At 73.1% G+C, this 108,235-nt stretch carries 103 protein-coding genes and 1 rRNA gene (1 of these 104 running past the window's edge); 39 read left to right on the forward strand and 65 right to left on the reverse strand.

Features of this window, described 5'->3' with window-relative positions; translation table 11 throughout:
* The 3 genes from ACZ7MF_RS37245 to ACZ7MF_RS37255 all read left to right on the forward strand — a co-directional run.
* Positions 1–319 carry the 3' portion of a DUF202 domain-containing protein gene (locus tag ACZ7MF_RS37245; protein ID WP_471482564.1) on the forward strand. Its footprint begins 11 nt before the window's first position, so only the last 319 of its 330 coding nucleotides appear in the window; the start codon falls outside the window, past its left edge; the stop codon is at positions 317–319.
* Between the two features lie 134 nt (positions 320–453).
* Positions 454–1,479, forward strand: coding sequence for a phosphotransferase family protein (locus ACZ7MF_RS37250; RefSeq protein ID WP_471482565.1), 1,026 nt, complete (start codon positions 454–456; stop codon positions 1,477–1,479).
* A gap of 5 nt (positions 1,480–1,484) precedes the next feature.
* Positions 1,485–2,699, forward strand: coding sequence for an acyl-CoA dehydrogenase family protein (locus tag ACZ7MF_RS37255; RefSeq protein WP_471482566.1), 1,215 nt, complete (start codon positions 1,485–1,487; stop codon positions 2,697–2,699).
* Between the two features lie 10 nt (positions 2,700–2,709).
* Here the strand turns inward: ACZ7MF_RS37255 and ACZ7MF_RS37260 are convergent, their stop codons facing one another.
* A complete protein-coding gene (locus tag ACZ7MF_RS37260; protein WP_102930292.1) occupies positions 2,710–3,303 on the reverse strand; it encodes a TetR/AcrR family transcriptional regulator in 594 nt (197 codons plus the stop codon).
* A gap of 179 nt (positions 3,304–3,482) precedes the next feature.
* Positions 3,483–4,253, reverse strand: a complete 771-nt coding sequence (locus tag ACZ7MF_RS37265) for an SDR family oxidoreductase (protein ID WP_471482567.1) — start codon at positions 4,251–4,253, stop codon at positions 3,483–3,485.
* Positions 4,254–4,425: 172 nt separating this feature from the next.
* Here ACZ7MF_RS37265 and ACZ7MF_RS37270 point away from each other — a divergent pair, with 172 nt between their 5' ends.
* A complete protein-coding gene (locus tag ACZ7MF_RS37270) occupies positions 4,426–5,691 on the forward strand; it encodes an exo-beta-N-acetylmuramidase NamZ family protein (protein ID WP_471482568.1) in 1,266 nt (421 codons plus the stop codon).
* A gap of 16 nt (positions 5,692–5,707) precedes the next feature.
* On the opposite strand, the gene ACZ7MF_RS37275 is transcribed toward ACZ7MF_RS37270, so the two are convergent.
* Positions 5,708–8,515 (reverse strand): penicillin acylase family protein, encoded by a 2,808-nt coding sequence (locus ACZ7MF_RS37275; protein ID WP_471482569.1) that lies wholly within the window; start codon positions 8,513–8,515, stop codon positions 5,708–5,710.
* A 222-nt stretch (positions 8,516–8,737) separates the two neighbouring features.
* On the opposite strand from ACZ7MF_RS37275, the gene ACZ7MF_RS37280 reads away from it, so the two are divergent.
* A complete protein-coding gene (locus ACZ7MF_RS37280; RefSeq protein WP_356865417.1) occupies positions 8,738–9,340 on the forward strand; it encodes a hypothetical protein in 603 nt (200 codons plus the stop codon).
* Between the two features lie 97 nt (positions 9,341–9,437).
* Positions 9,438–10,178 (forward strand): 3-keto-5-aminohexanoate cleavage protein, encoded by a 741-nt coding sequence (locus ACZ7MF_RS37285; RefSeq protein ID WP_471482570.1) that lies wholly within the window; start codon positions 9,438–9,440, stop codon positions 10,176–10,178.
* A 149-nt stretch (positions 10,179–10,327) separates the two neighbouring features.
* On the opposite strand, the gene soxR is transcribed toward ACZ7MF_RS37285, so the two are convergent.
* Positions 10,328–10,855, reverse strand: coding sequence for a redox-sensitive transcriptional activator SoxR (gene soxR / locus ACZ7MF_RS37290; RefSeq protein ID WP_471482571.1), 528 nt, complete (start codon positions 10,853–10,855; stop codon positions 10,328–10,330).
* Between the two features lie 138 nt (positions 10,856–10,993).
* On the opposite strand from soxR, the gene ACZ7MF_RS37295 reads away from it, so the two are divergent.
* The gene (locus ACZ7MF_RS37295) at positions 10,994–11,455 is read left to right on the forward strand and encodes a MaoC family dehydratase (RefSeq protein ID WP_471482572.1); all 462 of its coding nucleotides are present in this window, start codon (positions 10,994–10,996) and stop codon (positions 11,453–11,455) included.
* Here ACZ7MF_RS37295 and ACZ7MF_RS37300 read toward each other — a convergent pair.
* The 3 genes from ACZ7MF_RS37300 to ACZ7MF_RS37310 form a co-directional block, all read right to left on the reverse strand.
* Entirely contained in the window at positions 11,446–12,087 is a 642-nt protein-coding gene (locus tag ACZ7MF_RS37300) for a TetR family transcriptional regulator (protein ID WP_471482573.1), read from the reverse strand. The two genes, ACZ7MF_RS37295 and ACZ7MF_RS37300, sit on opposite strands and share 10 nt — an antisense overlap.
* A gap of 60 nt (positions 12,088–12,147) precedes the next feature.
* Entirely contained in the window at positions 12,148–12,474 is a 327-nt protein-coding gene (locus ACZ7MF_RS37305) for a YiaA/YiaB family inner membrane protein (protein WP_471482574.1), read from the reverse strand.
* Positions 12,475–12,549: 75 nt separating this feature from the next.
* Positions 12,550–13,701 (reverse strand): acyl-CoA dehydrogenase family protein, encoded by a 1,152-nt coding sequence (locus tag ACZ7MF_RS37310; protein WP_471482575.1) that lies wholly within the window; start codon positions 13,699–13,701, stop codon positions 12,550–12,552.
* 89 nt (positions 13,702–13,790) lie between these two features.
* Between ACZ7MF_RS37310 and ACZ7MF_RS37315 the strand changes: the two genes are divergently transcribed.
* From ACZ7MF_RS37315 to ACZ7MF_RS37325, 3 genes are all read left to right on the forward strand, one after another.
* Positions 13,791–14,432, forward strand: a complete 642-nt coding sequence (locus tag ACZ7MF_RS37315; RefSeq protein ID WP_471482576.1) for a TetR/AcrR family transcriptional regulator — start codon at positions 13,791–13,793, stop codon at positions 14,430–14,432.
* 64 nt (positions 14,433–14,496) lie between these two features.
* A complete protein-coding gene (locus ACZ7MF_RS37320; protein WP_471482577.1) occupies positions 14,497–15,210 on the forward strand; it encodes an ArsR/SmtB family transcription factor in 714 nt (237 codons plus the stop codon).
* 74 nt (positions 15,211–15,284) lie between these two features.
* Positions 15,285–16,259 (forward strand): DMT family transporter, encoded by a 975-nt coding sequence (locus tag ACZ7MF_RS37325; RefSeq protein WP_471482578.1) that lies wholly within the window; start codon positions 15,285–15,287, stop codon positions 16,257–16,259.
* Positions 16,260–16,396: 137 nt separating this feature from the next.
* Here the strand turns inward: ACZ7MF_RS37325 and ACZ7MF_RS37330 are convergent, their stop codons facing one another.
* The 9 genes from ACZ7MF_RS37330 to ACZ7MF_RS37370 form a co-directional block, all read right to left on the reverse strand.
* The gene (locus tag ACZ7MF_RS37330) at positions 16,397–17,494 is read right to left on the reverse strand and encodes a Zn-dependent alcohol dehydrogenase (RefSeq protein WP_471482579.1); all 1,098 of its coding nucleotides are present in this window, start codon (positions 17,492–17,494) and stop codon (positions 16,397–16,399) included.
* 33 nt (positions 17,495–17,527) lie between these two features.
* Entirely contained in the window at positions 17,528–18,916 is a 1,389-nt protein-coding gene (locus ACZ7MF_RS37335; RefSeq protein ID WP_471482580.1) for an aldehyde dehydrogenase family protein, read from the reverse strand.
* Positions 18,917–19,038: 122 nt separating this feature from the next.
* Entirely contained in the window at positions 19,039–20,376 is a 1,338-nt protein-coding gene (locus ACZ7MF_RS37340) for an ABC transporter ATP-binding protein (RefSeq protein ID WP_471482581.1), read from the reverse strand.
* Between the two features lie 225 nt (positions 20,377–20,601).
* Positions 20,602–20,814, reverse strand: coding sequence for a hypothetical protein (locus ACZ7MF_RS37345; RefSeq protein WP_361016052.1), 213 nt, complete (start codon positions 20,812–20,814; stop codon positions 20,602–20,604).
* Between the two features lie 2 nt (positions 20,815–20,816).
* The gene (locus ACZ7MF_RS37350) at positions 20,817–22,127 is read right to left on the reverse strand and encodes an MFS transporter (protein WP_471482582.1); all 1,311 of its coding nucleotides are present in this window, start codon (positions 22,125–22,127) and stop codon (positions 20,817–20,819) included.
* Between the two features lie 52 nt (positions 22,128–22,179).
* Positions 22,180–23,655 carry a CitMHS family transporter gene (locus ACZ7MF_RS37355; RefSeq protein ID WP_471482583.1) on the reverse strand — a complete coding sequence of 492 codons (1,476 nt, stop codon included), beginning with the start codon at positions 23,653–23,655 and terminating at the stop codon, positions 22,180–22,182.
* Positions 23,656–23,778: 123 nt separating this feature from the next.
* Complete coding sequence (locus ACZ7MF_RS37360; RefSeq protein ID WP_471482584.1) at positions 23,779–26,022, reverse strand: molybdopterin-dependent oxidoreductase; 2,244 nt, start codon at positions 26,020–26,022, stop codon at positions 23,779–23,781.
* Between the two features lie 125 nt (positions 26,023–26,147).
* The gene (locus tag ACZ7MF_RS37365) at positions 26,148–26,777 is read right to left on the reverse strand and encodes a TetR/AcrR family transcriptional regulator (protein WP_356865450.1); all 630 of its coding nucleotides are present in this window, start codon (positions 26,775–26,777) and stop codon (positions 26,148–26,150) included.
* Positions 26,778–26,874: 97 nt separating this feature from the next.
* Complete coding sequence (locus ACZ7MF_RS37370) at positions 26,875–27,444, reverse strand: hypothetical protein (RefSeq protein ID WP_471482585.1); 570 nt, start codon at positions 27,442–27,444, stop codon at positions 26,875–26,877.
* 216 nt (positions 27,445–27,660) lie between these two features.
* On the opposite strand from ACZ7MF_RS37370, the gene hmgA reads away from it, so the two are divergent.
* The 3 genes from hmgA to ACZ7MF_RS37385 are packed head-to-tail and all read left to right on the forward strand — an operon-like array spanning position 27,661 to position 30,945.
* Positions 27,661–28,986 (forward strand): homogentisate 1,2-dioxygenase, encoded by a 1,326-nt coding sequence (gene hmgA, locus ACZ7MF_RS37375; protein WP_471482586.1) that lies wholly within the window; start codon positions 27,661–27,663, stop codon positions 28,984–28,986.
* Between the two features lie 26 nt (positions 28,987–29,012).
* The gene (locus tag ACZ7MF_RS37380) at positions 29,013–29,762 is read left to right on the forward strand and encodes a GntR family transcriptional regulator (RefSeq protein ID WP_471482587.1); all 750 of its coding nucleotides are present in this window, start codon (positions 29,013–29,015) and stop codon (positions 29,760–29,762) included.
* A gap of 22 nt (positions 29,763–29,784) precedes the next feature.
* Positions 29,785–30,945, forward strand: coding sequence for a type ISP restriction/modification enzyme (locus ACZ7MF_RS37385; RefSeq protein ID WP_471482588.1), 1,161 nt, complete (start codon positions 29,785–29,787; stop codon positions 30,943–30,945).
* Positions 30,946–30,970: 25 nt separating this feature from the next.
* On the opposite strand, the gene ACZ7MF_RS37390 is transcribed toward ACZ7MF_RS37385, so the two are convergent.
* Positions 30,971–31,675 (reverse strand): TetR/AcrR family transcriptional regulator C-terminal domain-containing protein, encoded by a 705-nt coding sequence (locus ACZ7MF_RS37390; RefSeq protein ID WP_386903379.1) that lies wholly within the window; start codon positions 31,673–31,675, stop codon positions 30,971–30,973.
* A 63-nt stretch (positions 31,676–31,738) separates the two neighbouring features.
* Between ACZ7MF_RS37390 and ACZ7MF_RS37395 the strand changes: the two genes are divergently transcribed.
* Together ACZ7MF_RS37395 and ACZ7MF_RS37400 are read left to right on the forward strand one after the other, a co-directional pair.
* Positions 31,739–32,710: an ATP-binding cassette domain-containing protein gene (locus ACZ7MF_RS37395; RefSeq protein WP_471482589.1), complete on the forward strand. Its 972-nt coding sequence runs from the start codon at positions 31,739–31,741 to the stop codon at positions 32,708–32,710.
* Positions 32,707–33,522, forward strand: coding sequence for an ABC transporter permease (locus ACZ7MF_RS37400; RefSeq protein ID WP_471482590.1), 816 nt, complete (start codon positions 32,707–32,709; stop codon positions 33,520–33,522). The genes ACZ7MF_RS37395 and ACZ7MF_RS37400 overlap by 4 nt, the downstream gene beginning before the upstream one ends.
* 218 nt (positions 33,523–33,740) lie before the next feature.
* On the opposite strand, the gene ACZ7MF_RS37405 is transcribed toward ACZ7MF_RS37400, so the two are convergent.
* From ACZ7MF_RS37405 to ACZ7MF_RS37415, 3 genes are all read right to left on the reverse strand, one after another.
* Complete coding sequence (locus tag ACZ7MF_RS37405) at positions 33,741–34,010, reverse strand: hypothetical protein (protein ID WP_003977105.1); 270 nt, start codon at positions 34,008–34,010, stop codon at positions 33,741–33,743.
* A 115-nt stretch (positions 34,011–34,125) separates the two neighbouring features.
* Positions 34,126–34,878: an anti-sigma factor gene (locus ACZ7MF_RS37410; protein WP_471482591.1), complete on the reverse strand. Its 753-nt coding sequence runs from the start codon at positions 34,876–34,878 to the stop codon at positions 34,126–34,128.
* Positions 34,875–35,417, reverse strand: a complete 543-nt coding sequence (locus ACZ7MF_RS37415; RefSeq protein WP_471482651.1) for a sigma-70 family RNA polymerase sigma factor — start codon at positions 35,415–35,417, stop codon at positions 34,875–34,877. Before ACZ7MF_RS37415 ends, ACZ7MF_RS37410 begins: the two co-directional genes overlap by 4 nt.
* 234 nt (positions 35,418–35,651) lie before the next feature.
* On the opposite strand from ACZ7MF_RS37415, the gene ACZ7MF_RS37420 reads away from it, so the two are divergent.
* Entirely contained in the window at positions 35,652–37,301 is a 1,650-nt protein-coding gene (locus ACZ7MF_RS37420; protein WP_471482592.1) for a serine/threonine-protein kinase, read from the forward strand.
* A gap of 2 nt (positions 37,302–37,303) precedes the next feature.
* On the opposite strand, the gene ACZ7MF_RS37425 is transcribed toward ACZ7MF_RS37420, so the two are convergent.
* Positions 37,304–38,110, reverse strand: coding sequence for an SGNH family lipase (locus ACZ7MF_RS37425; RefSeq protein ID WP_471482593.1), 807 nt, complete (start codon positions 38,108–38,110; stop codon positions 37,304–37,306).
* A 185-nt stretch (positions 38,111–38,295) separates the two neighbouring features.
* Here ACZ7MF_RS37425 and ACZ7MF_RS37430 point away from each other — a divergent pair, with 185 nt between their 5' ends.
* Both ACZ7MF_RS37430 and ACZ7MF_RS37435 read left to right on the forward strand, forming a co-directional pair.
* Positions 38,296–39,390: a DUF5925 domain-containing protein gene (locus ACZ7MF_RS37430; RefSeq protein WP_471482594.1), complete on the forward strand. Its 1,095-nt coding sequence runs from the start codon at positions 38,296–38,298 to the stop codon at positions 39,388–39,390.
* 38 nt (positions 39,391–39,428) lie between these two features.
* Positions 39,429–40,268 carry a DUF72 domain-containing protein gene (locus ACZ7MF_RS37435; protein WP_471482595.1) on the forward strand — a complete coding sequence of 280 codons (840 nt, stop codon included), beginning with the start codon at positions 39,429–39,431 and terminating at the stop codon, positions 40,266–40,268.
* Here the strand turns inward: ACZ7MF_RS37435 and ACZ7MF_RS37440 are convergent.
* Positions 40,256–40,624: a GntR family transcriptional regulator gene (locus ACZ7MF_RS37440; RefSeq protein ID WP_471482596.1), complete on the reverse strand. Its 369-nt coding sequence runs from the start codon at positions 40,622–40,624 to the stop codon at positions 40,256–40,258. The two genes, ACZ7MF_RS37435 and ACZ7MF_RS37440, sit on opposite strands and share 13 nt — an antisense overlap.
* A 71-nt stretch (positions 40,625–40,695) precedes the next feature.
* Here ACZ7MF_RS37440 and ACZ7MF_RS37445 point away from each other — a divergent pair, with 71 nt between their 5' ends.
* Together ACZ7MF_RS37445 and ACZ7MF_RS37450 are read left to right on the forward strand one after the other, a co-directional pair.
* Positions 40,696–41,622 carry a GNAT family N-acetyltransferase gene (locus tag ACZ7MF_RS37445; RefSeq protein WP_471482597.1) on the forward strand — a complete coding sequence of 309 codons (927 nt, stop codon included), beginning with the start codon at positions 40,696–40,698 and terminating at the stop codon, positions 41,620–41,622.
* Entirely contained in the window at positions 41,603–42,103 is a 501-nt protein-coding gene (locus ACZ7MF_RS37450) for a ribonuclease FAU-1 family protein (RefSeq protein ID WP_471482598.1), read from the forward strand. Before ACZ7MF_RS37445 ends, ACZ7MF_RS37450 begins: the two co-directional genes overlap by 20 nt.
* Positions 42,104–42,116: 13 nt before the next feature.
* Here the strand turns inward: ACZ7MF_RS37450 and ACZ7MF_RS37455 are convergent, their stop codons facing one another.
* Positions 42,117–42,734, reverse strand: coding sequence for a class I SAM-dependent methyltransferase (locus tag ACZ7MF_RS37455; protein ID WP_471482599.1), 618 nt, complete (start codon positions 42,732–42,734; stop codon positions 42,117–42,119).
* A 151-nt stretch (positions 42,735–42,885) separates the two neighbouring features.
* Between ACZ7MF_RS37455 and ACZ7MF_RS37460 the strand changes: the two genes are divergently transcribed.
* Entirely contained in the window at positions 42,886–43,020 is a 135-nt protein-coding gene (locus tag ACZ7MF_RS37460) for a hypothetical protein (RefSeq protein WP_003977094.1), read from the forward strand.
* 25 nt (positions 43,021–43,045) lie between these two features.
* Here ACZ7MF_RS37460 and ACZ7MF_RS37465 read toward each other — a convergent pair whose 3' ends face one another.
* On the reverse strand, positions 43,046–43,516 hold the full coding sequence (locus ACZ7MF_RS37465) for a GNAT family N-acetyltransferase (RefSeq protein ID WP_471482600.1): 471 nt from the start codon (positions 43,514–43,516) through the stop codon (positions 43,046–43,048).
* Between the two features lie 178 nt (positions 43,517–43,694).
* Between ACZ7MF_RS37465 and cbcC the strand changes: the two genes are divergently transcribed.
* Complete coding sequence (cbcC, locus tag ACZ7MF_RS37470) at positions 43,695–44,765, forward strand: carbohydrate-binding protein CbpC (protein ID WP_471482601.1); 1,071 nt, start codon at positions 43,695–43,697, stop codon at positions 44,763–44,765.
* Between the two features lie 108 nt (positions 44,766–44,873).
* On the opposite strand, the gene ACZ7MF_RS37475 is transcribed toward cbcC, so the two are convergent.
* The gene (locus tag ACZ7MF_RS37475) at positions 44,874–45,746 is read right to left on the reverse strand and encodes an esterase/lipase family protein (RefSeq protein ID WP_471482602.1); all 873 of its coding nucleotides are present in this window, start codon (positions 45,744–45,746) and stop codon (positions 44,874–44,876) included.
* 179 nt (positions 45,747–45,925) lie between these two features.
* Complete coding sequence (locus ACZ7MF_RS37480) at positions 45,926–46,372, reverse strand: MarR family winged helix-turn-helix transcriptional regulator (RefSeq protein WP_471482603.1); 447 nt, start codon at positions 46,370–46,372, stop codon at positions 45,926–45,928.
* 111 nt (positions 46,373–46,483) lie between these two features.
* Between ACZ7MF_RS37480 and ACZ7MF_RS37485 the strand changes: the two genes are divergently transcribed.
* Positions 46,484–46,858 (forward strand): cupin domain-containing protein, encoded by a 375-nt coding sequence (locus tag ACZ7MF_RS37485; protein ID WP_471482604.1) that lies wholly within the window; start codon positions 46,484–46,486, stop codon positions 46,856–46,858.
* Between the two features lie 12 nt (positions 46,859–46,870).
* On the opposite strand, the gene ACZ7MF_RS37490 is transcribed toward ACZ7MF_RS37485, so the two are convergent.
* Entirely contained in the window at positions 46,871–47,839 is a 969-nt protein-coding gene (locus ACZ7MF_RS37490; protein WP_356865493.1) for a DNA polymerase Y family protein, read from the reverse strand.
* The gene (locus ACZ7MF_RS37495) at positions 47,836–51,405 is read right to left on the reverse strand and encodes a DNA polymerase III subunit alpha (RefSeq protein ID WP_471482605.1); all 3,570 of its coding nucleotides are present in this window, start codon (positions 51,403–51,405) and stop codon (positions 47,836–47,838) included. Before ACZ7MF_RS37495 ends, ACZ7MF_RS37490 begins: the two co-directional genes overlap by 4 nt.
* Before the next feature lie 173 nt (positions 51,406–51,578).
* Between ACZ7MF_RS37495 and ACZ7MF_RS37500 the strand changes: the two genes are divergently transcribed.
* Entirely contained in the window at positions 51,579–52,643 is a 1,065-nt protein-coding gene (locus ACZ7MF_RS37500; RefSeq protein WP_471482606.1) for a DUF3533 domain-containing protein, read from the forward strand.
* A 107-nt stretch (positions 52,644–52,750) separates the two neighbouring features.
* On the opposite strand, the gene ACZ7MF_RS37505 is transcribed toward ACZ7MF_RS37500, so the two are convergent.
* On the reverse strand, positions 52,751–53,833 hold the full coding sequence (locus ACZ7MF_RS37505; RefSeq protein WP_471482607.1) for a S1 family peptidase: 1,083 nt from the start codon (positions 53,831–53,833) through the stop codon (positions 52,751–52,753).
* Positions 53,834–54,101: 268 nt separating this feature from the next.
* Here ACZ7MF_RS37505 and ACZ7MF_RS37510 point away from each other — a divergent pair, with 268 nt between their 5' ends.
* The 4 genes from ACZ7MF_RS37510 to ACZ7MF_RS37525 are packed head-to-tail and all read left to right on the forward strand — an operon-like array spanning position 54,102 to position 57,572.
* On the forward strand, positions 54,102–55,022 hold the full coding sequence (locus ACZ7MF_RS37510) for an ABC transporter ATP-binding protein (RefSeq protein ID WP_471482608.1): 921 nt from the start codon (positions 54,102–54,104) through the stop codon (positions 55,020–55,022).
* Positions 55,019–55,738 (forward strand): ABC transporter permease, encoded by a 720-nt coding sequence (locus tag ACZ7MF_RS37515; RefSeq protein WP_471482609.1) that lies wholly within the window; start codon positions 55,019–55,021, stop codon positions 55,736–55,738. Before ACZ7MF_RS37510 ends, ACZ7MF_RS37515 begins: the two co-directional genes overlap by 4 nt.
* Positions 55,735–56,910: a sensor histidine kinase gene (locus ACZ7MF_RS37520; RefSeq protein WP_471482610.1), complete on the forward strand. Its 1,176-nt coding sequence runs from the start codon at positions 55,735–55,737 to the stop codon at positions 56,908–56,910. Before ACZ7MF_RS37515 ends, ACZ7MF_RS37520 begins: the two co-directional genes overlap by 4 nt.
* Positions 56,907–57,572 (forward strand): response regulator transcription factor, encoded by a 666-nt coding sequence (locus tag ACZ7MF_RS37525; protein ID WP_356865507.1) that lies wholly within the window; start codon positions 56,907–56,909, stop codon positions 57,570–57,572. The genes ACZ7MF_RS37520 and ACZ7MF_RS37525 overlap by 4 nt, the downstream gene beginning before the upstream one ends.
* 61 nt (positions 57,573–57,633) lie before the next feature.
* Here the strand turns inward: ACZ7MF_RS37525 and ACZ7MF_RS37530 are convergent, their stop codons facing one another.
* The 3 genes from ACZ7MF_RS37530 to ACZ7MF_RS37540 all read right to left on the reverse strand — a co-directional run bounded on the left by ACZ7MF_RS37530 (position 57,634) and on the right by ACZ7MF_RS37540 (position 60,848).
* Positions 57,634–58,536 (reverse strand): S1 family peptidase, encoded by a 903-nt coding sequence (locus ACZ7MF_RS37530; protein ID WP_471482611.1) that lies wholly within the window; start codon positions 58,534–58,536, stop codon positions 57,634–57,636.
* 206 nt (positions 58,537–58,742) lie between these two features.
* Positions 58,743–59,552 (reverse strand): DUF1684 domain-containing protein, encoded by an 810-nt coding sequence (locus tag ACZ7MF_RS37535; protein WP_471482612.1) that lies wholly within the window; start codon positions 59,550–59,552, stop codon positions 58,743–58,745.
* Between the two features lie 99 nt (positions 59,553–59,651).
* Entirely contained in the window at positions 59,652–60,848 is a 1,197-nt protein-coding gene (locus tag ACZ7MF_RS37540; protein WP_471482613.1) for a DUF5685 family protein, read from the reverse strand.
* 289 nt (positions 60,849–61,137) lie between these two features.
* On the opposite strand from ACZ7MF_RS37540, the gene ACZ7MF_RS37545 reads away from it, so the two are divergent.
* Positions 61,138–61,581: a cell division protein SepF gene (locus tag ACZ7MF_RS37545; RefSeq protein WP_356865515.1), complete on the forward strand. Its 444-nt coding sequence runs from the start codon at positions 61,138–61,140 to the stop codon at positions 61,579–61,581.
* Positions 61,582–61,622: 41 nt separating this feature from the next.
* Here ACZ7MF_RS37545 and ACZ7MF_RS37550 read toward each other — a convergent pair whose 3' ends face one another.
* Both ACZ7MF_RS37550 and ACZ7MF_RS37555 read right to left on the reverse strand, forming a co-directional pair.
* Complete coding sequence (locus ACZ7MF_RS37550; RefSeq protein ID WP_471482614.1) at positions 61,623–62,816, reverse strand: acyl-CoA dehydrogenase family protein; 1,194 nt, start codon at positions 62,814–62,816, stop codon at positions 61,623–61,625.
* A gap of 449 nt (positions 62,817–63,265) precedes the next feature.
* The gene (locus tag ACZ7MF_RS37555; protein ID WP_471482615.1) at positions 63,266–64,870 is read right to left on the reverse strand and encodes an MFS transporter; all 1,605 of its coding nucleotides are present in this window, start codon (positions 64,868–64,870) and stop codon (positions 63,266–63,268) included.
* 257 nt (positions 64,871–65,127) lie between these two features.
* Here ACZ7MF_RS37555 and ACZ7MF_RS37560 point away from each other — a divergent pair, with 257 nt between their 5' ends.
* On the forward strand, positions 65,128–66,315 hold the full coding sequence (locus tag ACZ7MF_RS37560; RefSeq protein WP_471482616.1) for a mannosyltransferase family protein: 1,188 nt from the start codon (positions 65,128–65,130) through the stop codon (positions 66,313–66,315).
* A 254-nt stretch (positions 66,316–66,569) separates the two neighbouring features.
* Complete coding sequence (locus ACZ7MF_RS37565) at positions 66,570–67,592, forward strand: phosphatase PAP2 family protein (protein ID WP_471482617.1); 1,023 nt, start codon at positions 66,570–66,572, stop codon at positions 67,590–67,592.
* A gap of 28 nt (positions 67,593–67,620) precedes the next feature.
* Here the strand turns inward: ACZ7MF_RS37565 and ACZ7MF_RS37570 are convergent, their stop codons facing one another.
* Together ACZ7MF_RS37570 and ACZ7MF_RS37575 are read right to left on the reverse strand one after the other, a co-directional pair.
* Positions 67,621–67,836, reverse strand: coding sequence for an I78 family peptidase inhibitor (locus ACZ7MF_RS37570; RefSeq protein WP_356865525.1), 216 nt, complete (start codon positions 67,834–67,836; stop codon positions 67,621–67,623).
* A 343-nt stretch (positions 67,837–68,179) separates the two neighbouring features.
* Positions 68,180–69,022 carry a hypothetical protein gene (locus tag ACZ7MF_RS37575; protein ID WP_471482618.1) on the reverse strand — a complete coding sequence of 281 codons (843 nt, stop codon included), beginning with the start codon at positions 69,020–69,022 and terminating at the stop codon, positions 68,180–68,182.
* Between the two features lie 409 nt (positions 69,023–69,431).
* On the opposite strand from ACZ7MF_RS37575, the gene ACZ7MF_RS37580 reads away from it, so the two are divergent.
* Together ACZ7MF_RS37580 and ACZ7MF_RS37585 are read left to right on the forward strand one after the other, a co-directional pair.
* Positions 69,432–70,229, forward strand: coding sequence for a hypothetical protein (locus ACZ7MF_RS37580; protein WP_471482619.1), 798 nt, complete (start codon positions 69,432–69,434; stop codon positions 70,227–70,229).
* 73 nt (positions 70,230–70,302) lie between these two features.
* Positions 70,303–70,596 carry a hypothetical protein gene (locus ACZ7MF_RS37585; RefSeq protein ID WP_003977067.1) on the forward strand — a complete coding sequence of 98 codons (294 nt, stop codon included), beginning with the start codon at positions 70,303–70,305 and terminating at the stop codon, positions 70,594–70,596.
* Positions 70,597–70,667: 71 nt separating this feature from the next.
* On the opposite strand, the gene der is transcribed toward ACZ7MF_RS37585, so the two are convergent.
* The 5 genes from der to aroH form a co-directional block, all read right to left on the reverse strand.
* Complete coding sequence (gene der / locus ACZ7MF_RS37590) at positions 70,668–72,146, reverse strand: ribosome biogenesis GTPase Der (protein ID WP_059299757.1); 1,479 nt, start codon at positions 72,144–72,146, stop codon at positions 70,668–70,670.
* Between the two features lie 74 nt (positions 72,147–72,220).
* Positions 72,221–72,883, reverse strand: coding sequence for a lysophospholipid acyltransferase family protein (locus ACZ7MF_RS37595; RefSeq protein WP_356865533.1), 663 nt, complete (start codon positions 72,881–72,883; stop codon positions 72,221–72,223).
* Entirely contained in the window at positions 72,880–73,575 is a 696-nt protein-coding gene (gene cmk / locus ACZ7MF_RS37600; RefSeq protein WP_387918946.1) for a (d)CMP kinase, read from the reverse strand. The genes ACZ7MF_RS37595 and cmk overlap by 4 nt, the downstream gene beginning before the upstream one ends.
* A gap of 116 nt (positions 73,576–73,691) precedes the next feature.
* Positions 73,692–74,777, reverse strand: coding sequence for a prephenate dehydrogenase (locus ACZ7MF_RS37605; RefSeq protein ID WP_471482620.1), 1,086 nt, complete (start codon positions 74,775–74,777; stop codon positions 73,692–73,694).
* The gene (aroH, locus tag ACZ7MF_RS37610) at positions 74,774–75,136 is read right to left on the reverse strand and encodes a chorismate mutase (RefSeq protein WP_471482621.1); all 363 of its coding nucleotides are present in this window, start codon (positions 75,134–75,136) and stop codon (positions 74,774–74,776) included. The genes ACZ7MF_RS37605 and aroH overlap by 4 nt, the downstream gene beginning before the upstream one ends.
* 161 nt (positions 75,137–75,297) lie before the next feature.
* Between aroH and ACZ7MF_RS37615 the strand changes: the two genes are divergently transcribed.
* Both ACZ7MF_RS37615 and ACZ7MF_RS37620 read left to right on the forward strand, forming a co-directional pair.
* On the forward strand, positions 75,298–75,699 hold the full coding sequence (locus ACZ7MF_RS37615) for a Rieske (2Fe-2S) protein (protein WP_356865541.1): 402 nt from the start codon (positions 75,298–75,300) through the stop codon (positions 75,697–75,699).
* 22 nt (positions 75,700–75,721) lie between these two features.
* Positions 75,722–76,498, forward strand: coding sequence for a nucleotidyltransferase domain-containing protein (locus ACZ7MF_RS37620; RefSeq protein ID WP_471482622.1), 777 nt, complete (start codon positions 75,722–75,724; stop codon positions 76,496–76,498).
* A gap of 47 nt (positions 76,499–76,545) precedes the next feature.
* On the opposite strand, the gene ACZ7MF_RS37625 is transcribed toward ACZ7MF_RS37620, so the two are convergent.
* From ACZ7MF_RS37625 to ACZ7MF_RS37675, 11 genes are all read right to left on the reverse strand, one after another.
* Positions 76,546–77,568, reverse strand: a complete 1,023-nt coding sequence (locus ACZ7MF_RS37625) for an ADP-ribosylglycohydrolase family protein (RefSeq protein ID WP_471482623.1) — start codon at positions 77,566–77,568, stop codon at positions 76,546–76,548.
* The gene (locus tag ACZ7MF_RS37630) at positions 77,565–78,284 is read right to left on the reverse strand and encodes an NUDIX hydrolase (RefSeq protein WP_471482624.1); all 720 of its coding nucleotides are present in this window, start codon (positions 78,282–78,284) and stop codon (positions 77,565–77,567) included. Before ACZ7MF_RS37630 ends, ACZ7MF_RS37625 begins: the two co-directional genes overlap by 4 nt.
* A gap of 92 nt (positions 78,285–78,376) precedes the next feature.
* The gene (locus ACZ7MF_RS37635; protein WP_471482625.1) at positions 78,377–79,492 is read right to left on the reverse strand and encodes a pseudouridine synthase; all 1,116 of its coding nucleotides are present in this window, start codon (positions 79,490–79,492) and stop codon (positions 78,377–78,379) included.
* On the reverse strand, positions 79,492–80,154 hold the full coding sequence (gene scpB / locus ACZ7MF_RS37640; protein ID WP_471482626.1) for an SMC-Scp complex subunit ScpB: 663 nt from the start codon (positions 80,152–80,154) through the stop codon (positions 79,492–79,494). Before scpB ends, ACZ7MF_RS37635 begins: the two co-directional genes overlap by 1 nt.
* Entirely contained in the window at positions 80,151–81,308 is a 1,158-nt protein-coding gene (locus ACZ7MF_RS37645; protein ID WP_471482652.1) for a segregation and condensation protein A, read from the reverse strand. The genes scpB and ACZ7MF_RS37645 overlap by 4 nt, the downstream gene beginning before the upstream one ends.
* A 366-nt stretch (positions 81,309–81,674) precedes the next feature.
* A complete protein-coding gene (locus ACZ7MF_RS37650; RefSeq protein ID WP_162495132.1) occupies positions 81,675–82,244 on the reverse strand; it encodes a hypothetical protein in 570 nt (189 codons plus the stop codon).
* Positions 82,229–83,359 (reverse strand): ParA family protein, encoded by a 1,131-nt coding sequence (locus ACZ7MF_RS37655; protein ID WP_161270009.1) that lies wholly within the window; start codon positions 83,357–83,359, stop codon positions 82,229–82,231. Before ACZ7MF_RS37655 ends, ACZ7MF_RS37650 begins: the two co-directional genes overlap by 16 nt.
* A gap of 387 nt (positions 83,360–83,746) precedes the next feature.
* The gene (gene ald / locus ACZ7MF_RS37660) at positions 83,747–84,871 is read right to left on the reverse strand and encodes an alanine dehydrogenase (RefSeq protein ID WP_471482627.1); all 1,125 of its coding nucleotides are present in this window, start codon (positions 84,869–84,871) and stop codon (positions 83,747–83,749) included.
* A 133-nt stretch (positions 84,872–85,004) separates the two neighbouring features.
* Positions 85,005–87,032, reverse strand: a complete 2,028-nt coding sequence (locus tag ACZ7MF_RS37665; RefSeq protein WP_471482628.1) for a tetratricopeptide repeat protein — start codon at positions 87,030–87,032, stop codon at positions 85,005–85,007.
* 163 nt (positions 87,033–87,195) lie between these two features.
* Positions 87,196–87,831, reverse strand: coding sequence for an NUDIX domain-containing protein (locus ACZ7MF_RS37670; protein ID WP_471482629.1), 636 nt, complete (start codon positions 87,829–87,831; stop codon positions 87,196–87,198).
* 85 nt (positions 87,832–87,916) lie between these two features.
* Positions 87,917–89,584 carry a CTP synthase gene (locus ACZ7MF_RS37675; RefSeq protein ID WP_471482653.1) on the reverse strand — a complete coding sequence of 556 codons (1,668 nt, stop codon included), beginning with the start codon at positions 89,582–89,584 and terminating at the stop codon, positions 87,917–87,919.
* Positions 89,585–90,168: 584 nt separating this feature from the next.
* On the opposite strand from ACZ7MF_RS37675, the gene ACZ7MF_RS37680 reads away from it, so the two are divergent.
* The gene (locus tag ACZ7MF_RS37680; RefSeq protein ID WP_471482654.1) at positions 90,169–91,971 is read left to right on the forward strand and encodes a glycoside hydrolase family 15 protein; all 1,803 of its coding nucleotides are present in this window, start codon (positions 90,169–90,171) and stop codon (positions 91,969–91,971) included.
* A gap of 55 nt (positions 91,972–92,026) precedes the next feature.
* Here the strand turns inward: ACZ7MF_RS37680 and ACZ7MF_RS37685 are convergent, their stop codons facing one another.
* On the reverse strand, positions 92,027–92,980 hold the full coding sequence (locus ACZ7MF_RS37685; RefSeq protein WP_471482630.1) for an LLM class F420-dependent oxidoreductase: 954 nt from the start codon (positions 92,978–92,980) through the stop codon (positions 92,027–92,029).
* Positions 92,981–93,081: 101 nt separating this feature from the next.
* Here ACZ7MF_RS37685 and ACZ7MF_RS37690 point away from each other — a divergent pair, with 101 nt between their 5' ends.
* Positions 93,082–94,728 carry a PucR family transcriptional regulator gene (locus tag ACZ7MF_RS37690; RefSeq protein ID WP_471482631.1) on the forward strand — a complete coding sequence of 549 codons (1,647 nt, stop codon included), beginning with the start codon at positions 93,082–93,084 and terminating at the stop codon, positions 94,726–94,728.
* A 33-nt stretch (positions 94,729–94,761) separates the two neighbouring features.
* Here ACZ7MF_RS37690 and ACZ7MF_RS37695 read toward each other — a convergent pair whose 3' ends face one another.
* From ACZ7MF_RS37695 to ACZ7MF_RS37715, 5 genes are all read right to left on the reverse strand, one after another.
* Positions 94,762–95,910 carry a glycosyltransferase family 4 protein gene (locus ACZ7MF_RS37695; RefSeq protein WP_471482655.1) on the reverse strand — a complete coding sequence of 383 codons (1,149 nt, stop codon included), beginning with the start codon at positions 95,908–95,910 and terminating at the stop codon, positions 94,762–94,764.
* 304 nt (positions 95,911–96,214) lie between these two features.
* Positions 96,215–97,957 (reverse strand): DNA repair protein RecN, encoded by a 1,743-nt coding sequence (recN, locus tag ACZ7MF_RS37700; protein ID WP_471482632.1) that lies wholly within the window; start codon positions 97,955–97,957, stop codon positions 96,215–96,217.
* 140 nt (positions 97,958–98,097) lie between these two features.
* Positions 98,098–99,003, reverse strand: coding sequence for an NAD kinase (locus ACZ7MF_RS37705; protein WP_356868411.1), 906 nt, complete (start codon positions 99,001–99,003; stop codon positions 98,098–98,100).
* On the reverse strand, positions 99,000–99,815 hold the full coding sequence (locus tag ACZ7MF_RS37710) for a hemolysin (protein ID WP_471482633.1): 816 nt from the start codon (positions 99,813–99,815) through the stop codon (positions 99,000–99,002). The genes ACZ7MF_RS37705 and ACZ7MF_RS37710 overlap by 4 nt, the downstream gene beginning before the upstream one ends.
* 7 nt (positions 99,816–99,822) lie before the next feature.
* The gene (locus ACZ7MF_RS37715; protein ID WP_189746440.1) at positions 99,823–100,134 is read right to left on the reverse strand and encodes a hypothetical protein; all 312 of its coding nucleotides are present in this window, start codon (positions 100,132–100,134) and stop codon (positions 99,823–99,825) included.
* Positions 100,135–100,174: 40 nt separating this feature from the next.
* On the opposite strand from ACZ7MF_RS37715, the gene ACZ7MF_RS37720 reads away from it, so the two are divergent.
* Positions 100,175–100,522, forward strand: a complete 348-nt coding sequence (locus tag ACZ7MF_RS37720) for a sterol-binding protein (protein ID WP_471482634.1) — start codon at positions 100,175–100,177, stop codon at positions 100,520–100,522.
* On the opposite strand, the gene ACZ7MF_RS37725 is transcribed toward ACZ7MF_RS37720, so the two are convergent.
* The 4 genes from ACZ7MF_RS37725 to ACZ7MF_RS37740 form a co-directional block, all read right to left on the reverse strand.
* Positions 100,506–101,399 carry an ABC transporter ATP-binding protein gene (locus ACZ7MF_RS37725; RefSeq protein WP_471482635.1) on the reverse strand — a complete coding sequence of 298 codons (894 nt, stop codon included), beginning with the start codon at positions 101,397–101,399 and terminating at the stop codon, positions 100,506–100,508. The genes ACZ7MF_RS37720 and ACZ7MF_RS37725 overlap by 17 nt on opposite strands.
* Entirely contained in the window at positions 101,396–102,415 is a 1,020-nt protein-coding gene (locus ACZ7MF_RS37730; protein WP_471482656.1) for a FecCD family ABC transporter permease, read from the reverse strand. The genes ACZ7MF_RS37725 and ACZ7MF_RS37730 overlap by 4 nt, the downstream gene beginning before the upstream one ends.
* 77 nt (positions 102,416–102,492) lie before the next feature.
* Positions 102,493–103,539 (reverse strand): FecCD family ABC transporter permease, encoded by a 1,047-nt coding sequence (locus tag ACZ7MF_RS37735; protein ID WP_471482636.1) that lies wholly within the window; start codon positions 103,537–103,539, stop codon positions 102,493–102,495.
* A gap of 159 nt (positions 103,540–103,698) precedes the next feature.
* Positions 103,699–104,730: an HAD hydrolase-like protein gene (locus ACZ7MF_RS37740; RefSeq protein WP_471482637.1), complete on the reverse strand. Its 1,032-nt coding sequence runs from the start codon at positions 104,728–104,730 to the stop codon at positions 103,699–103,701.
* A 72-nt stretch (positions 104,731–104,802) separates the two neighbouring features.
* Here ACZ7MF_RS37740 and ACZ7MF_RS37745 point away from each other — a divergent pair, with 72 nt between their 5' ends.
* Positions 104,803–106,095 (forward strand): DUF1015 domain-containing protein, encoded by a 1,293-nt coding sequence (locus ACZ7MF_RS37745; RefSeq protein WP_471482638.1) that lies wholly within the window; start codon positions 104,803–104,805, stop codon positions 106,093–106,095.
* Between the two features lie 85 nt (positions 106,096–106,180).
* On the opposite strand, the gene ACZ7MF_RS37750 is transcribed toward ACZ7MF_RS37745, so the two are convergent.
* The 3 genes from ACZ7MF_RS37750 to rrf all read right to left on the reverse strand — a co-directional run.
* Positions 106,181–106,918, reverse strand: a complete 738-nt coding sequence (locus ACZ7MF_RS37750; RefSeq protein ID WP_471482657.1) for a tetratricopeptide repeat protein — start codon at positions 106,916–106,918, stop codon at positions 106,181–106,183.
* The gene (locus ACZ7MF_RS37755; RefSeq protein ID WP_471482658.1) at positions 106,810–107,949 is read right to left on the reverse strand and encodes a hypothetical protein; all 1,140 of its coding nucleotides are present in this window, start codon (positions 107,947–107,949) and stop codon (positions 106,810–106,812) included. The genes ACZ7MF_RS37750 and ACZ7MF_RS37755 overlap by 109 nt, the downstream gene beginning before the upstream one ends.
* A gap of 194 nt (positions 107,950–108,143) precedes the next feature.
* Positions 108,144–108,235: ribosomal RNA gene (gene rrf, locus ACZ7MF_RS37760) — 5S ribosomal RNA — on the reverse strand; the annotation flags it as partial.

The raw sequence follows: 108,235 nt of genomic DNA on the forward strand, positions 1-108,235 counted from the left end.
CGACGCGGCACCCCCGGACCGCGACCCCGGGCTCCAGCCCGAGCGCACCCGCCTCGCCTGGCGCCGCACCACCCTGTCCGGCACGGTCGTCGCCGTGCTCGCCGCGAAGACCGCCCTGCACGGCGACGCGACGGCCCTCTCGGTACTCGCCGTCTCCCTGTGCTGCGTCCTCTGGCTGGCCTTCCTCCGGATCGCCCACGGCCGCATCCGCACCCTCGCCTCGGCCAACAGACCCCGGGCCCTCGCCCCGCCGCACGCCGCCGCGGCGGCCCTGTGCACGCTCGCCCTGGCCGTCTGCGGAGCGTTCCTCGTCTTCTGAGGGCACGAGGCCCACGGCCGGCCCCCACAACGCCGCGCCCGTAACACCGATCACGTTCCGCCCACCCACTGGACGGCATACCGACCGGTCGGCATCATGTGTCGGGTACCGTTCACCTGTCCCAGGGAGAGCCGATGAGCCCCGACCACCCGCCCGGACTCGATCTCGACCGCTTGCGCGTCCTGCTCGACCGCGAGCGGCCCGGCCTGGTGACCGGCCCGCTGTCCGGCCGGCTGATCGAGGGCGGACGGTCGAACCTCACCTACGCCGTCACCGACGGCACCGCCCGCTGGGTGGTGCGACGCCCCCCGCTCGGCCACGTCCTGGCCACCGCGCACGACATGCGGCGCGAGCACCGCGTCATCAGCGCCCTGCACCCGACCGACGTGCCCGTGCCGCGCCCGGTACTCCTGTGCGAGGACGAGGAGGTGCTGGGAGCGCCCTTCTACGTGATGGAGTTCGTGGACGGCACCCCGTACCGCACCGCCGAACAGCTCGCCCCCCTCGGCCCCGAGCGCACTCGCGCCGCCGTGCTGAACCTCGTCGACACGCTGGTCGGGCTGCACGCGGTGGACCCCGCCGAGGTGGGCCTCGCGGACTTCGGCCGCCCCGAGGGCTTCCTGGACCGCCAGCTCCGCCGCTGGGCCAAGCAGCTCGACGCCTCCCGCAACCGCGACCTGGCCGGCATCGACGAGCTGCACGCCACGCTCGGCCGGGAGCTGCCCCGCTCCCCCGCCCCCACGGTCGTACACGGCGACTACCGCCTCGACAACGTCCTGATCGGCGGCGAGGGCGACGAGATCCGGGCGATCCTCGACTGGGAGATGTCCACACTGGGCGACCCGCTGACCGACCTCGGGCTGCTGGTGATGTACAGCAGCCCGCTCGGCATGCCCGACTCCCCCGTCTCCACCACCGCCCAGGCCCCCGGCCACCCCGCCCCCGCCGAGCTGATCGAGCGGTACGCCGCCCGCTCGGGGCGCGACGTCTCCACGGTCGCCTGGTACACGGCGTTCGCCTGGTTCAAGCTCGCCGTGATCCTGGAGGGCATCCACTACCGCTACACGCTGGGCCAGACGGTCGGCCGCGGCTTCGACCGCATCGGCGACCTCGTCCCCGTCTTCATCGAGCACGGCCTGACCACCCTTCAGAAGGGCTGACCCGCATGGACTTCGCGTACGACGCACACACCGAGGAACTCCGCGCCCGGCTGCTCGCCTTCATGGACGAGTACGTCTACCCGGCCGAGCAGACCGCCCACGAGCAGCGCGCCCTCCTCGCCTCGCCGTGGGACACCCCGCAGGTCGTGGAGGACCTCAAGGCCGAGGCCCGCCGCCAGGGCCTGTGGAACCTGTTCCTCCCCGACGCCGAGCACGGCGCAGGCCTCACCAACCTCCAGTACGCCCCGCTCGCCGAGATCACCGGCCGCAGCCCGCAGCTGGCGCCGACCGCGACGAACTGCGCGGCGCCGGACACCGGGAACATGGAGGTGCTGGCCCAGTTCGCCGACGAGGCGCAGCGGAAGCAGTGGCTGGAGCCGTTGCTCGCCGGGGAGATCCGCTCCGCCTTCGCGATGACGGAGCCGGACGTCGCCTCCTCGGACGCCACGAACATCACCACGCACATCGAGCGCGACGGCGACGAGTACGTCGTCACGGGCCGCAAGTGGTACATCTCCGGGGCGATGAACCCGGACTGCAAGATCTTCATCGTGATGGGCAAGACCGACCCCGACGGCGAGGACATCCGCCGCCAGCAGTCGATGGTGCTGGTCCCGCGCGACACGCCCGGCGTGACCGTCAACCGGGCGATGCAGGTCTTCGGCTACGAGGACCACTACCACGGCGGCCACGCCGAGGTGACCTTCGATCACGCGCGCGTGCCGGTGTCGAACCTGATCGGCGAGGAGGGCGGCGGCTTCGCCATCGCGCAGGCGCGGCTGGGTCCCGGCCGGATCCACCACTGCATGCGGCTGATCGGCATGGCCGAGCGGGCGATCGAGCTGATGTGCCGCCGCGCGGTGTCCCGCAACGCGTTCGGCAAGGCGCTGGCCCAGCAGGGCGTGGTCCACAACTGGATCGCGGACGCCCGGGTCACCGTGGAGCAGCTGCGGCTGCTGGTGCTGAAGACGGCCTGGCTGATGGACACGGTCGGCAACCGGGGCGCGCACACCGAGATCCAGGCCATCAAGATCGCCACGCCCCGCGCGGTGGTCGACATCATCGACCGGGCGATCCAGCTGCACGGCGCGGGCGGCGTGAGCCAGGACTTCCCGCTGGCCGAGCTGTACGCGGGGGCGCGGACGCTGATGATCGCCGACGGCCCCGACGAGGTGCACCAGCGCTCGCTGGCCCGCAGGGAGATCAAGAAGTACCTGTGAAGCGGGCGCCTCAGGGCCGCAGGGCGCGCAGCAGCAGGTCGGCGAGATGGTCGGCGACCTCCTGCGGACTGAGCGGCCCGTCGGGGCGGTACCAGGTGGACAGGTGGTGGATGGACCCGAAGTGGTAGTCCACCACCAGGTCGGCCGGGGTCTCCTTGGTGAAGACGCCGGTCCGCTGCCCCTCCTCGATCAGCGCGCGGAAGCGCTCGTGGTAGCGCCGGCGCTCCGCGCGCACCTGCTTGTTCTTCTCCGGGCTGAGCTGGTGCATGGAGCGGAAGAAGATCGACGCGTCGTCGAGGTTCTCGATGGTCGTGACGACGACGTCGGCCGCCGCGTCGCGCACCCGCTTCTCGACCGGCTCGTCGGCGTCCGCGAAGGCGTCCAGGCGTTCCTGCTGGAGGCGCAGCACGCGCGCGTACACCTCGTGCAGGAGGTCGTCCTTGGAGCCGAAGTAGTGGTAGAGCGCCCCCTTGGTGACGCCCGCCGCCTCGACGATCTCCTGTACCGAGGTGCGGTCGTAGCCCTGCTCGGCGAAGAGCCGGGTGGCGGCGGCGAGGAGCCGCTGCGGCACCGGAGTGCCGTCCCCGTCCGTGGTCCTGGGCACTGCCGTCACCTGCCTTTCCGTTGCGCTTTCCGTCGCACTGTCCGTTCTGCGCGTTCAGTGCGTTCAGTGTCCGTCCTGATGCCTGCGGGAACGCGGTTCCCGACGGAGGATCTTCCCACTTGCCGTCCCCGGCGTGTCGGGCAGGGCGGCCAAGGACCGGGCGTGCACCCGGGCGGGCGTCACCGGGCCGTCGTCTCCTCCCACTGCCGCTGGAGCCGGTTCATGCCGTGCAGCCAGCGGTCGGGGTCGGCCGCCCGGGCCTGGTAGTACCCGGCCACCTCGGGGTGCGGCAGGATCAGGAAACGGTCCTCCTCGATGCCCTGGAAGAGGGCGTCCGCGACGTCCGCCGGTTCGATCGCGGTGGGCCGCAGCACCAGGTCGCCCGCGCTTCCGGTGGCGGACAGCATGTCGGTGCGCACCCCTTGGGGACAGATGGCGTGCACCTTGATCCCGCGGTGGCGGTACGTCAGGGACAGCCACTCGGCGAAGGCGTACGCGCCGTGCTTGGTCACGCTGTAGGGGGCGGCGCCGATCATGGTGAGCAGCCCGGCGGCCGACACGGTGGAGACGAAGCGGCCGCTGCCGCGCTCGAGCCAGTCAGGGAGCAGCTCGTGGGCCGCCCGCACGTGGGCCATGACGTTGACGTCCCAGGCGAGCGCCCAGACGGCCTCCTCCGCGGCCTGCGAACCCTCGGACCCGACGCCCGCGTTGGCGCAGTACACGTCGACCGTGCCGCCGAGTGCCGCGCGGGCCTCGGTGACGATCGCCGAGGCGTCGCCGGGGACCGCGATGCCGCCGATCTCGTCGGCGACGTCCTTCGCCCGGGCGGCGTCCAGGTCGTTGACGACGACCCTGGCTCCCTCGGCGGCGAAGCGGCGGGCCAGCGCGGCCCCGATGCCGCCTCCCGCCCCGGTGACGACGACTCCGGCGTCCTGCACGGCTTCCACCATCGGTCTCCTCCGACACGGCTCGGGCACGGCTCGCTCACCGTTGCAGCGCCAGACTAACCAGTCGGTATGTCGTACGGAAGAGGCGAACCGCGGTCTACTCCATTCCCCGCGCCCCGGGGTGCGGGTTAGCGTGCGTGCGCATGACACCCGCCGCGATCACGGAGGTCACCGCATGACGCTGTCCAGACGGAACCTGCTCGCCACGACGGCCGCGGTGGCGGCCGGCACCGCCGCCGCCACCGCGGCGGGCACGGCTCACGCGGCACCCGCAGTCCACGGCGGCGGGGGCCGCCGACTGCGCACCGGCTTCGAGCGCCTCGCCGACGACGGCTACGCCCGGCTCGACGGGCAGAAGGTCGGCGTCGTCACCAACCCGACCGGCATCACCCGGGACGTGCGTCACATCGTCGACGTCATGCACGCCGACGACCGGGTGAACCTGACCGCCGTCTTCGGCCCCGAGCACGGCTTCCGCGGTACGGCGCAGGCGGGCGGCTCCGAGGGCCGCTACGACGACCCCGCCACCGGGCTGCCGGTCTACGACACGTACCTGAAGAGCGGGCAGCCGCTCGCGGACGTGTTCACGGCCTCCGGCGTGGACACCGTCGTCTTCGACATCCAGGACGTGGGCGCGCGCTTCTACACGTACATCTGGACGCTGTTCGACTGCATGGAGGCGGCCGGGCTCGCGGGGAAGCGGTTCGTGGTCCTGGACCGGCCGAACCCGGTGACCGGGCGGGCGGCCCTCGGCCCGGTCCTGCACAAGGAGTTCGCGACCTTCGTCGGCCGGCAGCCGATCGCACAGGCGCACGGCATGACGGTCGCCGAGCTGGCGCTGCTCTTCAACGGCGAGTTCCTGCCGTCGCCGGTGCCGCTGGAGACGGTGACGATGACGGGCTGGAAGCGCTCGGAGTTCTACGACGTCTCCGGGCTGCCCTGGGTGCCGCCGAGCCCGAACATGCCCACGCCGGAGTGCGCGCTGGTGTACTCGGGGACCTGCCTCTTCGAGGGCACGAACCTCTCCGAAGGCCGCGGCACCACCCGCCCGTTCGAGCTGCTGGGCGCCGAGGGCGTCGATGGGGGCTGGGCCGCCGCCGCGAACGAGGTCGGCCTGCCGGGCGTGCGCTTCAGGGAGGCGTACTTCGCGCCCACCTTCTCCAAGTTCCAGGGCAAGACCGTCGGGGGCGTGCAGCTCCACGTGCACGACCGGGCCGCGTTCGACCCGGTGCGCACCGGAATCGCCCTCCTGGTGACCGCCAGGCGGACCTGGGACGGCTTCGCCTGGCGGTCGGACAACTGGATCGACAAGCTCACCGGGTCCACGCAGGTGCGCACGATGATCGACGCGGGCGCGGACACCGACGAGGTGGTGGACGGCTGGGAGCGGGAACTGGCGGCGTTCCGCAGGACACGCCGCCAGTACCTGCTCTACAGGTGACCGTCGGGCCGGCCGGTCACCGGTGGGACGTGAACTCCACGACCTGCTGGTAGGTCGGCCGGTTCTGCCAGCTGATGCCGCCGTGCTTGATGCCGCCGAGGGTGCGGTGGATCACCGAGTCGGCGCACCACTGGTCCCCGGCGGAACAGTTGTCGTCACCCGGGTAGACCTGGGCTGCGGTGCGGCCCGCCGCCTCCTTGAGCGTCGAGACCAGGGTGCCCCGGCAGGCGGCGAGGTCGCCGTCGCCGCAGTACGGACGCGCCAGCGGACCCTGGACGGACTCACCGAGCACGGCCCGGATGTCCTTGTCGACATAGCTCCACCAGCCGTACTGGAAGGCGCTGCCGGCGTGGGCGCCGGTCGGGCCGTGGGCGGCGGACGGGGACTCGTCGACGGGCAGGTTGCGGGTGAAGGCGGTGTACAGGTCGGCGCCCAGGCCGGGTTCGAACTCGGCCTTCACCAGCAGCGGCCACCAGGCGTCCAGGGTGCGGATCGCGTCGGCGTGGGCGTACTTCTTGGCGCCCGCCGAGGTCTCCGTGCGCAGCCCGCCCGCGGACAGCCACGCCTTGAGCCCTGCCACCGCCTCCTTGGCGGCCGGGTCGGTCACCGGCGCGGACTCGACCACCTTCAGCAGGTCGGGCACGACGTCCTCGGCCCGCAGGTCGGCGAGGGCCGCCTCGGCCATGGCCTTGACCAGCGCGGTGCGGGTGACGCCGCCTTCGGCGACCAGCTTCTTCACCCGGTCGTCGAGGAGGTTGCCGCGGTGGACGGAGCCGTTGCCCCAGGAGGCGGCCGGGTAGTCCTTGGCCTGCTTGTTGTTCCAGGAGATGTAGTAGTCCTGGTCGACCGACTGCGGGTGGGCGGAGGCTCCGGTGTACCGGGCGGTGTTGTCGGCCGGGTCCCAGCTCTGCCACTCGTACGCCTGCCGGGCCCAGACCGGGAACTCCGCGTCGACGTCGTTCGCGCGCACCGGGTTGTCGCCGCTGTTGTAGTACGCGGTGTGCTCGGAGTCGGCGTAGAACCAGTTGAAGGTGTAGTTGATGTGCTGGACGGCGCTCTGGAAGCGCTCCGGGCTGTTGAGGTAGTCCGGGTCGTTCAGCATCTGGAAGCCGATGATGGAGTCGGCCTCGTGGAGGTAGGAGGAGCGCAGGGTGGTGTAGGCGATCTTCTTGCCGCCGACCGTGGCGCGGGACTCGACGGGGCCGTACTTGGTGCGCCAGACGCGCATCGTGTAGGAGCCTGCGGCGGTGGAGTCGGCGACGGTCGGTTTCCAGGCGTTGTGCCGCTCGACCTTCTCCATGGGCGTGCAGGTGCCGCGGTAGAGGTAGTGGTGGTCGTCCTGGCACAGCTCGACCGCGTAGGTGTCGATGATGTCCTGGCCGGAGGTGGTCGCGCTCCAGGCGTAGTCCTGGCCCCGGCCGAGTTCGACGTACATGCTCAGGCCCGCGAAGGAGGCGCCGCGGGCGCTGATGCCGGGGCCCTGGATCTCCTGGAGCATGAGCAGTTGCGGCGCGAAGTAGCCGGTCTGGGGTCCGAAGACGGCGACGGGGTGGCCGCCGGCCGTGTGCTCGCCGCTGACGACGAGGGCGTTGGACATACCGCGCCGTGCCGAGGTCACGGCCGTGTCCGCCGCCTCGGCGGAGGCACCGGTCGCGCTCGCCGCACCCGCGCTGCCCGTACGGTCGTACACCAGCGGTTCCGCCTCGACCGACCCGGCGTCGGGCAGGGCGCGGCCCTGCGGGTCGTCCGGGGTGGGCAGGTAGGGGAAGCTGCCGTCCTGCTGGGTGAGGACGGCCTCGGGGTCGTTGCGCTGGCGGAAGGACTCCCAGACCTTCGTGCCCTCGGCGACGCCGTACTTCTCCTGGGCGGCGAGGAGGGAGAGCGCGTTGTTGACCTCGCCGCCGCCTCCGGCTCCGAAGAGGGAGCCGATGACGGAGGCCAGCGCGATCAGGTCGGAGCGCTTGAAGTGCTCGATGGTGCCGGCGTTGGTGATGGCGTCCTTGTGGCCGGTCAGGACGTACTCGCCGGGGAAGTAGCGGCCCTTGTCGGAGGCGTCGATGTAGGCGTTGACACCGGCGACGTAGGCGTCCACGTCGGCCAGGGCCAGCTCGCCGCGCTCACCGGCCTTGGTGGCGGCGCTCTCGATCTGCGCCTCCAGGTCGTCCTCGGTGTAGGGGGCGCTGCGCCAGAACTGCTGCTCCAGGCCCTGGTTGGCGGGGGCACCGCCGGCGAAGGGGGTCAACTGGCCGCGTCCGACGTGCCGGAAGAGGTCCATGAGCCACAGCCGGTCCTGGCCCGCGGCATAGCCCGCGCCGAACTCGGTGCCGTACCGGGTGGTGCCGGTGATGTGCGGCACACCGGTCTTCTTGTCGCGGACGATGGTCACGTCGTCGCGTCCGGCGGGCCGGACGGTGGAGGCGACTTGGCCGTCGGGGACGCCGAAGGACGCGTCGTTGAAGAAGGTGTTGATCTTGTCGTTGGTGAGGCCCTGGTAGCCGGTGGCGAGGTTCGCGTAGGGGCCGAGCTGGTCCTCGGCGTGCGCGGGCTGGGTGCCGAACGCCTGGTTGAGGAGGATCTGGGCCAGGGTGGCGTTGCCGTTCTGGCCGGGCGGCAGGATGTCGGAACACTGGCCGCCGCAGTGGTCGTTGGGGGCCGCTTCGGCGGCCGTGACCTCGGCGGTCGCGTTCCCGGCGGCCATCGCCGGGGAAAGCGGTGACAAAAGTCCGGCAACGAGGGCGCATACGGATGCGGTCTTCAGGAACCCGTGGAAGCCGCGGGGAGTTCTCAGTCTGTCGAGGGCGTTGCGTGGGGTGCGCCGTGGCATGGCAGCTCCTCCCGACGGGGGTGTGGCGGGACGTTACCGCCGGTATCCCCGAGTGGGAAGGTGAACATGCGTCACTTTTTGGGAGCGGGTGGATCGGCTTATGGGGGGCATCGGAAATCGGATGGAGCCGAATCGCTTGTCGATACGTCTATTCGGCGACGTCCGTACGACGACGCCGAAGTGACCCGAGTACAGGTGCAGGTGTGACGGAGGTGCAGGGCGATGGCCGGTTTCCGAAGTCTGGCGAGACAGGTCCGCGATCCACGGTGCGACCTGGCGCTGCGGCGCTATTCGCTGCGCAAGTGCCTTGAGCGTTTTGCCCCTTATGGGCACAGGGCGACCTGGGACCATCTCTGCTCCCGGGCCGGATTCGGTCCCGAGGACCGCTCCCCCGACCCAGCGCGGCTCGTGGCCGCACTGGAGGAGCTGGAGGAGGCGCGTTCGGTGTGGCTGGCCTACGAGGTCGCCTTCGCCGAGCGGCGCAGGAAGGAGAAGCACGACGGGCTGCGCAGGCCGGGCAGCGTGGACGACTGGCACCGGCTGACCTGGGGCGGGTTCGGGGTGGCCTGGTGCGACGACCCCCGGGTCCATCCCGACGGACCGCTGGCGGAGGTGCTGCGCCGGCTGATCTCCGCGCTGGAGCGTGAGCCGGGCGACGTGTGCCCGGTGTGCGACGGGGAGCGCCTCGTCTGGAAGTACGACCTTGACCACGAACCCTCGACGGGTCCCGTCTGCACGGACTGCGGGATCCTCGTGCCGCGCCCCGTCCTCACTCCCGACGCGCGCGCGGACGCCCGGCGGGGAAGGCTGCTGATGTCCGCGTAGCCGACCGCGGGAGTGCGCCGGGGATGCCGCACTCCCGGTGGCCGGTACGGACCGGGCCGCGGCGGGCGTTGTCAGTGGCGCCCGGCACGATGGGGCAATGGTGCAGCTTTGTGTGAACGGCGCGCGGGGAAGCGCCGACGGTGCCGTGGTGCCGCTGTCGCCGGAGGCGGTCGCCGACTCGGTGGCCGAAGCGGTCGCCGCCGGAGCCACCGACGTCCACGTCCACCCGAAGACACCGTGCGGGCGGGACACGCTGTCCCCGCGCGTGCTCGCGGCGACGCTGGAGGCGATCAGGGCGCGGGTCCCGGCGTCGGTGCCGGTCGGCGTCACGACGGGTGCCTGGGCCGAACCGGACCCCGCGGCCCGGGTGGCGCGGATACGGAGCTGGACGGTGCTGCCCGACCACGCCTCGGTCAACTGGCACGAGCCGGGCGCCGAGGAGGTCGCCGCCGCGCTGATCGCACGAGGGGTCGCGGTGGAGGCGGGCGTCTGGTCCGGCACGGACGGGGCGGCCTTGTTCCTGCGCTCACCGCTCGGGCCGAAGGTCCTGCGGGTGCTGGCGGAGGTGACGGACACCGACCCGGCGACCGCGCGGGAGTCCGCGCACGCCCTGCTGGCCCGCCTCGGCACGGCCCACGGCCGCCCCGTCCTGCTGCACGGCGAGGAGGGCGGCGCCTGGCCGGTGCTGCGCCTGGCCGGCCGGCTGGGGCTGGCGACCCGGATCGGTCTGGAGGACACCCTGCGCCTGCCCGACGGCGTCCGCGCCGCCTCCAACGCCGAGCTGGTGACCGCGGGGACGAGGCAGTGGGCCGCCGCACGCCGGGGCGGCGACGACTGACGACCGGGCGGCCCGGGTCACCGCGCGGTCAGTCGCCGCAGCACGGCACTTCCGGTCCCCGGGCGCGGCTCGACCCGCGGCCGCCCCTGGCGGTGGAGCCGCGGCGCTCCGGAGCCACGGCCGACAACCGGGCCCGGGTCACCGCGCGGTCAGTCGCCGCAGCAGGGCATTTCCGGTTCCGGGGCGCGGCTCGGCGCTCGGCCGCCCCTGGCGGTGGGGCCGCGGCGTTCCACGAGCAGGCGGGAGCCGGCACTGCGTTCGCCGAAGGCGTCGTCGGGGTTGGACAGGACGCAGGTTTCCAGGGACAGGCAGCCGCAGCCGATGCAGTCGGTGAGGTGGTCGCGCAGCCGGCTGAGCTGCTTGATGCGCTCGTCCAGCTCGGAACGCCAGGACTCGGAGAGCCGGGCCCAGTCGCCCTCGGTGGGCGTGCGCCCCTCCGGCAGCTCGGCGAGCGCCTCGCGGATCGTGGCCAGCGGTATGCCGACCCGCTGGGCCGCACGGACGAAGGCGACCCGGCGCAGCGCGTCACGGCTGAAGCGGCGCTGGTTGCCCGAGGTGCGGCGACTGCTGATCAGACCCTTGGACTCGTAGAAGTGCAGGGCGGAGACCGCGGCACCGCTGCGTGCGGCGAGCTGGCCGACCGTGAGCTCTTGGATCTTCTCTGGAATCTGGGGCACCCCTCGAACCCTACCGACCCGATCGGCCTCGCGGACCGGTCCGGTCCGTTGACAGGGGCGTCCCGGGGGACCATGCTAAGCAGTCGCTTAGAGTCGAGCGCACAGGGCGAGCGGGCGAGCGAGCAGAGAGGCCGGAACATGGCAGAGCCGAGGATCTTCGCGTCCGCCGACGAGGTGAAGGCGGCGGTGGGCGAGCAGTTGGGGTACACCGACTGGCTGGAGGTCGACCAGAAGCGGATCGACCTGTTCGCCGAGGCGACCGGCGACCACCAGTGGATCCACGTGGATCCGGAGAAGGCCGCCGCGGGCCCGTTCGGCGGCACCATCGCGCACGGCTATCTCACCCTGTCGCTGCTCCCGCTCTTCGGACCGCAGCTGATCCGGGTCGACGGCGTGAAGATGGGCGTCAACTACGGCACCAACAAGGTCCGCTTCCCCTCCCCCGTCCCGGTCGGCTCGCGGCTGCGCGCCACGGCGACGATCACCGGGGTCGAGGACGTCAAGGGCGGCATCCAGGTGAGCGTCGCCTTCACCGTGGAGCGCGAGGGCGGCGACAAGCCGGTGTGCGTCGCCGAGTCGGTCTCGCGCTACTACCTCTGAGCCGCCGGCGGTTCGGCACCCACCATGCGCAGCACGAGGTCGGCGTAGAGCGCGCCGACCTCGTCGGGCGTGCGGGGGCCGTTCACGTTGAACCAGCGGGCCACGTCGATGCAGAGCGACAGCACGGCCAGCGTCGTGCCCTTGACGTCCGGCACGTCGAACTCGCCCGTCGCCACGCCGTCGTCGATGATGCCGCGCACCGCGGCATCGCACTGCCGGCGGAGCGTGAGGATCTCCTCCCGGGCCTCGGGGCCGAGGGCGTCCAGCTCGTACTGCACGACCCGCGCGGTCGTGCGCCGCCCGGCGTGCCAGCGGACGAAGGAGCTCACGGCGTCGGCGAGCCGTTCGGTCGCACTGCCCTCGCCCTGGGCCGCCGAGCGCAGGATGGCCACCGCCCGGGTGTGACCGATGCGGCTGATCCGGTGGAGCAGCTCTTCCTTGGTCTTGTAGTGAATGTAGAGCGCGGCCGGGCTCATGCCGGCCCGTCCGGCGATGTCGCGGGTCGTGGTCGCGTGGTACCCGCGTTCGGCGAACGCCTCCACGGCGGCGACCAGGAGCCGCCGGGCCGCGTCGGGCGTGACCTCTTCCCACGGCTCGATGTCGCCGCCCGTCGTCTCGGCCGCCGTACTCATCGCTTGTTCGCCCCTCTCGGTGACAGGAGCACCACCATACCGCCGAAGGTGAGCGGGCGCTTAGTGCAGGCCCTGGGGGCGCTGTCCGGCGGGGGCGCCGCCGGACTCCCGGAAGGGGTCGTGCTCGACCAGGATCTTGTCCAGCCGCGCCTGGTCCACCCGGCTCACTATCTGGCCGACCTCCTGGCGGTCCCGGATGATCTTGGCCAGGGTGAAGGCCGAGGTGACGAGGTACAGGACGGCGATCGCGAGGAAGGCGCGCACCCAGGCGTCGGCCTGGAGCTGGTAGATGCCGATGGCGGTGGCGGCCATGGCCACCGCGAACGAGGCGACGGCCTGCCCGTAGAAGGCCGCCGTGTTCTGCTGCTTGACCGGTGTGTCGCTCATGGGGACAAGAGTCGGCGGATGTGGCCCGCACCACATCCGCCGTCGTACTCAGTTCGCGTACTCAGAGCCCGGTGGTCAGAATGCCGAAACCCCGGTCAGCGCACGCCCGATGACCAGCTTCTGGATCTGGCTGGTGCCCTCGTAGAGGGTCATCACGCGGGCGTCGCGCAGCAGTTTGCCGGCCGGGTACTCGTCGATGTAGCCGTAGCCGCCGAAGACCTGGAGGGCGTTGTTGGCGGCGCGCACGGCGGCCTCCGAGGCGAAGAGCTTGGCCTTGGAGGACTCGACGGCGAAGGGCTGCCCGCGGTCGACCAGGTCGGCGACCCGCCAGGTCAGCAGCCGGGCCGCGTCCACGTCGAGGGCGATGTCGCTGATCAGCTCCTGTACGAGCTGGTGGTGGGCGATGGTCTTCCCGAACTGCTCCCGCTCGCCCGCGTACCGCACGGCCGCGTCCAGCGCGGCCTGGGCTATGCCGACGCAGCCGGCGGCGACCGACATCCGCCCCTTGGCGAGGGCCGACATGGCCACCGAGAAGCCCTTGCCCTCGGGCGCGAGCATCGCGGAGGCGGGGACGCGGACGTCCTCCAGGACCAGTTCGGCGGTGGCCTGGCCGCGCAGCCCGAGCTTGCCGTGGATGGTGCGGCGGGTCAGGCCGGGTGTGTCGGTGGGCACGAGGAAGGCGGAGACGCCCTGGTGGCCGGGGGCGTCGGTGGAGCGGGCGAAGAGCAGGACGACGTCGGCCCAGGTGCCGTTGGTGATGAACATCTTGGTGCCGTTCACGACATAGTCGTCGCCGTCCCGGACCGCGCGGGTGGTGAGGTTCCCGGCGTCCGACCCCGTACCGGGCTCGGTGAGGCCGAAGCAGCCGACGTACTCGCCGGAGGTGAGCCCCGGCAGCCAGCGCCGCCTCTGCTCCTCGCTCCCCCAGGCCGCGACGGTCTTGGCGACCAGGCCGAGGGAGACGGAGACGATCCCGCGCACGGAGCTGTCGCCGCGCCCCAGCTCCTCCGTGACCAGGCAGTACGCGAGGTGGTCGCCGCCGCTGCCGCCGTACTCCTCGTCGATCGTGAGGCCGAGGAAGCCGACCTCGCCCAGCTTCTTCACCAGGGGGCGGTCCACCTCCTCGGCACGGTCCCACTCGACGACATGGGGGGCGATCTCCCGCTCCACGAAGTCCCGGGCGAGCTGCCGTACGGCGGTCTGCTCCTCGCTGAGCTCCAGGTTCATGCCGAGTCACCCCACAGGAAAGAAATCTTGAAAGCCGTACATTTAAATTAGCACTGCTAGTTTCAGCTCGCAGCCCTACTATGTGCGCCATGGCCCGACCGCGCAAGCCCCTGCTCAGCACCGACCGGATCGTCCAGACGGCCCGCGCGCTGGTGGACGCGGAGGGCCTCGCGGCCGTCTCCACGCGCCGGCTGGCCTCGGAACTGGGGGTCAGCGGCCCCTCGCTCTACAACCACTTCCGCACCAAGGACGAGATCCTGGAGGCCGTCGCCGACTCGGTCAGCGCGCAGGTGGACCTGTCGATGTTCGAGGACGGCCGGGAGTGGCGGACCGCGCTGCACGACTGGGCCGTGTCCTACCGGACGGCGCTGCGCGACCACCCCAACATCGTCCCGGTGCTGGCCCACGGCCCGGGCCGCCGCCCGGCCGCGCTGCACCTCGCGGACGCCGTCTACGGCGCGATGGTCCGCGCGGGCTGGCCCCCGGCCCAGGCCACCTCCATCGGCGCGCTGATGCGCTACTTCATCATGGGCTCGGCGCTCGGCTCCTTCGCCGGCGGCTTCGTGGACGACGCCGGCGCCTACGATCCCGCCGACTACCCGCACCTCCAGCAGGCCCACCTCCTGGCCGAGCAGCAGGAGAAGATCGACGAGCGCGCCTTCGAGACCGGTCTGACGGCACTCCTGGACGGGCTGGCGCAGCAGTACGCGCAGGTCGGGCAGGGCGTCTGAGGCCGCCGCGGGCTCCCCGGACACTTCGGCGCCCGCCGAACCGTGCGTGGCGCATCCTGGACGCATGACCGAGAGGGACGCCGGGGCTCCCGGCCTCGCACGGCTGGCCGGGCTGCTCGCCGACGAGACGCGTGCCGCCTGCCTGCTGGCCCTGCTGGACGGGCGGGCCTGGACCGCCGGCGAGCTGGCCCGGCACGCCGGGGTCGCCGCGTCGACGCTCAGCGAGCACCTGGGCAAGCTGGTCGCGGGCGGGCTGCTCGCCGAGGAACGGCAGGGGCGGCACCGCTACGTGCGGATGGCCGACGACCGGGTGGCGCAGCTCGTGGAGGACCTGGCGGCGCAGGTCGCGCCCGAGGCCGCCGCCCGGCGTCCACGCACCCTGCGGGCGTCGAGCGCCGGTTCGGCGATGGCCCGGGGGCGCACCTGTTACGACCATCTCGCCGGACGGCTCGGCATCGCGGTCACCGACGCGCTGACCGGGCGCGGGCTGCTGCGCCAGGACACCGGCTTCGCACTCACGGACGCCGGGCTCGGCTGGTTCGACACCGCCGGGATCCCGCTGCGGCCCACCGGTCGCCGGCCACTGGCCCGGGCCTGCCTGGACTGGACGGAACGCCGTCCCCACCTCGCGGGCGTGGCGGGCGCCGCCCTGTGCCGGCACGCCCTGGACACGGGCTGGTGCGTGCGCATCGGCTCGGAGCGGGCGGTGAAGGTGACACCGGCGGGCGAGGACGCACTGTCCGAACTGCTGGACATCGACCCGGCGGCACTGCGCTGAGCGCCGCCCCGGCACCGGCTCACCGTCCGAAATCCGCCAGCACGCGCCCCGTCTCGCCACCTAGCCTCTGGAGCATGATGAGCACCGCCCGCACGTCCCCTCCCGCCCCTTGGCACCGCCGTCCCGAACTCCTCGCGGCCGGCGCGGCCACCGTCACGATCGTGCTGTGGGCATCCGCGTTCGTCTCCATCCGCAGCGCGGGCGAGGCGTACTCGCCGGGCGCGCTGGCGCTCGGCCGGCTGCTGTCGGGGGCCCTGACCCTCGGGGTGATCTGGCTGCTGCGCCGGGAAGGGCTGCCGCCGCGGGCCGCCTGGCGGGGGATCGCGATATCGGGGCTGCTGTGGTTCGGGTTCTACATGGTCGTCCTGAACTGGGGCGAGCAGCAGGTGGACGCCGGCACGGCCGCCCTCGTGGTCAACGTCGGCCCGATCCTCATCGCGCTGCTCGGCGCGCGGCTGCTGGGCGACGCGCTGCCGCCGCGGCTGCTGGCGGGGATGGCGGTGTCGTTCGCCGGTGCGGTGACCGTGGGCCTGTCCATGTCGGGCGAGGGCGGTTCCTCGCTGTTCGGGGTGGTGCTGTGTCTGCTGGCCGCGGTGGCGTACGCGGGCGGGGTGGTGGCCCAGAAGCCCGCGCTGGCGCACGCGAGCGCCCTTCAGGTGACGACGTTCGGGTGCCTGGTCGGCGCGGTGCTCTGCCTGCCGTTCGCCGGGCAGCTGGTGCACGAGGCGGCCGGCGCGCCCGTCTCCGCGACGCTCAACATGGTGTACCTGGGCGTGTTCCCGACCGCGCTGGCCTTCACGACGTGGGCCTACGCCCTGGCCCGTACGACCGCCGGCCGCATGGGCGCGACCACGTACGCCGTGCCTGCGCTGGTCGTGCTGATGTCGTGGCTGGCACTGGGTGAGGTCCCGGGACTGCTCACCCTGGCGGGCGGCGCGCTGTGTCTGGCGGGCGTGGCGGTGTCCCGCTCGCGCAGGCGCCCTGCCGCGGTCCCCGACCGGCCGGAGCCCACGGCGGAGCCCCGCCGCGAGGACGCGGGGCGGGCCTAGGACCCGGCCCCGTGAGAGGCCCCGCTCGGGCCCTCACCGGGCCGGTCCCCAGCCGTGAGAGCCCGACCGGACCATCACGCGACCGGGCCCGGCCCGGGAGGGTTCCGTGGACGGCGCGGCGGGGGGCACGGGGCGGGCTAGAACACCACCAGGGCTCGCCCGCCCTTGCCCGCCAGCATGTTGTCGAAGGCCGCCGGGATGCCGTCCAGGGCGATGCGCTCCGTGACCAGGGCGCCGAGGTCGAGGCGGCCGGCGCGGACGTGTTCGGCGAGGACCGGGAGGTCGCGGGCGGGGTCGGCGTTGCCGTAGACGCAGCCGGACAGGGTGCGGCCCCAGTGGAAGATCTCCAGGGCGTTGAAGGTGACCTGCTGGTCCTTGCCGCCGATGCCGACGACCGTGGTGCGTCCGCCGCGCCGGGTGGATTCCCAGGCGGTGCGGATGGTGACCGCGCGACCCACGCACTCGACGGCGACGTCGACGCCCTGCTTGCCGGTGAGGGCGCGGATCTCGCGGGCGGTGGTGTCGGAGGCGAGGAGGTAGTCGGTGGCGCCCGCGGCGCGGGCCAGCTCCTCCTTCTCGGGGGACACGTCGACCGCGAGGATCTTCGACGCGCCCGCGATCCGGGCCGCCTGGAGTGTGGCCAGGCCCACTCCCCCGGCGCCGAAGACCGCGACCGTCTCGCCCTCGCGGACCCGCGCCGAGTGGTGGACGGTGCCGTAGCCGGTGAGGACGGCGCAGCCGAGGAGTGCCGCCTCGGTGAGGGGGATGCCTTCGGGGGCGGGCAGGACGCAGTACGCGGCCACGACCGTCTCCTCGGCGAACGCGGCGACGTTCAGGCCGGGGTGCAGGTCGGTGCCGTCGTCGGCGCGGCGGGCGTGCACGTCGGCGGCGCCGGCGAGCGCGTTGGCGCACAGCCAGACCTCGCCGAGCGAGCAGGCGTGGCAGGCGCCGCAGGACGGGGCCCAGTTGAGGACGACCTCGTCGCCGGGCGCGACGTGGGTGACGTCCTCGCCGACGGCGACGACGGTGCCGGCGCCCTCGTGGCCGAGGACGGCGGGCAGCGGCACGCGCATGGTGCCGTTGGACAGGGACAGGTCGGAGTGGCAGACCCCGGCGGCGGCGAGCCGCACCCGGACCCGGCCGGGGCCGGGCTCGGGCAGCTCGATGCCGGTGACCTCCAGCGGGGCCCCGAGGGCGGGTACGACGGCGGCACGGACTGCGGTACGGACGGCCATGACGTGGACGGCTCCCCTGCGGCTAGAAGCGGGCTAGAACTGGAGGGACTTGGTCTGGAGGTACTCGGTGAGGCCGTGGGCGCCCAGTTCGCGGCCCACGCCCGACTGCTTGTAGCCGCCGAAGGGCGCCAGCGGGTTGAACCGGCCGCCGTTGACGTCGACCTGCCCGGTGTCCATCCGGCGGGCGAAGGCGACCGCCTCGGCCTCCTCCCCGGCCCAGACGGCGCCGGCGAGGCCGTAGACCGTGCCGTTGGCGATCCGGAGGGCGTCGTCCTCGTCCTCGTAGCGGAGGATGGACAGGACGGGGCCGAAGATCTCCTCCTGGGCGATCGTCATCTCCTCGGTGACGTCGGCGAAGACCGTCGGGCTGACGAAGTACCCCTGTTCGTGCGGGGCTTCGGGGCCGCCCGCGACCAGGCGCGCGCCCTCGGCGACGCCCTTGTCGATGTAACCGCGCACCCGGTCCCGCTGCTTGGCGTTGACGACGGGGCCGATCCGGTCGCCGTACTTCGCGGCGGCCTCCCCGGCCAGCTCCACGGCCTCGTCGTACTGGTCGCGGTGGACCAGCATGCGGGTCCAGGCGCTGCACGTCTGGCCGGAGTTGGACATGACGTTGGCGACGCCGACGTTGACCGCCCTGGCGAGGTCGGCGCTCGGGAGGATGACGTTGGCGGACTTGCCGCCGAGTTCGAGGGCGACCCGCTTGACGGCGGCGCCCGCGGTGGCGCCGATGCGGCGGCCGACGGCGGTGGAGCCGGTGAAGGAGACCAGGTCGACACCCGGGTGCTCGGCGAGGGCCTGACCGGCGACCGGGCCGAGTCCGGTGACCAGGTTGAAGACGCCCGCGGGGATCCCGGCCTCGTGCACCGCCTCGGCGAAGAGCTGCGCGACGAGCGGGGTGTCCTCGGCGGGCTTGAGCACCATCGTGCAGCCGGCCGCGAGGGCCGGGGCGGCCTTGGCGACGATCTGGTGGAGCGGGTAGTTCCAGGGGGTGATGGCGCCGACCACGCCGACCGGCTCGTGGTGGACCACGGAGTTGCCGACCTTCTCCTCGAAGGCGTACGTCGCCGCCAGCTCGGCATAGGAACCGGCGACCGCGATCGGGGCGCCCGCGTGCACGGCCTGCGAGAACTTCAGCGGGGAACCCAGCTCGGCGGTGACCGTCTCGGCGATCTCGTCCTTGCGGGCCACCAGGACGTCCCGCAGCGCGGCGAGGCGGGCGGCCCGCTCGGCGGGCGGGGTGGCGGCCCAGCCGGACAGCGCGGCGCGGGCGGCCCGTACCGCGGTGTCGACGTCCAGGGCGTTGCCTGCCGGGACCTTGCCGATCACCTGCTCGTCGACCGGGTTCACGACGTCGATCGTGTCCCGGCCGTCGGCGGGGCGCCAGGCTCCGTCGATGTACATGCCGTCGTGTGCCTTCATCGGGTTCCTTCCGGGCGGGCCTCGTCGTCCGACCCCAAACTAGCGCCGTTAGTTTTACGGCACCAGGGGCTCCCCCGATGGTGGTGCGGCTCACCCTCCCGGAGCGCGGAATCTCGGCGTGATCACTCCTCCAGCTCGGGCAGATGCGCCGGGGCGGGGCAGATCCGGTCGCCGTGCTGGTCGAAGACGAACAGGTGGGCGAGGTCGACGAGGAGGGGGACCTGCATGCCGTGGCGGAGGTCGATGTCGGGGGTGGTCCGGACGATCAGGTCGCCGGGGAGGCGGCCGTCGGGGGCGGCGACCGCGGGTTCGGGCTCCGGCGGTTCGTCCATGACGACCACCGGTCCGGCCCGCAGGGCGCCCGCGCGTTCCCTCAGCCGCTCCAGGACCGTGCCGTCGCGGCGGCGGCGCCTGACCGGGCGGGCGGCGGGGCGCGGGGCCTCCAGGTCGGGCACGACGGCCGGCTGTGAACCGGTGTTGAAGTGCACGAGGACCTCGTGGCCCTGGAACTCGACGTGCTCCACGAGCCCGGTGAGCAGCACCTCGCCGGGGCGTGCGGACGAGGGTTTCGCGATCCGGACGGCCTCCGAGCGCAGGCCCACGATGACCTCGCGGCCCTGCTGGACGCGGAGCAGCTGGTGGTCCAGGGAGAGCGGTTCGGGCAGGCGCAGGAACTGCTTGCCCAGGCTGATGGTCATCGCCCCGTCCAGCGGGGCGCGCACCAGGCCGCGCAGCAGGTTGATGCGGGGGGTGCCGATGAAGGCGGCGACGAAGACGTTGCGGGGCAGGGCGTAGACGGCGCGCGGGGTGTCCACCTGCTGGAGGACGCCGCCGCGCAGGACGGCGACGCGGTCGCCCAGCGACATGGCCTCGGACTGGTCGTGGGTGACGTAGATCGTGGTGACGCCCAGCTCCCGGGTCAGCCGGGTGATCTCGGCGCGCAGGTGGTTGCGGAGCTTGGCGTCGAGGTTGGACAGCGGCTCGTCCATCAGGAAGGCGGTCGGGTGGCGGGAGATGGCGCGGCCCATGGCGACCCGCTGGCGTTCGCCGCCGGAGAGCTGGGCGGGGAGTCGGTCGAGGAGGTCCTCGATGCCCAGCATGCGGGCAGTGGCGTCCACGCGGGGGGTGTGATCGGTCTGCGGGTCCTCGACGCGCAGCGGGAAGCCGATGTTCCCGCGGGTGGTCATGTTGGGGTACAGGGCGAAGTTCTGGAAGACCATCGCCATCCGCCGCTCGGCGGGGAGCAGGTCGTTGGCGTACGCGCCGTCCAGCGTCAGCTCCCCCTCGGTGATCTCCTCCAGTCCGGCGATCATGCGCAGCACGGTCGACTTGCCGCAGCCGGAGGGGCCGAGCAGGACGAGGAACTCGCCCGGCGCGATGTCCAGCGACAGCCGGTCCACCACGCGGACGCCTCGCGCGTAGGTCTTGCTCACGTCGTGCAGGGAGATGGCGCGTGTCATGGAGGTGCCCCCGGGGGCTCACTGAGCTCTGGTGCTCCGCGGTCGGACGCCCTCGTGCGGGTCGTACGGGGCGTGTGAGTCACGGAAGTTAACGGACCGTGCCCGGCCTGGGGAAGACACCCGACGACATCTCGACGCGACCGTCCATCTGGTGAGAAAGCGGACGGCCGGATTCAGGGGGTGGGGCGTCTCACGACGTGATCATGCCGGGGACCGGCCGCCGCGTCAGCCGTCCGACGAGCCGTCCGACGAGCTGTTCGCGTCGCCGCCTCGGCGGTTGCCGCCGGAGCGGCCGGACACGCGGACCAGCTCGCCCGCCGCCAGGGTCGCCGTCGCCACCGCACGCGTCCAGGGCGGGCCGCCGCGGCCCGCCCACACGACGCAGACGCAGCCGCCGACCACGAGGAGCAGGACGACGGACAGAACGATCAGGATCATGCTCATCCCTTCGACTCCCGGCACGGCCGACTGTCGCCCGCCCGGTCCGGGACATCCTGCCCGACCTCCGGACCCCGGGGACCGGCGGCCCGGCCGGCCGCACCGGCCGCATCGGTCGCACCCGTCGCACCCATCGCACCCATCGCACCGGTCGACGGCGAACGCAGGGCGACGCCCGAGGAGAGCAGGAGGAGGGCGCCCAGCATCACGAAGGGCGCGGCCACGCCCGCGACGCCCGCGATCAGTCCCGCGGCCGCGGGGGCGGCGACCTGGCCGAGGCGGTTGCCGGTCAGGCGCAGGGCGAGGGCCGTGGAGCGCGCCTCGTCGGGGGCCGCCTGCACGACCGTGGTCATGGAAAGCGGCTGGCCGACGCCCAGGCAGAAACCGAGGACGACCAGCATCAGGGCGAGCGCCCACACCGGCACCGGCAGCGCGACCCCGGCGCACAGCAGGGCGGCCAGCAGACACGTGACCGTGAGCAGCACCGTGCGGCCGAGCAGCCGCAGCAGGGGCGTCAGCACGAGCCGGCAGGCGATCGTCGCGGCGGCCCGCAGGCTGAGCAGTACGCCGATCACGGCGGGGGAGATTCCCCGGTGCTCGCCGACCACGGGCAGGTAGGCGGTGAGGATGTCGGTCGCGGAGAGCACGGAGAGGCTGATCAGGATGCCCGCGGGCACGCCCCGGGCGCGCAGGATGCTCCCCACGGGGACGCGCGCACCCTGCTGCGTACGGGACTTGGCGGCCCCCGGGTGTTCTATGCGCCACAGGGAGGTGAAGGCGACCGCCGCGCCCGCGCCCGCCACCACCAGGGCGAGTGCGCTGCTGCCGGCCATGTCGGGGCCGCCGATGAGCGCGCCCGCGGCGATGGGGCCGATCAGCTGGCCGAGCGAGGCGCCGATGGTGAAGTGGCCGAAGTTGCGGTCCTGTTCGTGCGGCGCGGACTGGCGGGCGACCAGTGACTGGGCCCCGATGACGAAGCAGAGGTGCCCGAGGCCCATGACGCCGCTCCACAGGGCCATCGTCCACAGGGACCCGGCGGCGCCGCTCAGCGCGCAGCCCCCGGCGATGAGCACCACTCCGGCGGGCAGCAGCGGCGCACAGCGCCCGTGGTCGGTGCGGCGGCCCAGCGGAACGGCGGCGAACAGCGGCAGCAGCGCGTACACACCGGCGATGACACCGACGGCCCGTTCGTCCGCGCCCAGCGCGAGGGCCCGGTAGGAGACGGCGGGCCGGGCCATCGACACCGCGGCCTGCGCGAAGCCGAAGGCGATGACGAGGCGGAGCAGCCAGCCGCGGTTCCCACCGGGCACCATGATCGTGTCCCTTCCCGACGATCCCGAACGATCTTTGAATGATCTCTGACGGTCAGATGATGCCGAACACGATGCCCGCCGCGAGGATCACCAGGCTCGTCAGGACGGCCCACTTCACCACGAACCGCGTGTGGTCGCCGAACTCGACCCTGGCCATGCCGACGAGGACGTAGACGGCCGGGACGAGCGGGCTGGACATGTGCAGCGGCTGGCCGACGATCGAGGCGCGGGCGATCTCCAGCGTCGACACGCCGTGCGCCTGGCCGGCCTCGGCGAGCACCGGCAGGACGCCGAAGTAGAAGCCGTCGTTCGACATGAAGTACGTCAGCGGCAGGCTCAGCAGGCCGGTGACCAGACCCATCTGCGGGCCCATGCCGTCGGGGATGGTGTCCACGAGCCAGTTGGCCATGTGGTCGACCATGCCGGTGCCGGTGAGGACGCCGGTGAAGACGGCGGCGGCGAAGACCATGCCGGAGACGTTGAGGACGTTGTCGGCGTGGGCCGCGATGCGGGCCTTCTGGTCCGGGATGTGCGGGAAGTTGACGGTGAGGGCGAGCGCGGCGCCGATCAGGAAGAGCACCGGGATCGGCAGCAGCTCCATGATCATGGCGGCGAGCAGCGCGACCGTGAGCAGCGCGTTGAACCAGTACAGCTTGGGCCGCAGGGTGGGCCGGTTCGGGTCGAGGCCCTTGAAGTCGTCGTCGGACTCACCTCCGGACTCACCGCCGGACTCGGCGTCCCGGTCGCCCGCCCCGCCGGAGCCGCCCGCCCCGCCGCGAGCCGCACCGGCACCGGCACCGGCACCCGCACCGGACGCCCCGGCGGCCCCCGCACCCGCACCCGCACCCGCACCGACCAGCACCGTCTCGGTCTCGCGATCCGGCTCCCGCACCAGCGTCTCGTCCAGCGACAGCGTGCCCACCCGCTTGCGCTCGCGCAGACCGAGCACGTACGCCAGGACGACGACCGCGACCAGACCCACGGCCAGGGCCGGGATCATCGGGACGAAGATGTCGGTGGCGTCGACCTTCAGGGCGGTGGCGGCGCGGGCGGTGGGGCCGCCCCAGGGCAGCGTGTTCATCACGCCGTTGGCCATCGCGGCGACGCCGGTCATCACGACCAGGCTCATCTTCAGCCGCTTGTACAGCGGGTACATCGCCGAGACCGTGATCATGAAGGTGGTGGAGCCGTCGCCGTCCAGCGAGACGATCGCGGCGAGCAGCGCCGTGCCGACGACGACGCGCATCGGGTCGGCCTTGCAGAACTTCAGGATGGCCCGGACGATCGGGTCGAAGAGCCCGACGTCGATCATCACACCGAAGTAGACGATCGCGAACATGAGCATCGCCGCGGTGGGGGCGAGGCTGGACACGCCGTCGATGACGTAGTCGCCGAGATGGGCGCCCCTGCCGACGAGCACGCAGAACAGCGCGGGAATCAGCACGAGCGCCGCGATCGGCGACATCTTCTTCATCATGATCAGGACCAGGAAGGTCGCGATCATGGCGAAGCCGAGGATGGTCAGCATGAGTGAGTACCTAACGTTCGCCCTTGAACATCCCACCGGGGCAGGCGGTGCGAGCGACGTTAGGTGGCGCGAAGCAGCGTTAACAAGACGTTGACATGCGAGCAATAAGCGCAGAACTCCAGGTCACAGCTCTGCGCCGGTCAGCGGTGTGAGCGTTACGGGTATGCCGTTGAGGACGGCGTTGCCCGAGAGCGGGTCGAGGGTGCTGCCGTCGAGGAGCTGGTTGACGTTGACGCCGGGATCGGCGGCGGCGTGCGGCTGGCGGGTGCCGGGCCGGTCGTGGCCCCAGCCGTGCGGGAGGCTGACCACGCCGGGGCGGACGGTGTCGGTGATCTCGGCGGGGACGGTCACCGCTCCCCCGGGCCCCTTCACGCGCACCGGTTGCGCACCGCGCAGACCCAGCCGTGCGGCGTCCTCGGGATGGACGTGCAGGGTGCAGCGGTTGGAGCCGCCGGTGAGGGCGGGGATGTTGTGCATCCAGCTGTTGTTGGAGCGCAGATGGCGGCGGCCGACGAGGACGGTCCCGGCGGGATGCTCGTCCAGGGTCCGTACGAGGCGCGGCAGGTCGGCGGCGATCGGTGCCGGGAGCAGCTCCACCTTGCCGCTGCGGGTCTTCAGGGGCTGCGGCAGACGTGGGCGCAGCGGGCCGAGGTCGATGCCGTGCGGGTGGGCGAGGAGCCGCTCCAGGGTCAGCCCGTCGGGCCGGGCGCCGAAGCCGTCGCCGTAGGGGCCGAGGCGCAGCATCAGGTCGAGGCGCCGCTCGGGGCCGTTCTCGCCGGTGAGCAGTGCGGTCAGTTCGCCGGGGTCGCGGCCGTGCACGGGTGAGTGCGGCTCCCGTACGGACCTGGCGAGGGTCTGTTCGATCACCATGGCGTCGACGGCGGCGGGGTCGGTGCCGTGCGCGCCGCTGACGGCCAGGGTCAGCCGGGCGAGGATCTCCGCCTCGGCCCTCCTGCCGGGCTCCAGCGGGACGGCGGGGCGGGTGTAGCGGACCTGGTTGCGCACGGCGAGGGTGTTGAAGGCGAAGTCGTGGTGCGGGCTCTGGGCGGGCGGGGGCGGCGGCAGGACGACGTGGGCGTGGCGGGAGGTCTCGTTGAGGTAGGGGTCGACGCTCACCATGAAGTCGAGGGAGTCCAGCGCCTTGTCGAGCCGGTCGCCGTCGGGCGCGGACAGGACGGGGTTGGCGGCGATCGTGAGCAGCGCGCGGACGGGCTCGCCCGCGTCGGTGGCGGTGTCGATCTCCTCGGCCAGGGCGGACAGCGGCAGTTCGCCCTTCGCCTCGGGGTGTCCGCCCACCCGGGAGCGCCAGCGGCCGAGCGCGAAGCCGCGGCCGGGTCCGGCGGGGCGCGGGGTCCGGTCGGTGGCGGCCTGCGGGAAGAGCGCGCCACCGGGCCGGTCCAGGTTGCCGGTGAGGATGTTGAGGACGTCCACGAGCCAGCTGGCGAGGGTGCCGTGCGGGACGGTGCAGCTGCCGATGCGGCCGTAGACGGCGGCGGTGGGGGCGGCGGCGAGTTCGCGGGCGAGGGCGCGGGTCACGTCCGGTGCCACGTCGCAGGCGGCGGCGACGGACTCGGGGGTGAAGTCGCGTACGGCGTCCCGGACTTCGTCGACCCCCTCGACGTGCGGGGCGAGTGCGCCGAGGTCGACCAGGCCCTCCTCGTACAGCACGTGGGCCATCGCCGCCAGCAGCAGCGCGTCGGTGCCGGGGCGGATCGCCACGTGCCGGTCGGCGAGCTTCGCGGTGCGGGTGCGGCGCGGGTCGACGACGGTGAGGGTGCCGCCGCGGGCCTTCAGTGCCTTGAGCCGGCCGGGGAAGTCGGGGGCGGTGCACAGACTGCCGTTGGACTCCAGCGGGTTGGCGCCGATGAGCAGGAGGTGGTCGGTGCGGTCGAGGTCGGGCACCGGGATGGCGTTCGCGTCGCCGAAGAGCAGGCCGCTGGAGACGTGCTTGGGCATCTGGTCGAGCGTGGACGCGGTGAAGAGACTGCGGCTGCCGAGGGCGCCGAGCAGGACGTTCGGGTAGAGCGCGCCCGCCATGGTGTGCACGTTGGGGTTGCCGAGGACCACGCCGACGGAGTGCGGTCCGTACCGCTCGACGAGGGGCCGGACCCCGGCGGCGACCGCGTCGAAGGCCTCCTCCCAGGTGGCTTCGCGCAGTTCGCCGTCCCTGCGCACCAGGGGCGTGCGCAGCCGGTCGGGGTCGGCGTCGACGGCCCCGAAGGCGGCGCCCTTGGGGCAGATGAAGCCGCGGCTGAAGACGTCGTCGCGGTCGCCGCGGGCGGCGGTGACCGTGCTGCCGTCGACGGTGAGGGCCAGGCCGCAGGTGGCCTCGCACAGGGGGCAGATACGCAGGGCGGTGCGGGGCACGGGGTCCTCCCGGAAGGCGGCGGTGGCGCGCTGTGCCCGGCGAGCATACCGACCGGTAGGCATGTTGGGGAGGGGTCGGACGGGCGGCGGCGGGGGTGTTCGGGCGGCCACCCGGCCGCGCCGGGTCAGTCCAGAACCCGCCCCAGATACGCCCGCAGCAGCTCCCGGGCCTCCTCGATGATCTTCTCGTCCCCGTCGGGTGCGACCCGGAAGGCGAGTTGTACGAGGGTGTCGGCGGTCTCCACGGCGACGAGGAAGACGCGGCGCAGGTCGTCGTCGGGGCGGCGGCCCAGGTAGCCGGAGAGCAGTTCGGTGAGCCGCTCGGCGACGCGGTGGTTGGGGACGGCGTGGCGTTGGCCGACCGGGATCTGGTTGCCGAAGTCGATCAGGGAGAAGCCGGGCGCGGTCCGCTTCATCGCGAGGTACTCGTCGAGCACGGCGTCCAGCGCACCGCGCCAGCCGCCGCCGTCCGGCCCGGAGTCCGTCTCCGTCAGCCGTTCGGTGACGCGCTCCGCGTAGCGCTCCAGGTTGCGCTGGGCCAGGGCGTCGGCCATCTGCCGCTTGTTGCCGAAGAAGCGGTACACGGACCCGATGGGCACGTCCGCGCGCAGCGCCACGGCCCGGGTGCTGAGGGCGTCGTAACCGACCTCGTCGAGGAGGTCGGCGCAGGCGTCGAGGATCCGGGTCAGCCGTTCGGCGCTGCGCCGCTGCACGGGGGCACGGCGGAGCGGGGTCGCGTGGGACACGGTCCTCATGATGCCCTGCCCGCCCGGCCGGGTGAACCGCGGCCTCCGGTACGGCCCGGGGCGCCCGCCGGACCTCCGGGGCGCCGGAGGAGGGGGGCGGGCGGGCTCACCGGTCCGCCGCCGGTCCGGTGACCGTCCGGCCCTCGATCGTCTCCGGCTGCGTCGCCCCGGTCGGCTCCGCGTCCGATGCCGTGATGTCCGCCGTGCTCTCGACGGGCTCGCCGTCGACGGCCCAGACGGTGTCGTCGTCGGCGTACAGGCGGACCGTGAGCTGGTGCGTGCCGCGCGGGACCAGGCCGGCGGGGAGGCGGTAGCGGGGGCCGCGCAGGAGGGTGAGGAGGTCGCCGTCGAGGAAGAGGTGGGCGACGCCGCGGCCGGCCACCGCTCTGGCCCCCGTGCCCTCCGGCGAGAACCTGAAGTCACGGACGGTCAGGCGCACGTCCCAGCTGTCGTCGGCCTCGGGCTGCACCTCGATGCCGACCTCGGGAGCGCGCTCGGCGTCCACCTCGCGATAGCGCCGGCCCTCCTCGTCGGTGTCGTCGAGCAGCTTGCCCACCGGCGTGGCCGAATCCCCGGCCTCCGGTTCCTCCACGTCACCGGAGCCGCAGCCCGCCGATCCCGTCAACAGCAGGACACAGACCGCGAGCACGGCGAGCACTCCCCGGGTCCACGACATGACGCGAGACTAGAACACGGGTCCGACAGTCCGGATCCCCCGGGGGTCTGGTTCCGGTCATCCTCACGACGGACGTCAGAACGGAGTGGACGTGCGGGAGCGGACGGGCAGGAGCGGAGCGGGGAAGTCCTCTTGCGCCCTCTTGCGCGCGGGAAACCGCAATCCTACGGTGTGCCATAGGAATCGGGTGGGAATCGGGTTGCGAGGGAGCGATCAATGAGCGGGGACGCGCGGAAGACCGCGGAGGGGCTGGCCTATCTGTCCGGTTTCGGCAACGAGCACAGCTCGGAGGCCGTGGCGGGCGCGCTGCCCGAGGGCCGGAACTCGCCGCAGCGGGCGCCGCTGGGCCTGTACGCGGAGCAGCTGAGCGGCACGGCGTTCACGGAGCCGAGGGCGCACAACCGGCGCTCGTGGCTGTACCGGATCCGCCCGTCGGCCGCACACCCGGCATTCACCCGTGCGGGCAACGGCACGATCCGCACCGCGCCCTTCAACCAGGCCGTGCCGGACCCGAACCGGCTGCGCTGGAACCCGCTGCCGGTGCCCGGGCCCGCCACCGACTTCGTCGAGGGGCTGTGGACGCTCGGCGGCAACGGCGACGCGACCCAGCGCACCGGCATGGCCGTGCACCTCTACCACGCCACGGCGTCCATGGAGCGCGTCTTCAGCGACGCGGACGGCGAGCTGCTGATCGTCCCGGAGCGCGGCGGCCTGCTGCTGCGCACGGAGTTCGGGCTGCTGCACGCCGAGCCGGGGCATGTGGCGCTGATCCCGCGCGGGGTCCGCTTCCGCGTGGAGCTGCTGGACGCGGACGCCCGCGGCTACGTCTGCGAGAACTACGGCGCGCCGTTCCAGCTCCCCGACCTGGGCCCGATCGGCGCCAACGGCCTGGCCAACGCCCGGGACTTCCGCGCGCCGGTCGCCGCCTACGAGGACGACGAGAGTACGCCGGGCCCGGTGGAGGTGGTCAACAAGTTCTGCGGCAACCTCTGGACGGCCGAGTACGACCACTCGCCGCTGGACGTCGTCGCCTGGCACGGCAACCACGTGCCCTACGTCTACGACCTGCGCCGCTTCAACGTCATCGGCTCCATCTCGTACGACCACCCGGACCCCTCGATCTTCACGGTGCTCACCTCGCCGTCGGACACCCCGGGCCTGGCGGGCGTGGACTTCGTGGTGTTCGCGCCGCGCTGGCTGGTGGGCGAGGACACCTTCCGGCCGCCGTACTTCCACCGGAACGTGATGAGCGAGTACATGGGCCTGATCGAGGGCGCCTACGACGCGAAGGCGGAAGGCTTCGTGCCGGGCGGCGGGTCCCTGCACAACATGATGTCGGCGCACGGCCCGGACCGGGAGACCTTCGACCGGGCGAGCGCCGCCGAGCTGAAGCCGCAGCGGATCGACGACGGACTGGCGTTCATGTTCGAGACGCGGTGGCCGGTGACCCTCACCCCCCAGGCGGCCCGCGCCGAGCACCTCCAGCCCCGCTACGACGACGTCTGGCAGGGCCTGGAGCGGCACTTCCGCCCCTTGCACTGAGGTTTTCCTACCGGTACGGATGGCCCGTGACCTCCTTCGCCCCGGACTCCATCGTCCTGAACCGCAAGCTGCCGCTCTGGTACCAGGTGTCGCAGTCGCTGCGCGCCTCGATACTCGGCCGCTCGCCCCGGGACCCGCTGCGCCTGCCCACCGAGGAGCAGCTGGCCGGGCACTACGGGGTGAGCGTGCTGACCATGCGGCAGGCGCTGAAGGAGCTGGAGGACGAGGGGCTGATCACCCGGCACCGCCGGCGGGGCACGTTCATCGAGCCGGACGCCCGCCGGGGCTCCCCGGTGCGGCTGCTCGGCTCGGTGGACGCGATCGTGGCGCAGCAGTCCGGCATGAAGGCCGAGCTGCTCGACCACGGCCCCGTGCCGGTGCCGCCCGAACTCGCCGAGTACTTCCCCCGGGTGCCGGAGGTGGCGCTGTACCACCGGCTGCGCTGCGACGAGAAGACCGGCGAGCCGACCAACCACGCCCGCAACTACGTCCGTCCCGAACTGGCCGGCCGCATCGACGTGGACGACCTCGCCCGGTGGCCGATGACGAAGGTGCTGCGGGACGTGGTGGGCATGGACATCAGCCGGATCACCGACACCGTGGAGGCCCGGCTCGCGGACCCGGAGACGGCACGGCTGCTCGAAGTCCCGCTGCTCAGCCCGATCCTGCACTACACGGGCATCACCTACGACACCGACGGCCGGGTCCTCGACGTGGCGGTCATCCACTACCGGGGCGACCGCTTCTCCTTCACGGTCACCCTGGATGCCACGTGAGGCCGCGGTGCCCCGTCGTACGATGCCCGGCGTGACGCACGACGACGCCCCGCCGCTGGCGGACCTCATGCCGTGGTCCGTCGCACCGCCGCGGCTCGGCCGGGGGTGGCCGACGGCTCCCGACGCGGCGTCCCTGAAGGCCCGCTGGGACGCCCTGCTGAAGGCCGAGGAACCCGACCGCGCGACCTTGTTCGAGCCGACCCGCTCGCGCACGCCGTACTCGGCGGTCGGGCGGCTGCCGGGCGGCGCCGGGGGCACCGAGCGGCTGGCCCGTGCCGCGGGACCCTGTCCGGAGCCGGTCCGGGTGCTGCGGGCGCCGTTCGACGAGCAGTGGCTGATTCCCGACCACCGGCTGATCGACGCGGCCCGTCCGGAGCTGTGGCGGGTGGCGGACGCGCGGCAGGTGTTCGTGGTGGAGGTGCCCGACGCCGCCGGTCCGCCGCTGCTCCTCGCGACCTCGCTGCTGCCGCTGTTCGGGCCCGCCCGGATCCGCCCGCTGTACCGCCGTCCGGGCGGCGCGGAGCCCAACCTCGCCCCGGGTCTCCTGGACCACCTGGCCGCCCGCCTCGGCCGGCGCCCCGACCCGGCGGACGTGCTCGCCTGGTCGGCGGCGGCCGTACGGCCCGGCTCGCTGGTCCCGCTCACCGCGGACCCCGCGCTGTGGGAGCACGGGGTCGAGCTGGGCCGGCGCGCCCTGTGGCTGATGCGCCGCGACGGCGAACGCCCCAAGCTGCCCGGCGGCCGGCGCCCGTACGTGCGCGCCCCGCTGCCCCCGCGCCCGCTGACCCTGCGCTACGACCGGGAGGAGGAAGCCCTGTTCCTGGACGAGGGCCGCGTCTCCCCCGTGCCGCCCGGGGCCTGGGACTTCGAGGTGGGCGGAGCGCGGGTGCTGGAGCAGTGGTTCGCGGCCCGCACGGCCGAGGGCGAGCCGGGCACGCTGACGGCGGTCCGCCCGGCCGGCTGGCCGCAGACCTGGACCTCCGAACTGCTGGAACTGATCACCGTCCTCGCCCTGCTCGACGAGGTGCGCCGCGCATGCCGGGAGCTGACGGTCACGGAGACGATCACCGCGACCGAGCTGCGCGAGAGGGGCGTCCTGCCGGTCCCGGCGCCGGCCCGTCGGCCCGCCTCCGTCCTGGACGCCCGGGAGGAGGGGCCGGAGGGGCAGCTGGCGCTGCTGTGACCCCGGGCGGAGCCGCGGCCGCGGCTCAGGCGAACCCGTCCAGCACCCGGGTCAGTGCCCGCTCGAAGACCCCCTCCAGGTCGATCGGTCCCGCGTCCTCGGCGAAGGACGCCGCCAGCCGCGGGTAGGCGCCGCTCGCGACCTGCCGGCCGAGGTAGGCGATGCGCGCCGCGTTCTCCTGCTCCTCGGACCAGGGCAGGGAGCGGGTGCGCTCGACGGTGGCGATCTCGTTGGCGACGTACGTCGTCACCACGCCGTTCACCATCGCGACCAGCTCCATCTTGGTGCCGTAGGGCGCCTCGAAGGGGTCGAGGCAGGCCAGGCAGTGCTCCAGGTAGCGCAGGGCGTTGGGGCTGAAGCCGTAGACGGGGGACATCAGGCGGGGCAGCCAGGTGTGGCGGTGCATCAGGGCGCGGGTCTGGTGGGCGACCCGGACCATGTCCGCGCGCCAGTCGCCGCTCGGCTCCCACAGCTCGTGCTCGCCGCTGACCGCGTCCATCATCAGCTCGTACAAATCCTCCTTGCGGGGGACGTAGTTGTAGAGCGACATGGTGCCGCAGCCCAGCTCGCCGGCGACGCGGCGCATCGAGACCGCGTCCAGTCCCTCGGCGTCCGCGATCCGCACCGCGGCGGCGGCGATGTCGGCGCGGGTGTACGCCGGTCTCGGCCCCCGGCCGGTGCGCTCGGGGCGCGACCAGATCACTTCGGGTACGGCCGCTCGGCCCGCCATCGTGCATCACCTCGGCCACCATCCTAGTTACGTACAGCGTACGTAGTGCGCTATGGTCGACGCATGACTACTACGTACGCTGTACTTAGTGAGGGTCTGGAGAAGCGCTTCGGCGCCGTGCACGCGCTGCGCGGCCTGGATCTCGCGGTGGCCGAGGGCACCGTCTGCGGGCTGCTCGGGCCGAACGGGGCGGGCAAGACCACGGCGGTCCGGCTGCTGACGACGCTGCTGCGGCCGGACGCGGGTTCGGCGCGGGTGGCCGGGCACGACCTGGTGCGGGAAGCGGCCGCGGTGCGTCGGCTGATCGGGGTGACCGGGCAGTACGCCTCGGTGGACGGAGACCTCACCGGGCGGCAGAACCTGCGGCTGTTCGCCCGGCTGCACCGGGTGCGGGCCGCAGCGGCGCGGGCCGACGAGCTGCTGGACCGCTTCGGTCTGGCCGACGCCGCCGACCGGCCCGCCGCCACCCTGTCCGGCGGCATGCGGCGCCGTCTCGACCTGGCCGCGAGCCTGGTGCGCCGCCCCGAGGTGCTGTTCCTGGACGAGCCGACGACCGGGCTCGACCCGGCCAGCCGGAACCGCATCTGGGAGGCCGTGCGCGCCCTGAAGGCGGACGGCACGACCGTGCTGCTGACCACGCAGTACCTGGAGGAGGCCGACCGCCTGGCCGACGACATCGCCCTGGTGGACCGGGGCCGGGTCGCGCACACCGGGTCGCCGGCCGAACTCAAGGCGCTGGTGGGGGCCTACGCGGAGGCCGTCGTCCCGGACGCGGACGCCCTGGTGCGCGCCGCGGCGGTCCTGGACCGGCTGACCGGCACCGAACCGGTCCTCGACCACGAGCGGCGCACGGTCGGCGCCGTCAGCACCGATCCGACCCTGACCCTGCCCCGCCTGGTGCGCGAACTCGACGCGGCGGGCGTGCCCCTGGCGGACGCGCGCCTGCGGCCGCCGACCCTCGACGACGTCTTCCTCCGACTGACCGGCGACAACGGCAGCGACGACAGCAACGACAGCAAGGAGCTGGTGGCATGAGCACGGTGACGACGGAGCCGCACGGCCCGGCGTACGGTCTGGCCTACGACGGCGCGGCCATGCTGGGCCGCCAGTTGCGGCGGGCCCGCAACAACCCGGGCCTGCTGATCCTCACCCAGACCATGCCGATCACGATGCTGCTGTTCTTCGGCTACGTCTTCGGCAGCGCGCTGGCGATGCCGGGCGAGGAGTACCGGTCCTTCCTGGTGCCGGGGTTGCTGGTCGCCACCGCCGCGAACGGCATCATGACGGGCATGTTCCAGGCGGCCCAGGACACCCACCGGGGCGTGACGGACCGCCTGCGGACGCTGCCGGTGAGCCGGGCCGCCGTGCCGCTCGGACAGTCGGTCGCCGACGTGCTCGTCACGGCCGCCGGGGCGGTGCCGCTGCTGCTCGTCGGGCTCGCGGTGGGCTGGCGGGTGGAGGGCGGCGCGCTCGGCGCGGTGGGTGCGCTCGGGCTGTTGCTGCTGTTCCGGTTCGCGACGACGTGGATCGGGATCTTCCTGGGGCTGCTCACCCGCGACGAGGAGGCCGCCGGTCAACTGGGCGGCGCGACCTTCATCCTTCCGCTGCTGTCCAACGCGTACATCCCGACCGACGGACTGCCGGGCTGGCTGCGCACGCCGGCGGAGTGGAACCCGATCAGCGCGGTCACCACGGCGCTGCGGGACCTCTTCGGCAACGCGCCCGTGCCGGACGGGGCCGCCTGGCCGGTGACGCATCCCGTCGCCGGGTCGCTGGCCTGGTGCGCGGTACTGCTGGCGGTGTTCGTCCCGCTCGCGGTACGCCGGTACGCGCACGGGGACCGCTGAACGGGCCGGGTTACTGCGTCACCGCCGGTGGGGAGACGGCGGGGACGTGCCGTGCGGGACGGGAACGTGCGAACGCGTGCGGGACGGACGTACGAGATCGGGTGTGCCGGGGACGGCCCGCGCTCGGGGAGCACACCGGGGCGCCGCTGCGTGCCGTGGGGATGACGGACGAGTGCCGCGGCGCCGCGCCGGGAGGTGTGACCGCCGCAGCGCGGGCCTCAGTTGCCGCCGAACAGCGAGCGGCGCAGTCGACGCAGTGGCGCGAACAGCGAGACCCGGCGCACCCTGGCGCCCCGGTTGCTGCGCTTGTGTGCGGGCTCACGCGCGGTCAGCTCACGCATCAGCGACGTCGCCTCCACGGTCTCCCGCGGCGGGAGGGCGGGCCCTCCGAGTACCGCGAGATGACGGTCGAGGCGCGAGCTGGTCGCGCTGCTCCCGCAGGTGATCGCAGGGACCCTTGCCCTGCTGCGCACTGTTATCTGTTCCATGTCACTCCCCACCCGTACGAGTCCACCCGGCCCGGGCAGGGTAACCCTATCGCCCCGGTACGGCATGCGTGTATCGCGGTCACAGGATTCACCTTCCCCGTAAGGGGGTTGACGATTACTCTCCGAATCCGACAGATTCCAGGGCGAGTTGGACGACCGGCTCACTCGTCGGCAGGTCCGAGCCCCCGTCGGGTTCCACCGTCACCGCGAGTGACGTCGCGGAGCGGCTCAGGCCGGAGGCGATCAGGGGCGTGTCGCCGTCGAAGAGCCCGAGGGAGCGCGGCTCGGCTCCGGGGCGCAGCAGCCACAGTTGGCGCACGCGGTCGCCCGGCGGCTCGCCGTACCCGCTCAGGGTCACCACCGCGCGCCCCCTGGACGCGGAGGCGACCACCGCGACACCGCGGCCGCGTGCGTCCGCACCGCGCGCCGCCCGGGCGTCCGGAGCGGCCAGAACGTGGGCGATCTCACGTGCCCGGTCCCGTGCGGTGTCCAGCTCGTCCCGGGTGTGGTCGGCCCGCACCGCGAAGAGCGAGGCGACCACGAGCGCCGCGGCGGCCGTCACCGTGGCGAACGGCATGAGCAGGGGGTGCGGCCGGACGTGCCCGACCGACCGCCGCGGGACCGGTCCGCGCGCGTGCACGGGCTCCTGTGCGGTGGTGCGTACGGCGGCCAGGACCCGCTCGCGCAGGGCGGGCGGCGCGGGGATGGCCGTGGACCGGGCCAGCCGGACGGCGTCCTCGGACAGCGCCCGCACCTCGGCGGCGCAGCGGGCGCAGCCCTCCAGGTGCCGTTCGAAGCGGTCCCGTTCGGCGCCCTCCAGGGCGTCCAGGGCGTAGGGAGCGGCGAGCGAGTGGCCGAAGGGGCTCATGCGACGCCTCCCAGGCAGTCGCGCAGGCGGCCCAGCCCGTCCCGCATCCGGGTCTTCACGGTGCCCAGCGGGAGGGAGAGGCGCTCGGCCACCTCCCGATAGGTGTAGCCGTCGTAGTAGGCGAGGGTCACCGACTGTCGCTGCAGGGCGGTCAGGCGGTCCAGGCAGCGCCGCACCCACTCGCGTTCGAGCCCCGCCTCGACCTCCTCCGAGACCTGGTCGAAGGCCGGATGGTGGGAGCGGTGGGCCTCGCGCCGGTCGCGTTCGCCGGCGGCGCGGGCGCTGCGCACCCGGTCGACGGCGCGGCGGTGGGCGACGGTGAGGATCCACGACAGGGCGCTTCCCCGGCGGGGATCGAAGCGCCCCGCGGACCGCCACAGTTCGAGCAGCACCTCCTGGGCCACCTCCTCCGACTGGGCCGGGTCGCGCACCACGCGCCGCACGAGTCCGAACACCGGCCCGGACACCAGCCCGTACAGCTCCTCGAAGGCCTTCTGGTCGCCGTCCGCCACCAGCACCAGCAGCTCGTCCGCCGCCACCCGGTCGCCCTCCACCCCGTCCCCCTCTCCGCGGACCGCGTCCGGCCCGTCGACGTCACCGCCGGGCGCGCGGTGGCACGCCCTCCGCAGGGGTTACGGATGCACGGCCCGAAAACGCCAGTCGCCGGGGCGGGATTGGCGCCAAGGGGGTCGCGTCCGCACCGGGTTGGGCTACTTTGTGAAGGGTCCGCGCGACGTCATAAGGGTCCGCGCGCGACGTCATAGGGGGCGCCCGTGTCCGGAGAACCCGACGGCGAGCGTGTGATCGCCGGTCGCTACCGGCTCCTGTCGCCGCTCGGCGAGGGCGGCATGGGCACCGTGTGGCGCGCCCGCGACGAGGTGTTGCGCCGCGAGGTCGCCGTCAAGGAGGTGCGCGCCCCCGCCGGGCTGCCGCAGACCGACGTCGGGCGGATGTACGCCCGGCTGGAGCGCGAGGCGTGGGCCGCCGCCCGGATCTCCCACCCCAACGTGGTCACGGTGTACGACGTGGCCACCGACGGCGGTCGGCCCTGGATCGTGATGGAGCTGGTCCGCGGGCTGTCCCTGGCCGACCTGCTGGACGCCGAGGGCCCGTTGGAGCCCCGCCGGGCCGGGCTGATCGGCGCCGAGGTACTGGCCGCGCTGCGGGCCGCGCACGCCGCGGGGGTGCTGCACCGGGACGTGAAGCCCGCCAACGTGCTGCTGGCGAACGACGGCCGGGTGGTGCTCACCGACTTCGGGATCGCCAGGGTCGAGGGCAGCGAGGCGCTGACCATGACCGGCGAGGTCGTCGGCTCGCCCGAGTTCCTCGCCCCGGAGCGGGCGCTCGGCCGCACGCCCGGTCCCGCGTCCGACCTGTGGTCGCTGGGCGTGCTGCTGTACGCCGCGGTGGAGGGGGTCTCGCCGTTCCGTCAGGACACTCCCCTGAGCACCCTGCGGGCGATCGTCGACGAGGAGTTGCCGCCGCCGTACCGGGCGGGTCCGCTCGGGCCGGTGGTGGAGGGCCTGCTGCGCAAGGATCCCGCCGAGCGGCTCCCGGCGGACGAGGCCGAGCGCGCGCTGCGCCTCGTGGGCACCGGCGGCGCACCGTCCGGCCGCGGCCCGCGCGCCGGCGCGACGCCGTCCGGCGCGTTCGCCCCGACGGTCGCGGCCCACCCGGGGCCGCCCACCACACCGACGCCGCCGATGCCCGTACCGGCGGCCGGGGACACGTCCGCGGCGGGTACCCCCGGTACGCCGGGGGGCCGGGACCGGCGGGCGCGTGCCGTGCTGGTGGTGGGGCTGGCCGTACTGGTCCTGGCGCTGGCCGGAGTGACGTACTCCCTGCTGGACCGCTCGGACGGCGGTGGCGGGACGGCGGGTTCGGGCGGGAGCCCGGACCCGGAGGCCACGTCCGCGGCGACGAGCGGCGGCGCCGGGGAGCCGAGCCCCTCGGTGTCGTCCGGGAGCGGCGGCGGGGAGAGCAGCCCCGCACCGCAGTCGGTGAAGGTGTCCGTGGTGGGCTCGCGCACCGACTACTCGGGGGCCTGTCCGCCGCCGCACGGCCGGGCACCCGCGTTCACGGCGACGTTCACGGTCGGGCGGCTGCCCGCGGAGGTCGGCTACCGGTGGGTGACCGCGGACGGGTCGGTCTCCGACCCGGGGTGGCGGACGCTTTCCTTCCCGTCGGGCGGCGACCGCTCGCGTCAGGACAGCGTGGTGGTGACGACGCACGACGACACCGGCGCGTTCGAGAGCGCCGTGCGCGTGGAGGTACGGAGTCCGGTGCGGGCCACCTCCAACGCGGTGGCGTTCTCGGTGACCTGCGGGACCGGGACGGAGACGGGAACGGGGACGGAGACCCCGACGGGCGGGGCCTCCCACTCCTCGTCTCCCTCCGCTCCTTCTTCTTCTCCTGCCGCCTGAGATCAGGCGGCGCTGTTGAGGACCGGCAGGTAGCCACCGGACTGGCCGGTCGCGGTGGGGTGGTACGACTCGCCGATGTTCAGCCAGTTGACGCTGTGCAGCCAGGGGCTGCCGGAGCACAGCTCGTGGCCGGTGAAGGTGGTGCGTACGTCGCCGAAGGTGAAGCCGTGGGCGGCGACGCGTTGGGCGATGACGGTGTTGAGGTGGTCGGAGGCCTTGTTTATCGCCGTCCGCTTGGTCTCGGACAGGCCGATGCAGGTGGTGCCGAGCTTGTAGAAGCGCGGGTAGCCGATGACGACGACGTGGGCGTTCGGCGCCTTGTCGCTGATCGCCGAGTAGACGCCGTCGAGCTTGCCGGGCAGCGTCGAGTCGACGTACGCCTCCGCGGTGGCGATCCGCGACAGGCAGGAGCTGTCGGACTGGAGCACACACGTCGTCATGACGTCGGCGAACCCGGCGTCGTTGCCGCCGATGCTGATCGAGACGAGGCCGGTGCTGGAGCTGAGCGGGCCGAGCTGTCCGGCGAGAACTTCACCCGTACGGGCGCCGGAACAGGCGGTGAAGTCGAACGTGGAGGGCGAGTGGGCGGCCGCCCACAGGTACGGATGGGACTTCGTGCTGCGCTTGCAGTCACCGCTGGAGCTGATGTAGCTGCCCGCTCCGACCCCGGAGGAGTAGGAGTCGCCGAGGGCCACATAGCCGTCGGCGGCGGCGGGTTGGGCCGCCTGGGCGGTCGCTGCCCCGGTGAGGGCGGCGCCGGCGGCGAGGAGTAATGAACTCAGGAAGCCGACAAGTCGGAAACGTCTCATGGAACCTCCCTTAGCAGGATTGCTGCCACAACCGTGGTAGCAGCTACGCGCGTTGACTGGAAGTGTCCATGCCAAGAAATGGCTGACACTCGTTCAAGTTCGGACGAAACCCGGCGAGAACACCCCTGCCGCGTGTGCCCGGGAAAGCGGGTGCATGCGGCGGCCGGGTGCCCGATCATGGCGGCATGTCCGTGAACCCGCACGAAGTCCTGCCGATCCGGCTCAACGTGGACGACAGCGACTCCCCGTCCGATGTCGTCGACGCGCTGTTCCTCGGCCGTTTCGCCACGGGTGAGCAGCCGTACTCGCACGCGGCGAACATCGACCGCGTACGGTCCGGCGCCACACTGCTGCCGCCCGGCGCGCGCGTGCTGCGGATCGCCCGCGACGACGACCGCAGCGCGACGCTGGCGGAGGGCGACGGCTGGACCCTGCTGGTCTCGCGCTGGAACCGGGGCGCCGACGTCACGGTGACGGCGACCAGCGCCGACCTCGCCGAGGAGGTGCTCGGCGAGGCGACGGACGGAGCGGCGGACGAACCCGAGCCGCAGCCGGAGAACGTGACGATGGGTTTCTGGTACGTCTCCCCGCGCCGCGGCCCGCACCGCACCACCCGCCAGATCGCCGCGGGCACCTGGGACGAGGTCCGGGCCAACTACACGGCGCCGGTGGCGGAGGCGATGGACGGCCTGATGAAGACGACGCCCGAGGACATCGCGGGCCGGCTGCTGCTCCTGCACGGTCCGCCGGGCACCGGCAAGACCTCCGCGCTGCGCACGCTGGCCCGCTCCTGGCGGGACTGGTGCCAGGTGGACTGCGTCCTCGACCCGGAGCGGCTCTTCTCCGACGTCGGCTATCTGATGGACATCGCCATCGGCGAGGAGGACGCGGCGGGCAAGGGCCGCTGGCGGCTGCTGCTGCTGGAGGACTGCGACGAACTGATCCGCGGCGAGGCCAAGCACACCGCGGGCCAGGCGCTCTCCCGCCTGCTGAACCTCACCGACGGACTCCTCGGCCAGGGCCGCAACGTCCTGGTCGGCGTCACGACCAACGAGGACCTGGAGCGCCTGCACCCCGCCGTGGTCCGCCCCGGCCGCTGCCTGGCCCGCATCGAGGTCGGCCCGCTGACCCGGCGGGAGGCGGTGGACTGGCTCGGCACGGAAGAAGGAGTCGGCCGCGAGGGCGCCACCCTGGCGGAGCTGTACGCCCTGCGCCGGGGCACCTCACCGACCGCGCTGCCGGAGCCGCGGGCGGGCGCGGAGGCCGGACTGTACCTGTAGCCCGGCCCCCGCACCCGGCTCGGTGCTTTGATGAGGGTATGACCCTGTTCGTCGGCACGTCGGGCTGGCAGTACCGGGACTGGCGGGAGAGCTTCTACCCGCCCGGTCTGCCGGTCCGGCGCTGGCTGGAGCACTATGCGGCCGCCTTCGCGACGGTCGAGATCAACAACGCCTTCTACCGCCTGCCCGCCAGGGAGACCTTCGCGGCCTGGCGGGACCGCGTCCCACCGGACTTCACGGTCGCGGTCAAGGCCAGCCGCTACCTGACGCACATCAAACGCCTGCGCGACCCGGCCGAACCGGTCGACCGCCTGATGACCCACGCGGCCGGCCTCGGCGACCGCCTCGGCCCGGTCCTGCTGCAACTGCCGCCGACCCTGCGCGCCGACCCGGCCCTCCTGGACACCTGCCTGGCCTGCTTCCCGCCGGACACCCGGGTCGCGGTGGAACCCCGGCACGCGTCCTGGTGGACACCCGAGGTCCGCGAGGTCCTCGTGTCCCGGCGCGCGGCCCTGTGCTGGGCGGACGTCCGCGCCCGCCCGGCCACCCCGCTGTGGCGCACCACCGACTGGGGCTACGTCCGCTTCCACGAGGGCCGGGCCACCCCCTGGCCCCACTACGGCCGCCGCTCCCTGGCCACGTGGATCGACCGCATCACGACGACCTGGCCAAACACGAGCGACGTCTACACCTACTTCAACAACGACCCGAACGCGGCAGCGGTAACAGACGCGACCCTGTTCGCCAGACTGGCCCGCACTTCAAACCTGACGATCACCAGAACGCGCCCTGAAGGGGCGCGGGGAACTGCGCGACAAGCCACGGCGAACCCGCAGCCGGGCAGCGGCCCGAACCAAAACGGCGCTCACCCTCCGTAAGCCGCCCGCAGGGCATCCCGCACGGCGGCGAGCGCGTCCCCCTCCGTCACCCCCAGCCGCCGAGCCCGCTCGGCATACCCCTGGGCCGCGACGGCCACCTCCCGCTGAGCCGCAGAGCCCGCGGCAGCGACGAACGTGCCGTTGCGCCCCCGCGTCTCGATCACCCCGTCCGCCTCCAGCGCCCGGTACGCCTTGGCAACCGTGTTCGCGGCGAGCCCGAGGGATCCGGCCAGTCCGCGCACGGTGGGCAGCCGGTACCCGACCGGCAGCGCTCCCGAGCGGGCCTGTTCGGAGATCTGCGCGCGCACCTGCTCGTAGGGCGGCGCGCCGTCGTCGACATGGATCTTCAAGGTCACCCGGCGATTGTCCCGTATCCCCGCGAAAATGAGAGGCACCCGACCGCCCGGCCGCCGTAGCGTGCGCCCTCATGACCGTTCTTGTACGCGACCTGCGTTCCGACGACCCGGCCGATGTCGCGGCCTTCGCCCAGGTCCGCCATCTCGCCGTGCCGTTCATGCTCTGGACGCCCGAGGCAGTCGTGCACCGGCTCGTCCACACCCACCCGGACGCCCGGAGCCGGTCCCTGGTCGCGGAGGAGGACGGGGAGGTGATCGGCACCGCCCAGCTCGGGCTGGTGCACGACAGCCCGGAGCCCGGTCAGGGCTACCTGAACGTCTACGTCCATCCGGAGCGGTTCCGGCGCGGGGCCGGTGGCCTGCTGGTGCGCACGGCCGAGGAGTACCTGGCCGGCGAGGGAGCGACGAAGCTGTACTCCTGGGTGCTGGACGGTCCCGCCAACCTGGCCTTCGCCGAGCGGCACGGCTACGCACGCAGGCGCGCCTCGCACTTCCTCCGGCTGGACCTGGCGAACGCCGCGCTCCCGCCCCGGTGGTCCCCTCCCGCGGGTGTCGAGCTGCGCACCGCTGCCGACTACGCGGACGACCCCCGGCCCATGTTCGAGCTGGACGCGGAGACGGTCGCGGACGAACCGAGCGACGTCGACGTCGAGTTCACGGACTACGAGGCCTGGCTCGCGGAGACCTGGCGGCACCCACTGCTCGACCGCGAACTGACCACGGTCGTGGTCGTCGACGGCCGTCCGGCCGCCTTCACCGTCGCCTACACCGACGGCACCCGGTACGCGACCGCGATGACCGGCACGGTCCGCGCCCGGCGCGGCCGGGGCCTGGCCAAGCTCGCCAAGACCGACTCCCTGCACCGGGCCCGCGCGGCCGGGTACACGGAGGCGCTCACCGGCAACGACGCCGAGAACGGCCCGATGCTCGCCATCAACAAGTGGCTCGGGTACCAGATCTGTGCGACGGAGGTGCGCCATGTCCGTGAACTCGGCTGAACCGCCCATCGAGGTGGACGTGATCCTGGTCAAGGCGGGCCGTACGAAGATCCGGTACGCGGCAGCACTGCTGCACGACGACGGCATGCGCCTCGCCGTGCGTGCCCCCTGGGCCGGGGACGGCGTGCGCGACTTCGGCTTCGTGCGCTTCGAGGCCGGGGACGTCTTCACCGAGTACTACTGGCGCGACCGGTGGTACTCGGTGAAGGAGGTCCGGACCGACGCCGGGGTGCTGAAGGGCTGGTACTGCGACATCACCCGCCCCGCCGTCCTCACCGGCACGGAACTGGTCGTCGAGGACCTCGACCTGGACCTGTGGCGCTCCGCCGACGGCACGGACGTACGGCGCCTGGACGAGGACGAGTTCGCCGAGAGCGGACTGGCGGACCGGGACCCGGAGGCCGCTGCCGCCGCGGTGGCCGCGCTGGAGGAACTGGAGCGGCTGGCCCGCGGGGACGGCTTCACCGGCCTGCTGGAGTAGGCCGCCGCGCGGCTCACCCGTACGTCGCCACCACCGCGTACCGCTCGTCCGCCACCTCCCTGCCCCACAGCGACGGGTCGTCCGACAGCCGCTCCACCCGGGCCTGCCCGGCGAGCGGGCCGAGCAGGGCGGTGACCCTGTCGGCCGGTATGCCGACCGGGGCGACGCTCCCCCACACGCCCTCGACCAGGACCAGCCGCCCTCCGGGGCGCAGCAACTGCCGCCAGTGCCGCAGCGCCCGGCCGGGGTCGGGCAGCGTCCACAGGACATGCCGGACCAGCACGGCGTCGAAGCGCTGCTCCCCCACGGGCGGTGCCGCGGCGTCACCGGTGAGGAACACCGCGTCACGGCCGGCGAGTTTGGCCCTGGCCAGCTCCACCATGGCCGGGGAGAGGTCGACGCCGGTGACATGGTGCCCCTGCTCGGCCGCGAGGAGTGACAGGCTGCCGGTGCCGCAGCCCAGGTCGAGCACGTCGCCGGGGAGCGCGGGCAGCCAGGAGGCCAGCCTGGCCGCCCAGGCCCGGCGCACCTCCGCGTCGCGCAGGCCGTGGTCCGGCTCGTCGTCGAAGGAGGCGGCCAGCGCGTCCCAGTCGGGACCCGGTGCGGTCGCTTCGTCACTGTTCCCACTCATGCGCCCAGGGTGACACCCGCCACTGACAACGGAGTCGGGGCGCGGGAACGTGACAACCGCCACTGACAGTTATGCATCGATGAGTGAGTCTCGGGGAAAGGGTCTACCTCCGTGAGAACGCGGAACCCGGTGGATCCGTAAGGAGGCAGCCATGCGCCGTCTGACCGTGCAGAAGCCCCTGAAGAAGACCGACGCCCGCCGAGTCCGCGAGGAGATCGACGAGCGCCCCTCCGGGCGCCCGGAGGTCCGCAAGGACATCGCGCGCACCTGGTGGCCGGAGAGCTGACCGGCAGGTCCGGGCATGAGACGCCTCAGAGCAGCAGCAGCTTGCGGTAGTGGACGCGGTCGTAGGGCCCGTCCACGCGGCGTTCCACGACTGCGTACCCGTACCTCGGGTAGATCTCCTGGTTCTCCCGCATCATCGCGTTCGTGTAGAGCCTGACCTCGGGCAGGCCCAGCGCCCGCGCGTGCGCGTCCACGAACCGCAGCAGCCGCCGGCCCACGCCCCTGCCGTGCGCGTCGGGGTGGACGGCGATGCTGTCGAGGAACAGGTGGTCGGCGTGCGCCTCGACGACGACGAGTCCCACGGGTCCCGCCCGGCCCGTGCCGGGCTCGTCCGTGACGAACACCTTCCCCGCCGCCACGTCCGCCGCGTGGTCCGCCGCCATGGGCTGCGGCACCACCCCGATGCGCTCGACGTAGGGAAGGTACGCGGCGTCGGTCACGGCCTTCACCGCCGGCACGTCCGCGGCGGTCGCGGGCCGGATCCGTTCTCGTTCCATGCCGCGAACGGTAGCTACCTCAGCCCAGCCTGAGCACTCCCTTAACGCGACCATAAGGATCTCCTTCACCCGCCTCCAGCAGGCGATTTCGCGGTCCTCCGGGGCTAGCTTGCTGATCAACCCCACGGGTTCCGACCCGAGTTGCCGCAGCCCCAGTGACCGTTTCGAGGAGTTCCCCATGCCCGCACCGTCCGCGTCCCGCAGGGCCGCAGCCGTCGCCGTCGCCGGTCTCGCCCCGCTCGCCCTGACCACGCTGGCCGCCGCCCCCGCCTCGGCGCACGGCTCGATGGGCGACCCGGTCAGCCGGGTGTCGCAGTGCCACGCCGAGGGGCCCGAGAACCCGAAGTCGGCCGCGTGCAGGGCGGCGGTCGCGGCGGGCGGCACGCAGGCGCTCTACGACTGGAACGGCATCCGCATCGGCAACGCCGCCGGCAAGCACCAGGAGCTGATCCCGGACGGCAAGCTGTGCAGCGCCAACGACCCGGCCTTCAAGGGCCTGGACCTGGCCCGCGCCGACTGGCCCGCGACCGGCGTGAGCAGCGGCTCGTACACCTTCAAGTACCGCGTGACGGCCCCGCACAAGGGCACGTTCAAGGTCTACATCACGAAGCCGGGCTACGACCCGTCGCAGCCGCTCGGCTGGGGCGACCTGGACCTGTCCGCCCCGGTGGCGACCTCCACCGACCCGGTAGCCTCGGGCGGCTTCTACACCTTCTCGGGCACGCTGCCGGAGCGGTCCGGCAAGCACCTGCTGTACGCGGTGTGGCAGCGCTCGGACAGCCCGGAGGCGTTCTACTCCTGCTCGGACGTCACCTTCGGCAGCGGCAGCGGCAGCGGCGGCAGCAAGGGCAGCGGCAGCGGTGCGGCCACCGGCGACGGCACCGCCTCCGGCGACGCGGAGGAGGGCGCCGCCCCGGCTCCGGAGGCCTCCGCGCCCTCCGAGGAGCAGCTCGCGGCCGCGGCGGAGAAGTCGACGATCGAGCACCACGGTCACGGCGACCAGGACGCGGCGACCACCACGGACCCGACGGACCCGGCCGCCGCCCCGGAGGAGGCGCCCGGTACCGCCGCCGAGCCCCATCAGGTCAAGGCCGCCGGCGGGGGCACGGAGAACCTCGCCGAGACCGGCGGGGACAGCACCACGCCGTACATCGCCGTCGGCGGCGCCGCGGCCCTGGCCCTCGGCGCGGCCGTCCTGTTCGCGTCGGTCCGGCGGCGCGCGACGACCGGTGGCCGGCCCGGCCACTGACGCGGAACGCGGGGGAACCACGGGGGAACGGGGAAACGCGGGGCCCGTCCGGCGGCTCAGGCCGGGCGGGCCCCGCGTGACGTGCGCCGGGGCGCGGGGCGGCGCCCGTCAGCCGAAGACCGAGGCGCAGGTGGTGGGCGTGGCGTGCGCCGGGTCCAGGGCGTTGGTCACCTCGTGGAAGGCGATCCGGTCGAACAGCCCGATCGCCAGGTGCTCGGAGAGGTCGAGCGGGCACAGGTCCTGCAACAGGACGTTGCGCACGCCGGGGCCGTCGAGGAACTGGCCGCGGTACGGCGTGACCACCTCGTCGTACTTCGTGGCGAGGACGGTGTAGCGGACGCCGGGCACGGTGTCGCCGCCCGCGTTGAGCCTGGTGAGGACGTCGGAGCCGACGACCTGGTCGGCGAGGGCGGGGGTGTGCTCGTTGAGCAGGTCCTCGACGCCGGAGAAGTACGGCAGCAGGCGGGTGAAGCCGGACAGCGTGGTGCCGTGGTTGCTGGGCGCTATGCCGACCAGGGCGTTCACCTTGGCGGCCCCGCCGAGGAACTTGAGGTAGTAGCGGGGCATCATGCCGCCCTGCGAGTGGCCGACGAGGTCGGCCTCTGCGGCGCCGGTCGCGGCGAGCACCTTGTCGACGTGGGCGGCCAGTTGTTCCGCCGACTTCTCGACCGGGCCGAGTCCGTGGAAGAGCGGGACCCCGGGCAGTTGGCCGTAGTCGAGGGAGAAGACGCAGTAGCCGCGGTTCTTCAGGTAGGGCGCGAGACCGAGCCAGTTGTCGACGGAGTTCCCGAAGGTGCCGTGGACCAGGACGACGGGGCGGGGGTGGGCGGCGGAGGGCTCGCAGGTGTAGTCGTTCCAGCCGGAGCCGGGGCGGGCGTCCGCGGTGGGGGCGGCAGTGGCGGCGGTGGCGGGGACCAGGGCGACCGCGAGGGCCAGCAGCAGCGCGGCCAGCGGTCTGAGCACTCGACTCCAGGGCAGCATCGGGTGATCTCCTTGCGGATCGGGGGAGTTGCGACGGCAGGGATGCCCTGTGATCCGGATCACGGGATGCTGTTCACTCGTCAAGTTACGAGCGAGTAGTGCAAGTGTGAAGTTACGCGTCAGTAAAAACTTCCAGTGACAACCGACGCCGTCGGCACCGCGGGTGGCAGCGGATCAGGTCACCAGGCGGGCCGCATCGGCCCGTTCGGCGCCACGCGCAGCAGGCCGTCGCGCAGCGCCCGCACCCCGTCCTCGCCGAGCACGTCGGCCCACGCGCCCACGGCCTCCGCGGCCGCCGCCTCCGCCGCCCGCGTGCAGGCCCACCCCGCCTCCGTCAGCACGACGAGCCGGGCGCGCGCGTCGGCGGGATGCGGCCGGCGCTCGGCGTACCCCTTGCGGACCAGCTCGTCGACGAGCTGACTGGCGGCCTGCTTGGTCACCCCGAGGTGCACGGCCAGGTCGGTGACCGTCGCTCCGTCCGGGGCGAGCCGGGCGAAGGCGAACCCGTGCGCGGGCCGCACGCCCTCGAAGCCACGAGCGACGACGCCCTCGTGGATGCGCTGCGTGAGTCCGCCGGCCGCGGCGAGCAGGGCGGCGGTCAGGGCCATGGCGTCGGAGTTCTGCACGGGGGCATTGAAACACCCTTGACACTTTGGTCAAGCAGCTTGACCATAAGAGCCACGGAGATAGTCAAGCCGCTTGACCATGTTGGCCATATGTACCAGAGGAGCCCCGTCATGCCCGTCGTCCGCTCGTCCGAAGGCGTCACCCACGAGATCCACGGCGCCCGCTTCGTCTCGTACGCCAGTCCCTGCGTCGGCAGCAAGGAGCTGTGCGCCTGGCGGGGCGAGATCCCGGCGGGGACGAAGGCGCCCGCGCACACCGTCGACCGGGAGGAGATCTTCCACCTGCTCACCGGCGAGCTGCTGATCACCCTCGACGGCCGCACCGAGCGCGTCACCGCGGGCGACACCGTGATCATCGGCTCCGGGGCGACCCTCGCCGTGGAGAACCCCACCGACCGGACCGCGACCTCCTGGGTCACCACCTCCGTCGGTCTGACGGCGGAGCTGGCCGACGGCACCCGCCTCACTCCCCCGTGGGCCAACTGACCCGCGGGGGCCTCACGCCGCCAGCGACCCCGGCATGACCGCCCTCGGCCCGAACTTCGCCCGCGCGCGGTCCGCGACCTCCTCGATCCGGCGGACCTTCTCGTCCACGGGGTCGAAGGTGAGCTGGTGGGAGGCGTGTTCGGCGGACGTGAGGCTCTCCGCGCGCAGGGCGATCGAACGGACCCGGGCGCGCTGGAGGCCGAGCGCCTCGTACAGGTCGTACGCGGTCCGGGTCAGGGCCGCCGAGTGCGCGGTCGGCTCCTTCAGGGTGCGGCTGCGGGTGGTGGCCGACCGGTCGGCGTAGCGGACGGTGAGGGTGAGGGTGCGGCAGACCTTGTCCACGGCGCGCAGCCGGGCGCCCAGGTCCCCGGCGGCCGAGAGCAGGGCACGGCGGTGCCGGTCGGGGTCGAGTTCGTCGCGGTCGAAGGGGCGGTCGGCGGCCAGGGACCGGGAGACGCCGTTGGGGACGACCCGGCCGCGGTCGACGCCCTGGGCCTTCTCGTGCAGCTCGCGGCCGGTCCTCGCGCCGACCAGGCGCTGGAGGGTGGACAGCGGTGCGGCGGCGACCCGGCCGAGGGTGTCGAGGCCGTACTCGCACAGGGTGCGGGCGGTCGCGGTGCCGACGCCGGGCAGCGCGGCGACGGGCCTGCCGTCGAGGAACGCGCGCTCCTCGCCGCCGGGCACCGCGCGGGTCAGTCCCGGCCGGGCGTCGCGCAGGGCCATGCGGGCCAGCATCGGGCCGGGTCCGGCGCCGATCACGCAGTCCACGCCGTGCAGCGCGAGGGCGCGGACCCGGATCACCGAGGCCAGGGCCACGGCGTCGCGCCCGAAGTACCGTTCGGCGCCGCGCAGGTCGGCCAGCGCGCCGTCGGGCGGCAGCGCCTCGACGACCGGCGTGAACTCCTCGAGGAGCCCGAGCAGTTCGGGCAGGGCCGCCTCGCGCGTCGGCGGCAGCTGGAAACGTACACAGAGGATCGTCATCCCGCACTCCCCGGACTCTGGTGCCACAACTTCCTTCCGACCGCGGGCCCTTCGCCCGCGGGGCGCAGATCGGCCCAGGGATGCATCTCGTACCCGGTGGACATGCGGATCTTCCGCTGCTCCATCGGGTCCTGGGCCGCGGACCCGGCCGGCGCGGGCCGCCCGTCCGAACCGGCGAGGCGGCGGCGCGCCGGGCCGCCCTCGGGGTCGTCGTCCCCGGTCCCGTCCGCCCCTCGGGTGCCGCCCGTTCCGGCCAGCCGGGCGGCGACGCCCTCCAGGCCCTCCTCCCGGCGCACCTCCAGCAGGCCGGCGAGGTTCCAGGCGGCGGAGCCGACCACACTGAGGCTGCGCGGGCCGCGCCGCTGCACCACCCCGCGCACCAGCAGCAGCCAGGAGTGGAAGACGGTGTGCGCGCAGGCGTCGTGCGAGTCGTCGAAGAAGGCGAGGTCGACCAGGCCGGAGCCGTCGTCCAGGGTGGAGAAGATGACCCGGCGGCCGGAGCGGACCGGCGGGGTCTGGGTGGCCGCCTTGGCGCCCGCGACCAGCACCGTCTCCCCGTGCCGTGCCTCGCGCAGCCGCTTGGCCGACACCACGCCCAGCTCGCGCAGGAAGGTGCGGTGGTCGTCCATCAGGTTGCGCGAGGCGTCCATGGACAGCACGCCGAGTTCGGCGCTGAGCCTCTCCTCGGAGGTGAGGTCGGGCAGTCCGGCGGAGGCGGTCTTGCGTCCGCCGGACAGCGGGAGCTGGTCGCCGCGTCCGCCCCGGGCGCCGCGGTGCAGTTCGGTCAGGTGCAGTTGCAGGTCGCGGCGGTTGGCGCCGAACGCGTCCAGCGCGCCGACCTGGGCGAGCCGTCCGGCCAGCGGCCTGCTGGGGCGGGCCCGTTCCCAGAAGTCGAGCAGGGAGGCGTACGGCTGCCCCTCGGCGATCCGCTCCGCCTCGGCCTCGCTGATGCCGTGCACGTCGGAAAGGGCGAGGCGCAGGCCCCAGGTCGTCCCCTTGGTACGCCGTGATTCAGACACCAGTTCGATCCTGTGTGCGACCCCCGACTCGTTCACGTCCAGCGGCAGGATCGGCACCCCGCGCCGCCGCGCGTCCGCCAGCAGCAGCCGCTTGGGGTACATGCCGGGGTCGTGGGTGAGCAGGCCCGCGTAGAAGGCGGCCGGGTGATGGGCCTTCAGCCACGCCGACTGGTACGTCGGCACCGCGAAGGCGACGGCGTGCGCCTTGCAGAAGCCGTAGCTGCCGAAGGCCTCGACGATCTCCCAGGTGCGCTGAATCGTTTCCGCGTCGTAGCCGTTCGCCGTCGCGTGCTGGGCGAACCACACCTTGATCCGCCCCTGCGACTCCGGGTCGGAGAGCCCGCGGCGCACCCGGTCCGCCTCGCCGCGTCCGCAGCCGGTCATGATGGCGACGATGTCGATGATCTGCTCGTGGAAGACGACGACCCCGTACGTCCCCTCCAGCGGCTCCGCCAGGTCCTCGTGCGGGTACCGCACCGGTGCCCGTCCGTGCCGGGCCTCGATGAACGGCCGCACCATGTCGGCGGCGACCGGCCCGGGCCGGAAGAGCGAGATGTCGACCACGAGGTCGTGGAAGGTGGCCGGCTGGAGCCGCCCCACCAGGTCCCGCTGGCCGGGCGACTCGATCTGGAAGCAGCCCAGCGTCTCGGCGGACCGGATCATCCGGTACGTCGCCGGGTCGCCCTCCGGTACGGCGTCCAGGTCGACCTCGGTGCCGGTCGCCCGCTTCACCTCGGCGACCGCGTGCGCCATCGCCGACTGCATCCGCACCCCGAGCACGTCCAGCTTGAGCAGCCCGAGGTCCTCCACGTCGTCCTTGTCGAACTGGGCCATCGGGAAGCCCTCACCGCTGGTCGGCATGACCGGCGTACGGGAGAGCAGGGAGGCGTCGGACAGCAGGACGCCGCAGGGGTGCATGGCGACACCGCGCGGGAGGGCGTCCAGGCCCTCGACCAGCTCCCAGAGCCTGCCGTACCGCCCTCCTCCGTCCCGCCGGGACTCCCCCGCCAGCTCCTTGAGTTCGGGCAGTTCCTCCAGCGCCGCGCGGGCGTCGCGGGCGCGGATGTGCGGGAAGGACTTGGCGACCCGGTCGATCTCGGCCGGGTCCATGGACAGGGCGGCGCCGACGTCGCGGATGGCGTGGCGCACCCGGTACGTCTCCGGCATGGCGACGGTGGCGACCCGCTCGGTGCCGAACCGGCCGATGATCGCGCGGTAGACCTCGAGGCGGCGCGCGGACTCCACGTCGATGTCGATGTCGGGCAGGACCACCCGCTCCCTGGACAGGAAGCGCTCCATCAGCAGGCCGTGCTCGACCGGGTCGGCGTGCGCGATGCCGAGCAGGTGGTTGACGAGCGAGCCCGCGCCGGAGCCGCGCGCGGCGACCCGGATGCCCATGTGCCGTACGTCGTCCACGACCTGGGCGACGGTGAGGAAGTACGAGGCGAAGCCGTGGTGGGCGATGATGTCGAGCTCGTGGTGCATCCGCTCCCAGTACGCGCGGCGGCCCGGCCGCCGGTCGTAGCCGCGCCGCACCATGCCCGCCGCCGCCCGGGAGGCGAGCGCCCGCTGGGCGGTGCGGCGCCCGGCGCCCACGAGGTGCGGTTCGGGGAAGTGGACGGCGCCCATGCCGAGGTCGTCCTCGGGGTCGACCAGGCACTCGGCGGCCGTGGCCCGCGTCTGCTCCAGCAGGCGGTGGGCGGTGTCGCGCCGGAAGCCCGCGGACTCGACGATCCGCTCGGCGGCGTGCCGCATGGCACCGGCGTCCTTGAGCCAGGCCTCGCCGGAGTCCAGTTCCTTGGTGGCGTCGATCGGGACGAGGCGGCGGGCGGCGTCCAGGACGTCGGCGACCTGGCCCTGGCCGGGGTCGGCGTAGCGGACGGCGTTGGAGAGCACCGGCCGGACACCCTGCTCGGCGGCGAAGCCGACGGTGCGGGCGGCCAGCCGCAGGGAGCCGGGGCCGGTGCCCTCACGGCCGTGCCAGACGGCCTCCAGACGCAGGGTGTCGCCGTAGACCTCGCGCCAGGGGGCGAGGAGCCGCGCGGCGCGGTCGGGACGCCCGGCGGCCAGGGCGCGGCCGACGTCGGAGCCGGGGCCGAGCAGGACGGTCAGGCCGTCGGCGTGGTTGTCGGGCCAGGACAGCAGCGGGGTGCCCTCGGCCGTGTGGGCGGCGGAGACCAGGCGGCACAGGTCGGCCCAGCCGCGGGCGCCGTCACGGGCGAGGAAGGTCACCCTCGGGGCCGACTCGTCGACGAAGGCGCCGCCGCGCACGGGGACGCGGCGGCGGTCCCGGCGTACGGAGGTGTCCGTGCGGTCGGCTTCGGGCTCGGGCGCGGCGACCGCCAGCTCCGCGCCGAACAGGGGGCGGACGCCCGCCTTCGCGCAGGCCTTGGCGAAGCGGACCGTCCCCGCGAGGGTGTCCCGGTCGGTGAGGGCGAGGGCGTCCATGCCCCGCTCGAAGGCGCGCTCGGCCAGCCGCTCCGGGTGGGAGGCGCCGTAGCGGGCGGAGAACCCGGAGACGGTGTGCAGATGCGTGAAACCCGGCATCACGCACCTCCCGACTCATGAACCGACGCATGACCACGTATGCCCGAACGCCATTATCGAACGTCTGTTCCCAGCTACCTCACCCACCATACCCCCATCCTCGAATGTGTGTACGACATCCGTTCGGCCCCGTCCCACCTGCGCAAACACCCCCCGACCCGGACTGTGGGGACATGTCACACACACCGGGCTCCGGCACGCGAAGCGGCTCCTTCCTCGGTGAGGTGAAGGACGCCGTCACCCCGCGGGCCACCCTGCTCGTACTCGGCGTGATCGCGCTCCAGCTGCTGTTCATCGCCTCCTACGTGGGGGCGCTGCACGACCCGCGGCCCAAGGACGTGCCCTTCGGGGTGGTCGCGCCCGGGGCGGCCGCCGGGCAGACGGTGGACCGGCTGGACGGACTGCCCGGCTCCCCGCTGGACCCGCGCACGGTGGCCGACGAGGCGGCCGCCCGGCGGCAGATCATGAACCGGGAGATCGACGGCGCCCTGGTCCTGGACCCCGACGGCAGGCAGGACACCCTGCTGGTCGCCTCCGGCGGCGGCACCGTCCTCGCCACCACCCTGGAGGGCATCGCCGGCAAGGCGGAGCAGGCCGAGAGACGCGCGGTGCGGGTGGTCGACGTGGCCCCGGCCTCCCGTCACGACTTCGACGGGCTGTCGTCCTTCTACCTGGTCGTGGGCTGGTGCGTCGGCGGCTACCTGTGCGCCTCGATCCTGGCGATCAGCACCGGCGCCCGGCCGGCCAACCCGCGCCGGGCGGCGATCCGGCTCATCGTGATGGCCCTGGTCGCGATCGTCGGCGGACTCGGCGGCGCGGTGATCATCGGGCCGGTCCTGGGCGCGCTGCCCGGCGGCGTGCTGGACCTGTGGGGGCTCGGCGCGCTGATCACCTTCGCGGTGGGCGCCGCCACGCTCGCCCTCCAGGGCGTTTTCGGGATCGTCGGCATCGGTCTCGCGATCCTGCTGGTGGTGATCGCGGGCAACCCGAGCGCGGGCGGCGCCTTCCCGCTGCCGCTGCTCCCGCCGTTCTGGAAGGCGATCGGTCCGACGCTGCCACCGGGGGCCGGCACCTGGGCGGCCCGCTCGATCGCCTACTTCAAGGGGAACGACGTGACCGCCTCCCTGCTGGTGCTGTGGGCGTGGGCGGTCGCGGGGACGGTGATCACGATGCTGGCGGCCGTGCTGCCGCGCCGGGGGCGGCCGGAGACGGACCTGCCCGCGTCGCCGGCCGCCTGACCGTCGTACGCGCGCGGGAGCCCCGGCCGGACACGCGGAAGTCCCGCCCCTCGCGCGCGGGACGGGACTCCACAGGTGTGCGAGTGCTGCTCAGCCGATCGGCGGGCTCAGCCGATCTGCGTGCCGGTGGCCGACAGGGCCTCCGTCACCGGCTGGAAGAAGGTCTCGCCGCCCGAGGTGCAGTCGCCGCTGCCGCCGGAGGTGAGGCCGACGGCCTGGTCGCCCGAGAAGAGCGAGCCGCCGCTGTCGCCGGGCTCGGCGCAGACGTCGGTCTGGATCAGGCCGTTGACGATGTCGCCGTTGCCGTAGTTCACGGTGGCGTCCAGGCCGGTCACCGTCCCGTCGTGCACCTGGGTGGTGGAACCGCTGCGGGTCACCTCCATGCCGACGGTGGCGTCGGCGGCGCCCGAGATGGCCTGCGAGGAGCCGTTGTAGAGGTTCACCTCGCTCGGGTGGTCCACGTCGGCGGTGTACTTGACCAGGCCGTAGTCGTTGTCCGGGAAACTGGACGCCTCGTTCTCGCCGATGACGTTCCCGGAGGAGTCCGACCAGGTCGAGATGGACTCGGTGCAGTGGCCGGCGGTGATGAAGTACGGCTCGCCGCCCTTGGTCACGTTGAAGCCGAGCGAGCAGCGCCCGCCGCCTCCGGTGATGGCGTCGCCGCCCGAGACGAAGGGCTTGTACTCGCCCTTGGTCCGCTTGAGCTCGGCCTTGGCGCCCAGTCCGTCGACCACCTTGGTCAGCTTGGCCAGTTCGGCCTCGGAGACCGTGCGGTCGGCGGTGACGACGACCTTGTTGGTGGTCGGGTCGGTCGCCCAGGACGTGCCCGGGATGGTCGCGTCCTTCGTCAGGGCGGTGCGCGCGCTCTTCAGGTCGGCGAGCGAGTTCTCGACGACTCTCGCCTTGGCGCCGGCCTCCTCGACGGTCTGCGCGGCGCTCTGGTCGAGCACGTTGACGACCAGGCTCTTGGCCTGCGCGTCGTAGTACGTGCCCGCCGCGTCGGCGCCGAGGTCGCCGAGCAGCGTGGAGGCGAGCTTTCCGGCCGCCGTGACCGACAGGGTCTCGGGCGCGGCGGTCTTCGGGGCCTCGCTGGCGTTCGCACTCTGGAAGGTGACTCCGGCCGCGACCAGTGCGGTGATGCCCGCACCTACCACGGCGACCCGCCGCCTGGGTATGCGTCGGTGCTTCAACTCACGTCCTCCTGTGGGGGGTCGGTCCGCGAGGTTGTGGGGACCCCGTGAACCGGAAGGCTGGTTGACGAGCGTTAACTCTCCCGATCCCACAGGCCGTACACAAGGTCGACTCCAGGACGTGCGCACGACAACTCCAGCGCGGTCACACGGCCTTCACCTCTTCCTCGCGAGAGCGGGAGGCGGCGGTGGTCTCCCCCTCTGGTGGGAATCCGGTTTTCGACCCTGGGTGGAAGACGGGGAGATCCGCACGCCGGAGGCTTCGGGCATGACTTCTTCACGAGGTGTCGGGGACCCGGCGGCCATCAGGGTCGAGGGGCTGACCAAGCGTTACGGCCGCAGAACGGCGGTCGACGACCTGTCCTTCACCGTCGGGACCGGAAGGGTGACGGGATTCTTCGGCCCGAACGGGGCGGGGAAGACCACCGCCCTCAAAGCGGTCGTCGGACTGGCGCGGCCGACGGCGGGCCGGGCGTTCGTACGGGGCACGCCGGTCGCCGCCCTCAGGCCCGACGCCCGTCTGCTCGGCGTGCACATCGAACCCTGCGGGGCCCATCCCGGCCGCACCGGCAGGGCACACCTGCGCTCGCTGGCCGCACTGGCCGGGCTGCCCCGCCGCCGGGTCGGTGAGGTGCTGGAACTCGTCGGCCTGGAGGAGGCGGCCCGGGGCCGGGTCGGGAAGTACTCGATGGGCATGCGGCAGCGGCTCGGGCTCGCCGCGGCGCTCCTGGGCGATCCGGAGATCCTGGTGCTGGACGAGCCGGTGAACGGCCTGGACCCGCAGGGCATCCGCTGGTTGCGCACGCTGCTGCGGGAGCGGGCCGCGAACGGTGGCACGGTCCTGCTGTCCAGCCACATGCTGGGCGAGGCGGCCCAGACCGTCGACGACGTGGTCATGATCAACCGGGGACGGCTGGTCCACGAAGGCGCGATCCGGGACCTCGAACGGTCCGGGAAAGGCCTGGTCGCGGTGCGCACCGCCGAGGCCGAGCGCCTGTCGGAGCTGGTGACCGCGGCCGGTGGCCGCACCAAGGCCGACGACGGAGGCGGGCTGCTGGTCGAAGGGCTCGACGTCGCGGCGGTGGCGCGGCTGGCCCACCGCGAGGGCGTCCTGCTGGAGGAGATCACCGAGCGGACCGCGTCGCTGGAGGACGCGTTCTTCGGTCTCACGGGAGGGGCGGACCGATGAGTCATCTGCTGCGCGGCGAACTGATCAAGACCGCGACCACCCGGACCGTACTGGGCTTCGCGGTGGGCACGGTCGCCTTCGCCGTCCTCAACGTCCTGGTGGTCGCGGCGTGGTCGGGCACGCTGGACGAGGTGCCCGAGAAGGAGGAGGCCCTGTCGGCGATGCCGGTCCTGCTCCTGCTCTGGGGGCTGGTCGGTGCGGCCGGTGAGTACCGGCACCGGACGGCCGCACCGGCGGCACTGGTGGGCCGCCGTGGCCGCGGGGCCGTGCTGTCGGCGAGAATTGCCGCTTACGCGCTGACCGGGCTCCTGCTCGGCGCGCTGACGACCACGGTGTCGGTCGGGCTCGCGCTGCCGCTGCTGAGTGACCAGCCGGGTCCCGGTCTCACCTCGGGAGACGTCGGTGCCGTCGTGGCGGGCAACCTGGTGGCGTTCGTCCTGTCCACGATCCTGGGTGCCGCCCTCGGCGCCCTGATCCGCAGCCCGGTCCTGGGAGTGGTCGTCCTGCTGGTGGTGAACTTCGCCGTGGTCCCGCTGCTGTCCGGCGTCTGGGAAGCGGGCGTCAACCTCACGCCGTTCGGCGCGGCTGGGGTCCTGAGCCGGATGACGCACCACACGACCCTGTCGGTGGTCTCGGCCGGATGGGTGCTGGCCGCGTGGACGGTCGCGGTCACGCTGGTCGCGGTCGTGGCCGAGCGACGGCGCGATCTGGCGTGAACGGCCTCTTCGGGCGGGCCCGGGCGGCGTACGGCCTGCTGGTCGCGCGCCGCTCGGCGCTGTTCGACCTCGCGTTGGCGATGATCACGACCGGAGTGGAGATCGGGCAGCTCTTCGACGGCGGCACCCCGGTCGTCGTGATCCCGGCCGACGTGATCCCGGTCGGCGTGATCCCGGTCGTGGTGACGGTGCTGACCGGCTCCGCCCTGCTCCTCCGCCGGCGCGCCCCCCTGACCGTGCTCGTCACGGCCTGTGCGGGCGCCGCGGCGCTCGTGCCGCTGGGCTACTCGCCGGGCGGGGCGCCCGTCGTGGTCGCCCTCGCCTCGCTCGCCGACCTGCGCGACCGGAGGGTGTCAGTGGCGGCGCTCGTCCCGACGGCGCTGTTCCTGCTGCTGGCGAGCATCTCCTCGCTGCCCGTCCCGGTCGGCGCGTGGGCCGTCGGCTCGTACCTCCAGACCCGGCGGCGCTACACCCGGGCACTGGAGGACCGCGCGGCCACCCTGGAACGCGAGCGCGAGCAGCTCGACCAGATCGCGGCAGAGCGGGAACGCACCTCCATCGCCCGCGAACTCCACGACATCGTCGCCCACTCGGTCACCGTCATGCTGATCGGTGTGCGCGGCGCCCGGGACGTCCTGCCGACCGACCCCCGGGTCGCGGGCGAGACCCTGGAACGGGTCGAGGCCAACGCGGAGCAGAGCCTCGCCGAACTCCGCCGGATCCTCGGCCTGCTGCGTACGCCGGACAACGGCGCGCAGTGGCGGCCGCAGCCCTCGCTCGGCCAGCTCCCCGAGCTGGTTTCCGGATACCGGACAGCGGGGATGCCCGTGCGGCTGGAGTTCACCGGCGAGGCCCGGCCGCTGGCCGACGGCCTCGAGCTGTCGGCCTACCGAATCGTCGAGGAGGCACTGACCAACGTGCTCAAACACACCGACCCCACCCGGGTCACGGTGACGCTCCACTACGGCCGGAGGCGGCTGGACGTCACGGTCGAGGACGACGGCGGCGGCGGCGGCGGCCGCGAACCGGTCCCCTCGGCCGCCGGGCACGGCATCCTCGGGATGCGGGAACGTGCGGCGGTGACGGGCGGCAGCCTGGACGCCCGCCGTACCGCCGACGGGTTCGTGGTGACCGCCCGGCTGCCCGTCGAGGATGCCGGGGACGCGGCATGACCATCCGCCTTCTGATCGTCGACGACCAGGAGCTGATCCGTACCGGCTTCCGCCTGTTCCTCCAGACCCAGAGCGATCTCGAGGTCGTCGGGGAGGCCGACGACGGTCACGAGGCACTCGCCCGAGCGGCCGCCCTGCGCCCCGACGTGGTCCTGATGGACATCCGCATGCCCCGCATGGACGGTGTCGAGGCCACCTCCCGGCTGACCGCCTCCGACTCCCCGCCCCGGGTGCTGATCCTCACCACCTACGACCTGGACGAGTACGTCTTCGGGGCACTGCGGGCGGGCGCGTCCGGTTTCCTGCTGAAGGACGCCTCGCGCGCCCGCCTGCTGGAGGCGATCCGCGTCGTGCACGCCGGTGAGGCCCTGCTGTCGCCGTCGATCACCCGCAGGCTGATCGAGGACTACGCCACCCGCGCCGCACCGGTCCGGCCGCGGGACACGGTGCTGGCCGGTCTGACGCCACGGGAACGGGAGATCCTCCTCCTGGTGGCCAGGGGCCTGTCGAACCCGGAGATCGCCGCGCGCCTGGTCGTGACCGAGGCGACGGTGAAGAGCCACGTCGGCAGCATGTTCGCCAAGCTCCATCTGCGGGACCGCGCCCAGGCCGTGGTGTTCGCCTACGAGAACGGCATCGTCCTCCCCGGCAGCACGGGCTGAGCCCCCGCACACCGTGGCCGCGGTGTACGGGGGCTCGTCGCGCTGCCTGCTGTGCTCGGGGTTAGTAGACGCTGACGCCGTAGGCGCTCAGGGCCTCCGTCACCGGCTGGAAGAACGTCGTACCGCCGGAGGAGCAGTTGCCGCTGCCGCCGGAGGTCAGACCGTACGCGGTGCCGTTGCTGCCGTAGAGCGAGCCGCCGGAGTCGCCGGGCTCGGCGCAGACCGTGGTCTGGATCAGCCCGCCGACGACGTCGCCGCCGCCGTAGTTGACGGTGGCGTTCAGGGCGGTGACCCGTCCGCTGTGGGTGCCGGTGGTGGAGCCGTCGCGGATGACGGTGGTGCCCACGCTCGGGGTGGCCGCGCGGGTGATGTCCACGCCGTTGGCGGTGCCGGGCCGGGAGACGGACCCGGTGTACTGCACGATGCCGTAGTCGTTGCCCGGGAAGCTGGAGCCCGCCGTCTGGCCGATGACGGTGCCTCCGGAGCTGGAGCGCCAGGCGCCGGCGCCGTCGGTGCAGTGACCGGCGGTCAGGAAGTACTCGGCGCCGCTGCTGGTGCGGACGTTGAAGCCGAGGGAGCAGCGCCAGCTGCTCGCGTAGATGGCGTCGCCACCCTGGATGAGCTTGTTGAACGTGCCGGGGGTGTGCTTGATCGTGAGCGCGCCGGCCTTGTCGCCGGCCTGCTCCTTGATCTTCGCTATCTCGGCCTGGGAGACGGTGCTGTCGACGGTGAGCAGCACCCGGCCGGACTTGCTGTCGACGGCCCAGGCGGTGCCCGGGACGTCGGCCTTGAGCACCGCGCTGCCGGCGCTGCTCAGCTCGGCGGCGCTGAAGGTGACCGGGGCGGGTGCCGCGTTCGCGCTGGGGATCGCGACGGCGGCCGCGGCCACGAGGCCGGTGGATACGGCGATCAGCCGAGTCCGTCTCGTGATGCCGCTGCGGGGGGTGGTGCGCTTGATCCTCACTTTTCGTTCCTCCACAGGGGAAGTCGGGGGCCCCTCTCGTGGGGGTGGGGGCCCGTGAGGCGCAGCCAGGGGCGGACCTCCGGGTTCCGGATACGTCGTGCCCCTGACAAGCGCTGAGGTTGGAGTATTCGGCCGAACGTCCGGTCGGCGCAAGAGCGCCTTTCGGCCGTCAAGCTTTGAACGACCTTTACCAACCCCCGTCGGCCTCAGCGCAGTTCGCGCTCCCCCGCCTCGACGCGGGCCCCCAGGGTGTTCCCCGGCGGCGGGAAGGGACAGACGAAGTGGTCGGCGAACGCGCACGGCGGCAGCAACGCACGGTTCAGGTCGACCGTCGTACGCCCCTCGTCGTCCGGCGCGGCCGGGCGCAGGAACCGGAAGCGGTAACTGGTGCTCCCGCTGGTGGCGTCGGCGAAGACGGCCCACAGGGAGCCGTCGTCCTCGACGCCCACCTGGAGCGTGTGCCCCCGTCCGTCCAGCTCGAAGGCCAGCTCCCCGCCGAGCGCCAGCCCGCGCTCCCGGCCGTCCGCGTTCGGCACCCGCACGCTGCGCCGCCCCGCGTCGTACGGGGTGAAACGGCCCGGCACCGACCAGCGCGGCTCGTACGGCGTGGCCGCGATGCCGCGGAACGCCCGCCGTGCGGGGGCGGCCGGGTCGAAGTCACGGACGCCCCACAGCCCCTCGCGGACCAGCACCACCAGCCGCCGCTCGCCGCAGGCCACCCGGGCCGCGCCCACCGGTCCCCGGTCTGCCGTGAGCCGTGCCTCGCCGTCCAGGAACCGCCCGTCCACGGTGAGCCCGTCCGCGCGGCCGGCCGTCAGCAGCACCGCGTCGCCGTCCGTCGTCCACCGGCCGGGGATGTCCGGAAGTTGCCCGTCCGGATGATCCTCCAGCCAGTGCGTGCCGGTCAGCGCGAGCGGCCCGTAGGGCGCCGAGACCGTCGCGACGCGCTGCTCGTGCCACTGCTTCCACGCGTCGGATGCCTTGTCCGGTGTGTCGCCGGGTGAGCCCTTCGTCATGGCTCAAGCCTTCCACACCGGGTCTCGGCCGACGGAGATCGACGCAGACCGACGAAACTGATGAAGCTGACGGAGAGACTGACGGAGACTGACGAGGCTTCAGCAGCTGCAGCCGCAGTCGCAACCGTCACAGCCGCAGTCGCAGCCGTCGTCGCCGCAGCAGTTGCTGCAGCAGTCACAGCAGTCGCAGCAGTTGCCGCAGTCGCACTGGGAGCAGAGCCCTTCCCTGCGCTGCCCGCTCCAGGGGTCGTTGAAGGTGCCGCAGCACATCTGGCACGTGCAGGCGAGTCCGAGCCACACGGCACAGCCCGCGAGCAGCCCGCGCCGGTCGCGGCGCGGCGGCTCCGGGGGCGTCGGCCCACCGGGGCCGCCGGGAGCACCCGGGGTGCCGGGCGCGCCGGGAGGGGCGTACGGATGGCTGCCGTGGGCGCACGAGACGGTGCCGAACGCGCGGTCCACGGAACTGCCCAGCTCGTGCACGAGCAGCCGGTGCACCAGCCGCCCGTCGGTGAACTCGGCCTCCCGCAGGGCCAGCCGCACCCCGTGCACGGCGTCGTCGGCGAGCCGCCGGGCCTCGGTGAGCGGCGTCCCGGTGGCGGTGAGCGGGTTCCAGGCGCCGGACGCGGCGTCGGCCTCCCGGTCCTCCACGGCGTCCAGGAGATGGGCGAGGCGGCCGAAGAGCCGCCCGGCCTCCGCGAGCGGCACGGCGTTGTGCGGCCGCCCGGCGAGGTGAGCGGTGTGCGCGAAGGCGGCGGCGGTCGCGGTCTCGGTCGGTTCGGTGACGGTGAGCAGCGGCGTTCCGGGCCCGGCGAGCGCCTCGATGCCGCCCTGCCGGTCCACGGCGTCGACCAGCACGGCGGTGTCGAAGCCGACGGCACTGCCGCCGCGCGCCCCGGCCGCGTCCCAGCCGCCGGCGATCCGGCGGGCGGCGAGCGCCACCGGCCGGCGGGCCAGCAGGCCGTCGCCGTCGGCGACATGGTCGCGCACCTTGGCCGAGGCCAGCACCAGGGAGACGGCCGCCGCGAGCCGGGCCCCCTCGCCGTGCGCGACGGACGCGGTGCGCATCCCGCGCAGCGGGCAGGGTCCCGCGGTGCGCCGCCCGGCGCCCGCACCGCCCCGTTCGGCCTGAGCCTCCGTCAAAACCGATATGAGCAGCCCGTCGTAGTTCGTCACGATCCGGGCGAACTGTCCGTGATCCTTGCGCAGTGCGAGGCACAACCCGCACAAATGAGCCATCCACTGGCTCGTGAGGCTCTCTCCGAGCCGGTGCCTGCACGGCCTGACGATTCCGAACACGACGCTCCCCCGTGGTTGGTACGACGCTGAGCTGCGGCATCGTACCGACCGCCGCCATCACCCGTACGCACCCGTCCTCACCCGTGTGCCGTGAAGAATCATATTTCACTCACAGTCAGCAGCCGTTTGGGAAACGACCCTTGGGACACAAGGACTCTCGACGTATCCGCTGTGCACCAGTACCGTCACAAACCCCCCGCGCGGCGTCTATCCACTTGGCGCGACGTCCGCATCATGGATGACCATAGGGATGCGGAAGCACGAAAGACCGCTGTGAGAGGAGGCGTCCATGGGATCGGTACGCAAGGCGAGTGCGTGGCTCGGCCTCGTCGACGACAACAACGATGACGAGCGTTACTACGACGACGACTACTCCGAGGGCACCGAGCAGCCCGGGGACGCCTGGGTCACGGACCCGCGGGTCAAGGTGGCTTCGGACGTGGCCGAGGAGAAGGGCCGCCGCATCGCGACGGTCACCCCGGACAGCTTCCGGGACGCACGGGCCATCGGTGAGCTGTTCCGGGACGGGGTCCCGGTCATCGTGAACCTGACGGCCATGGAGGGCACCGACGCCAAGCGCGTGGTCGACTTCGCGGCCGGGCTCATCTTCGGCCTGCGCGGTTCGATCGAGCGGGTGTCCACCCGGGTGTTCCTGCTGAGCCCGGCCGACACCCAGGTCATCAGCGGCGAGTCCGCCGCGCACCGTTCCGACGGTTTCTTCAACCAGAGCTGAGGCGGGGCCGCGGACCACGGCCCCGCCCCACCCCCGGCCTCCTACCGGAAGGCGTCGAGTCCGGTGAGCGCCTTGCCCAGCACCAGCTGGTGCATCTCGACGGTGCCCTCGTAGGTGAGCACCGATTCCAGGTTCGTCGCGTGCCGCATCACGGGGTATTCCAGGGAGATCCCGTTGGCGCCGAGGATCGTACGGGCCGTACGGCAGATGTCGATGGCCTCGCGTACGTTGTTGAGCTTGCCGAAACTGACCTGCTCGGGACGCAGGCGGCCGGCGTCCATGCGCCGCCCGAGGTGGTGGGCGAGCAGGATCCCCTTGTGCAGTTCGACCGCCATGTCGGCGAGCTTGGCCTGGGTCAGCTGGAAGCCTCCGATGGCCCGCCCGAACTGCTCCCGCGACTTCGCGTACTCCAGGGCCGCCTCGAAGGAGCTGCGGGCCGCGCCCATCGAGCCCCACACGATCCCGTAACGGGCGTGCGACAGACAGCTCAGCGGGCCGCGCAGCCCGGTCACCTCCGGCAGCACCGCGTCGGCGGGCAGCCGTACGTCGTCGAGGACGAGCTCGCTGGTGACGCTGGCGCGCAGGGACCACTTGTGCTTGATCTCGGGCGCGGAGAACCCGGGGCTGTCGGTCGGCACGACGAAGCCGCGCACGCCCTCCTCGGTCTGCGCCCAGACCACGGCGACACCGGCCACCGAGCCGTTGGTGATCCACATCTTGCGCCCGCCCAGCACCCAGTCGCCACCGGCGTCCCGCTTGGCGTGGGTGCGCATGTTGGCCGGGTCGGACCCGTGGTCGGGCTCGGTCAGCCCGAAGCATCCGATGACCTCACCGGCGGCCATGCGCGGCAGCCACGTCTGCTTCTGCTCCTCGCTCCCGAAGCGGTGGATCGCGTACATGGCGAGGGAGCCCTGCACGGAGACCAGGGAGCGGATGCCGGAGTCGGCCGCCTCCAGCTCCAGACAGGCGAGCCCGTACTGGACGGCGGACGCACCGGCGCAGCCGTACCCCTCGAGCGACATGCCGAGCGCGCCGATGCCCCCGAGCTCCCGCGCGAGCTCCCGGATGCCGGGCAGCTCGCCGCTCTCGTACCAGTCCGCGATGTGCGGCAGCACGCGGTCCGCGGCCCAGCTCCGCACGGTGTCCCGGACGGCGAGGTCCTCCGGCTCGAGCAGGTCGTCGATGCCGAGGGGGTCGGCGGGGTCGAACGCGGGCAACTTTGAGGTTGCGGCCATGGGGACACCCTTCGGGACTCTTAAAACTAGCGCCGCTAGTCACGGCTGTCGTTGCCGACGTTACGATGCGGCGCTCCGCACGTCCACCATGCCCGTCTCCCACCCACGCGCCACCCGTTCACCGTGGGGAACGAGGCGGACGTCGCCCGCGGGGGTGACCCGCCGTCGGCGGCTTGCGGTGGGGGGTGGGTGGCGACACGCGGTGCGACGAGCGGTGACGGCCCGTCGTGGCGGGGAGGCAGCAGCCCGCGAGAGGCCGTGCGACGCCTCGTGCAGGGGCGGTGCGGCAGTGGCAGTCCGTGGCGCACTGCGCGCGAACCCGCGATGCCGCGGCTCCAAAACCGGACCCATGACGGCCCGCAGCCGCCGACGCTCCTCGGCCACCCACGGGAAACGTCCACCCCGCTCCCCACGGCGAACGGGTGGTGCGTGGGTGGGAGACCGTGGGGTCACACCGAGACACGGGACTGGGCATCCACCGAGCCCCGGGGCGCAGGCACCGAGACCTCCTCGCACTGCATCACCCGCGGCAACCGCAGCGCCATCACCGCCCCCAGCAGCAACAACCCCGCACTCACCACCAACGTCACATGCAGCCCGTGCACAAACGCATCCCCCGCAGCCCGCCGCAACGCAACCCCCGCAGGTCCCCCAAGCTGCGCGGCAACCTCGTACGCCTCCCCCAGCGAATGCCCCGCCGCCACCGACGCCGACCCCGGCACCCCTGGCACGCCCCCCGTCAGCCCGGGCGCGTACGCCGCGTTCATCACGCTGCCCAGCAGCGCGATGCCGATCCCGGCGCCCAGCTGGTACGAGGTCTCTCCGATCGCCGCCGCGCCCCCCGACTGCTCCTGCGGCGCCTCGCTCAGCATCGACTCGTACGCCCCGAACAGCGTCGTCTCCAGACCGAAGCCGAGCAGTACGAACCCGGTCAGCAGCAGCGCGCAGTTGTCGGCCCGGCCCATCGCCGTGAGCAGCACCACCGCGAAGGCCGTCAGGCAGAACCCCGCGCACACCATCCGCCGCGGCCCGAAGCGCCGCAGCAGCCGCGCACCCGCGAGCCCCGCCGCCATCGCCGCGAAGGTCAGCGGCAGCAGCCGCAGCCCGGTCTCCAGCGGGGAAAGACCGAGCACCAGCTGCAGGTACTGCGCGGCGATCAGCTCGAGCCCCACCAGCGCCAGCATGGCCAGCACGATGCACCCCACCGACGTACTGAACGCCGGCCGCCGGAACATCGCGAGATCGACCAGCGGATACGCATGCCGCCGCTGCCGCCGTACGAAGCCCGCCAGCAGCGCCGCGCCCAGTACCAGCGGCAGCACGGTGAGCAGGCTCGCGACCGGCTCGCCGCCGCCCAGCCGCTTCACTCCCAGGACGACGCCGAACAGGCCGCCCGCCGCCATCAGCGCGCCGACCACGTCCCAGGGCCCGCGGCGGTCGCCCTTCGACTCGGGCAGCAGCAGCCGCCCCACCGGCAGGCTGACCAGCATCAGCGGGATGTTGACGAGGAAGACCGAACCCCACCAGAAGTGCTCGAGGAGGAAGCCGCCGAGCAGCGGACCGACCGCCGCGCCGACCGCGGCCACGGCGCTCCAGATGCCGATGGCCAGGGCCCGCTCCCGCCGGTCGGGGAAGACCTGCCGCAGGATCGACAGCGTCGCGGGCATGATCATGGCGCCGCCGACGCCGAGCAGCGCGCGGGCCGCGATCAGGACCTGGGCGGTGTCGGCGAGGGCCGCGAGCGCGGAGGCGACGCCGAAGAGGGCGTAGCCGAGCAGCAGGACCCGTCTGCGGCCCACCCGGTCGCCCAGCGTGCCGAAGAGGATCAGCAGCGAGGCGCAGACCAGCGGGTAGACGTCGACGATCCAGAGCAGTTCGATGGCGCCGGGCCGGAGGTCCTCGGTGACGGCGGGGACCGCCACGTGCAGCACGGTCGCGTCGACGGCGACGAGCAGCAGGCTGACGCAGAGGACGACCAGGACCACCCAGCGGTTGGCACCGGCCCCGGCCGCCCGACGGCGCAGCGCGGCGGCAGCCGTGGTCGTCCCGGACATGTACGTACCTCCAAGATGTTCCCTCGCGTCCGGCGGGCCGTGGGGTGGGGACTCCCCTGCGGCTCGGCCGGAGAGGAGCGGGGGCTCCGGGCCGTGCAACGGAACGCGAGTGACTCGCCAGAGTACGCGAGACCCGGCCCCGCACACGTGGTGGGTCTCACACATCCCGCGTCACCCGTGTGGCGTGCGCCACTGCGGCCCCCGTCCCACCCGGCCGGCGGGACGGCCGCCCCCGCGACCGACGGATAATCGGGCCCGTGACCGATCTTGAAACGCGCACCGCGGCCCGCCGGGGCGCCCCGGGGCGCCCCGGTGCCCTGCGCCGGGCCGCCCCGGCGCTCCTCGGCTACGCGGCCGTGCGCGCGCTGGGCCTGCTCGCCCTGGCCCTGTGGAGTGCCGCGCGCGACAAGAGCGCGTACACGCTGCTGACGGCCCGCTGGGACTCCCTCTGGTACACCAGGGTCGCCGAGCTGGGGTACGGCTACGAGGTGCGGCTGCCAAACGGCGACGTGCACTCCAACCTGGCGTTCTTCCCGCTGCTGCCCTGGCTGGAGCGGCTCGGCGCGGCGGTGACGCCCCTGTCGTACGCCGACGCCGGATTCGTCGTCTCCCTGCTCGCCTCGCTCGCCGCGGCCTGGGGGATCTTCGCGGTGGCGGAGCACGTCTACGACCGCCGCGCCGGCGTGTGCGCGGTGCTGCTGTGGGCCGTGCTGCCGGTCGGGGTCGTGCAGTCGATGGCCTACAGCGAGTCCCTGTTCACGGCGCTGGCCGCCTGGTCGCTGTACGCGGTGCTGACCGGGCGCTGGGTGACGGCCGGGACACTGGCCGCGCTGGCCGGGCTGACCCGCCCGGTGGGGCTCGCGGTGACGGCGGCGGTGTGGGTGGCCGCGATCGCGGCGTTCGCGCGAGAGCGGGGGGACGACCGGGAGGACCGCGACGGCCGGGACCGCGCGCGGCGCATGCTGGGCATGCTGCTCGCACCGCTGGGAGCGGCCGGGTACGTCCTGTGGGTCGGCCACCGCACCGGCAAGGGCCCGCTCGGCTATCTCGACGTACAGGCCGGCTGGCGCAACGGCTTCGACGGCGGCGCGGCCTTCGCCCGTTTCGTCGCCGCCAAGTTCACGTCGTTCCCGGCGGCCCTGGCGGGCGTCGGGCTGATCGTCGGGGTCGCGCTCCTGGTCTGGCTGTACGTGGTGTGCGTACGGCAGCGCCAGCCGCTCCCGCTGCTGGTGTACGCGGGGCTCGTCACCGTGCTCGCCCTGTGCGCGTCGAGCTACTTCGGCTCGAAGCCCCGGCTGCTGCTGCCCGCGTTCCCGCTGCTGTTCCCCCTGGCCGTGGGCCTGGCCCGGCTGCGCATCGCCAGGTCGGCGCCGGTCGTGTGCGGTGTCGCGGTGGCGGCGGCGGTGTACGGGGCGTTCTGGCTGAACGGCTCCGGCCCGCCCTGACCGGCCGGCCCCGACCGGCGCCGTGGGCCCGGTGACCACCGGGACAATTCCGCACCAGCATTCGGTGAACGAATTCATAAGCACGATAAAACCGTCGGCCGAACAGATCAAAAGAATTGAAGTCCACGGCCGGGCGGGATTGCGGATTACCCGGCAATAAGGCGCGCCGCCTGAGAGGAATCCCACATCACATCGTCATCACAAAGCCGTTGATTCGGCCGGGATCACTCCTCACTCGCTGTAACGTCGATTGGGTGCGTACCGAACGGAAGCCCACCCGTCTGGACCGGGTGTTCGCGAGACTGGACCGGGAGCCGGAACGACCGGCGCTCCTGGACGTGCCGGAGATGTCCCGGCACAGGATCGTGCTGTTCGCCGGGACCCTCGCGTTCTACATCGCGATCGTGTGGGCCGTAGTGATCACCTCGTGGCTGGTCCGGCTCGACTGGCAGGTCATGTTCTTCCGGCCCTACCAGCAGTGGCCGGAGATCCACGCGTTCGTCGACTACTACGTGGTGCTGGGCCAGCGCGGCCCCACCGCGGTGATGGTCGCGGCCTGGCTCGGCTGGCGCTCCTGGCGGCAGCACACCCTGCGTCCGCTGCTGGCGCTGGGCGTCTCGCTGCTCCTGCTGAACGTCACGGTCGGCGCCGCCAAGTACGGCATGGGGCGGCTGGGACCGCACTACGCGACCACGATCGGCGCCAACGAGATGTGGCTCGGCGGCGATATATTTCCGAGCGGTCACACCGCGAACGCCGTCGTCACCTGGGGCATCCTCGCCTACCTGGCCTCGACGCACCGAACCCGGCGCTGGCTGTCCGCGATCTCCGCGGTCACCTCGCTCGGGGTGGGCATGTCCACCGTCTACCTCGGCACGCACTGGCTCAGCGACGTGATCCTCGGCTGGGTGGCGGGCCTGCTGATCCTGCTGGCGCTTCCCTGGTTCGAACCGCTGATCACCCGTGCGGAAGCGTGGATTCTCGGCCTGCGCGACCGCTGGTACGCCCGCCGCGACCGCAAGGGCACGACGAAGCGGCCGCTCGGCCCGCCCGTACCCGTCACCCCGCCCGGCTCCGGCAGCCGGCCCGGGACACCGGCCCGCGAGCCGGTCGCCGCGCCCCGCACCGCCCGGGCTCCGGCACACCTGGCGCCGGGCCCGCACGCGGCCCGCTCGGACCGTACGCCGGTGACCCCGGCCGGCAGCCGCCGGCCGCCGCACACCGACCGGCACACGCGCAACACGGCCCCCACCGCACGGCCCCTGTCGGGCGGCTGACCGGCCCCAGGGCCTGCGCCAGCCCTGCCTAGCCCTTCCAGGCCCGGGACACCCGGCCGTCCTTCACCTCGAAGTTGAGGCGGCCCACCCGGTACTCCATGGTGATGACCGTGCCCGGCGCCAGCGACCGCACCGTCGACCAGCCCCGCTCCCGCGCCAGCCGTTCGGCCGTGTCGGAATCGAGGCCGACGTAGGTGTCCGGACTGTCCTGGGGCTCGGCGGGGGGTGTCGGAATCGGTGCCATGCCGCCACGCTATGCCCTGCCCCGGGAGCGGGGAAGCCCAGGCCGGTAACGCGGGCCACGGATGCACCTACGATCACATTTCCGTCACAAGATCATGAGGCGCGTTTTACTGGAACCCGTTCACACGGACGGACGTTTTCGCATGTGTTCCACGAGCGCCGAGGCCTATTTCCGCCTCTCGCGGCAGCCGGTCGGAGAATGCACGGCGGACGTCGAAGCAAAGGACTTCGGGGCGCCCCCGTCCGGGCCTCGCATTCCGTACCCGAACACTCTCGAGTACATCCGTACACCCTTGCGGAACGGCCCGCGGATCACTTACACGAATCGAACAACGGACACTCGGTCAGGCGTCCAGCGGGCTGACGGTGAGGGACAGGTCGTTGTCCCGGGTGTAGTACGGACCGGCCTCCACGGGTCCGTGGGGCGTCCGCACGCGTGCGCGGGGAAACGTGAAGACCGGGCTCTTGTCGGCGACGTCGTCCAGCAGCCGCGCGAGGCGCACCACCGGACCGGCGTCACCGGCGGGGCGCAGCCACAGGTCCCAGACGCCGGGCGCCAGGCCGTCGTAGGGCACGGTGAAGGCGAACTCCGTCCGCTCGGCCGTGAGGCTCACCCGGCGTACGCCACCGCCGTCCTCGCCGCCGTCTCCGCCGCCGGGCCGGGCACGCAGTTCGGCGTCCGCCCCGGGCACGAGCTGGGTGCCGTACACCCGCCCGCGTACGGTCAGGCCGCCGGTCGCCGGGCGCAGCTCCACCGCCTCCGCGTGCGGGGCGCGCAGCCAGCTGCGGACGGTCAGGTTGCCCTGCCGGGTGGCGTACGGGATGCGGACGGCGACGTGGCCCAGCAGCCCGCTGGGGGTGCGCTCGGCGAGGGAGCGCAGGTCGGTGACGCCGGGCACCAGGCGTCGCGGCTCGCCCCCGGAGAGGAGGGCGTAGGCGTCCCAGCGGCCCTCGGGCAGGGACACGCTGCTGGGCAGCGCGGCGCGCAGCCGGCCCTCCGCCGCCGGGGCCAGCGGCAGGCTGACCGTCTCTCCCGTGCCGTCGAGGGCATCGGCGGCACGGCGGCGCAGGATGAGCAGGGCCGCCCCGGCGTTTCCGCGCGCGGCGACGTCGAAGGTCAGACCGCCCGCGGAATCGCCGATGCAGTCGGCGCGCAGCGGGGCGGCCGGCGGGGGCGGCGGCGTCATGCGGTGCGGTTCCTCCAATGGACTTCTCGTCGTCCGGTTAGACCCGGAACCCTGCCTTCTGGTTGTCCGTGTCCGATTGCGATGTGGTCACGACGCGGGCGAGCGCCCGACAGCACTCCTTTTCGGTCACCCAGTTCATTCGCTGATTTCCTGATTTGTCGACTCGCGGAAAGGGCGGTCCGACCCGTTGCATCAGTCCAACCCCGGTCCGCCGCACCCCACTTGGGCGTGCGGCGACGCTCGCGGCCCCCGGACGATCGCGAGCACCGCATGGTTCGATTCCGTCGGCCATGGGGCGTGACTCCCGCCACTGATCCCCCGTTGTCCTTGCATGAGCCGGGGACCCGCCCGGACCACGGCCCGGGAGCCACCCGGTCCGGCCACGCACCGCATCCCGAGGGAGCCACCCGTGCCGCGCATGCTCGACGTCAGCGACGACGTACGCGCCGAGATCGGCGACGAAGAAGCCGACCGCCTGCTGGCCGGGGAGTCCGCCCCGGGCAGCTACGACTGCACGTCCTGCCGCACCCCGGGCGACTGTGAGCAGGAGCGCACCAGCACCGTCCTCTTCATCGGGGACGAGACCGCCGTGCTCGCGTTCGCCCACGCGGGCTGCCTGCCCTCGCAGGTGGTCAAGGTCACCGAGGAGCAGCTCCAGGGGGCGGTGCGGTCCATCAGCGCCGACCAGGCCCGTTCCGAGCCCGCTCCCGCGGCCCCCGAGAGGGCCGCGCCCGAGCAGGCCGTGCTCGGTGTCACCAGCGGGCTGATCCTGATCGCCGGGGAACTGCACCCGGCCCTCGTGGTGGAGCCGACCGCTCCCATCGCGCGGCCCGGCACGTCCGGCGCCGGTGACGACTTCCTGCCGCTGCTGATCGAGCAGGGCTTCATGCCGGTCACCGAGCTGGCGTCCACGCCGGCCGTGCTGCACGGCTGGTCGGTCCTGCTCGCGATGGGCCAGCTGCACGCGGTGCTCCAGCCCGGGACGAACGGCGGCCGGCCGGTGGCCTGGTGGCAGGCGCACCAGCCGCTCCAGGTCACCGAGGGCTGGCGTACGGCGGCCAACAAGCACCAGCAGGTGCTGATGTTCGCCGCGCCCGTCGGGTCGATCGGCCGGCAGCCGCGCGAGGACCTGCTGCGGGACGCGCTGGACAAGGCGGCGGCGAACGGACAGCTGGTCGCGGCGGCGCTGCCGCTGGCGGGAACCTGAGCCCGTCCGGTCGGCCGCCGGACGGCCGTCACCTGGGCCGCATCCCTTCCTGCGCGGGGTCGTTTGGACATACGTGTACGCATACGACGCCTTCCACCGCCACGGCGGCCCCTCGGCCACGCCGATCTACGACGCGCTCTACGCCGAGTACGTCAGGTCCTTCCGATCGCTGCCGGGCGATCGCAGCGGTGAGGAGGAGCTGGGATTCACGGCCTTCAGGAGCATCCCGCGCGGCAGAGGCGGCTACAGCGCCTACAGCGCGGGAGCCCAGAGCGCCCGCGTCGGCCAGCAGTCGGTGTGGCAGCGCGTCGGCGGCACGCACCACGTCCCGGCGGCGCTGCCGCCGGCCCCGCGGTCCGGCACCTGACCGCCGGACCACTGCCGTACGACTGAGGGGGAGGGCGCCCGGCCGGGCGCCCTCCCCCTCAGTCGTACGTGCTACTTCTTCTTCGCGCCGCGCTTCTCGCGCACCCGCACGGAGATGTGGATCGGCGTCCCCTCGAAGGCGAACTCCTCGCGCAGCCGGCGTTCGATGAAGCGCCGGTAGCCCGCCTCGATGAAGCCGGAGGCGAAGAGCACGAACCGCGGGGGCTTGGTGCCCGCCTGGGTGCCGAAGAGGATGCGCGGCTGCTTGCCGCCCCGCACCGGGTGCGGGTGGGCGGCGACCAGCTCGCCGAGGAAGGCGTTCAGCCGGCCCGTCGGGACCCGGGTCTCCCAGCCGGCCAGAGCGGTCTCGATCGCGGGGACGAGCTTCTCCATGTGCCGGCCGGTCTGCGCCGAGACGTTGACCCGGGGCGCCCACGCCACCTGGCCCAGCTCCGTCTCGATCTCCCGCTCCAGGTAGTAGCGGCGCTCCTCGTCGAGGGTGTCCCACTTGTTGTAGGCGACGACGATCGCGCGGCCCGCCTCGACGGCCATGGTGACGATCCGCTGGTCCTGGACCGAGATCGACTCGGACGCGTCGATGAGGATGACGGCGACCTCCGCCTTCTCCACGGCGGCGGCGGTGCGCAGCGAGGCGTAGTAGTCGGCGCCCTGCTGGAGGTGGACGCGCTTGCGGATGCCCGCCGTGTCGACGAACTTCCAGGTGACGCCGCCCAGCTCGATCAGCTCGTCGACCGGGTCGCGGGTGGTGCCGGCCAGTTCGTTGACGACGACGCGCTCCTCGCCGGCCACCTTGTTCAGCAGGGAGGACTTGCCGACGTTGGGGCGGCCGATCAGGGCGATGCGGCGCGGGCCGCCGACGGCGGTGCCGAAGGTCTGCGCCGGTGCCTCGGGCAGGGCCTCCAGCACCCGGTCGAGCATGTCGCCGGTGCCGCGGCCGTGCAGCGCGGAGACCGGGTGCGGCTCGCCGAGGCCCAGCGACCACAGATAGGAGGCGTCGGCCTCGCCGCTCGGGCCGTCGACCTTGTTGGCGCACAGCACGACGGGCTTGCCGGCCTTGCGCAGCAGCCGGACGACGGCCTCGTCGGTGTCGGTGGCGCCGACCTTGGCGTCCACGACGAAGACGACCGCGTCGGCGGCCTCGATCGCGTACTCGGCCTGCGCGGCCACAGAGGCGTCGATGCCGAGGACGTCCTGCTCCCAGCCGCCGGTGTCGACGACCTTGAAGCGGCGCCCGGCCCACTCGGCCTCGTAGGTGACGCGGTCGCGGGTGACGCCGGGCTTGTCCTCGACGACGGCCTCGCGGCGGCCGATGATGCGGTTCACGAGGGTCGACTTGCCGACATTGGGGCGGCCGACGACGGCGAGGACGGGCAGCGGGCCGTGCCCGGCCTCCTCGATCGCGCCCTCGACCTCCTCGATGTCGAAGCCCTCTTCGGCGGCCAGCTCCATGAACTGCGCGTATTCGGCGTCGCCGAGCGCCCCGTGGTCGTGCTCCTCGCCCGAGCCCTCGGGGTGGATGTGGTCGTTCATGAAGTCCGTACCTCGTTCATCGTGGTGATCGGTGGAACACCCCTGTACCGGGTGATCCACTACTCAAGTGTCACTCAGCGCCCGGTGAGGCGCCTGGCGTTTTCCAGGTGCGCGGTGAGCTGCTTCTGGATGCGTTCGGTGGCCTCGTCCAGCGCCTTGCGGGTGCGCCGCCCGCTGCCGTCGCCCGCGTCGAAGGGGTCGCCGAAGACGACGTCCACGCGCGAGCGCAGCGGGGGCAGCGCCTTTATCAACCGTCCGGGCCGGTCCGTGCTTCCCAGCACCGCGACCGGGACGATCGGCGCGCCGCCGCGCACCGCGAAGTAGGCCAGCCCCGCGCGCAGCGAGGCGAAGTCGCCCTCGCCCCGGGTGCCCTCCGGGAAGATGCCCAGGACGCCGCCGTCGGCCAGCACGCCGAGCGCCTGCCCTATGGCCGCGCGGTCGGCGGAGTGGCGGTCCACCTTCAGCTGGCCGATGCCGGTCAGGAAGCGTCCGAGCGGGCCGACGAACGCCTCCTTCTTGATCAGGAAGTGCGTCGGCCGGGGCGCCACGCCCATGACCATCGGGCCGTCGATGTTGTGCGCGTGGTTGACGGCGTAGATCACCGGGCCGGTGGCGGGCACCCGCCAGGCGCCGAGCACGCGCGGCTTCCACAGCCCGTACATCAGGCCGACGCCGATGCGCCGGCCGACCTCGGCGCCCTTCTCGGAGGGGGCGGGCGCGGCGGAGGATGCGGTCACTTCCCGGCCCGCTTCTCCTCGACGAGGGTGACGACGCACTCGATGACCTGCGCCAGGGTGAGGGCGGTGGTGTCCACCTCGACCGCGTCGCCGGCCTTGGCCAGCGGGGAGGTCTTGCGGCTGGAGTCGGCCGCGTCCCGCTTGATCAGGGCCTCGCGGGTGGCGTGGACGTCGGCGCCCTTCAGCTCGCCGCTGCGGCGGGCGGCGCGGGCCTCCGCCGAGGCGGTGAGGAAGATCTTCAGGTCGGCGTCCGGCAGCACGGTGGTGCCGATGTCGCGGCCCTCGACCACGATGCCGAGCGGCGCGGCGGCGGCGATGGTGCGCTGCAGCTCGGTGATCCGGGCGCGGATCTCCGGTACGGCACTGACCGCGCTGACCTTGGAGGTGACCTCCTGGGTGCGGATCGGTCCGGCCACGTCCACGCCGTCGACCGTGATGGTCGGGCCGGCCGGGTCGGTGCCGGAGACGATCTCGGGCTTGCCGGCCGCGGCGGCGACGGCGTGCGGGTCGTCGGTGTCGATGCCGTTGCTGACCATCCACCACGTGATCGCCCGGTACTGCGCACCGGTGTCCAGGTAGCTCAGGCCGAGCTGTGCGGCCACGGCCTTCGACGTGCTCGACTTGCCCGTGCCGGAGGGGCCGTCGATGGCGACAATCACGGCCGGGGCGGTCGGGGCGGCGCCGTTTTCCACGAGGGGACACCTTCCTGGTGCGGTGCGGTGGGTGGTGTGCGGGACGCGAGCGCGTCCCGGACAAGGTTACCGGGCCTCGGACACCCCTCCGACAGGCGTCTGGAGGCGCCCCACGATCACTGGCGGATCGCCCAGCCCCGCTCCTTCAGGGCCGCCGCGAGGACGGCGGCGGCCTTCGGCTCGACCATCAGCTGCACCAGACCCGCCTGCTGACCGGTCGCGTGCTCGATCCGTACGTCCTCGACGTTGACCCCGGCCCGTCCCGCGTCCGCGAAGATGCGGGCCAGCTGGCCGGGCTGGTCGTCGATGAGGACGGCCACCGTCTCGTAGGACCGCGGGGCCGACCCGTGCTTGCCGGGGACGCGGACCTGTCCGGCGTTGCCGCGTCGCAGCACCTCGGCGATGCCGGTGCCGCCCTCGCGGCGCTTGTCCTCGTCGGCGGACTGGAGGGCGCGCAGGGCCCGTACCGTCTCCTCCAGGTCGGCGGCGACGTCGGTGAGCAGGTCGGCGACCGGCCCCGGGTTGGCGGAGAGGATGTCGATCCACATCCGGGGGTCGGAGGCGGCGATCCGGGTCACGTCGCGGATGCCCTGCCCGCACAGCCGTACGGCGGCCTCCTCGGCGTGCTCCAGGCGCGCGGCGACCATGCTGGAGACCAGGTGGGGCATGTGGGAGACGAGGGCCACGGCGCGGTCGTGGGCGTCCGCGTCCATCACCACGGGCACCGCGCGGCAGTGCGAGACCAGCTCCAGGGCCAGGTTCAGCACCTCGGTGTCGGTGTCCCGGGTCGGGGTCAGCACCCAGGGGCGGCCCTCGAAGAGGTCGGCGGTGGCGGCCAGCGGGCCGGACTTCTCCCGGCCGGACATGGGGTGGGTGCCGATGTACGCCGACAGGTCCAGGCCCCGCGCCTCCAGCTCCCGCCGGGGGCCGCCCTTGACGCTGGCCACGTCGATGTAGCCGCGGGCGACGCCGCGGGCCATGGCGTCGGCGAGCACGTCGGCCACCAGGGCGGGCGGTGCGGCGACGATCGCGAGGTCGACCGGCCCGTCCGGGGCCTCGTCGGTACCGGCGCCGAGCGCCGCGGCGGTGCGGGCCTGCTCGGGGTCGTGGTCCGCGAGGTGGACGGTGACGCCGCGTTCGGTGAGGGCGAGGGCGGCGGAGGTGCCGATGAGGCCGGTGCCGATGACGAGTGCGGTTCTCACTGGGCGATGTCCTTGCGCAGGGCCGCGGCGGCGCCGAGGTAGACGTGGGCGATCTCGGCGCGGGGCCGGTCGGACTCGATGTGGGCGAGGACCCGGACGACGCGGGGCATGGCGCCCTCGATGTCCAGCTCCTGGGCGCAGATCAGCGGCACGTCGGTGATGCCGAGCCCGCGGGCCGCGGCGGCCGGGAAGTCGCTGTGCAGATCGGGGGTGGCGGTGAACCACAGGCTGATCAGGTCGTCGGCCGTCAGGCCGTTGCGCTCCATGAGGGCGGTCAGCAGGGCCGCGACCTGCTCGTCCATGTGCCCGGCCTCGTCCCGCTCCAGTTGGACGGCGCCCCGGACCGCTCGTACCGCCACGGCGATGCTCCTTGCTGAGGTAGCTGTTGTTGCTGTTGTTGCAGACGCGTGTATCGGTTCTTGGTCCGTCCAGCCTAGTCAGCCCGCCGCGTACCGGCCCGCGGCGCCCGTCTCCTGAGACGCTGACGGCGGCCCGAACCTCCCTCCCCCGGAGTTGCGACATGACCCAGACCCCGACCCGCCGTACCGTCCTCCGCTGCACGGGCGCGGGCGCGGCGGCGCTCTGCGTGGGCTGCGGAGGAGGCGGCGACGGCGACTCCCCGGACACCTCGCCCGGGCAGGAACTGGTGCGGACGGGCGACATCCCGGTCGCCGGCGGCAAGGTCCTCACCGCCGAGAAGATCGTGGTGACCCAGCCGGAGCAGGGCGAGTTCAAGGCGTTCTCGGCGGTCTGCACCCATCAGGGCTGCATCGTGTCGGACGTGCGGGACGGCACCATCGACTGCGCCTGCCACGGCAGCAGGTTCGCCGTCGCCGACGGCTCGGTGGTGCGGGGTCCGGCCACGGAGCCGCTGCCCGGGAAGCGGATCACGGTGGAGGGAAATTCGGTCCGCCTGGCGTGAGGGTCCCGCGTACGCTCCCGCCATGCGCCCCGAAGCCGCCAAGAGCCACGAGACCCTGGTCCGCGACCACACGGTCTACGCCTGTGTCATGGGTTCGCGCGCCTTCGGTCTGGCGACGCAGGACAGCGACACGGACCGCCGGGGCGTCTTCCTCGCGCCGACCGCCCTGTTCTGGCGCTTCGAGAAGCCGCCGACGCATGTGGAGGGCCCCGGGGAGGAGCAGTTCAGCTGGGAGCTGGAGCGCTTCTGCGAGCTGGCCCTGCGCGCGAACCCGAACATCCTGGAGTGCCTGCACTCCCCGCTGGTGGACTCCGTGGACGACACCGGCCTCGAACTCCTCTCCCTCCGCGAGGCGTTCCTCTCCCGCCGGGCCTACGAGACGTTCACCCGGTACGCGCACGGCCAGCGCCGCAAGCTCGACGCCGACGCACGCACCCACGGCGCCCCGCGCTGGAAGCACGCGATGCACCTGCTGCGGCTGCTGATGTCCGCCCGCGACCTGCTGCGCACGGGCGTCCTGACGATCGACGTCGGCGAGGCGCGGGAGTCCCTGCTCGCCGTGAAGCACGGCGAGGTGCCCTGGCCGGAGGTGGAGGCGCGGATGAACCGCCTGGCGCGGGAGTGCGAGGAGGCGGCCCGGCACAGCCCGCTCCCCGACGAGCCGGACCGGCGCCGGGTGGAGGACTTCCTGGTCCGCACCCGCCGCGCCTCAGCGCTCCAGCCGGGTCCGTACGACGAAGTCGTGCAGGGCGTCGTACGCGGTCGGAGCAACGGCACCTCACCCCCGTCTGCGGCCTGATCCGAACGGCGGGCCCTGGGTCGACGTCCAGGGCGTCGGTCGTGGGCTCAGGCGTCCCAGAGCGCTCCGAGGGCCAGCAGGTCGCCCCGGTACTCGATGCGGTCCGCCCAGTCGGCGGGCCAGGCGTCGGCCCCCAGGTGCGCACCGGCGAAGGCGCCCGCCAGGCAGGCGATGGAGTCGGAGTCGCCGGAGGTGCAGGCGCCGCGGCGCAGGGCGGTGAGCGGCTCGTCGACGAAGAGCAGGAAGCAGAGCAGCCCGGCCGCCATGGCCTCCTCGGCGATCCAGCCCTCGCCGACGGCCAGGCAGGGGTCGGTCTCGGGCGAGACGGTGCGCACCGCCTCCTGGAGCCGGTCGAGTATCGCCAGGCACTCGTCCCAGCCGCGCGCGATGAAGTGCTCGGGCGTCGGGTCCTGGGCGCGGCTCCACAGGTCGCCGAGCCAGCGCTCGTGGTAGCGGCTGCGGTTGTCGTAGGCGTACGAGCGCAGCAGCCCGACCAGGCCGGTCGGCTCGGCACCCTCGGCGAGCAGCCGTACGGCGTGCGCGGTGAGGTCGGAGGCGGCGAGCGCGGTGGGGTGGCCGTGGGTGAGCGCGGACTGCAACTGGGCGGCGCCCGCGCGCTGTTCGTCGCTCAGGCCGGGGACGAGTCCGACCGGCGCGACGCGCATGTTGGCGCCGCAGCCCTTGGAGTGGATCTGGCTGGCATCCTGCCAGGGGCGGTCCGGGGTCTTGAGGAGGTTGCAGGCCTTGAGACAGGTGTTGCCCGGCGCGCGGTTGTTCTCCGGCGACTGGTACCAGTCGACGAACTCCTCGCGCACCGGCCGTTCCATGCGCTTGGGTCCGAGCAGCCCCCGGTCCATGGCCGTCCGCAGCCCCTTGCCCAGCGCCAGCGTCATCTGGGTGTCGTCGGTGACGATCGCGGGCCTGGGCAGTGCCATCTCCCGCCAGGGTCCGCACTTGGCGAGGATGGACGGGACGTCGTTGAACTCGGTGGGGAAGCCCAGCGCGTCGCCGAGGGCGAGGCCGGTGAGCGCTCCGGTGGCGGCGCGCTTGGTGCCGAGGGTCGTGGTCATGCGGGGCGTCCTTCCCGAGGGGTGCGGAGCAGCGGCGGGTGCAGGGTGATGGCCGGGCCGGCGCGGTACACGGCGGCGGGTTTGCCGCGGCCGCCGGTGAGGCGGGCGGCGCCGGGGACCGCCTCGACGAAACCCGGTGTGGCGAGGACCTTGCGGCGGAAGTTGGGCCGGTCCAGGGCCGTGCCCCACACCGTCTCGTAGACCTGCTGCAACTCGCCGAGGGTGAACTCGGCCGGGCAGAAGGCGGTGGCCAGGCAGGTGTACTCCAGCTTGGCGCCGACCCGGTCCCGGGCGTCGGCCAGGATCCGGTCGTGGTCGAAGGCGAGCCCTTGGGCCTTGTCGTACGGCACCCAGCGGGCCGCGGCCGCGTCACCGCCGCCGTGCGGTTCGGGAGGGTCCGGCAGCAGCGCGGCGAAGGCCACGGACACGACCCGCATGCGGGGGTCGCGGCCGGGTTCGCTGTAGGTGCGCAGCTGCTCCAGGTGCAGCCCGGTCACGTCGGCCAGGCCGGTCTCCTCGGCCAGCTCCCGGCGGGCGGCCGTCTCCGCCGACTCCTCGGGCAGCAGGAAGCCCCCGGGCAGCGCCCAGCGGCCCGCGTACGGCTCCTGGCCCCGCTCGACGAGCAGCGCGTGCAGCGCGCCCGCGCGCAGCGTGAGGACGGCGAGGTCGACGGTGACGGCGAAGGGTTCGAAAGCGTGCTTGTCGTAGCCGTGCACGACCGGCCACCCCCTTAATAGTCACTGCGACTATAAAAGGAGGTGGCCGGTCGGCACAAGCCTGGTACGGGCGGACTCGCCCGTATCGGGGCCTAGAGGTCGACCTCCTGCATCAGCATCCCGACCTCCGTGTTGGACAGCCGGCGCAGCCAGCCCGACTTCTGGTCGCCCAGCGTGATCGGGCCGAAGCCGGTGCGCACCAGCTGGTCGACGGGGAAGCCCGCCTCCGCCAGCATCCGGCGGACGATGTGCTTGCGACCCTCGTGCAGGGTGACCTCGACCAGGTAGTTCTTGCCGGTCTGCTCGACGACCCGGAAGTGGTCCGCGCGCGCGTACCCGTCCTCCAGCTGGATGCCGTCCTTGAGCCGCTTGCCGAGATCGCGCGGGATCGGGCCCACGATGTGCGCGAGGTAGGTCTTCTTCACCCCGTACCGGGGGTGGGTCAGGCGGTGCGCCAGCTCGCCGTGGTTGGTGAGCAGGATGACGCCCTCGGTCTCGGTGTCGAGCCGGCCCACGTGGAAGAGACGGGTCTCACGGTTGGTGACGTAGTCGCCGAGGCACTGGCGGCCCTCCGGGTCCTCCATGGTGGAGACGACACCGGCGGGCTTGTTGAGCGAGAAGAACTGGTACGACTGCGTGGCGACGGTCAGGCCGTCGACCTTGACCTCGTCCTTCTCCGGGTCGACGCGGCGGCCCTGCTCAAGGACGATCTCGCCGTTGATCTCGACCCTGGCCTGCTCGATCAGCTCCTCGCAGGCGCGCCGTGAGCCGTAGCCCGCGCGCGCGAGCACCTTCTGCAGCCGCTCGCCCTCCTGCTCGGCGCCGGGGAAGGTCTTGGGCAGCCTGACGTCCTTCTTGCCCGCGTACCGCTCGCGGTTGCGCTCCTCGGCCCGCGTCTCGTACTCGCGGGACGTGGCGGGCGCGCTGCGGCCGCGCTGCTGGGGCCGCTTCGGGCCGCCCTTGGCGCCGCCGCGGGCCGAGGGGCCGCGGCCCGACTTCGGGCCGTCCTGGGTGGCGCCGGGTCCCACGTCGTAGCGCCGCTCCTCCGGGCGCGGCTTCTTGGGACGGCCGCCCTGCTTGTCGTCGCGGTTGTTGCCGGCGCCGCGGTGGTTGCCGCGGCCACCGCCACTCCCGCCGCGGCCGCCGCTGTTGCCACCACGGCTCCCGCCGTTGTTTCCGCTGCTGTTCCTGCCGCTGCTGCTTCGCATCAAAATTCCGTCTTGTCGTCTGCGTCCCCGGAGTCCGGGGCGTCCGGATCGAACGACGGGACCCCTTCCAGTGTGTCGGCCTCGATCGCCTCCGCCTCCGGGAGGAAGGGCGCGAGCTCGGGGAGCTCGTCCAGGCCGCGCAGGCCCATCCGCTCCAGGAAGTAGTTCGTCGTCACGTACAGGATCGCACCTGTTTCGGGTTCCGTGCCCGCCTCCTCGACCAGACCCCGCTGGAGGAGGGTGCGCATCACGCCGTCGCAGTTCACGCCGCGCACCGCGGAGACGCGGCTGCGGCTGACCGGCTGGCGGTAGGCGACCACCGCGAGGGTCTCCAGGGCGGCCTGGGTGAGCCGGGCGTGCTGGCCGTCCAGGACGAAGCCCTCGACGGCCGCGGCGTACTCGGGGCGGCTGTAGAAGCGCCAGCCGCCCGCGATCAGCCGCAGCTCGAAGCCGCGGCCCTGGACGGCGTACTCGTCGGCCAGCTCGCGCAGGGCGTCGGCGATCCGCCGCCGGGGCCGCTGCAGTATCTTCGCCAGCTGCTCCTCGGTCGCGGGCTCGTCGACGACCATGAGGACGGCCTCCAGGGCGGGCTTGAGATCGAGTCCGGCGACGCCGTCCGGCCCGCTCTCGGCCTCCGCGGCCCCCGTGGTCTGCTCACTCACGCCTTCTGCTCCTCCTTCGGCGCCTCGGGCGGCCGGTCGAACTCGTCGGTCACCGACGGCTGCGTCTCCCCGTCCCCGCCCGTCCAGCGGACCAGGAGGTCGCCGAGAGCGGTCTCCTGGTCCAGTGCGACGGCCTTCTCCCGGTACAGCTCCAGCAGGGCCAGGAAGCGGGCGACGACGGTCAGCGTGTCCTCGGTGTCCTGGACCAGCACGCGGAAGCTGGCCTCGCCCAGCTCCTTCAGGCGGGCGACCACGATCCCGGCCTGCTCCTGCACGCTGACCAGGGGCGCGTGGATGTGCTCGACGTACACCTGCGGCTTGGGTCTCGGCTGCATCGCCTTCACGGCGAGCCTGGCGAAGCCCTCGGGGCCGATGCTGATGACGACCTCGGGCAGCAGTTCGGCGTGGTGGGGCTCCAGGCCGACGGTGCGCGGGTAGCGGCGGGCCTCGGCCTCCAGCCGGCCGTTGAAGATCTCCGCGATCTGCTTGTACGCGCGGTATTGGAGCAGACGGGCGAAGAGCAGGTCGCGGGCCTCCAGCAGGGCCAGGTCGGCCTCGTCCTCGACCTCGGCGGCGGGCAGCAGCCGGGCCGCCTTGAGGTCGAGCAGCGTGGCCGCGACCACCAGGAACTCGGTGGTCTGGTCGAGGTCCCAGTCCGGCCCCATCGCCCGGATGTGCGCCATGAACTCGTCGGTCACCTTCGACAGCGCGACCTCGGTGACGTCCATCTTGTGTTTGGAGATCAACTGGAGGAGCAGGTCGAACGGCCCCTCGAAGTTGGCGAGCCGCACCTTGAAGACACCGTCGCCGGCGTCCTCGGAGGTCTCCTGCGAGGACCCGCGGGACGAGGCGGCGCCGTGCGGGCCGGAGACGTCCTCGGCCTGCTCCCCGGGCGCGCCCGCGCCCGCCGGCGCCCCGGCCGCCCGGACCGGCCGCTCGACCGGCCCGGGACGCCCATGGTCCGCGGTCCGGGGAACCTGTTCCGGCACGGGGGGCGGATCCACGGCGGGAACGGCTTCGGGCGGGCCGTCCGCCCGTGTCCGCTGGTCGGCAGGCGCGGCGGCCTGTCGGCCGGGTGCGGCCGAGACGCGTCCGATCGCCGCCGACGCCTCCGTCTCCGTTCCCGCGTCGGTCGACTCCGCCTCCGTGCGCACGGCGGGGCGCGTGGGGTCCGGTTGCGCGTCGGGCGCAGTCGCGCCCGGAGTCCCGGGGTCGTACTCCTCCGCGTCCGGCGCCGCCGGCTCGGGGATCCGCGCCGGGTCTGCGGGGTCGGCGGCCGACGCTCCGGCCGATGCGGCGGCCGGTCCGGCGGGGGCGGGCGCCCGTCCGGCCCGCAGGTCCTGTTCGGTGGGCGCCGCTCCGGCGGTCCCGGACGCGCCGTCGCCGGAAGGCGTCTCCTCGGGCAGCGGCGCGGCCGCCGGCGCTCCCGGGCCCCTGCCCAGCACGCGCCGGCGGCCGGGGCGTGGGCCGCGGTCGGGGCGGGGGGCGTCGTTCGAGGTCATGGCCCCCGCAGGCTACCGCTACCGCCCGCGCAGCCGTCGTACGAGGATGCTGGCGTCCCCGCGGGTCTCCAGGTCGGCCAGGACCACGGCGACCGCCTCGCGGACGATGCGGCCGCGGTCGACGGCCAGGCCGTGCTCGCCGCGGAGCACCAGGCGGGCGTGCTCCAGGTCCATCAGCTCCTCGGCGGAGACGTACACGGTGATCTTCTCGTCGTGGCGCTCACGGCCGCTGGGACGGCGCGAGGGCGACCGTCCCCGCTTGCGCGGCCGGTCGGCGGCAGAACCTTCCTGCGCGCCCGCACCCGGCCCGGAGCCCCGCGCGGAGCGCTCCGTGCCCCGGGTGCGCGACTCGCCCGCCGAGCCCGGTTCCGCGTCCGCCGCGGCGTGCTCCGCGCCCTCGCCGTCACCGCCCTGCGCGGGCACCGACTGCGGTGCGTCCTCGGCGGCGGCCTGGTCGCTCTCCCCCGCCGGGGCCGGCACCCGGGCCTCGCCGCCCGCCGGTCGCCGCGGGGTGGACGCCTGGAGCGCCGTTCCCCCTGTCGTACGGAAGAGTTCGTCGGCCCCCGGCAGACTCACTCGGCGTGACACCGGGCGAGCACCTCCCTGGCGAGCTGGCGGTAGGCGGCGGCACCGACGGAGTTGGACGCGTACGTGGTGATCGGCTCGCCGGCGACCGTGGTCTCCGGGAAGCGGACCGTGCGCCCGATGACCGTGTGGTAGACGTGGTCGTCGAACGCCTCGACGACCCGCGCGAGCACCTCACGGCTGTGCACGGTGCGCGAGTCGTACATCGTGGCGAGGATGCCGTCGAGCTCCAGGTCGGGGTTGAGCCGCTCCTGGACCTTCTCGATCGTCTCGGTCAGCAGCGCCACACCGCGCAGCGCGAAGAACTCGCACTCCAGCGGCACGATCACCTTGTGCGCGGCGGTCAGCGCGTTGACCGTGAGCAGGCCGAGCGAGGGCTGGCAGTCGATCACGATGTAGTCGTAGTCGTCCATCAGCGGCTTCAGCGCCCGCTGCAGGGTGGACTCGCGCGCGACCTCGCTCACCAGCTGCACCTCGGCCGCCGACAGGTCGATGTTGCTGGGCAGCAGGTCCATGTTGGGGACCGCGGTCTTCAGCAGCACCTCGTCGGCCGCCATGCCCCGCTCCATGAGCAGGTTGTAGACGGTGAGGTCGAGCTCCATCGGGTTGACGCCGAGTCCGACCGACAGCGCGCCCTGCGGGTCGAAGTCGACGAGCAGCACCCGGCGCCCGTACTCGGCGAGCGCGGCACCCAGGTTGATGGTCGACGTGGTCTTGCCCACGCCGCCCTTCTGGTTGCACATCGCGATGATCTTGGCGGGGCCGTGGTCGGTCAGCGGGCCCGGGATCGGGAAGTACGGCAGCGGGCGTCCGGTCGGGCCGATGCGCTCACGGCGCTGTCGGGCCGCGTCGGGCGCGAGCGTGGCGGCGTACTCGGGATCCGGCTCGTACTCCGCGTCCGGGTCGTAGAAGTGCCCCTCGGGCAGTTCGTCGTAGTCGGCGAAGTGGTTGCGGGGCGCGCCACTTCCGTCGCCGGCCATGGCGTTCACGTGTTGGCCATCCATACTCATGTGTGCTGTCCGAGTTGCCTGCGGACTGTGGTGGTCGGCTGCGGAGGTGCGTACAGCTACGGAGCCGACAGCCTCGAGACGCCCGGGACCGTGGGTCCGCGTCGGCATTCCTGGTTGACCACCCCCGGGAGTAAATGTCGACTCATTCACAAGTCGTCTTACCTCCTTGGTGACCAGGGAACTTCTAGACAGGTCAGCGTGGCACCATGCCGACGTTCGGCGACTCTATGGCGTGTCGGCCGTCCGCAGCAACACAATCCGCCGGACCCGGCCCGATGTGTCGGCAATGAAACATCCCTCTGTCAAGGGCGTACGGCCGTCGCACAGCAGGTTTCACCGGTGCGCGAATCGGTTGAAGCGTTACGTTCGAGGCGAGTTGACCGAGAATCGCAAAGTGACCATACACACACCCGGCCGGACCTTGTCGGGCAAGGTCCGGCCGGGTGTGTGGCGTTGACGGCGTCTGTTGACGTATCGCCTTTACCGCTTGACGACTTAGGCGAGCAGCGAGGCCAGTTCCACGTGCTCCAGGCCGTGCGCCTCGGCGACCTCCCGGTAAACGACCTTGCCGTCATGGGTGTTGAGACCCTTGGCCAGCGCGGCATCGCGGCGCAGCGCCTCGGCCCAGCCGCGGTTGGCCAGCTCCACGATGTACGGCAGCGTGGCGTTGGTCAGCGCGTAGGTGGAGGTGTTGGGCACCGCGCCGGGCATGTTGGCGACGCAGTAGAAGACCGAGTTGTGGACCGGGAAGGTCGGCTCGGCGTGGGTGGTCGGGTGGGAGTCCTCGAAGCAGCCGCCCTGGTCGATCGCGATGTCGACAAGGACACTTCCGGGCTTCATCCGGGACACCAGCTCGTTGGTGACCAGCTTCGGGGCCTTGGCGCCCGGGATCAGCACGGCGCCGATCACGAGGTCGGCCTCCAGGCAGGCCTTCTCCAGCTCGAAGGCGTTGGAGACGACGGTCTGGATCTTCGTGCCGAAGATCTTGTCGGCTTCCTTGAGCTTGGTGATGTCCTTGTCGAGCAGGGTGACGTGGAAGCCCAGACCGATGGCGATCTGCGCCGCGTTCCAGCCGGAGACGCCGCCGCCGATGACGACGGCTCGGCCCGCGAGCACACCGGGGACACCGCCCGGCAGCACACCGCGGCCGCCGTTGGCGGCCATCAGGTGGTAGGCGCCGACCTGGGGGGCGAGGCGGCCCGCGACCTCGGACATCGGGGCCAGCAGCGGCAGGGCGCGGCTCGGCAGCTCGACCGTCTCGTAGGCGATGGCGGTGGTGCCGGACTCGATGAGCGCGTCCGTGCACTCCTTGGAGGCGGCCAGGTGCAGGTAGGTGAAGAGCGTCTGGTCCTTGCGCAGGCGGTGGTACTCCTCCGCGATCGGCTCCTTGACCTTCAGGAGCAGGTCCGCGGTGGCCCAGACCTCGTCGGCGGTGTCGAGGATCCGCGCACCGGCCGTGACGTACTCCTCGTCGGGGATCGAGGAGCCGACGCCGGCGTTGCGCTCGACGACGACCTGGTGACCGTGGCGCACCAGCTCGTGCACGCCGGCGGGGGTGATGGCCACCCGGAACTCGTTGTTCTTGACCTCGCGGGGGATGCCGACCTTCACGTGGATCACGGTCCTTGGCTCAGAGGATGGGCTATTACAAGGCATACCCGCTCAAGCGCGGGCACACCGGGAGAGACCGCCGGAGAACGTGCGGCAGAGCCAGTTTAATGAAGGCGTTCTCTCTGTCTAGCCTTTCAAAGCATTAATCTTCAGACGATGTGCTGCGGATTTCGCAGGTGTCTGCGGGATCTTCCCTCAGCATCCGCTCGGCGGTGCCCCGCTCCAGGCCCGCCGCGGTGGGGTCGCCGAGCCGGTCGAGCGTGTCGGCGAGCCGCAGGTGCAGCGCGGCCTGGAGCCGTACGTCCTCGGCCCGGCGGGCCCAGTCGACGGCCTCCTGGCAGGTGCGCAGCGACTCCTCGGGCCGCCCGGCGTACTCCTGGACCCTGGCCAGCTCGGACAGCGCCCTCGCGTGCGCGGCCACGTCGTCGCCCCTGCGGTGTCCGGCCACCGCCGCGCGCCAGGCCCGCACCGCCTCGCCGTAGCGTCCGGCGTAGGTGTGGGCGGTGGCGAGACGGCCGTAGACCCGGGCGGCGTCGGCGCGCTCGTCCCGGGCGAGGCGCTCGGCGAGGGCCCGGCCGAACCAGTCGGCGGCCCGGTCGTAGTCCCCCAGCTCCAGATGGGCGCCGCCCACGGATTCCATCGCGCGGCCGGTCGCGTACGGGTCGTTCGCCTCCCGTCCGGCGTCCAGCGCGGCCCGGTAGCGCACCAGCGCCTCGGCGGTACGGCCGGTGCGGGCGTCCAGGTCGGCCAGGTTCAGCAGGGCCGCCGCCTTCTCCCGGGGCAGTTCGCGGCGCTCGGCCACGTCGAGGACGAGCCGGTGGATCCCGTACAGGTCGGGGGCCGCGGCCCGGGTCCCGAAGTGGGCCACCATGGCCCGCACCAGCTGGGACATGAGTCTGCGGGCGAGGGTGTCCAGCTCGCCGTCGGCGACCGCGAGGCGGGCCGCCGCCAGCAGGGCGGGGCGCCGGGCGCGCAGCCAGTCGGCGGCGGCCCTGGGGTGCGGGAAGCGCAGGTCGCGCGGTGTGGCGAGGAGCTTCTCGCGGGCCTGCGGGCTGTCCGTCTCGGTGACCGCGCGGCAGGACTGGAGCAGCCGCACCGTCCGCTCCAGCATGCGGGCGCGGGCCAGTTGCAGCTCGGCGGGCCGGTCGTGCCTGCGGGCCAGGGCGCCGAGCCGGCCGTGCAGGCACCCGGGGACCTCGTACTCGGGCAGCGCCGAGTCGACGGCGCGCAGCAGGCCGTGGGCGACGAAGTCGTCCAGGGTGGTGCGGGCGCCGCTCACCGAGCAGCCGGCCAGCGCGGAGGCGGTGTGCGGGTCGACCAGGCCCGCCGGGGCGAGGGAGAGCAGCCTCAGCATCCGGGCGGCGGTGCCGGGCAGCGACGCGTAGACGAGGCCGAAGACACGGCCGAGCGCGCCTGACTCGTCGCTCTCCGCGTGCACGTGCTTGGCGAGGTCCGCGACGGCCGCCTGGGGCCGGGCCGCGAGCCAGCCGCCGGCCAGGGTCAGCGCGGCGGGCTGGGCCTGGCACAGCTCGACCAGCTGTTCGGCGGCCCGGGGGTCGACGGTGATGCGGACCGAGCCGGTGTGGCGGGAGAGCAGTTCCACGGCCGACTTGGTGTCCAGGCCGCCCAGCGTGCACGGGCGGACGTCCGCGATGCCGGTCAGCGGGCCCTCGGCCACGGCGACCGCCAGGCAGTCAGGGGTGTCCGGCAGCAGCGCGTCGACCTGCTCGGCGTCGGCGACGGCGTCGAGCAGGAGCAGCACCCTGCGGTCGGCGAGCGCGGTGCGCAGGGCCTCGGTGAGGTCGTCCTCGTCGGCCCCGGGCGGCGCGGTGCGGTCCAGTGCGGTGAGCAGGTCCCGGGCCAGGCGATCGACCGGGACACGGGTGCCGTCCGGCTCGCTCAACCGGGCCCGCAGCACGCCGTCGGGGTAGTCGTGCGCGACCCGCGCGGCCAGCTCCTCGGCGAGCGCGGTGCGGCCCGAGCCGGGGCGGCCCGCGATGAGCAGCACGCGCGCGCGAGGGGCCTTGCGGCCGGAGAGGGTGTCGAGGCCGGCGCGCTCGATGTCGGCGCGCAGCCCCTTCAGCTCCCGGGTGCGGCCCAGGAACCCGCTCTCCTCAGAAGGGTCCTGGGACAGTCGTACGCCGTCCGTGTCCACCGCCTGATCCGTCACGGGCCACACTCCCGATCCCACCGCACGCCGGTGCCCGCCGGAAGCCCGGTTCGGGCGTTTGAGAGCCTAGTTCACGCTCTGCGACGTTCCCGGTGGAGCGCGGCGGGCACATCCCCCGATCGGATCAGCCGATGGTCACACCGGTGGGGTTCCGAGGCCGTCCTCAGGCCTCGAAGGGGCGGGCCGGCCACGGCGCCAGGGCCGGACGGAGCGCGTCGAGCCCCTCGCCCCGCTCCGCCGCGACCAGCGCGAGCACGCCCACGACCAGGCAGTTGTTGTGCAGCTCGCCCGCGAGCACCCCCTGGACCAGGTCGGCGACGGGCACCCGCGCCAGCTCCATGTCGGCCTCTTCGTCCTCGACCTCGAAGCGCTCCCCGGCGGCCTCGGACAGGTCCCGGGCGAGGAAGATCCGTACGGCCTCGTCGCAGCCGCCGGGGGTGGTGTAGACGTCGGTCAGCACCCGCCAGTCCTCGGCCTTGACGTGCGCCTCCTCGTACAGCTCGCGCTGGGCGGCGTGCAGCGGGTTCTCACCGGGGACGTCGAGCAGGCCGGCCGGGATCTCCCACAGCTTCTCGCGCACCGGGTGCCGGTACTGCCGGATGACCAGCGCCCGGCCCTCCCCGTCCAGGGCGAGGACGGCCACCGAGCCGGGGTGGACCTGGTAGTCGCGGGTCACCACGGAGCCGTCGGGCATCACCACGTCGTCCGTGCGGACCGAGGTCTTCTTGCCCCGGAAGGGCGTCCGGCTGCCCCGGATCTCCCACTCCTGAGGGGTGTCCTTGATCGTGCTGCCCGTCATCGGTGACCTGTCCTTCCAGAGGTACGCGAAAGCCGGGGCCCGCGCCGTTGAGTGCGCGCGCCCCGGCCACCGTACAACTGGTGTGTTACTTCGACGTCTTCCGCTCGACCGCGGCCTTGACCAGCCCGGCGAAGAGCGGGTGCGGGCGGGTCGGGCGCGAGCGCAGCTCCGGGTGCGCCTGCGTGGCGACCAGGTAGGGGTGGACGTCGCGCGGGTACTCGACGTACTCGACGAGCTTGCCGTCCGGGGAGGTGCCCGAGAAGACGATGCCGGCCTTCTTCTCCAGCTCCGCGCGGTAGGCGTTGTTCACCTCGTAGCGGTGGCGGTGCCGCTCCTCGACGTACTCCTTGCCGTCGTAGACCTCGCGCACGATGGAGCCCTCGGCCAGCTTCGCCGGGTACATGCCGAGCCGCATGGTGCCGCCCATGTCGCCCTCGCCCGCCACGATGTCCAGCTGCTCGGCCATGGTGGAGACGACCGGGTGGGCGGTGGCGGGGTCGAACTCGGTGGAGTTGGCGTCCGCGACACCGGCCAGGTTGCGCGCGGCCTCGACGACGATGCACTGCAGACCGAGGCAGAGGCCGAGCAGCGGGATCCCGTTCTCACGGGCGTACTGGATCGCACCGACCTTGCCGGTCACCCCGCGCTCGCCGAAGCCGCCCGGGATGCAGATCGCGTCGACGTCGCCGAGCTGTGCCCTGGCGCCGGCCGGGGTCTTGCAGTCGTCGGACGTGACCCACTTGATCTTCACCCGGGCCTTGTTGGCGAAGCCGCCCGCGCGCAGCGCCTCGGTGACCGAGAGGTAGGCGTCGGGCAGGTCGATGTACTTGCCGACCAGGGCCATGACGATCTCGTGCTCGGGGTTGTGGACCCGGTCGAGCAGGTCGTCCCAGGTGGTCCAGTCCACGTCGCGGAACGGCAGGTCCATCCTGCGGACGACGTAGGCGTCCAGGCCCTCGGTGTGGATGACCTTCGGGATGTCGTAGATGGAGCGGGCGTCGGGGCAGGCCACCACGGCCGCCTCGTCGACGTCGCACATCAGGGAGATCTTGCGCTTGATCGCGGTCGGGACCTCGCGGTCGCAGCGCAGGACGATCGCGTCCGGCTGGATGCCGATGTTGCGCAGGGCGGCGACGCTGTGCTGGGTGGGCTTGGTCTTCAGCTCGCCCGACGGACCGATGTAGGGCAGGAGCGAGATGTGGACGACGAACACGTTGTCCCGGCCGACCTCGTGCCGGACCTGGCGGACGGTCTCCAGGAACGGCAGCGACTCGATGTCGCCGACGGTGCCGCCGACCTCGGTGATCACGACGTCGACCTCGTCCGTCGCCATGCGGCGGATGCGGTGCTTGATCTCGTTGGTGATGTGCGGGATGACCTGGACGGTGTCGCCCAGGTACTCGCCGCGCCGCTCCTTGGCGATCACCGTGGAGTACACCTGGCCGGTGGTGACGTTGGCCGAGCCGTCGAGGTCGCGGTCGAGGAAGCGCTCGTAGTGTCCGATGTCCAGGTCGGTCTCGGCGCCGTCGTTGGTGACGAACACCTCACCGTGCTGGAAGGGGTTCATCGTGCCGGGGTCGACGTTCAGGTACGGGTCGAGCTTCTGCATCACGACGCGCAGGCCCCGGGCCTTGAGCAGCATGCCGAGGCTGGAGGCGGTGAGCCCCTTGCCCAGCGAGGAGGCGACACCCCCGGTGACGAAGATGTGCTTGGTCGTCGAAGCTGTGCCGGATCGAAATGCGGCGGGCGGCATGGCCAAGAGGGGGCTCCCGTGGTCGCGGTCTGGGGTGCGGTGCGTTCGTCCTCCGCCCCGGTCGTCCCGGGTGTCGTCGGCGGCGCCGTCGCTGCGGTTCCGGGGTTTTTCTCCCACCGGTCCACGGGCTACCAGCGTATCAGCGCCTCGGGGCGATGGCGTCCGGCCACCCTCCGCGCACGCCCGGACACGCAGGTGGGAAGGTCACCGTTTCCTCACCCGGTGGTCACCCGTTCGGCGGACCCGGGTTGCCCGGAGCGGCACACAGATCATCTACGTGCGTCGTATCCTGCTCGGACGTTCGCTGCCGAGCCCGCCCGGCGACACGGCACCACCCCTCGCCCGTCAGCACCGGAACAACGAGAGCTCGTCAGTTCGTTGAGCAACAATTGTCAATCGGGGCACCACGTTTGGCTGCACGGCCGGACGGCTGCTTTGCTTCATGACTCAACGAGGCATGGCACGCAGGACACCCGTCCCCGACACACATTCCTGACACACACCCCTGACCCCATCCTTGACCGCTGACCGCACTAGCGACCGCCCCCATGCGGGGTGACGTGGCCGTTCGACTGGAGTTGCACGTGGCCGGGCGCATCGAAGACTACGCACTCATCGGAGACATGCAGACCGCCGCGCTGGTCTGCCGGGACGGCACAGTCGACTGGCTGTGCCTGCCCCGCTTCGACTCGCATGCCATCTTCGCCGGCCTGCTGGGCACCGGGGAGCACGGCTTCTGGCGGCTCGGCCCCGCGTACGCCCCCGGCGCCGAACCGCCCACCTCGGCCCGGCGGACCTACCGCGGCGACTCGCTGATCCTGGAGTCCGAGTGGGACACCCCGCGCGGCACCGTCCGGGTGACCGATTTCATGCCGCCGCGCGACGGCGCGCCGCAGCTGATCCGGATCGTGGAGGGCGTCTCCGGCCGGGTGCCGATGCGTTCGGAGCTGCGGATGCGGTTCAGCTACGGCCGGGTGGTCCCCTGGGTGCACAAGCACGAGGGCCGCACCGTGGCCGTCGCGGGCCCGGACTCCGTGTGGTTCGACACGGAGGCGGAGACCTACGGCAAGGCACTGACCACGTACGCGGACTTCACGGTGGCGCCGGGCGACCGGATCGCGTTCACCATCTCGTGGGAGCCCTCGCACAAGGAGCCGCCGGCGCTGCCGGAGCCCGAGCAGTCGCTGGTGGCCACCGAGGACTTCTGGCGCGACTGGGTCGAGCACTGCACGTACCACGGCCCGTACCGCGAGGCGGTGGTCCGCTCCCTGATCACGCTGAAGGCGCTGACGTACGCCCCCACCGGCGGCATCGTCGCCGCGCCCACCACCTCCCTGCCGGAGGACATCGGCGGCGTCCGCAACTGGGACTACCGCTACACCTGGCTGCGCGACGCGGCGATCACGCTGTCCTCGCTGCTGCGCACCGGCTACCGCGAGGAGGCCCGCGCCTGGCGCGAGTGGCTGCTGCGCGCGGTCGCCGGCGACCCCGAGAACCTGCAGATCATGTACGGCATCGCCGGTGAGCGGGAGCTGGGCGAGGCGGAGCTGGACTGGCTGCCGGGCTACGAGAACTCGACGCCGGTCCGGGTCGGCAACGGCGCGGCCCACCAGCTCCAGCTGGACGTCTACGGCGAGGTGACCGAAGCCCTGCACCTGGGCCACATGACGGGCCTGGCCCGCAACGACTACGCCTCGGTGCTCCAGCTCAAGCTGATCCGCTACCTGGAGGACCACTGGAACGAGCCGGACGAGGGCATCTGGGAGGTGCGCGGCCCGCGCCGCCACTTCGTGCACTCCAAGGTGATGGCCTGGGTCGCCGTCGACCGCACCATCAAGCTGATCGAGTCCGGCGACGCGGACGGCCCGCTGGAGCGCTGGAAGCAGCTGCGCGACGACATCCACCGGGACGTGTGCGAGAAGGGCTACGACAAGGAACGCAACACCTTCACGCAGTCCTACGGCTCCCAGGAGCTGGACGCCTCCCTGCTGCTGATCCCGCAGATGGGCTTCCTGCCGCCGGACGACAAGCGGGTCATCGGCACCATCGAGGCCATCCAGCGCGAGCTGTCCACCTCGGACGGCTTCATCCTGCGCTACCCGACGGACGGCAAGGACGAGGGCGTCGACGGTCTGCCGGGCGACGAGGGCGCCTTCCTCGCCTGCTCGTTCTGGATGGCGGACGACCTGGCGATGATCGGCCGGGTCGACGAGGCGCGCAAGCTCTTCGAGAAGCTCCTCTCCCTGCGCAACGACCTCGGCCTCCTCGCCGAGGAGTGGGACCCCCGCCTGCAGCGCCAGGTCGGCAACTTCCCCCAGGCCTTCAGCCATGTCCCCCTGATCGACACGGCCCTCCGGCTGACGGCGAGCGGCGCCTACGGCGGCTGACCGGCCCCGCGCTGCCGAGGCCCGGTGCTGCCAAACGCCGGTGACCGTGGTCCGTTCAGGGGGCCAGGGCCGTCAGGGTCCGTGCGCCGCCCGGGTCGCCCGCCGTCGCCGGTACCAGGGCCATCTCGTCCAGGCCCGCCTGCGCGTAGGCGACCATCCGGGTCCGTACGGTGTCCGGGTCGCCGATCAGGCCCACGGTGGCCGCCGCCTCTTCCGGCAGCGCCCGCAGCAGGGTGTCCGCGTCGGCTCCCGTACGGGCCAGCGCGACCGCCTCGCCGAAGCCGGCCTCCTCGAACATCTCGCGGTAGCCGGGCACCGTGAGATAGCCCACGACGCTGCGCATGACCTGGGTGAGCGAGGCGGGGTCGGGGTCGACGGCGGCGGGGACCCAGGCGGCCAGCGTCGGCGGGGTCCGCCCGGCCTCGTCGGCCGCGGCGAGCAGCTTGGCGCGCAGGGTGCGGACCTGCTCGGGCGAGACCACGTCGAGGAGCATGCGGTCGGCGTACCGGGCGGCGACGGAGATCGCGCGGTCGCCGAAGGCCGCCACGGTGAGCGGACCGCCCGGCGGCCGGTGGCGGCGCTGAAAGGTGCTGCCGGGCACGACGGGCTCGCCCGGCGCACCGTGGAGCAGCTCCCGCAGTGCCGCGGCGGTCGCCTCCAGGACGGCCGCCGGACGCTCCCGGGCCCTGCCGTGCACGCCCTCGACCACCCGCTTGCTGGACGTGCCCAGCGCCACACCGACCGGGCGGCCGGTGACCGCGGCCACCGCGGCGGCGCCCCGCGCGATGCCGTGCGGGTCGCGCACCGACACGGCGACCGGCCCGGCGGTGAGCGCGATCCGCCGCGTGCCCGCTCCGACGGCCGCGGCCAGCACGAACGCGTCCCAGGTCGGCCCCTCCCCCAGCCACACCTCGCGGTATCCCAGCCGATCTGCCTGCCCGGCCACCCGCAAGGGCTCGTCGAGGGGGCTGGCGTCCTCACGTGCGGCGGCCACGACGGTGATGTCCATGTCGGGTGCCCTACCCAGCGGGCGGCCGCCGACCCGGGGGCGGGCGGGTGGATGTCCCGGGTGGATGTCCCGGGTGGGTCGCGCCGGGTAGCGTCCGGCCCATGGACAGCGGCACGAACAGCGGATTCGACACGCAGGGCGCCGGGATCACCGTGCGCCGGGCCCTGGAGCTGCCCGGGCTGCGCAGCGGTCTGCCGGAGATCCTCGCGGGCGCCGACCGCATGCAGCGCACGGTGCGCTGGGTGCACGCCGGTGAGGTGCCCAACATCGCCTCGCTGCTCAAGGGCGGCGAACTGCTGCTGACCACGGGGTACGGCCTCGGCACCCGTCCCGCCGAGCAGCGGGCGTTCGTGCGCACGCTGGCCGAGCGCGGCATCGCGGCCCTCGTCGTGGAGCTGGGCCCGCGCTTCACCCGGCTGCCCGCGGCGCTGGTCGACACGGCCCGCGCGGCCGGGCTGCCGCTGGTGCAGCTGCACCGCGAGGTGCCGTTCGTGGCGGTCACCGAGGAGATCCACACCGAGATCGTCAACGGCCACTACGCGCTGCTCCAGCGGGCCGAGGAGGTGCACCGCCGCTGCACCGAGGCGCTGCTGGGTGGCGGCGGCGTGCCCCAGGTCCTCGCCATTCTGGCCGACTTCGCCGGCAACCCGGTCTTCCTCGAGACCACCGACGGCCGCCTGCTGTACGCCGCCGGTGCCGGGCCCGAGGGGGCCGACCCCCTCCAGGTCTGGGAGGGGCTGCGGGATCCGCACAAGGACGCGCCGCCCCCGGCGGGCTCGGTCCTCGTGGACGTGCCCGGCGGCGGACCCGGCGCCGGGTCGGTGCGCGCCCGCCTCGTCCTGCTGCCGGTACGGTCCTCGCCGGCGCCGGTGCACCGGATGGCGGTGGAGCGGGCGGCGGGCATCCTCGCCGTGGTGCTGATGCAGGCGCGGCAGGAGGAGGAGCTGGCGGCGCGCGGGCGGGGCGACTTCCTCACCGACCTCGCCGAGGGCCGGATCACCGCCGAGGACGCCCCCGCGCAGGCCCGCGTCCTGGGCTTCAAGCCGGGCGCCGGTCCGCTGCTCCCTGTGGTGATGCGGCTCGGCGACGCCCTGTCCCCGGCGGGCGGCGGCTGGGCGGTGCTGGCCCGCGCGGTCGCCGAGGAGCTGGCGTCGGTGGGGGTGCCGGTCCTGCTGGGCGTGCGGCCGGTGGAGGGCCGGGTCCCGCTGCTGCTGGGGCTGCGCTCGGAGTCGGAGCGGGCCGCGGTCGCCGACCGGGTCGCGGCGGCGCTGCGGGCGGGCGTGGAGCGGGCCGGGATGCGGCGTCCCGGGGCGCAGCCCCCCGTCGTGGTCGTCGGGGTGTCCGGCGGCTGGGCGGCGGCCTCGGCGGGCCTCAGGCACGCGGCGGAGACGGCGACCGCGGCGCAGGGACTGACCGACCGGCCCTGGTACGACGCGCGGCGCCTGGACATCGACCTGCTGCTGTGGCGGCTGCGCGACCACCCGGATCTCGCGGCGTTCGTGGACCGGGCGATCGGCCCGCTGCGGGACCACGACGACCGCTCCAAGCCGCCCCTGCTGCCCACCCTCCAGACGTACTTGGCCCATGCCGGCCGCAAGGCGGAGACGGCGCGCGAACTCCACCTCAACCGGCAGACCCTCTACAACCGGCTCGCCAGGATCGGAGAGTTGCTGGGCACGGACCTCGACGACCCGCAGACCGTACTGGCGTTGAGCCTGGCCCTGCGCGCCCGCCGGCACGTGCCGTAGGCGGCGGGGCCCGGGCGGGACCCGGGCGGGTGCCTAGAACAACGGCGCGGGCTGCGTCAACTCGTCGTAGATGCTCAGCACCTGGGCGACGGTCTCGTCCTCGGTCGGCCACGTGGCGGCCTGCCGCGCGCCCCGCTCGCGGAGTTCGTCCTGCCGCGCGGGGTCGGCGAGCAGGCGGACCACGGCGTCGGCGAGGGCCTCCGCGTCCCCCGGCGGGACGAGTTCGGCGGCGTCGCCGACCAGTTCGGGGATGCCGCCGACGGCACCGGCGACGAGTGGCACGCGCGCGTGGAGCGCCTCCTGGGCGAGGACGGAACGTCCCGGCTCCCGGCGGCTCGGCAGCAGCGCGAGGTCGGCCGCCGCCAGCAGGTCGGGCACGTCGTCGCGGCTGCCGACGAGCACCACCGGCAGCCCGTCGTCCTCGATCCGGCCCTGCAACTCGCCGCGCAGCGGCCCCTCCCCGGCGACCACGACCAGCGGCGCCGGGTCGAGGCGGCGCCACACGCGGGCGGCGTCGAGCAGGACGTCGTACCCGCGGTGCCGCTCGAGCGATCCGACCGCCACCAGCAACGGCCGGTCGATGGCGCCGAGTTCGGCCCGGACCTTGGGGCGCAGCCGGTCGGGGTCGTCGGGTCCGGCCGGGGGGCTCGGCCGGGCGGGGAGTGCGACGGGCCCGAGGCGGGCGTCCCGGGCACCCGTCCGCCGCGCCCCGTCGACCAGTTCCGAGGTGGCGCCGAGCACGACGGTGGCGGCCTTCATCACCCGCCGCTCCAGCACGCGCAGCAGCTGACCGCGGGCCCCCTCGGCGTGCGCCCGGTCGTGCCAGGTGACGACGAGCGGAGTGCGTACGCGCCGTCCGCCGAGGGCCAGGGCGGCCCGGAAGGAGGCGTGCAGTCCGTGCGCGTGCACCAGGTCGGCTTCGGCGCACACCGTCCGCAGCGCGGCCACCGAGACGGGATCGCTGCTGCGCGGCACGTGCACGTGGTCGGCCCCGGCGCCGGTGAAGTCGTAGGTGCACTCCGCATCGGTGGGGGCGCACACCGTCACCTTCACGCCCCGTGCGACGAGCCCGGCGGCCAGTGAGCGCACGTGCGCGCTGCTGCCGGCGTTGCCGCCGCCCAGCACCTGCACGGTGCGCAGCGGCGACTGGCCGTGCGGTGAGTGGCTGCTCACGGGGGTCACCTGGCCGGGGCTCCTGGTTCGGCGGGAGACGGTCACGAAGGACGCGGGGACGGTCACGAAGAACGTACAGAAGGATGGTGCGGACGGGGTGCGCCGGGCGGTCTCCCGTGCGCCGCTCCGTCAAGGATGCCAGGCCGCACGGGTGTTCCGGGAACGACGACCGCCACGACCGGACGACCGGCGGGGCAACGACACGGGACCACCTCACCCGTACGAGTGAACGTCACGCCGTCGCACCGGACCGGCCACCCGGGGCGTACGTCCAAGAGACCGACGAAGTACGCCCGCTCGGGCCCCGGAGCCGCTACTGGTCGGCCCGGGCCGTCTCCAGCAGTTCCTCCGCGTGGGCGCGGGCCGTCTCCGAGTCCTCCTGGCCGGCGAGCATCCGGGAGAGTTCCCGGACGCGTTCCTCGCCCTCCAGGACCTTCACGCCGGAGCGGGTCACCGAGCCGTCGTTCGTCTTCTCCACCAGCAGCTGCCGGTCGGCGAACGCGGCCACCTGCGGCAGATGCGTGACGACCACGACCTGCGCGCTCTTCGCCAGCCGCGCCAGGCGCCGCCCGATCTCCACCGCCGCCTTGCCGCCGACCCCGGCGTCGACCTCGTCGAACAGGTAGGTCGGCACGGGATCGGTGCCCGCGAAGACGACCTCCACGGCCAGCATCACGCGCGACAGCTCACCACCGGAGGCGCCCTTGGCGATCGGCCGCGGCGGCGCCCCGGGATGCGGGGCCAGCAGCAGCTCCACCTCGTCGGCGCCCGACGGCCCGCAGGCGACCGTCCGCCCGCCGACCTCGACGCCCTCCGGATCCTCGGTCTGCCGGATGTCGAACGACACGCGCGCGTGGGGCATGGCGAGCGACGCCAGCTCGGCGGTCACCGCGGCGGCGAACCGCTCGGCGGCCTCGGTCCGCGCGTCGGTCAGCGCCTGGGCGAGACCGCCCAGTTCCGCCCGCAGCGCGTCCCGCTCGGCGGTCAGCTCGCCGATCCGCTCGTCGTCGCCGTCCAGCTCGGTCAGCCGCGCGGCACTCTGCTCGGCCCAGCTCAGCACGGCCGCGACGTCCTCGCCGTACTTCCGGGTCAGCGCGGTGAGCGCGGCCCGGCGCTCCTCCACCGCCGCCAGCCGCAGCGGGTCGGCGTCCAGGTCGTCGGCGTACCCGGCGAGCTCCCCGGCCACGTCGCGCAGCAGGATGCCGACCTCGCCGATCCGCTCGGCGAGCGCGGCCAGCGCCGGGTCGTGGGACCGTACGGCGTCCAGAGCCCGCTGCGCGCCCGCGACGAGCGTGGCGCCGTCCACGCCCTCGGGATCCTCCGGGTTGCCCGCCAGGGCGGCGTGGGCGACCGTGGCGGCCGACGCGAGCGCCTCGGCGTGTCCCAGCCGCTCCGCCTCCTCCGCCAGCTCCAGGTCCTCACCGGCGCGCGGCTCGACCGCCGCGACCTCGTCGAGGCCGTAGCGCAGCAGATCGGCCTCCTGGGCGCGCTCACGCGCGCGTGTGGTGATCTCCTCCAGCTCACGGGCGACGGCCCGCAGCCGACGATAGGCCTCCGCGTACTTGGCGAGCGGCCCGGCGACCGCGTCGCCCGCGTACCGGTCCAGGGCCTGGCGCTGCCGGGTCAGTTTCAGCAGCCCCTGCTGGTCGGTCTGCCCGTGCACGGCGACCAGCTCGTCGGCCAGCTCGGCGAGCATCCCCACCGGCACCGACCGCCCGCCCAGGTGCGCGCGCGATCTCCCCTCGGCGGACACGGTACGGCTGATCAGCAGCGCCCCGTCGTCCAGCTCGGCCCCGGCCTCCTCGGCCCGTACGGCGGCCGCGGCGTCGCCGGGCACGGCGATGCGCCCCTCGACGACCGCGTTCTTCGCCCCGATCCGCACGAGCGCCGCATCGGCGCGCCCGCCCAGGAGCAGCCCCAGGCTGGTGACCACCATGGTCTTGCCGGCACCCGTCTCACCGGTGACAGCGGTGAACCCGGGCGACAGCTCGACCACGGCGTCATCGATGACTCCGAGCGACCGTATCCGCATCTCCTCAAGCACGGACACGACCATACGAGGTCCAGGCCGGAAAGCGCACACAGCCCACCCTTGTCATGCCGGGAAGGGGTACGCCCTCAGGGGCGCGGGGAACTGCGCGACCAGCCACGCACGGCCCGCAGCCGGGACACGACAGAACCACCCCTTCGAGACCGCTAATGCGGCGCCCCGCGCCATCCAGAAACCGGCAACGCAAATTTCGCCACCAGCCGGTCGGTAAACGACGCATGGTGCAACCGAGCCAACCGCACCGGCACCGCCCCCCGCCGCACCTCCACCCGCGCCCCCGGCGGCAACTCCACCGTCCGCCGCCCGTCACACCACAACACCCCCGGCGGGACGTGCGGCAGCACCTCCACCGCGAGCACCGAGTCCGGCGAGGTCACCAGCGGCTTCGCGAACAGCGCGTGGGCGCTGATCGGCACCATCAGCAGCGCCTCCACCTCGGGCCACACCACAGGACCGCCGGCCGAGAAGGCGTACGCCGTCGACCCGGTCGGCGTGGACAGCACGATGCCGTCGCAGCCGAACCCGGTCACCGGCCGGCCGTCGATCTCCAGCACGACTTCCAGCAGCTTCTCGGCTCCGGCCTTCTGCACGGCCGCCTCGTTCAGCGCCCAGTCGGTGTGCACGATGTCGCCGTTGCGGTGCACGACGACGTCGACGGTCATCCGCTCCTCGACCTCGTAGGCCCGGTTCACCACCCGGTCGACGACCTTGTCGAGGTCGTCGCGCTCGGCCTCCGCCAGGAAGCCGACCCGGCCGAGGTTGACGCCGAGCATCGGCACGCCCGAGGCGCGGGCGAACTCGGCGCCGCGCAGCAGCGTGCCGTCGCCGCCCAGCACGATCAGCAGCTCGCACCCGTCCAGGCACTGCGGGGTGGCCTCGCCGACCAGCCCCACCTCACCCGGCAGCGGCAGGTCGCGCGCCTCGGCCTCCAGGACCCGTACGCCGATCCCGGCCCGCAGCAGCCCCTTGACCACCAGCTCCGCGCTGCGGATGGCAGCGGGGCGCCCGGTGTGGGCGAGCAGGAAAACAGTACGCGCTCGGTTCTGTGTCAACGCGGCCCCTCCGCCACTGCACGGTCAACATCGGCCGGGTCCAGTTCACCGGCTCCGGCCCGCAGCCACAGAAAGTACTCGACGTTCCCGGAGGGCCCCGGCAGCGGACTGGCGGTGACCCCCTTCACCCCGAGCCCCAGCTCCCAGGCCTTCCGCGCGACTCCCCGCACGGCCTCGGCCCGCAGCTGCGCGCTGCGTACCACTCCCCCGCTGCCCAGCCGCTCCTTGCCCACCTCGAACTGCGGCTTCACCATCATCACCAGGTCGGCGCCCGGCCGGGTGCACCGCACCAGTGCGGGCAGTACCAGTCCGAGCGGGATGAAGGACAGATCCCCCACGACAAGGTCCACGGACTCCCCATCGATCGCTTCCGGCGTCAACTCGCGTACGTTCGTACGGTCCTTGACGGTGACGCGTTCATCCTGCCGGAGACTCCACGCGAGTTGTCCGTATCCGACGTCCACGGCGACGACGTGCGCGGCGCCCGACCGCAGCAGTACGTCGGTGAAGCCGCCGGTGGAGGCACCGGCGTCCAGGGCCCGCCGCCCCTCGACGACGAGGCCCTGCGGCAGGAAGGCGGCGAGGGCTCCGGCGAGCTTGTGGCCGCCGCGCGAGACGTAGTCGGGGTCGTCGCCGTCGGCGGTCACGACGATCGCGGCGGCGGTCTCGACCTGCGTGGCGGGTTTGGTCGCGACGGTCTTGCCGACGGTGACCCGCCCGGCGGCGATCAGCTGGCTCGCGTGCTCGCGCGAGCGCGCCAGCTTGCGGCGCACCAGCTCCGCGTCGAGACGGCGGCGTGCGACTCCTGCCACGTTCGGTTCAGCTCCTGCGGTCGTACGGTGATGGCGGCGACGGGGGCGCCGGTGGTCCCGGGCGGGTGTCGAGCGCGGTGAGCGCGTCGCGCAGCCCCCGGTGTACATCCTCGTACACCTCGACATGTCCGTCGGTGGCCAGGTGGTCGGCGTCGGCCAGCCGCGCCAGTCCGGCGTCGACCTCGGCGTTCCCGGTGGGGTCGCGCGGGACGCCCAGCGGGGCGGGGGCGGCCGGCTCGTACCCGGGGCCGGTGCGCACCCCGGGCTCCGCCTGCTCGGGCTCGGTCTCCGGCTCCGGCTCCGGTACTGCGTCGCTCATGCCCCGACGCTACCGCGTGGCTGGGGTACGGTCGGTCCCGATGGCGACGACTGAGGAGTGCCGTGCCGCACTCGACAAGCTCTCGGACAACATGCGGGGCGCCGAAGGGGACGTGCGGTCGGCCACGGAGCTGGACCGCTCGGTGAGCTGCCACATCACCGACCTGGACGTCACCTTCGCCGGACGGATGGCGGACGGCCGCATCGACGTGCGCGAGACCCTGGAGGGGCCGCCCCGGGAGAAGGCGGAGATCAGGCTGGCGATGACCGGCGACGACCTGGTGGCCCTGGTGGCGGGCGAACTGAACTTCGCCAGGGCCTGGGGTTCGGGCCGGGTGAAGCTGGAAGCGGGCCTGCGCGATGTGTTCCGGCTCAGGAAGCTCCTGTAGCGACCGCCTTCACCTGCTTGTCCACCTGCTTGGTGCGTCCCTTGCGGGCGGCCGGCACCACCAGCGGCGTACCCGTCTCCGGGTCGTCGATGACCTGGCAGCGCAGCCCGAAGACCCGCTCGACCAGGTCGGCGGTGACGATGTCCTTCGGCGCGCCCTCGGCGATGACCTGCCCCTCGCGCAGCGCGATGAGGTGGGTGGCGTAGCGGGCGGCGTGGTTGAGGTCGTGCAGTACGGCCACGAGGGTGCGGCCCTGCTCCTCGTGGAGTTCCGCGCACAGGTCGAGGACGTCGATCTGGTGCTGGATGTCCAGGTACGTCGTCGGCTCGTCGAGCAGCAGCAGCGGGGTCTGCTGGGCGAGCGCCATGGCGATCCACACGCGCTGGCGCTGTCCGCCGGAGAGTTCGTCGACGTAGCGGTCGGCCAGCTCGGAGATGCCGGTCTGGGCCATCGACTCCTGGACGACCCGCTCGTCCTCGGTCGACCACTGGCGCAGGATGCCCTGGTGCGGGTAGCGGCCGCGGCCGACGAGGTCGCCGACGGTGATGCCGTCGGGCGCGATGGAGGACTGCGGCAGCAGGCCGAGGGTCCGGGCGACCTGCTTGGCGGGCATCGACTGGATGACCGACCCGTCGAGCAGCACCCGGCCCTGGCTCGGCTTGAGCATCCGTGACAGGGCGCGCAGCAGGGTGGACTTGCCGCACGCGTTCGGGCCGACGATCACGGTGAAGGAGTTGTCGGGTATCTCCACCGACAGCTTCTCCGCGATGACCCGCTGGTCGTAGGCGAGGGTGACGTTCTCGGCGGTCAGGCGGTTCACGTTGCTGTTGCTCCTTTGGTTGTTCGGCCCGCTGCGGTGGCCGGTACCGGTGCTCATATCCGGCCCGCCTTGCGCTCGGTGACCAGCAGCCACAGCAGGTAGACGCCGCCGAGCACGCCCGTGACGACACCCACGGGCAGCTGGTCGGCACCGAAGACCCGCTGCGAGACGAAGTCCGCGCCGACCAGCAGGGCGGCGCCCATGCACAGGGACGGCAGCAGGTTGGGGCCGGGCGAGCGGGTCAGGCGCCGGGCGAGCTGCGGCGCGGTGAGCGCCACGAAGCTGACCGGTCCGGCGGCTGCGGTGGCCGAGGCGGTGAGCAGTACGGCGGCCACCATCAGCAGCGCCCGCACCCGCTCGACGCGCACCCCGAGGGCGTACGAGACGTCGTCGCCCATCTCCATCATCCGCAGCGCCCGTCCGTTGGTGAGCACGAGCGGCACCAGCACGGCGCACAGCGCGAGCAGGGGCCAGACCTGGTCCCAGTCGCGGCCGTTGAGGGAGCCGGTCATCCAGACGACGGCGCGGGAGGCGTCGACGATGTCGGCGCGCGTGAGCAGGTAGCCGTTGACGGCCGTGACGATCGCGGACACGCCGATACCGACCAGGACCAGTCGGTATCCGTGCACGCCCCGCTTCCAGGCGAGCAGATAGATGGCGACGCCGGTCACCAGGCCGCCGACCAGCGCGCCGACGGTGACCTGGGCCGAGCTGCCGGAGAACAGGACGATCATGATGAGCGCGCCGGCCGTCGCACCCTGCCCGAGGCCCAGTACGTCCGGACTGCCCAGCGGGTTGCGGGAGATGGCCTGGAAGAGCGCACCGCCGACGCCGAGCGCGCCGCCGACCAGCAGTCCGACCAGGACCCGCGGCAGGCGCAGTTCGTTGACGATGAACTCCTGCCCGGCGTTGCCCTGGCCGACCAGGGTCTTCAGCACGTCGGCGGCCGGTATGTCGAAGTCGCCGGTGCCGATCAGCAGCACGCTCGCGGCGAGCGCGAGGAGCAGCAGCAGCGCGACGACGACCACGGCCCGCACGTCCAGGCGGAGCGACAGCCCGCCCGGGGTGCGCACGGCACGGTTGCTCTTCCCGGTCTCCGCGGTCTTCGCGGTCTTCGCGGTCTTCGCGGTCTTCGCGGTCTTCGCGGTCTTCACAGCTGGGCCGTCCTCCGCCGTCGTACGAGAAAGATGAAGACCGGCCCGCCGAGGACGGCGGTGACGATGCCGACCTGGAGTTCCGAGGGCCGGGCGACGATCCGGCCGAGGACGTCCGCCCCGAGCAGCAGCACCGGGGACAGGGTCGCCGCGTAGGGCAGGATCCAGCGCATGTCGGGTCCGGTGAAGGAGCGGACGATGTGCGGGATCATCAGTCCGACGAAGACGATCGGCCCGCAGGCCGCGGTCGCGGCGCCGCACAGTACGGTCGCGGCGAGCATGGACAGCGCCCGGGTGCGGTTCAGGTTGGCGCCGAGGGCCTTGGCGGTGTCGTCGCCCATCTCCATGGCGTTGAGCGGCCGGGCGAGCGCGAGGGCGAGGACCGTGCCCACCACGAAGAACGGCAGCACCTCCCGGATGGTGCCGGTCGTCGCCGAGGCGAGCGAACCGACCGTCCAGAAGCGCATCCGGCCCAGCGCCGCGTCGTCCATGATCATCACGGCCTGGAGGTAGCCGAAGAGCGCGGCGCTGATCGCGGTACCGGCCAGCACGAGCCGCACCGGCGTGGCCCCCCGGCTGCCACCCAGGAACCAGACCAGCGCGCCGACGCCCGCCGCACCGGCGAAGGCGAACCACACGTACCCGGTCAGCGAGGTGACGCCGAAGAAGGTGATGCCCGTGACCACGGCCGCGGAGGCGCCCGCGTTGATGCCGAGCAGTCCGGGATCGGCCAGCGGATTACGGGTCAGCGCCTGCAGCACGGCTCCGGCGAGGCCGAGGGCGGCGCCGGCCAGCAGACCGAGGACGGTGCGCGACAGCCGCTCGCCGACCACGACGTCGCCGTAGGTGCCCGAGTCGTGGAAGAGGCCGTGCCAGACCTCCGCAAGGGACAGGTCCTTCGCGCCGATCGCGATGCTCGCCAGCACGATCAACACCAGGACCGCCACGGAGACGGGCAGCCCCGCGGCACGCAGGACACGACGCTTTGAGGGCGGCGCGGGAGCGGTCTCCGCGCGCTGTTCGGGGGGACTGTCGACCAACACGCAGTTAGGTTAGCCTACCCTGCTAATCGATCACGATCCCCGAGCCTTCCCGAGGCCGCCCCGGCCCGGCACACACCCGGCGGCACCGGCCCGCCGGCCCCGGTACTCGAAGGCGCCGCGGGTCAGCGCGGTCACCGGGCGCCTTCCCCGTACGCCGCGTCACAACCCCAGCCGCGCCAGCGCCTTCCCCGAGTCCAGCCCGCAGCCCTGCTCTCCGCCCGCCGTCCAGGCCGCCGCGCACAGCGCCCGCAGCCCGTCCAGCGCCGCGCCCTCGCCGTCCAGCTCCAGCCGCTCCCCGCCGGCCGTCGCCGTCCAGCCTCCGCAGCGGAAGCCTGCCTCCGCGTCACCCGTGACGTCCGGCTGTCCGGTGAGCAGCCCGCGCAGATCGGCGTCGACGTACGTCGGCCGGTGCCGCGGCGGCGCCGCCAGCAGCTGCGCCCCGTCGGTCACGCCGGTCAGGACGAGCAGCGAGTCGACCTCCCCGTTGAACGCCCCCTCGATGTCCGTGTCCAGCCGGTCGCCCACCACCAACGGGCGCCGGGCGCCGGTCCGCAGGATCGTCTCCCGGTGCATGGGCGGCAGGGGCTTCCCCGCGACCTGCGGCTCGGCGCCGGTCGCGATCCGCACGACCTCCACCGCCGCGCCGTTGCCCGGGGCGATCCCGCGGGCGCCCGGGATGGTCAGGTCGGTGTTGGAGGCGTACCAGGGCACGCCCCGCGCGATCGCGTAGCAGGCCTCGGCGAACCGCCCCCACGGCAGCTCGGGCCCGCCGAAGCCCTGCACCACGGCCGCCGGATCGTCCTCGGCCGACTCCACGGGCTCGAGACCGCGCTCACGCAGCGCCACGCGCAGCCCTTCACCGCCGATCACCAGCACTCGGGCCCCCGAGGGGAGCTGCTCGGCGATCAGCCGGGCCACCGCCTGCGCCGACGTGATGACGTCCTCGGCCCCCGTCGGTATACCCAGCTCGGTCAGGTGCGCGGCCACCACGTCGGGGGTCCGGAGCGCGTTGTTGGTGACGTAGGCCAGGCGCATGCCGCCGTCGCGGGCCGCGGCGAGGGAGTCGACGGCGTGAGCGATCGCGTTCCCCCCGGCGTACACCACGCCGTCCAGGTCGAGCAGCGCCGTGTCGTACGCCTCACTCAGGTCCGGCCCACTGCCCGCGGGCCTCGTCCTGACGCTCCGGCTCATTGCGCATCGCTCCTCGTTCGTCGCCTTTCCCCCGATCATCCCCCATGCCACTGACACACGTACGATGCCGGGATGAACTCTGCAGGTCACCCGGAAGCAACGGCGCGCCGGGGCCTGGAACTCACCCCGTTCCGAGGCCTCCGCTACGACCCCGACCGGGTCGGCAGCCTGGCCGCCGTGACCTCCCCTCCCTACGACGTCGTGGTCCGCCCCGACGGCCTGCTCCACCTCGAGTCCGCCGACCCGTACAACATCGTCCGGCTGATCCTGCCCCAGGCCGCCACACCCGAGGCGCGCAACGAGCAGGCCGCCCGCACCCTGCGGCGCTGGACGGCGGAGGGCATCCTGACCACCGACCCCGAACCGGGCCTGTACGTCTACGAACAACGCGACCGCGAAGGCATGCTGCAGCGCGGCATCATCGGCGCCCTGCGCGTGTCGGACCCCGCCGAGCAGGTGGTCCTGCCGCACGAGGACGTCATGCCCCACGTCGTCGCCGACCGCGCGGCACTCATGCGGGCCACCCGGGCGAACCTCGAGCCCCTCCTCCTGACCTACCGCGGCGACGACGGGACGCCGGCCACCACCGCCCTCGTGGAACGCACGGCCGAGCAGCCGCCGCTCCTGTCCACGACCACGGAGGACGGCTTCTGCCACCGCCTGTGGTCGGTGACCGACCCGGACACCGTGACCCGCGTCCGGACCGAGCTGTCCCGGCACCAGGCCCTCATCGCCGACGGCCACCACCGGTGGGCCACCTACCGCACCCTCCGCGCGGAGCACCCTTCGCCCAGCCCGTGGGACCACGGCCTGGTCCTCCTGGTCGACACGGCCCGCTACCCGCTGCGCGTGCGCGCCATCCACCGGCTGCTGCACGGCGTCCCGGTGCACGAAGCCGTGGCCGCCCTCGCCGGACACTTCCGCGTCCGCCGCCTCGGCACGTCCCTGGACGAGTCACTGGAAACCCTGGCGAAGGCGGCCGATGCGGGCAACGCCTTCCTCCTCGCCGGCGACGGCGCCTTCCACCTCGTCGACCTGCCCGACCCCGGGCTACTGGCCCGCACCGTGCCCACCGACCGGCCCGAGGCCTGGCGCACGCTGGACGCCACCGTCCTGCACGCCACGCTCCTCGCCCACGTCTGGCACGTTCCGGACGACTCGGCGTCCCACATCTCCTACATTCACGACACGGCGGCCACCGTCGAGAAGGCCGAGCGCGACGGCGGTACGGCGGTGCTGATGCACCCGGTCCGCGAGGAGGTCGTCCGCGAACTGGCCCGACAGGGCGTCACGATGCCCCGCAAGTCGACGTCCTTCGGCCCGAAACCGGCCTCGGGCCTGGTACTGCGCCCACTCGACGCCTGAGACGACCTGACGAACGCCGAAGGGGCGGGCCCGTGAACCGGTCCCGCCCCCTCGACTCGCCGTCAGGCGTCAAGCCGTCAGGCCATCAGCCCTTGTCGCCGTCCTCGGCGGCAGGGCTCTCCCCCTCGCTCTCGGACTCACCCTCGTCCAGGGCGTCCATGAACTCCACGCCGTCCAGCTCGGCGAGCCGGTCGGAGGCGTCCGTGCTGCCGTCCCGGTCCGACTCCACGGCCTTCGCGAACCACTCCCGCGCCTCCTGCTCCCGGCCTGCGGCCAGCAGCGCGTCGGCGTAGGCGTACCGCAGCCGCGCGGTCCACGGCTGGACGGAGTGGGAGGCGAGCTCGGGGCTCTGCAGCGTCACGATGGCCGCGTCCAGCTGACCCATGTCACGCCGGGCACCGGCCGCCACGAGGCGCATCTCGACCTGACCGGCCTTGTCCAGCTTGTGCACCTCGGGGGCACCAGCCATGTCCAGCGCCTTCTCCGGCCGGCCGAGCCCGCGCTCGCAGTCGGCCATGACCGGCCACAGCTCGACGGAACCGGTCATCCGCCGAGCGGCCCGGAACTCCGCCAGTGCCTCGGCGTACTTCTGGTTGGCGTACGCGGCGAACCCGGCAGCCTCCCGTACGGCGGCGACGCGGGAGGCCAGGCGCAGGGCCACCCTGGAGTAGCCGTACGCGGCCTCCGGGTCCTCGTCGAGCAGCCGCGCGACCATCACCAGGTTCCTGGCGACGTCCTCCGCGAGCGTCTTGGGCAGGCTCTGCAGCTCCTGCCGTACGTCCTTGTCGATCTCGTCGCCCGTGACCTCCTCGGGGATCGGCAGCCGCTTGATCGGCTCCCGGTCCCGGTCGCGGTCGCGCTCCTCGCGGAAGCGGCCACCGCCACCCTGCCGATCGTCCCGGCCCCGGTAGCCCCCGGGCCGCCCTCCGCGGTCGTCACGACGAGGCCCACGGCCCCCGCGGTCGTCGCGCCCGCGGAAGCCACCACGGTCACCACCCCGGCCGTCGTCCCGCCGGTCGTCACGCCGGCCGAATCCGCCACGCTCACCACGGTTGTCGTCCCGACGGAAGCCGCCACGATCGCCACGGTCGTCCCGACGGTCGTCACGCCGGAAGGCAGGACGGTCGTCCCGCCGGTCGTCGCGTCGGAAGGGAGGACGATCATCCCGACGGTCGTCACGGCGGTCGTCACGACGGTCATCCCTGCGGTACGAGGGACGGTCGCCGCGGTCGTCACGACGGTACGAGGGACGGTCGCCGCGGTCGTCACGACGGTACGAGGGACGGTCACCCCGGTCCCCGCGGTCGTCACGACGGTACGAGGGACGGTCACCCCGGTCCCCGCGCTCACCGCGGTCGTCGCGGCGGAAGGACGGACGGTCACCACCCCGGTCATCCCGACGGAAACCCCGGTCGCCACCACGGTCCCGGTCGTCCCGACGCCCGTACCCGCCACCGCGGTTGTCCTCGCGACGACCGTCGCGGCGGTCATCACGGCGATCGTCCCGACGGTCGTCCCGACGGAAGCCACCGCGCTGCCCACCACGGTCATCGCGCCGGTCGTCACGCCGGAAGGCGGGACGGTCGCCGCGGTCGCCGCGGTCGTCACGACGGTACGAGGGACGGTCACCCCGGTCCCCGCGCTCACCGCGGTCGTCGCGGCGGAAGGACGGACGGTCACCACCCCGGTCATCCCGACGGAAACCCCGGTCGCCGCCACGATCGCGGTCATCACGACGCGGCCCACGGTCTCGGTCGTCCCGGCGGAAGCCACCGCGCTGTCCGCCACGGTCGTCGCCCCGGCGGTCGTCTCGGCGGAACCCTCCACGGTCCCCGCGCTGATCCCTGCGGTCACCCCGGTCACCACTGTCCCGTCGGCGCTGGTCGCGCTCCGGTCGGTCGTCGGGAGAGTTGGTGGACATCGGTGACTCCTGTCTTCGGTACTGCAAGTCATTCTCGCGCAGCCGGGTACCCGGTGCGCCCTGAAAAAACGAAAGGACCCCTGGTCCCCAGCTGAACGCTGGGGACCAGGGGTCCTTTCCAAAGATTGTTCGGCGGCGTCCTACTCTCCCACAGGGTCCCCCCTGCAGTACCATCGGCGCTGTAAGGCTTAGCTTCCGGGTTCGAAATGTAACCGGGCG

The organism is Streptomyces sp. NPDC111628 (assembly GCF_055635195.1).

Excerpts from the sequence above, each read along its gene's own strand:
- ACZ7MF_RS37250 (WP_471482565.1), top strand. The coding sequence starts at position 454 with ATGAGCCCCGACCACCCGCCCGGACTCGATCTCGACCGCTTGCGCGTC.
- ACZ7MF_RS37255 (WP_471482566.1), top strand. The coding sequence starts at position 1,485 with ATGGACTTCGCGTACGACGCACACACCGAGGAACTCCGCGCCCGGCTG.
- ACZ7MF_RS37265 (WP_471482567.1), bottom strand. The coding sequence starts at position 4,253 with ATGGTGGAAGCCGTGCAGGACGCCGGAGTCGTCGTCACCGGGGCGGGA.
- ACZ7MF_RS37270 (WP_471482568.1), top strand. The coding sequence starts at position 4,426 with ATGACGCTGTCCAGACGGAACCTGCTCGCCACGACGGCCGCGGTGGCG.
- ACZ7MF_RS37275 (WP_471482569.1), bottom strand. The coding sequence starts at position 8,515 with ATGCCACGGCGCACCCCACGCAACGCCCTCGACAGACTGAGAACTCCC.
- ACZ7MF_RS37280 (WP_356865417.1), top strand. The coding sequence starts at position 8,738 with ATGGCCGGTTTCCGAAGTCTGGCGAGACAGGTCCGCGATCCACGGTGC.
- ACZ7MF_RS37285 (WP_471482570.1), top strand. The coding sequence starts at position 9,438 with ATGGTGCAGCTTTGTGTGAACGGCGCGCGGGGAAGCGCCGACGGTGCC.
- ACZ7MF_RS37295 (WP_471482572.1), top strand. The coding sequence starts at position 10,994 with ATGGCAGAGCCGAGGATCTTCGCGTCCGCCGACGAGGTGAAGGCGGCG.
- ACZ7MF_RS37300 (WP_471482573.1), bottom strand. The coding sequence starts at position 12,087 with ATGAGTACGGCGGCCGAGACGACGGGCGGCGACATCGAGCCGTGGGAA.
- ACZ7MF_RS37305 (WP_471482574.1), bottom strand. The coding sequence starts at position 12,474 with ATGAGCGACACACCGGTCAAGCAGCAGAACACGGCGGCCTTCTACGGG.
- ACZ7MF_RS37310 (WP_471482575.1), bottom strand. The coding sequence starts at position 13,701 with ATGAACCTGGAGCTCAGCGAGGAGCAGACCGCCGTACGGCAGCTCGCC.
- ACZ7MF_RS37315 (WP_471482576.1), top strand. The coding sequence starts at position 13,791 with ATGGCCCGACCGCGCAAGCCCCTGCTCAGCACCGACCGGATCGTCCAG.
- ACZ7MF_RS37320 (WP_471482577.1), top strand. The coding sequence starts at position 14,497 with ATGACCGAGAGGGACGCCGGGGCTCCCGGCCTCGCACGGCTGGCCGGG.
- ACZ7MF_RS37325 (WP_471482578.1), top strand. The coding sequence starts at position 15,285 with ATGATGAGCACCGCCCGCACGTCCCCTCCCGCCCCTTGGCACCGCCGT.
- ACZ7MF_RS37330 (WP_471482579.1), bottom strand. The coding sequence starts at position 17,494 with ATGGCCGTCCGTACCGCAGTCCGTGCCGCCGTCGTACCCGCCCTCGGG.
- ACZ7MF_RS37335 (WP_471482580.1), bottom strand. The coding sequence starts at position 18,916 with ATGAAGGCACACGACGGCATGTACATCGACGGAGCCTGGCGCCCCGCC.
- ACZ7MF_RS37340 (WP_471482581.1), bottom strand. The coding sequence starts at position 20,376 with ATGACACGCGCCATCTCCCTGCACGACGTGAGCAAGACCTACGCGCGA.
- ACZ7MF_RS37345 (WP_361016052.1), bottom strand. The coding sequence starts at position 20,814 with ATGATCCTGATCGTTCTGTCCGTCGTCCTGCTCCTCGTGGTCGGCGGC.
- ACZ7MF_RS37350 (WP_471482582.1), bottom strand. The coding sequence starts at position 22,127 with ATGGTGCCCGGTGGGAACCGCGGCTGGCTGCTCCGCCTCGTCATCGCC.
- ACZ7MF_RS37355 (WP_471482583.1), bottom strand. The coding sequence starts at position 23,655 with ATGCTGACCATCCTCGGCTTCGCCATGATCGCGACCTTCCTGGTCCTG.
- ACZ7MF_RS37365 (WP_356865450.1), bottom strand. The coding sequence starts at position 26,777 with ATGAGGACCGTGTCCCACGCGACCCCGCTCCGCCGTGCCCCCGTGCAG.
- ACZ7MF_RS37370 (WP_471482585.1), bottom strand. The coding sequence starts at position 27,444 with ATGTCGTGGACCCGGGGAGTGCTCGCCGTGCTCGCGGTCTGTGTCCTG.
- hmgA (WP_471482586.1), top strand. The coding sequence starts at position 27,661 with ATGAGCGGGGACGCGCGGAAGACCGCGGAGGGGCTGGCCTATCTGTCC.
- ACZ7MF_RS37385 (WP_471482588.1), top strand. The coding sequence starts at position 29,785 with ATGCCCGGCGTGACGCACGACGACGCCCCGCCGCTGGCGGACCTCATG.
- ACZ7MF_RS37390 (WP_386903379.1), bottom strand. The coding sequence starts at position 31,675 with ATGGCGGGCCGAGCGGCCGTACCCGAAGTGATCTGGTCGCGCCCCGAG.
- ACZ7MF_RS37395 (WP_471482589.1), top strand. The coding sequence starts at position 31,739 with ATGACTACTACGTACGCTGTACTTAGTGAGGGTCTGGAGAAGCGCTTC.
- ACZ7MF_RS37400 (WP_471482590.1), top strand. The coding sequence starts at position 32,707 with ATGAGCACGGTGACGACGGAGCCGCACGGCCCGGCGTACGGTCTGGCC.
- ACZ7MF_RS37405 (WP_003977105.1), bottom strand. The coding sequence starts at position 34,010 with ATGGAACAGATAACAGTGCGCAGCAGGGCAAGGGTCCCTGCGATCACC.
- ACZ7MF_RS37410 (WP_471482591.1), bottom strand. The coding sequence starts at position 34,878 with ATGAGCCCCTTCGGCCACTCGCTCGCCGCTCCCTACGCCCTGGACGCC.
- ACZ7MF_RS37425 (WP_471482593.1), bottom strand. The coding sequence starts at position 38,110 with ATGAGACGTTTCCGACTTGTCGGCTTCCTGAGTTCATTACTCCTCGCC.
- ACZ7MF_RS37430 (WP_471482594.1), top strand. The coding sequence starts at position 38,296 with ATGTCCGTGAACCCGCACGAAGTCCTGCCGATCCGGCTCAACGTGGAC.
- ACZ7MF_RS37435 (WP_471482595.1), top strand. The coding sequence starts at position 39,429 with ATGACCCTGTTCGTCGGCACGTCGGGCTGGCAGTACCGGGACTGGCGG.
- ACZ7MF_RS37445 (WP_471482597.1), top strand. The coding sequence starts at position 40,696 with ATGACCGTTCTTGTACGCGACCTGCGTTCCGACGACCCGGCCGATGTC.
- ACZ7MF_RS37450 (WP_471482598.1), top strand. The coding sequence starts at position 41,603 with ATGTCCGTGAACTCGGCTGAACCGCCCATCGAGGTGGACGTGATCCTG.
- ACZ7MF_RS37455 (WP_471482599.1), bottom strand. The coding sequence starts at position 42,734 with ATGAGTGGGAACAGTGACGAAGCGACCGCACCGGGTCCCGACTGGGAC.
- ACZ7MF_RS37460 (WP_003977094.1), top strand. The coding sequence starts at position 42,886 with ATGCGCCGTCTGACCGTGCAGAAGCCCCTGAAGAAGACCGACGCCCGC.
- ACZ7MF_RS37465 (WP_471482600.1), bottom strand. The coding sequence starts at position 43,516 with ATGGAACGAGAACGGATCCGGCCCGCGACCGCCGCGGACGTGCCGGCG.
- cbcC (WP_471482601.1), top strand. The coding sequence starts at position 43,695 with ATGCCCGCACCGTCCGCGTCCCGCAGGGCCGCAGCCGTCGCCGTCGCC.
- ACZ7MF_RS37475 (WP_471482602.1), bottom strand. The coding sequence starts at position 45,746 with ATGCTGCCCTGGAGTCGAGTGCTCAGACCGCTGGCCGCGCTGCTGCTG.
- ACZ7MF_RS37485 (WP_471482604.1), top strand. The coding sequence starts at position 46,484 with ATGCCCGTCGTCCGCTCGTCCGAAGGCGTCACCCACGAGATCCACGGC.
- ACZ7MF_RS37490 (WP_356865493.1), bottom strand. The coding sequence starts at position 47,839 with ATGACGATCCTCTGTGTACGTTTCCAGCTGCCGCCGACGCGCGAGGCG.
- ACZ7MF_RS37495 (WP_471482605.1), bottom strand. The coding sequence starts at position 51,405 with ATGCCGGGTTTCACGCATCTGCACACCGTCTCCGGGTTCTCCGCCCGC.
- ACZ7MF_RS37500 (WP_471482606.1), top strand. The coding sequence starts at position 51,579 with ATGTCACACACACCGGGCTCCGGCACGCGAAGCGGCTCCTTCCTCGGT.
- ACZ7MF_RS37510 (WP_471482608.1), top strand. The coding sequence starts at position 54,102 with ATGACTTCTTCACGAGGTGTCGGGGACCCGGCGGCCATCAGGGTCGAG.
- ACZ7MF_RS37515 (WP_471482609.1), top strand. The coding sequence starts at position 55,019 with ATGAGTCATCTGCTGCGCGGCGAACTGATCAAGACCGCGACCACCCGG.
- ACZ7MF_RS37525 (WP_356865507.1), top strand. The coding sequence starts at position 56,907 with ATGACCATCCGCCTTCTGATCGTCGACGACCAGGAGCTGATCCGTACC.
- ACZ7MF_RS37535 (WP_471482612.1), bottom strand. The coding sequence starts at position 59,552 with ATGACGAAGGGCTCACCCGGCGACACACCGGACAAGGCATCCGACGCG.
- ACZ7MF_RS37545 (WP_356865515.1), top strand. The coding sequence starts at position 61,138 with ATGGGATCGGTACGCAAGGCGAGTGCGTGGCTCGGCCTCGTCGACGAC.
- ACZ7MF_RS37550 (WP_471482614.1), bottom strand. The coding sequence starts at position 62,816 with ATGGCCGCAACCTCAAAGTTGCCCGCGTTCGACCCCGCCGACCCCCTC.
- ACZ7MF_RS37555 (WP_471482615.1), bottom strand. The coding sequence starts at position 64,870 with ATGTCCGGGACGACCACGGCTGCCGCCGCGCTGCGCCGTCGGGCGGCC.
- ACZ7MF_RS37570 (WP_356865525.1), bottom strand. The coding sequence starts at position 67,836 with ATGGCACCGATTCCGACACCCCCCGCCGAGCCCCAGGACAGTCCGGAC.
- ACZ7MF_RS37575 (WP_471482618.1), bottom strand. The coding sequence starts at position 69,022 with ATGACGCCGCCGCCCCCGCCGGCCGCCCCGCTGCGCGCCGACTGCATC.
- der (WP_059299757.1), bottom strand. The coding sequence starts at position 72,146 with ATGAACGACCACATCCACCCCGAGGGCTCGGGCGAGGAGCACGACCAC.
- ACZ7MF_RS37615 (WP_356865541.1), top strand. The coding sequence starts at position 75,298 with ATGACCCAGACCCCGACCCGCCGTACCGTCCTCCGCTGCACGGGCGCG.
- ACZ7MF_RS37620 (WP_471482622.1), top strand. The coding sequence starts at position 75,722 with ATGCGCCCCGAAGCCGCCAAGAGCCACGAGACCCTGGTCCGCGACCAC.
- ACZ7MF_RS37625 (WP_471482623.1), bottom strand. The coding sequence starts at position 77,568 with ATGACCACGACCCTCGGCACCAAGCGCGCCGCCACCGGAGCGCTCACC.
- ACZ7MF_RS37635 (WP_471482625.1), bottom strand. The coding sequence starts at position 79,492 with ATGCGAAGCAGCAGCGGCAGGAACAGCAGCGGAAACAACGGCGGGAGC.
- ACZ7MF_RS37655 (WP_161270009.1), bottom strand. The coding sequence starts at position 83,359 with ATGCCGACGCGGACCCACGGTCCCGGGCGTCTCGAGGCTGTCGGCTCC.
- ACZ7MF_RS37670 (WP_471482629.1), bottom strand. The coding sequence starts at position 87,831 with ATGACGGGCAGCACGATCAAGGACACCCCTCAGGAGTGGGAGATCCGG.
- ACZ7MF_RS37675 (WP_471482653.1), bottom strand. The coding sequence starts at position 89,584 with ATGCCGCCCGCCGCATTTCGATCCGGCACAGCTTCGACGACCAAGCAC.
- ACZ7MF_RS37685 (WP_471482630.1), bottom strand. The coding sequence starts at position 92,980 with ATGGACATCACCGTCGTGGCCGCCGCACGTGAGGACGCCAGCCCCCTC.
- ACZ7MF_RS37690 (WP_471482631.1), top strand. The coding sequence starts at position 93,082 with ATGGACAGCGGCACGAACAGCGGATTCGACACGCAGGGCGCCGGGATC.
- recN (WP_471482632.1), bottom strand. The coding sequence starts at position 97,957 with ATGGTCGTGTCCGTGCTTGAGGAGATGCGGATACGGTCGCTCGGAGTC.
- ACZ7MF_RS37715 (WP_189746440.1), bottom strand. The coding sequence starts at position 100,134 with ATGAGCGACGCAGTACCGGAGCCGGAGCCGGAGACCGAGCCCGAGCAG.
- ACZ7MF_RS37720 (WP_471482634.1), top strand. The coding sequence starts at position 100,175 with ATGGCGACGACTGAGGAGTGCCGTGCCGCACTCGACAAGCTCTCGGAC.
- ACZ7MF_RS37725 (WP_471482635.1), bottom strand. The coding sequence starts at position 101,399 with ATGAGCACCGGTACCGGCCACCGCAGCGGGCCGAACAACCAAAGGAGC.
- ACZ7MF_RS37740 (WP_471482637.1), bottom strand. The coding sequence starts at position 104,730 with ATGAGCCGGAGCGTCAGGACGAGGCCCGCGGGCAGTGGGCCGGACCTG.
- ACZ7MF_RS37745 (WP_471482638.1), top strand. The coding sequence starts at position 104,803 with ATGAACTCTGCAGGTCACCCGGAAGCAACGGCGCGCCGGGGCCTGGAA.